The organism is Serratia inhibens, assembly GCF_003591175.1.
GTDB lineage: Bacteria > Pseudomonadota > Gammaproteobacteria > Enterobacterales > Enterobacteriaceae > Serratia > Serratia inhibens.
Genome location: NZ_QYYG01000006.1, coordinates 1 through 112,232, shown reverse-complemented (window position 1 = coordinate 112,232; position 112,232 = coordinate 1). Strand labels below are relative to the sequence as shown.

The 112,232-nt window shown below is 56.3% G+C and carries 114 protein-coding genes, 1 rRNA gene and 1 other RNA gene (1 of these 116 running past the window's edge); 62 read left to right on the top strand and 54 right to left on the bottom strand.

The genetic code is table 11. From position 1 onward, the window contains the following. Window positions 1-668, top strand: partial view of a stationary phase inducible protein CsiE gene (gene csiE / locus D4100_RS18055; protein ID WP_119804920.1) — the 3' portion only. 598 nt of this gene lie to the left of the window's left edge; 668 of the gene's 1,266 nt are visible here — the last part of the coding sequence; the start codon falls outside the window, past its left edge; its stop codon occupies window positions 666-668. On the opposite strand, the gene D4100_RS18050 is transcribed toward csiE, so the two are convergent. Together D4100_RS18050 and glyA are read right to left on the bottom strand one after the other, a co-directional pair. Then, on the bottom strand, window positions 665-1,816 hold the full coding sequence (locus D4100_RS18050; RefSeq protein ID WP_065506482.1) for a 3-phenylpropionate MFS transporter: 1,152 nt from the start codon (window positions 1,814-1,816) through the stop codon (window positions 665-667). The genes csiE and D4100_RS18050 overlap by 4 nt on opposite strands. 155 nt (window positions 1,817-1,971) lie before the next feature. Further along, window positions 1,972-3,225 (bottom strand): serine hydroxymethyltransferase, encoded by a 1,254-nt coding sequence (gene glyA, locus D4100_RS18045; RefSeq protein WP_065506483.1) that lies wholly within the window; start codon window positions 3,223-3,225, stop codon window positions 1,972-1,974. 373 nt (window positions 3,226-3,598) lie between these two features. Between glyA and hmpA the strand changes: the two genes are divergently transcribed. Next, window positions 3,599-4,789, top strand: a complete 1,191-nt coding sequence (gene hmpA, locus D4100_RS18040; RefSeq protein ID WP_065506484.1) for an NO-inducible flavohemoprotein — start codon at window positions 3,599-3,601, stop codon at window positions 4,787-4,789. Window positions 4,790-4,830: 41 nt separating this feature from the next. Here the strand turns inward: hmpA and D4100_RS18035 are convergent, their stop codons facing one another. From D4100_RS18035 to purL, 9 genes are all read right to left on the bottom strand, one after another. Then, window positions 4,831-6,018 carry a cytochrome c gene (locus D4100_RS18035; RefSeq protein ID WP_119804919.1) on the bottom strand — a complete coding sequence of 396 codons (1,188 nt, stop codon included), beginning with the start codon at window positions 6,016-6,018 and terminating at the stop codon, window positions 4,831-4,833. After that, the gene (locus tag D4100_RS18030; RefSeq protein ID WP_119804918.1) at window positions 6,015-7,925 is read right to left on the bottom strand and encodes an NAD(P)-binding protein; all 1,911 of its coding nucleotides are present in this window, start codon (window positions 7,923-7,925) and stop codon (window positions 6,015-6,017) included. Before D4100_RS18030 ends, D4100_RS18035 begins: the two co-directional genes overlap by 4 nt. An 86-nt stretch (window positions 7,926-8,011) precedes the next feature. Beyond that, entirely contained in the window at window positions 8,012-8,188 is a 177-nt protein-coding gene (locus D4100_RS25700; RefSeq protein WP_158586345.1) for a hypothetical protein, read from the bottom strand. Window positions 8,189-8,290: 102 nt separating this feature from the next. Beyond that, the gene (glnB, locus tag D4100_RS18025; RefSeq protein WP_004847623.1) at window positions 8,291-8,629 is read right to left on the bottom strand and encodes a nitrogen regulatory protein P-II; all 339 of its coding nucleotides are present in this window, start codon (window positions 8,627-8,629) and stop codon (window positions 8,291-8,293) included. A 13-nt stretch (window positions 8,630-8,642) separates the two neighbouring features. Beyond that, complete coding sequence (locus D4100_RS18020) at window positions 8,643-10,265, bottom strand: NAD+ synthase (protein WP_065506489.1); 1,623 nt, start codon at window positions 10,263-10,265, stop codon at window positions 8,643-8,645. A 129-nt stretch (window positions 10,266-10,394) separates the two neighbouring features. Continuing rightward, complete coding sequence (glrR, locus tag D4100_RS18015; RefSeq protein ID WP_004952130.1) at window positions 10,395-11,732, bottom strand: two-component system response regulator GlrR; 1,338 nt, start codon at window positions 11,730-11,732, stop codon at window positions 10,395-10,397. Further along, window positions 11,729-12,601 carry a two-component system QseEF-associated lipoprotein QseG gene (gene qseG / locus D4100_RS18010; RefSeq protein WP_065506490.1) on the bottom strand — a complete coding sequence of 291 codons (873 nt, stop codon included), beginning with the start codon at window positions 12,599-12,601 and terminating at the stop codon, window positions 11,729-11,731. Before qseG ends, glrR begins: the two co-directional genes overlap by 4 nt. A 3-nt stretch (window positions 12,602-12,604) precedes the next feature. After that, the gene (locus D4100_RS18005; RefSeq protein ID WP_065506491.1) at window positions 12,605-14,041 is read right to left on the bottom strand and encodes a sensor histidine kinase; all 1,437 of its coding nucleotides are present in this window, start codon (window positions 14,039-14,041) and stop codon (window positions 12,605-12,607) included. A 902-nt stretch (window positions 14,042-14,943) separates the two neighbouring features. Next, entirely contained in the window at window positions 14,944-18,834 is a 3,891-nt protein-coding gene (gene purL, locus D4100_RS18000; protein ID WP_119804916.1) for a phosphoribosylformylglycinamidine synthase, read from the bottom strand. 278 nt (window positions 18,835-19,112) lie between these two features. Between purL and mltF the strand changes: the two genes are divergently transcribed. Continuing rightward, on the top strand, window positions 19,113-20,573 hold the full coding sequence (mltF, locus tag D4100_RS17995) for a membrane-bound lytic murein transglycosylase MltF (RefSeq protein ID WP_065506493.1): 1,461 nt from the start codon (window positions 19,113-19,115) through the stop codon (window positions 20,571-20,573). On the opposite strand, the gene tadA is transcribed toward mltF, so the two are convergent. Continuing rightward, a complete protein-coding gene (gene tadA / locus D4100_RS17990) occupies window positions 20,574-21,080 on the bottom strand; it encodes a tRNA adenosine(34) deaminase TadA (protein WP_004952136.1) in 507 nt (168 codons plus the stop codon). It abuts the gene before it with no gap. 184 nt (window positions 21,081-21,264) lie between these two features. Between tadA and D4100_RS17985 the strand changes: the two genes are divergently transcribed. Then, on the top strand, window positions 21,265-22,317 hold the full coding sequence (locus tag D4100_RS17985; RefSeq protein ID WP_065506494.1) for a DUF2157 domain-containing protein: 1,053 nt from the start codon (window positions 21,265-21,267) through the stop codon (window positions 22,315-22,317). Window positions 22,318-22,401: 84 nt separating this feature from the next. Here D4100_RS17985 and yfhb read toward each other — a convergent pair whose 3' ends face one another. From yfhb to murQ, 3 genes are read right to left on the bottom strand one after another with little or no spacing between them, the layout of a single operon-like run. Continuing rightward, window positions 22,402-23,058: a phosphatidylglycerophosphatase C gene (gene yfhb, locus D4100_RS17980; protein ID WP_065506495.1), complete on the bottom strand. Its 657-nt coding sequence runs from the start codon at window positions 23,056-23,058 to the stop codon at window positions 22,402-22,404. A 3-nt stretch (window positions 23,059-23,061) separates the two neighbouring features. Next, the gene (locus tag D4100_RS17975) at window positions 23,062-24,429 is read right to left on the bottom strand and encodes a PTS transporter subunit EIIC (protein WP_065506496.1); all 1,368 of its coding nucleotides are present in this window, start codon (window positions 24,427-24,429) and stop codon (window positions 23,062-23,064) included. Window positions 24,430-24,448: 19 nt separating this feature from the next. Then, on the bottom strand, window positions 24,449-25,342 hold the full coding sequence (gene murQ / locus D4100_RS17970; RefSeq protein WP_006318455.1) for an N-acetylmuramic acid 6-phosphate etherase: 894 nt from the start codon (window positions 25,340-25,342) through the stop codon (window positions 24,449-24,451). A 419-nt stretch (window positions 25,343-25,761) separates the two neighbouring features. Between murQ and D4100_RS17965 the strand changes: the two genes are divergently transcribed. The 3 genes from D4100_RS17965 to D4100_RS17955 all read left to right on the top strand — a co-directional run bounded on the left by D4100_RS17965 (window position 25,762) and on the right by D4100_RS17955 (window position 28,675). Continuing rightward, complete coding sequence (locus tag D4100_RS17965) at window positions 25,762-26,610, top strand: MurR/RpiR family transcriptional regulator (RefSeq protein ID WP_006318456.1); 849 nt, start codon at window positions 25,762-25,764, stop codon at window positions 26,608-26,610. Between the two features lie 115 nt (window positions 26,611-26,725). Then, window positions 26,726-28,300, top strand: a complete 1,575-nt coding sequence (locus D4100_RS17960) for a phosphoethanolamine transferase (protein WP_244941678.1) — start codon at window positions 26,726-26,728, stop codon at window positions 28,298-28,300. A gap of 114 nt (window positions 28,301-28,414) precedes the next feature. Then, entirely contained in the window at window positions 28,415-28,675 is a 261-nt protein-coding gene (locus tag D4100_RS17955; protein ID WP_006318459.1) for a YfhL family 4Fe-4S dicluster ferredoxin, read from the top strand. A gap of 64 nt (window positions 28,676-28,739) precedes the next feature. On the opposite strand, the gene acpS is transcribed toward D4100_RS17955, so the two are convergent. The 7 genes from acpS to lepA all read right to left on the bottom strand — a co-directional run bounded on the left by acpS (window position 28,740) and on the right by lepA (window position 35,241). Continuing rightward, on the bottom strand, window positions 28,740-29,120 hold the full coding sequence (acpS, locus tag D4100_RS17950) for a holo-ACP synthase (protein WP_006318461.1): 381 nt from the start codon (window positions 29,118-29,120) through the stop codon (window positions 28,740-28,742). Continuing rightward, complete coding sequence (pdxJ, locus tag D4100_RS17945; protein WP_119804914.1) at window positions 29,120-29,851, bottom strand: pyridoxine 5'-phosphate synthase; 732 nt, start codon at window positions 29,849-29,851, stop codon at window positions 29,120-29,122. Before pdxJ ends, acpS begins: the two co-directional genes overlap by 1 nt. A gap of 72 nt (window positions 29,852-29,923) precedes the next feature. After that, window positions 29,924-30,655: a DNA repair protein RecO gene (gene recO / locus D4100_RS17940; protein WP_004953582.1), complete on the bottom strand. Its 732-nt coding sequence runs from the start codon at window positions 30,653-30,655 to the stop codon at window positions 29,924-29,926. Window positions 30,656-30,663: 8 nt separating this feature from the next. Beyond that, complete coding sequence (gene era / locus D4100_RS17935) at window positions 30,664-31,572, bottom strand: GTPase Era (RefSeq protein ID WP_119804913.1); 909 nt, start codon at window positions 31,570-31,572, stop codon at window positions 30,664-30,666. After that, window positions 31,569-32,249, bottom strand: a complete 681-nt coding sequence (rnc, locus tag D4100_RS17930) for a ribonuclease III (RefSeq protein ID WP_004953587.1) — start codon at window positions 32,247-32,249, stop codon at window positions 31,569-31,571. Before rnc ends, era begins: the two co-directional genes overlap by 4 nt. 182 nt (window positions 32,250-32,431) lie before the next feature. Next, on the bottom strand, window positions 32,432-33,409 hold the full coding sequence (gene lepB / locus D4100_RS17925; protein WP_006318463.1) for a signal peptidase I: 978 nt from the start codon (window positions 33,407-33,409) through the stop codon (window positions 32,432-32,434). Window positions 33,410-33,441: 32 nt separating this feature from the next. Next, entirely contained in the window at window positions 33,442-35,241 is a 1,800-nt protein-coding gene (gene lepA, locus D4100_RS17920; RefSeq protein ID WP_006318464.1) for a translation elongation factor 4, read from the bottom strand. 540 nt (window positions 35,242-35,781) lie between these two features. Between lepA and D4100_RS17915 the strand changes: the two genes are divergently transcribed. Next, window positions 35,782-36,621 carry a hypothetical protein gene (locus tag D4100_RS17915; RefSeq protein ID WP_006318465.1) on the top strand — a complete coding sequence of 280 codons (840 nt, stop codon included), beginning with the start codon at window positions 35,782-35,784 and terminating at the stop codon, window positions 36,619-36,621. Here the strand turns inward: D4100_RS17915 and rseC are convergent. Genes rseC through rpoE form a run of 4 tightly spaced genes read right to left on the bottom strand, consistent with a single transcriptional unit; the run spans window position 36,618 to window position 39,309 of the window. Beyond that, on the bottom strand, window positions 36,618-37,094 hold the full coding sequence (gene rseC, locus D4100_RS17910; protein ID WP_119804912.1) for a SoxR-reducing system protein RseC: 477 nt from the start codon (window positions 37,092-37,094) through the stop codon (window positions 36,618-36,620). The genes D4100_RS17915 and rseC overlap by 4 nt on opposite strands. Then, a complete protein-coding gene (gene rseB, locus D4100_RS17905) occupies window positions 37,091-38,050 on the bottom strand; it encodes a sigma-E factor regulatory protein RseB (RefSeq protein ID WP_006318468.1) in 960 nt (319 codons plus the stop codon). The genes rseC and rseB overlap by 4 nt, the downstream gene beginning before the upstream one ends. Beyond that, a complete protein-coding gene (rseA, locus tag D4100_RS17900) occupies window positions 38,050-38,703 on the bottom strand; it encodes an anti-sigma-E factor RseA (protein WP_006318469.1) in 654 nt (217 codons plus the stop codon). The genes rseB and rseA overlap by 1 nt, the downstream gene beginning before the upstream one ends. A 30-nt stretch (window positions 38,704-38,733) precedes the next feature. After that, window positions 38,734-39,309 carry an RNA polymerase sigma factor RpoE gene (gene rpoE / locus D4100_RS17895; RefSeq protein WP_004929136.1) on the bottom strand — a complete coding sequence of 192 codons (576 nt, stop codon included), beginning with the start codon at window positions 39,307-39,309 and terminating at the stop codon, window positions 38,734-38,736. A 214-nt stretch (window positions 39,310-39,523) separates the two neighbouring features. On the opposite strand from rpoE, the gene nadB reads away from it, so the two are divergent. Then, entirely contained in the window at window positions 39,524-41,125 is a 1,602-nt protein-coding gene (gene nadB / locus D4100_RS17890) for an L-aspartate oxidase (RefSeq protein WP_006318470.1), read from the top strand. Window positions 41,126-41,153: 28 nt separating this feature from the next. On the opposite strand, the gene trmN is transcribed toward nadB, so the two are convergent. Then, window positions 41,154-41,936, bottom strand: coding sequence for a tRNA(1)(Val) (adenine(37)-N(6))-methyltransferase TrmN (gene trmN, locus D4100_RS17885; protein WP_119804911.1), 783 nt, complete (start codon window positions 41,934-41,936; stop codon window positions 41,154-41,156). A gap of 99 nt (window positions 41,937-42,035) precedes the next feature. Here trmN and srmB point away from each other — a divergent pair, with 99 nt between their 5' ends. Continuing rightward, window positions 42,036-43,361, top strand: a complete 1,326-nt coding sequence (gene srmB / locus D4100_RS17880) for an ATP-dependent RNA helicase SrmB (protein ID WP_006318472.1) — start codon at window positions 42,036-42,038, stop codon at window positions 43,359-43,361. A gap of 60 nt (window positions 43,362-43,421) precedes the next feature. Here srmB and D4100_RS17875 read toward each other — a convergent pair whose 3' ends face one another. The 3 genes from D4100_RS17875 to grcA all read right to left on the bottom strand — a co-directional run bounded on the left by D4100_RS17875 (window position 43,422) and on the right by grcA (window position 45,688). Next, on the bottom strand, window positions 43,422-44,177 hold the full coding sequence (locus tag D4100_RS17875; protein WP_119804910.1) for an ankyrin repeat domain-containing protein: 756 nt from the start codon (window positions 44,175-44,177) through the stop codon (window positions 43,422-43,424). Then, the gene (locus D4100_RS17870; RefSeq protein WP_119804909.1) at window positions 44,170-45,117 is read right to left on the bottom strand and encodes a Tle-like phospholipase domain-containing protein; all 948 of its coding nucleotides are present in this window, start codon (window positions 45,115-45,117) and stop codon (window positions 44,170-44,172) included. Before D4100_RS17870 ends, D4100_RS17875 begins: the two co-directional genes overlap by 8 nt. Window positions 45,118-45,304: 187 nt before the next feature. Continuing rightward, window positions 45,305-45,688, bottom strand: a complete 384-nt coding sequence (grcA, locus tag D4100_RS17865) for an autonomous glycyl radical cofactor GrcA (protein ID WP_006318476.1) — start codon at window positions 45,686-45,688, stop codon at window positions 45,305-45,307. A gap of 346 nt (window positions 45,689-46,034) precedes the next feature. Here grcA and ung point away from each other — a divergent pair, with 346 nt between their 5' ends. Continuing rightward, complete coding sequence (gene ung, locus D4100_RS17860) at window positions 46,035-46,718, top strand: uracil-DNA glycosylase (RefSeq protein ID WP_006318485.1); 684 nt, start codon at window positions 46,035-46,037, stop codon at window positions 46,716-46,718. A gap of 51 nt (window positions 46,719-46,769) precedes the next feature. Here ung and grpE read toward each other — a convergent pair whose 3' ends face one another. Beyond that, on the bottom strand, window positions 46,770-47,342 hold the full coding sequence (gene grpE, locus D4100_RS17855; protein ID WP_119804908.1) for a nucleotide exchange factor GrpE: 573 nt from the start codon (window positions 47,340-47,342) through the stop codon (window positions 46,770-46,772). A 124-nt stretch (window positions 47,343-47,466) separates the two neighbouring features. Between grpE and nadK the strand changes: the two genes are divergently transcribed. The 3 genes from nadK (at window position 47,467) to bamE (ending at window position 50,670) form a co-directional block, all read left to right on the top strand. Further along, window positions 47,467-48,345 (top strand): NAD(+) kinase, encoded by an 879-nt coding sequence (nadK, locus tag D4100_RS17845; RefSeq protein ID WP_004953629.1) that lies wholly within the window; start codon window positions 47,467-47,469, stop codon window positions 48,343-48,345. Between the two features lie 86 nt (window positions 48,346-48,431). Continuing rightward, window positions 48,432-50,093, top strand: coding sequence for a DNA repair protein RecN (gene recN, locus D4100_RS17840; protein WP_006318489.1), 1,662 nt, complete (start codon window positions 48,432-48,434; stop codon window positions 50,091-50,093). A gap of 238 nt (window positions 50,094-50,331) precedes the next feature. Next, window positions 50,332-50,670, top strand: a complete 339-nt coding sequence (gene bamE / locus D4100_RS17830; protein ID WP_004953634.1) for an outer membrane protein assembly factor BamE — start codon at window positions 50,332-50,334, stop codon at window positions 50,668-50,670. Between the two features lie 115 nt (window positions 50,671-50,785). Here the strand turns inward: bamE and D4100_RS17825 are convergent, their stop codons facing one another. Further along, window positions 50,786-51,070 (bottom strand): RnfH family protein, encoded by a 285-nt coding sequence (locus D4100_RS17825; RefSeq protein WP_119804906.1) that lies wholly within the window; start codon window positions 51,068-51,070, stop codon window positions 50,786-50,788. Continuing rightward, window positions 51,063-51,497: a type II toxin-antitoxin system RatA family toxin gene (locus D4100_RS17820; protein WP_004953639.1), complete on the bottom strand. Its 435-nt coding sequence runs from the start codon at window positions 51,495-51,497 to the stop codon at window positions 51,063-51,065. The genes D4100_RS17825 and D4100_RS17820 overlap by 8 nt, the downstream gene beginning before the upstream one ends. Window positions 51,498-51,658: 161 nt before the next feature. Between D4100_RS17820 and smpB the strand changes: the two genes are divergently transcribed. After that, window positions 51,659-52,141, top strand: a complete 483-nt coding sequence (gene smpB / locus D4100_RS17815; protein WP_004953643.1) for an SsrA-binding protein SmpB — start codon at window positions 51,659-51,661, stop codon at window positions 52,139-52,141. Between the two features lie 49 nt (window positions 52,142-52,190). Next, window positions 52,191-52,571: a transfer-messenger RNA gene (gene ssrA / locus D4100_RS17810) on the top strand. Between the two features lie 273 nt (window positions 52,572-52,844). Here ssrA and D4100_RS17805 read toward each other — a convergent pair. Then, a complete protein-coding gene (locus tag D4100_RS17805) occupies window positions 52,845-53,744 on the bottom strand; it encodes a LysR family transcriptional regulator (protein ID WP_119804905.1) in 900 nt (299 codons plus the stop codon). A gap of 141 nt (window positions 53,745-53,885) precedes the next feature. Here D4100_RS17805 and D4100_RS17800 point away from each other — a divergent pair, with 141 nt between their 5' ends. The 13 genes from D4100_RS17800 (at window position 53,886) to D4100_RS17740 (ending at window position 63,397) form a co-directional block, all read left to right on the top strand. Next, entirely contained in the window at window positions 53,886-54,209 is a 324-nt protein-coding gene (locus tag D4100_RS17800) for a hypothetical protein (RefSeq protein ID WP_006318495.1), read from the top strand. Then, on the top strand, window positions 54,206-54,895 hold the full coding sequence (locus D4100_RS17795) for a type 1 glutamine amidotransferase domain-containing protein (RefSeq protein WP_119804904.1): 690 nt from the start codon (window positions 54,206-54,208) through the stop codon (window positions 54,893-54,895). Before D4100_RS17800 ends, D4100_RS17795 begins: the two co-directional genes overlap by 4 nt. Before the next feature lie 101 nt (window positions 54,896-54,996). Further along, window positions 54,997-55,944 (top strand): aldo/keto reductase, encoded by a 948-nt coding sequence (locus tag D4100_RS17790; protein WP_119804903.1) that lies wholly within the window; start codon window positions 54,997-54,999, stop codon window positions 55,942-55,944. Window positions 55,945-56,168: 224 nt separating this feature from the next. Further along, entirely contained in the window at window positions 56,169-57,203 is a 1,035-nt protein-coding gene (locus D4100_RS17785; protein WP_119804902.1) for an amidohydrolase family protein, read from the top strand. Window positions 57,204-57,351: 148 nt separating this feature from the next. Continuing rightward, window positions 57,352-57,927 (top strand): NAD(P)H-dependent oxidoreductase, encoded by a 576-nt coding sequence (locus D4100_RS17780; RefSeq protein WP_006318500.1) that lies wholly within the window; start codon window positions 57,352-57,354, stop codon window positions 57,925-57,927. Between the two features lie 14 nt (window positions 57,928-57,941). Then, window positions 57,942-58,238 carry a YciI family protein gene (locus D4100_RS17775; RefSeq protein WP_119804901.1) on the top strand — a complete coding sequence of 99 codons (297 nt, stop codon included), beginning with the start codon at window positions 57,942-57,944 and terminating at the stop codon, window positions 58,236-58,238. A gap of 123 nt (window positions 58,239-58,361) precedes the next feature. Then, window positions 58,362-58,739 (top strand): DUF1330 domain-containing protein, encoded by a 378-nt coding sequence (locus D4100_RS17770; RefSeq protein WP_119804900.1) that lies wholly within the window; start codon window positions 58,362-58,364, stop codon window positions 58,737-58,739. Between the two features lie 83 nt (window positions 58,740-58,822). Then, window positions 58,823-58,948 carry a hypothetical protein gene (locus tag D4100_RS17765; RefSeq protein WP_006318503.1) on the top strand — a complete coding sequence of 42 codons (126 nt, stop codon included), beginning with the start codon at window positions 58,823-58,825 and terminating at the stop codon, window positions 58,946-58,948. Between the two features lie 54 nt (window positions 58,949-59,002). Then, entirely contained in the window at window positions 59,003-59,722 is a 720-nt protein-coding gene (locus D4100_RS17760) for an antibiotic biosynthesis monooxygenase (protein WP_119804899.1), read from the top strand. Window positions 59,723-59,763: 41 nt separating this feature from the next. Further along, window positions 59,764-60,552, top strand: a complete 789-nt coding sequence (locus D4100_RS17755; RefSeq protein WP_119804898.1) for a carboxymuconolactone decarboxylase family protein — start codon at window positions 59,764-59,766, stop codon at window positions 60,550-60,552. Window positions 60,553-60,738: 186 nt separating this feature from the next. Continuing rightward, a complete protein-coding gene (locus tag D4100_RS17750) occupies window positions 60,739-61,671 on the top strand; it encodes an NAD(P)-dependent alcohol dehydrogenase (protein WP_119804897.1) in 933 nt (310 codons plus the stop codon). Window positions 61,672-61,673: 2 nt separating this feature from the next. Further along, a complete protein-coding gene (locus D4100_RS17745) occupies window positions 61,674-62,378 on the top strand; it encodes a helix-turn-helix transcriptional regulator (RefSeq protein ID WP_006318511.1) in 705 nt (234 codons plus the stop codon). Between the two features lie 155 nt (window positions 62,379-62,533). After that, window positions 62,534-63,397 (top strand): aldo/keto reductase family oxidoreductase, encoded by an 864-nt coding sequence (locus tag D4100_RS17740; RefSeq protein ID WP_119804896.1) that lies wholly within the window; start codon window positions 62,534-62,536, stop codon window positions 63,395-63,397. 64 nt (window positions 63,398-63,461) lie between these two features. Here D4100_RS17740 and D4100_RS17735 read toward each other — a convergent pair whose 3' ends face one another. Further along, window positions 63,462-63,914: a GNAT family N-acetyltransferase gene (locus D4100_RS17735; protein ID WP_006318521.1), complete on the bottom strand. Its 453-nt coding sequence runs from the start codon at window positions 63,912-63,914 to the stop codon at window positions 63,462-63,464. Between the two features lie 161 nt (window positions 63,915-64,075). Here D4100_RS17735 and D4100_RS17730 point away from each other — a divergent pair, with 161 nt between their 5' ends. Both D4100_RS17730 and D4100_RS17725 read left to right on the top strand, forming a co-directional pair. Continuing rightward, window positions 64,076-64,810, top strand: coding sequence for a class I SAM-dependent methyltransferase (locus tag D4100_RS17730; RefSeq protein ID WP_119804895.1), 735 nt, complete (start codon window positions 64,076-64,078; stop codon window positions 64,808-64,810). A gap of 158 nt (window positions 64,811-64,968) precedes the next feature. Further along, complete coding sequence (locus tag D4100_RS17725; protein WP_006318523.1) at window positions 64,969-65,151, top strand: YodC family protein; 183 nt, start codon at window positions 64,969-64,971, stop codon at window positions 65,149-65,151. Window positions 65,152-65,184: 33 nt separating this feature from the next. On the opposite strand, the gene D4100_RS17720 is transcribed toward D4100_RS17725, so the two are convergent. Continuing rightward, complete coding sequence (locus D4100_RS17720) at window positions 65,185-65,463, bottom strand: GNAT family N-acetyltransferase (protein WP_119804894.1); 279 nt, start codon at window positions 65,461-65,463, stop codon at window positions 65,185-65,187. A 117-nt stretch (window positions 65,464-65,580) separates the two neighbouring features. Between D4100_RS17720 and D4100_RS17715 the strand changes: the two genes are divergently transcribed. Continuing rightward, entirely contained in the window at window positions 65,581-65,994 is a 414-nt protein-coding gene (locus D4100_RS17715; RefSeq protein ID WP_006318525.1) for a DoxX family protein, read from the top strand. A 51-nt stretch (window positions 65,995-66,045) separates the two neighbouring features. On the opposite strand, the gene smrA is transcribed toward D4100_RS17715, so the two are convergent. Further along, window positions 66,046-66,618, bottom strand: a complete 573-nt coding sequence (smrA, locus tag D4100_RS17710) for a DNA endonuclease SmrA (RefSeq protein ID WP_119804893.1) — start codon at window positions 66,616-66,618, stop codon at window positions 66,046-66,048. 184 nt (window positions 66,619-66,802) lie between these two features. Here smrA and D4100_RS17705 point away from each other — a divergent pair, with 184 nt between their 5' ends. Beyond that, the gene (locus D4100_RS17705; RefSeq protein WP_006318535.1) at window positions 66,803-67,174 is read left to right on the top strand and encodes an MbeD/MobD family mobilization/exclusion family protein; all 372 of its coding nucleotides are present in this window, start codon (window positions 66,803-66,805) and stop codon (window positions 67,172-67,174) included. A gap of 66 nt (window positions 67,175-67,240) precedes the next feature. Beyond that, window positions 67,241-67,687 carry a DUF1198 family protein gene (locus D4100_RS17700; RefSeq protein WP_006318537.1) on the top strand — a complete coding sequence of 149 codons (447 nt, stop codon included), beginning with the start codon at window positions 67,241-67,243 and terminating at the stop codon, window positions 67,685-67,687. Between the two features lie 27 nt (window positions 67,688-67,714). On the opposite strand, the gene D4100_RS17695 is transcribed toward D4100_RS17700, so the two are convergent. From D4100_RS17695 to D4100_RS17685, 3 genes are all read right to left on the bottom strand, one after another. Next, window positions 67,715-68,053 (bottom strand): DUF2002 family protein, encoded by a 339-nt coding sequence (locus tag D4100_RS17695; protein WP_006318539.1) that lies wholly within the window; start codon window positions 68,051-68,053, stop codon window positions 67,715-67,717. Between the two features lie 102 nt (window positions 68,054-68,155). After that, on the bottom strand, window positions 68,156-69,346 hold the full coding sequence (locus D4100_RS17690) for an MFS transporter (protein WP_119804892.1): 1,191 nt from the start codon (window positions 69,344-69,346) through the stop codon (window positions 68,156-68,158). 94 nt (window positions 69,347-69,440) lie between these two features. After that, window positions 69,441-70,454 carry a helix-turn-helix domain-containing protein gene (locus D4100_RS17685; RefSeq protein ID WP_119804891.1) on the bottom strand — a complete coding sequence of 338 codons (1,014 nt, stop codon included), beginning with the start codon at window positions 70,452-70,454 and terminating at the stop codon, window positions 69,441-69,443. Between the two features lie 144 nt (window positions 70,455-70,598). Here D4100_RS17685 and D4100_RS17680 point away from each other — a divergent pair, with 144 nt between their 5' ends. Continuing rightward, window positions 70,599-71,636 carry an alpha/beta hydrolase family protein gene (locus tag D4100_RS17680; RefSeq protein ID WP_119804890.1) on the top strand — a complete coding sequence of 346 codons (1,038 nt, stop codon included), beginning with the start codon at window positions 70,599-70,601 and terminating at the stop codon, window positions 71,634-71,636. On the opposite strand, the gene D4100_RS17675 is transcribed toward D4100_RS17680, so the two are convergent. Next, window positions 71,596-72,492, bottom strand: coding sequence for a LysR family transcriptional regulator (locus D4100_RS17675; RefSeq protein WP_119805000.1), 897 nt, complete (start codon window positions 72,490-72,492; stop codon window positions 71,596-71,598). The two genes, D4100_RS17680 and D4100_RS17675, sit on opposite strands and share 41 nt — an antisense overlap. A 106-nt stretch (window positions 72,493-72,598) precedes the next feature. Here D4100_RS17675 and D4100_RS17670 point away from each other — a divergent pair, with 106 nt between their 5' ends. Both D4100_RS17670 and D4100_RS17665 read left to right on the top strand, forming a co-directional pair. Beyond that, window positions 72,599-73,981: an MFS transporter gene (locus D4100_RS17670; RefSeq protein WP_119804889.1), complete on the top strand. Its 1,383-nt coding sequence runs from the start codon at window positions 72,599-72,601 to the stop codon at window positions 73,979-73,981. After that, entirely contained in the window at window positions 73,978-74,358 is a 381-nt protein-coding gene (locus D4100_RS17665) for a DUF4440 domain-containing protein (RefSeq protein ID WP_119804888.1), read from the top strand. Before D4100_RS17670 ends, D4100_RS17665 begins: the two co-directional genes overlap by 4 nt. On the opposite strand, the gene D4100_RS17660 is transcribed toward D4100_RS17665, so the two are convergent. Both D4100_RS17660 and asr read right to left on the bottom strand, forming a co-directional pair. After that, a complete protein-coding gene (locus tag D4100_RS17660; RefSeq protein ID WP_043912340.1) occupies window positions 74,355-74,537 on the bottom strand; it encodes a hypothetical protein in 183 nt (60 codons plus the stop codon). The genes D4100_RS17665 and D4100_RS17660 overlap by 4 nt on opposite strands. An 11-nt stretch (window positions 74,538-74,548) precedes the next feature. Beyond that, window positions 74,549-74,962, bottom strand: a complete 414-nt coding sequence (gene asr, locus D4100_RS17655) for an acid resistance repetitive basic protein Asr (protein ID WP_119804887.1) — start codon at window positions 74,960-74,962, stop codon at window positions 74,549-74,551. Between the two features lie 228 nt (window positions 74,963-75,190). Here asr and D4100_RS17650 point away from each other — a divergent pair, with 228 nt between their 5' ends. Beyond that, window positions 75,191-75,499, top strand: coding sequence for an ElaB/YgaM/YqjD family protein (locus tag D4100_RS17650; protein WP_006318551.1), 309 nt, complete (start codon window positions 75,191-75,193; stop codon window positions 75,497-75,499). Window positions 75,500-75,562: 63 nt separating this feature from the next. On the opposite strand, the gene pdxR is transcribed toward D4100_RS17650, so the two are convergent. Then, window positions 75,563-76,999, bottom strand: a complete 1,437-nt coding sequence (pdxR, locus tag D4100_RS17645) for a MocR-like pyridoxine biosynthesis transcription factor PdxR (RefSeq protein ID WP_119804886.1) — start codon at window positions 76,997-76,999, stop codon at window positions 75,563-75,565. A gap of 97 nt (window positions 77,000-77,096) precedes the next feature. On the opposite strand from pdxR, the gene D4100_RS17640 reads away from it, so the two are divergent. The 5 genes from D4100_RS17640 to nrdF all read left to right on the top strand — a co-directional run bounded on the left by D4100_RS17640 (window position 77,097) and on the right by nrdF (window position 81,565). Beyond that, the gene (locus tag D4100_RS17640; RefSeq protein ID WP_006318553.1) at window positions 77,097-77,528 is read left to right on the top strand and encodes a carboxymuconolactone decarboxylase family protein; all 432 of its coding nucleotides are present in this window, start codon (window positions 77,097-77,099) and stop codon (window positions 77,526-77,528) included. 281 nt (window positions 77,529-77,809) lie between these two features. Beyond that, window positions 77,810-78,046 (top strand): glutaredoxin-like protein NrdH, encoded by a 237-nt coding sequence (nrdH, locus tag D4100_RS17635; RefSeq protein ID WP_006318555.1) that lies wholly within the window; start codon window positions 77,810-77,812, stop codon window positions 78,044-78,046. An 8-nt stretch (window positions 78,047-78,054) separates the two neighbouring features. Continuing rightward, entirely contained in the window at window positions 78,055-78,459 is a 405-nt protein-coding gene (gene nrdI, locus D4100_RS17630) for a class Ib ribonucleoside-diphosphate reductase assembly flavoprotein NrdI (protein WP_006318556.1), read from the top strand. Further along, on the top strand, window positions 78,441-80,585 hold the full coding sequence (nrdE, locus tag D4100_RS17625) for a class 1b ribonucleoside-diphosphate reductase subunit alpha (protein ID WP_119804885.1): 2,145 nt from the start codon (window positions 78,441-78,443) through the stop codon (window positions 80,583-80,585). Before nrdI ends, nrdE begins: the two co-directional genes overlap by 19 nt. 8 nt (window positions 80,586-80,593) lie before the next feature. Beyond that, on the top strand, window positions 80,594-81,565 hold the full coding sequence (nrdF, locus tag D4100_RS17620) for a class 1b ribonucleoside-diphosphate reductase subunit beta (RefSeq protein ID WP_006318558.1): 972 nt from the start codon (window positions 80,594-80,596) through the stop codon (window positions 81,563-81,565). Between the two features lie 41 nt (window positions 81,566-81,606). Here nrdF and D4100_RS17615 read toward each other — a convergent pair whose 3' ends face one another. The 4 genes from D4100_RS17615 to D4100_RS17600 form a co-directional block, all read right to left on the bottom strand. Further along, window positions 81,607-81,897: a type II toxin-antitoxin system RelE/ParE family toxin gene (locus D4100_RS17615; protein WP_119804884.1), complete on the bottom strand. Its 291-nt coding sequence runs from the start codon at window positions 81,895-81,897 to the stop codon at window positions 81,607-81,609. After that, window positions 81,894-82,184, bottom strand: a complete 291-nt coding sequence (locus tag D4100_RS17610; protein WP_006318560.1) for a ribbon-helix-helix protein, CopG family — start codon at window positions 82,182-82,184, stop codon at window positions 81,894-81,896. The genes D4100_RS17615 and D4100_RS17610 overlap by 4 nt, the downstream gene beginning before the upstream one ends. A 77-nt stretch (window positions 82,185-82,261) precedes the next feature. Continuing rightward, complete coding sequence (locus D4100_RS17605; RefSeq protein WP_119804999.1) at window positions 82,262-82,459, bottom strand: DUF1289 domain-containing protein; 198 nt, start codon at window positions 82,457-82,459, stop codon at window positions 82,262-82,264. A gap of 75 nt (window positions 82,460-82,534) precedes the next feature. Further along, window positions 82,535-83,275, bottom strand: coding sequence for an SDR family oxidoreductase (locus tag D4100_RS17600; RefSeq protein ID WP_006318567.1), 741 nt, complete (start codon window positions 83,273-83,275; stop codon window positions 82,535-82,537). A 124-nt stretch (window positions 83,276-83,399) separates the two neighbouring features. Here D4100_RS17600 and D4100_RS17595 point away from each other — a divergent pair, with 124 nt between their 5' ends. Then, window positions 83,400-84,293 carry a LysR family transcriptional regulator gene (locus D4100_RS17595; RefSeq protein WP_119804883.1) on the top strand — a complete coding sequence of 298 codons (894 nt, stop codon included), beginning with the start codon at window positions 83,400-83,402 and terminating at the stop codon, window positions 84,291-84,293. Window positions 84,294-84,320: 27 nt separating this feature from the next. Here the strand turns inward: D4100_RS17595 and D4100_RS17590 are convergent, their stop codons facing one another. Beyond that, the gene (locus D4100_RS17590; RefSeq protein WP_119804882.1) at window positions 84,321-85,265 is read right to left on the bottom strand and encodes an MBL fold metallo-hydrolase; all 945 of its coding nucleotides are present in this window, start codon (window positions 85,263-85,265) and stop codon (window positions 84,321-84,323) included. A 211-nt stretch (window positions 85,266-85,476) separates the two neighbouring features. Between D4100_RS17590 and D4100_RS17585 the strand changes: the two genes are divergently transcribed. Beyond that, window positions 85,477-86,448, top strand: a complete 972-nt coding sequence (locus D4100_RS17585) for a patatin-like phospholipase family protein (protein WP_119804881.1) — start codon at window positions 85,477-85,479, stop codon at window positions 86,446-86,448. A 98-nt stretch (window positions 86,449-86,546) separates the two neighbouring features. On the opposite strand, the gene D4100_RS17580 is transcribed toward D4100_RS17585, so the two are convergent. Further along, window positions 86,547-87,902, bottom strand: a complete 1,356-nt coding sequence (locus tag D4100_RS17580) for a 2-hydroxycarboxylate transporter family protein (protein WP_119804880.1) — start codon at window positions 87,900-87,902, stop codon at window positions 86,547-86,549. A 325-nt stretch (window positions 87,903-88,227) separates the two neighbouring features. On the opposite strand from D4100_RS17580, the gene D4100_RS17575 reads away from it, so the two are divergent. The 6 genes from D4100_RS17575 to proX (D4100_RS17550) all read left to right on the top strand — a co-directional run bounded on the left by D4100_RS17575 (window position 88,228) and on the right by proX (D4100_RS17550) (window position 95,431). Continuing rightward, window positions 88,228-89,853 carry an ATP-binding protein gene (locus D4100_RS17575; protein WP_006318588.1) on the top strand — a complete coding sequence of 542 codons (1,626 nt, stop codon included), beginning with the start codon at window positions 88,228-88,230 and terminating at the stop codon, window positions 89,851-89,853. 52 nt (window positions 89,854-89,905) lie between these two features. Beyond that, window positions 89,906-90,592, top strand: a complete 687-nt coding sequence (locus tag D4100_RS17570; RefSeq protein WP_119804879.1) for a response regulator — start codon at window positions 89,906-89,908, stop codon at window positions 90,590-90,592. Between the two features lie 416 nt (window positions 90,593-91,008). After that, complete coding sequence (proV, locus tag D4100_RS17565) at window positions 91,009-92,211, top strand: glycine betaine/L-proline ABC transporter ATP-binding protein ProV (RefSeq protein WP_119804878.1); 1,203 nt, start codon at window positions 91,009-91,011, stop codon at window positions 92,209-92,211. Further along, window positions 92,204-93,337: a glycine betaine/L-proline ABC transporter permease ProW gene (gene proW, locus D4100_RS17560; protein ID WP_119804877.1), complete on the top strand. Its 1,134-nt coding sequence runs from the start codon at window positions 92,204-92,206 to the stop codon at window positions 93,335-93,337. The genes proV and proW overlap by 8 nt, the downstream gene beginning before the upstream one ends. A gap of 62 nt (window positions 93,338-93,399) precedes the next feature. Next, window positions 93,400-94,395, top strand: a complete 996-nt coding sequence (gene proX, locus D4100_RS17555; RefSeq protein WP_006318592.1) for a glycine betaine/L-proline ABC transporter substrate-binding protein ProX — start codon at window positions 93,400-93,402, stop codon at window positions 94,393-94,395. A gap of 34 nt (window positions 94,396-94,429) precedes the next feature. Further along, a complete protein-coding gene (gene proX / locus D4100_RS17550) occupies window positions 94,430-95,431 on the top strand; it encodes a glycine betaine/L-proline ABC transporter substrate-binding protein ProX (RefSeq protein WP_006318593.1) in 1,002 nt (333 codons plus the stop codon). Between the two features lie 33 nt (window positions 95,432-95,464). On the opposite strand, the gene D4100_RS17545 is transcribed toward proX (D4100_RS17550), so the two are convergent. Then, on the bottom strand, window positions 95,465-96,340 hold the full coding sequence (locus D4100_RS17545; protein WP_006318600.1) for a LysR family transcriptional regulator: 876 nt from the start codon (window positions 96,338-96,340) through the stop codon (window positions 95,465-95,467). Between the two features lie 104 nt (window positions 96,341-96,444). On the opposite strand from D4100_RS17545, the gene D4100_RS17540 reads away from it, so the two are divergent. The 6 genes from D4100_RS17540 (at window position 96,445) to emrB (ending at window position 102,984) form a co-directional block, all read left to right on the top strand. Continuing rightward, the gene (locus tag D4100_RS17540; RefSeq protein WP_119804876.1) at window positions 96,445-97,644 is read left to right on the top strand and encodes an MFS transporter; all 1,200 of its coding nucleotides are present in this window, start codon (window positions 96,445-96,447) and stop codon (window positions 97,642-97,644) included. Window positions 97,645-97,768: 124 nt separating this feature from the next. Further along, window positions 97,769-98,041: a hypothetical protein gene (locus tag D4100_RS25610; protein WP_147417758.1), complete on the top strand. Its 273-nt coding sequence runs from the start codon at window positions 97,769-97,771 to the stop codon at window positions 98,039-98,041. Between the two features lie 193 nt (window positions 98,042-98,234). Then, a complete protein-coding gene (gene mprA, locus D4100_RS17530; protein ID WP_006318604.1) occupies window positions 98,235-98,753 on the top strand; it encodes a transcriptional repressor MprA in 519 nt (172 codons plus the stop codon). A gap of 28 nt (window positions 98,754-98,781) precedes the next feature. Then, window positions 98,782-100,233 carry an efflux transporter outer membrane subunit gene (locus D4100_RS17525; RefSeq protein WP_119804874.1) on the top strand — a complete coding sequence of 484 codons (1,452 nt, stop codon included), beginning with the start codon at window positions 98,782-98,784 and terminating at the stop codon, window positions 100,231-100,233. Window positions 100,234-100,258: 25 nt separating this feature from the next. Beyond that, a complete protein-coding gene (gene emrA, locus D4100_RS17520) occupies window positions 100,259-101,431 on the top strand; it encodes a multidrug efflux MFS transporter periplasmic adaptor subunit EmrA (RefSeq protein ID WP_006318606.1) in 1,173 nt (390 codons plus the stop codon). A gap of 17 nt (window positions 101,432-101,448) precedes the next feature. Further along, complete coding sequence (gene emrB, locus D4100_RS17515) at window positions 101,449-102,984, top strand: multidrug efflux MFS transporter permease subunit EmrB (RefSeq protein WP_006318607.1); 1,536 nt, start codon at window positions 101,449-101,451, stop codon at window positions 102,982-102,984. A 123-nt stretch (window positions 102,985-103,107) separates the two neighbouring features. On the opposite strand, the gene D4100_RS17510 is transcribed toward emrB, so the two are convergent. Next, window positions 103,108-104,196, bottom strand: coding sequence for a tRNA/rRNA methyltransferase (locus D4100_RS17510; RefSeq protein WP_006318608.1), 1,089 nt, complete (start codon window positions 104,194-104,196; stop codon window positions 103,108-103,110). Between the two features lie 208 nt (window positions 104,197-104,404). Between D4100_RS17510 and trxC the strand changes: the two genes are divergently transcribed. The 5 genes from trxC (at window position 104,405) to D4100_RS17485 (ending at window position 110,373) form a co-directional block, all read left to right on the top strand. Next, window positions 104,405-104,824 (top strand): thioredoxin TrxC, encoded by a 420-nt coding sequence (gene trxC, locus D4100_RS17505; RefSeq protein WP_006318609.1) that lies wholly within the window; start codon window positions 104,405-104,407, stop codon window positions 104,822-104,824. Between the two features lie 241 nt (window positions 104,825-105,065). Then, window positions 105,066-105,770, top strand: coding sequence for a tRNA-uridine aminocarboxypropyltransferase (locus D4100_RS17500; RefSeq protein ID WP_006318611.1), 705 nt, complete (start codon window positions 105,066-105,068; stop codon window positions 105,768-105,770). Window positions 105,771-105,803: 33 nt separating this feature from the next. Further along, window positions 105,804-108,452, top strand: coding sequence for a bifunctional acetate--CoA ligase family protein/GNAT family N-acetyltransferase (locus D4100_RS17495; protein WP_006318613.1), 2,649 nt, complete (start codon window positions 105,804-105,806; stop codon window positions 108,450-108,452). Window positions 108,453-108,605: 153 nt separating this feature from the next. Then, entirely contained in the window at window positions 108,606-109,961 is a 1,356-nt protein-coding gene (gene pssA, locus D4100_RS17490) for a CDP-diacylglycerol--serine O-phosphatidyltransferase (protein ID WP_199685703.1), read from the top strand. A gap of 79 nt (window positions 109,962-110,040) precedes the next feature. Then, complete coding sequence (locus D4100_RS17485; protein ID WP_119804872.1) at window positions 110,041-110,373, top strand: YfiM family lipoprotein; 333 nt, start codon at window positions 110,041-110,043, stop codon at window positions 110,371-110,373. Between the two features lies 1 nt (window position 110,374). Here the strand turns inward: D4100_RS17485 and D4100_RS17480 are convergent, their stop codons facing one another. Next, the gene (locus D4100_RS17480; RefSeq protein ID WP_119804871.1) at window positions 110,375-111,685 is read right to left on the bottom strand and encodes an MFS family transporter; all 1,311 of its coding nucleotides are present in this window, start codon (window positions 111,683-111,685) and stop codon (window positions 110,375-110,377) included. A gap of 427 nt (window positions 111,686-112,112) precedes the next feature. Then, window positions 112,113-112,228 (bottom strand): 5S ribosomal RNA (gene rrf / locus D4100_RS17475). Window positions 112,229-112,232: the final 4 nt, after the last annotated feature.

Genomic DNA, 112,232 nt, shown 5'->3' with positions numbered 1-112,232 from the left:
CCAGCGAAAGCGATTTTCTGGTGCTGATGTTCACCATGCTGAAAAACCACAGCTACCACAGCAACGACTCGGAGGAAGATCTGCGGTTAATGAGAGCGATTGAAAACATGGTCGAGCGCTTCCAGCAGATTTCCGGCATGACCTTCAGCAGTAAAGAAGATTTGATCAGCCAGCTGTTCGCCCATCTGGCACCTGCGGTCGAGCGCTGTCGTTTTGACATCGGCATTGACAACATGTTGCTCGAGGAAGTGTTACGCATGTACCCGCGCCTGATGCGCACCACTCAGGAAGCGCTGGCACCGCTCGAACAGGAATATGAAATTCGTTTTTCCAATGAGGAAGCGGGGTTGGTTGCCATCAGTTTCGGCGCCTGGCTGATGCAGGGTAACGCGCTGCAGGAAAAACAGGTGCTGTTACTGACGCTGGACAATCCGCAATTGGAAGAGGAAGTGGAATATCAGATCCGCGAATTAACGCTGCTGCCGTTGAACATCAAGTATCTGCCACTGCGCGATTACCTGCGCTCCGGCGCGCCGCAAGGTGTCACGCTGGTGATCAGCCCTTATGCGGCGGTGCACAGTGAACCGCAGCCGCCGCTGATATATACCGAATTGCCGTTGGAACGCCAGCAGCGCAAAGCCATCCGCGCGCTGCTGGAAGCCTCTTAACGGCTGCCGCTAACCGCAACGGCCGGCGGGCGGATAAACAACGCCGGCAACGCCACTGCCGCCATCACCCAGAATACCCCGCCCTGCAGATGTTCAAACAGGAAGCCGGCAATCACCGTCATAATCGCAATGCCGCCGCCCATCGCCAGCGCCGAGTAAATCGCCTGCAGCCGGATCACCTCCGGCCCTTTGCGCGCAGCGATAAAACGCATCGCCGCCAGATGGCAGACGGTAAAGGTGCCGCAATGCAGGATCTGGATCACCAGCAGCCAGCCCAGTTCGGTGCTGTAAGCCATCAGGCTCCAGCGCAGCACCCCGCAGCAGGCGGAAAGCAGCAGCAGATTGCGTGCATTCCAGCGGCGGAACAGGAAATTGCTGCTGGCGAAAATGATGACTTCTGCCACCACACCCAGTGACCACAGATAACCGATCGTCGAAGCCGAGTAACCGGCCTCCTGCCAGTAGATAGAACCAAAGCTGTAATAGCCGGCGTGCGCGCCCTGCAGCAAAGTGACGCACAGCAGGAAACGCCAGACCGGCCCTTCCTTGAGCATTTCACGCAGTGAGCGGTCTGGCCCGCTTTGGGTACGCGTCTCCCCTTGCGGCATCACGCTCGGTTTCAGCATCATGCCCAGCAGCATCGCCAGCACGCTGAGGATCAAGCTGTAAAGAATGGCGTTATGACCCCAAACCGACACCATTTGTCCGGTCAGCGCCGAGCCGATCACGAAGGCCAGCGAGCCCCACAGCCTGACACGCCCGTAATCCATGGTGATTTGTTTTTGCCAGGTGGCGGCCAGCGCGTCGGTCAACGGCACCAACGGCGAGAAGAACAGGTTGAAGCCGGCAATCACCAGCATCAGCCAACCCCAGCCGTTACCGAAGCAGAACCCAACGGCAAAGGCCAGCGTCAGCAACGCCAGCAGGCGTAATGCCGTTACCAGATGGGAAGGATCTTTAACCCGGGGAGCAATCAGCAAACTGCCGAGGAAACGCGCGACCAGACCGGCGCCGAGCAGAATGCCTATGGTTTCAGGCGCGATGCCCTCGCCTTTCAGCCAAACGCCCCAAAACGGTAAGAAGATGCCATAAGAAAAGAAGTAGGTGAAATAACTGAGAGCGAGCCAACGCGTTGATTGCAGAACCATGATCCCTCCGGTGTGTAGGCGATACTTTGACAGAGCTCACACCCACGAGCAACGCTCATTCACGATCAAGGGGATAGAGTGCTAAGCAGTTCACAGTTTGCCGGCAACAGGCATAAAAAAACCCGCCGAAGCGGGTTTTTAAATAGAAAGCAGAATTATGCGTAGACCGGCAGGCGGGCGCAGATATCCAGCACTTTCTTCTTGGTGCGTTCGATGGTGGCTTCATCGTTGATGTTGTCCAGCACGTCGCAGATCCAACCGGCCAACTCAGTCACTTCAGCAGTTTTGAAGCCGCGACGGGTCACAGCCGGCGTACCGATACGAATACCAGAGGTAACGAACGGGCTTTTCGGATCGTTTGGCACGCTGTTTTTGTTCACGGTGATGTTGGCGCGGCCCAGGGCTGCGTCAGCTTCTTTACCGGTCAGATTCTTGTCAACCAGGTCCAGCAGGAACAGGTGGTTATGAGTACCGCCGGAAACCACTTTGTAGCCGCGCTCCAGGAACACCTTCACCATCGCTTTGGCGTTATCGGCTACTTGCTGCTGGTAAACCTTGAACTCAGGCTCCATCGCTTCTTTCAGCGCTACCGCTTTACCGGCAATCACATGCATCAGCGGGCCGCCCTGGCCGCCAGGGAATACGGCGGAGTTCAGCTTCTTGTACAGATCTTCATCACCGCCTTTCGCCAGGATCAGGCCGCCGCGCGGACCCGCCAGGGTTTTGTGAGTGGTGGTGGTGACGATGTGCGCGTGCGGAACCGGGTTCGGATAAACGCCGGCGGCGATCAGGCCCGCAACGTGCGCCATGTCAACGAACAGGTAAGCGCCGATGCTGTCGGCGATTTCACGCATTTTTTTCCAGTCAACCAGACCGGAGAAGGCCGAGAAGCCACCGATGATCATTTTTGGTTTGTGGGTCTGCGCTTGCTTGGCCAGATCGTCGTAATCGATTTCGCCTTTGTCGTTGATGCCGTAAGGCACCACGTTGTACAGCTTGCCGGACAGGTTGACCGGTGAACCGTGGGTCAGGTGGCCGCCGTGCGCCAGGTTCATGCCCAGAATGGTGTCGCCCGGCTGCAGCAGCGCGGTGTAGACGGCGAAGTTAGCCTGGGAGCCGGAGTGCGGCTGCACGTTGGCGTAATCTGCACCAAACAGCTCTTTGGCACGGTCGATGGCCAGTTGCTCAACGATATCCACGTATTCGCAGCCGCCGTAATAACGCTTGCCCGGATAGCCTTCAGCGTATTTGTTGGTCAACTGGGAACCCTGAGCCTGCATTACGCGCGGGCTGGTGTAGTTCTCAGACGCAATCAGCTCAATGTGCTCTTCCTGACGCACGACTTCTTGCTCCATTGCACGCCACAGTTCGGCATCATAATCGGCAATGTTCATTTCACGCTTTAACATCCGGCATCTCCTGACTTAAATCGGCTAACTAAAAAATCACCAAATAACTACCCGGTTGGGTTCTGGGCAACAGTGTAAACTGTTTTCCCCTACCGAGGATAGGTCTTGACAGAGGTTTTTACGCAAACGATTGGCATGACGCGCGGCAAGGCTTTGATCCGATAAATCACGCCATCCGGCAACGGACTTTTACTCATGCTGAGGATGCGTTTTTTTCATGTTCTGTGAGCGGGATCGTCGCTTAACAACTCCGCAACAAAAGCAAGGGTATTTACAGCCCTGGCGGAAATCGCTAATATTTGTGCAAACTTAAAGATGCATTTAATATGCAACATTTAAATATTCCAATAATTGACGTTAAAGGAGCACTACCATGCTGGATAGCCAAACCATCGCCACCGTAAAATCCACGATTCCCCTGCTGGCTGCTACCGGGCCTAAACTGACCGCTCATTTCTACGATCGCATGTTCGAACACAATCCTGAGTTGAAAGATGTTTTCAACATGAATAACCAGCGCAACGGCGATCAACGCCAGGCGTTGTTCGATGCGATCTGTGCTTATGCCGCCAATCTCGAAAACCTGGCGGCGCTGCTGCCGGCGGTAGAGCGTATTGCCCAAAAGCACACCAGTCTGAATATCCAGCCGGAGCAGTATCAAATTGTCGGCGGCCACCTGCTGGCAACGCTGGACGAAATGTTCAGCCCGGGCCAGGAAGTGCTGGATGCCTGGGGCAAGGCCTACGGCGTATTGGCTAACGTGTTTATCCAGCGTGAAAGCCAGATTTATCAGGAAAGTGAAAATGCGAACGGTGGCTGGCGCGAACGGCGCGCTTTCCGCATTGTCAAAAAGCAGCCGCAAAGCGACGTGATTTGCAGCTTCGTGCTGGCGCCGGTTGACGGCGGCCGCGTGATTGACTTCAAGCCGGGGCAATATCTGGCGGTCTATATCAATGACGACAGCATGGAAAATCAGGAAATCCGCCAATACTCACTGACCACCGCGCCTAACGGCGAATACTACCGCATCGCGGTGAAGCGTGAAGATCAAGGTAAGGTCTCGAATTTCCTGCATCAACAGGCCAAAGAGGGCGATGTGCTTTATCTGGCACCGCCGCACGGGGATTTCTTCCTTGACGTGCAGCCAACCACCCCGGTAACGCTGATTTCCGCCGGCGTGGGCCAAACGCCCATGCTCGGTATGCTCAATACCCTGCACGGCAGTCAACATCAGGCGAACGTGCACTGGTTGCACGCGGCGGAAAACGGCGGCGTTCACGCCTTTGCAGATGAAGTGGCGGATATCGCCGGCCGCATGCCAAACCTGAGCCGTCACGTCTGGTACCGCGAGCCGGGCACCGACGACGTGGAAGGCCGCGATTATCAGAGCCGCGGGTTGATGGACCTCAGCGCACTGCGCGAAACGCTCGACGATCCGCAGATGCATTACTACTTCTGCGGCCCGGTACCCTTTATGCAGCATGTTGGCAAACAGCTGCTGGAAATGGGCGTGAACGCCGATCGCATCCACTACGAATGCTTCGGCCCGCATAAGGTACTCTAATCAAACGGGGCGCGGTCTGTGAACGGCACCGCGCCCCGCCGTTATTTCTCCGCCAGCTTACGCGCCTCCTGCACCTGCTGCGCCGTTACCGCCCCAGCCTGATTGCCCCAATTCCCGCGTAAATAACTCATCAGATCGGCCGCCTGCCGGTCGTTCAATACCCAGCCGTAACCTGGCATGGCGATCGCGGTGGCCTGTCGGGTGATCGGCGTTTGCGCCCCTTCCAGCAACACACGCAGCGCGGTCAGCGGATTGTCCGCCGTCACCGTCGCGTTGCCTGCCAATGCCGGAATGGTGTTGTCGCTGCCCTCGCCTTTATTGCCGTGGCAGGTTGAACAGTACATCGCATAGGTGCGCTGCCCGGCCTGTTGATTGCCGGCCACCGGGGCAACGGCTTTCCCTGCCTGAGGTTTTTCCGCCGCCAGGCTGTGCAGATAAGCGGCGATGGCGCTCAGATCGCTATCGGTAAGATACTGCGTACTGTGGGCGACTACCTCGCTCATCGGCCCGGCGACGGCAGCATGCCGACTGCGGCCGGCTTTCAACAGCGCAGCCACCTCTTCCTGCGGCATGCCGCGCAGGTTAGACGCGTACCAACCGTCCAGCTCGGCCCCGCTCAGGAAGACCGGATCCTTGCTGTCCAACCCCTTTTCCTGCATTGCCCAGCCGCGCGGCGTATGGCAACTGCCGCAGTGGCCCGCTCCCTGCACCAGATAAGCGCCGCGGTTCCACTCGGCGCTCTGGCCGTTGTCCGGCTGATATTGAGCATCGTCATGGAACAGCTGATTCCAAACCGCCAACGGCCAGCGCATCGACAACGGCCAACTGATATCGCCGGCGCGGTTGGCGGCGTTCTGCGCCGGCACTTCCTGCATCAGATAATCGTACAGCGCGCGCATATCCGCCGCGTTCATCTTGGCGTAAGAGGTATAGGGCATCGCCGGGTACAGGCGATGGCCATCTTTGGCGATGCCCTGGCGCATGGCGCGGTCAAACTCATCGAAAGAGTAGGAACCGATGCCGTGTTGCTTATCCGGCGTGATATTGGTGGCGTAAATAGCGCCCAGCGGCGTAGGGAACTTCATGCCCCCGGCCAGCAAAGCGCCACCCGGCGCGGTATGGCAGGCGGTGCAGTCACCGGCCCTGGCCACATATTCCCCGGCCGACATCGCCTGGGCCGAACCGCCCGCCACCAGCAAGCTCAGCAGATACCATGTACCCAGACTCATATTCCCTCCCTGGCGGCCGCCTGACCGAAGGCCAGTTCATTGACCGCGCGCCATGCCTGATCGATTGCCGAGTTGGCGTACGGGCTCCAGTCCGAATCCGAGTTGGCGATGACAATCTTGCCTATCGGCTTACGTGCCGTCTCAATGATTTTTTTCGCCTCGTCTTCATCATCAAACAGCCCATTGAGGAAGTAGGAATAGCCGTGCGACCAGCGGTTAACGGTGATCGCCTGAATATCGCGCTGATGGTCGAAACCGGCGGAACCCAACATGCCCTGCAACTGTTCGCGGATCATCTGCTCATGCACCTCAAACGGCGTGCCCAGCAGCAAGGCACGGCCTTTGCGCGACTGTTCGCGCGGGCTCAGCCCGCTGCCCGCCAGCGTCGGCACATACACCATGTGCAGGCCGATCGGTTGATTCGGGTCGCGAGGATGCTCATAACCGCCCATGCTCACCGGATAATCCAGCTTCACGCGGCAATAAGGCGCGGTCGGCGAATACACCTCATGCACGCCCAGCTTGATAAACGGCTGCCAGTTGCGGATCACCACTTTGCTGTACACCAGCGGTGATTTCACGTTCTGCTTCAGCGCCTCTTGCTGCTCATGCGACATTTCCGGCACCAGATACGGGATCATCATGTTGTAACCGGCCATCACCACCTGCCCGGCGCGCACCTTGGTCATTTTATCGCCGCTCATATAGGTCACTTCAACCTTGTCGCCAACGTTAGCCGCATGCAGGCCGGTGCTGTTCAGGCGCAGTTTGACCGGCGATTCCGGCCGATCGAGCCGGCTGTAGTCGAACTTCGCCAGCACGATGTCGTTCATATCCTTGCCGCCCGACGCCACGTCCGGGATCAGATGACGCACCATCAGGCGCGCCAGCGTGGCGTTGCCATCCGGGAAGTGGAACACGTAAGGATCCTCGAGATCCGCCTGCGACTCCTCATCCAGCGGCGGCAGGTTCATGCCGTTCAGGCCGGGCAGATCGCAGATGCGCGCATCGCTGCACGAGGTGGCGTCAATGCCCACCGCCTGGAAATCGCTGGTGGTCTGCTGGAAATAACGGATAGCCATTTCGCTCAGGCCGACCTTTTCACGCAGGAACTGGGTATAACTGTGCTTGTCGAGCCATGCGCCCTTTTGTTCCTGAGTCAGCTCCGGCAGATAATCCTTGTCTAGCGTATGCAGCGCAATCAGCGCCTGTCGGTCACTTTCCGGCAGCGGGAAATCGCCGATAAAAGCTTCGTAGGTGCGGCCATTAAGCCGATCATGCGGAATATCATCCGCCACCATGCGCCCGGGATCGCCATTCACCACTTTGTCGACGCCGAAGTTTTTACGATCGAAATAGACGCCGCGGCTCAGGTTCAGATCCGGGTAGAAGGTTTTATCGAACGCCTTTTCCAGGTTGTCGATGCTGACGCCGAGCTTTTGCAGCAGCCCCATCGCCACCGGGCTGAAGTTCGAACGTGGCGACTGCAGCGATTCGCTGCCGCCATAGCCGAGAATAGTGCCGCTTTCGCTGCTGAATTCATTGCGCTTGGCGTGGCCGCCAAAGTCATCGTGGTTGTCGATCAGTAAAATACGCTGCTGAGCGCCCTTCATCTGCTGCCAGAAGCAGGCGGCGGCCAACCCGCTGATGCCCGCCCCGACCACGATCAGGTCAAACTCTTCCGTGGCGGGTACGCTGCCGAAATCGAATGCCTTGCCGTCGCGCCCCAACTGGTGCGCATGCTCGAAGGATCCCGGATGGTTACCGCGCAGCCCGGTCAGCGCCGGCGGGTAGTACAGGGTTTGATTGGCGGTTTGCGGTGACGCGCGCAGAATTTGCAACGGCGTCAGCCCGGCGGCGATGGTGAGCGCCACCCCGTTGAGAAAATCGCGTCTGGTGATACCCATATTGGCTTCCTTTCAATTCTTATTATCAATCAGACCGGTCGAAACCGGTCTGAAGGTGCGCTATTGTGAAGACAAATACAGTAAAATCAATGTGTAAACATCAGATACCGGATCGCGGTGTAGTCCTCCAGCCCGTACATAGACATACCTTTGCCGTAGCCCGACAGCTTCTGGCCGCCGTGCGGCATTTCGCTCACCAGCATCAACTCCACCATAAAGTATGTAGAGCGCTGCCGGAAAAAGATCGATAAATGAGTTAACAACGCGATAGCCTTCGCTTTTTTAGAACGCCGGCATTAGAAAATCGGAGGGGGTGGCTGAACGCCGGATACAACAAGGGCGCAGCATGCTGCGCCCATACGTCATCAGATAGCTTCTTCGTCCTGTTCGCCGGTACGAATACGCACCACGCGCGCCACGTCGAAGACGAAGATTTTACCGTCGCCGATTTTACCGGTTTGCGCAGTCTGCATGATGGTTTCCACGCAGGTGTCGACGATATCGTCGGCCACGACAATCTCAATTTTCACCTTCGGCAGAAAATCGACCATGTATTCCGCGCCACGGTACAGCTCGGTGTGGCCCTTCTGGCGGCCAAAGCCTTTCACTTCGGTCACGGTCATACCGGTAATGCCGACTTCAGCCAGGGCCTCGCGGACGTCATCCAGTTTGAACGGCTTGATAATCGCGTCAATTTTTTTCATCGTCTTTCCTTAATTACCAATTTTTGCGGCCAAAGCCGGATGTGATTGGGTAGCGGCGGTCTTTGCCGAAATTGCGGGCGGTGATGCGCGGCCCGACGGCGGCCTGACGCCGCTTGTATTCGTTGATGTCCACCAGGCGGATAACCTTGCGCACGATCGCCTCGTCAAAACCTTCTGTCACCAGATCGGCAACCGACTTATCGTGTTCGACATAACCTTCCAGAATCGCATCCAGAATGTCGTACGGCGGCAGGCTGTCCTGATCGACCTGATCCGGTGCCAGCTCGGCGGACGGCGGACGATCGATCACGCGCTGCGGGATCACGTAGGAGACGGTATTGCGGTATTCGGACAGTTTGAACACCAGCGTTTTCGGCACGTCTTTCAGTACGTCAAAACCACCGGCCATATCACCATACAGCGTGGCGTAGCCTACGGCCATCTCGCTTTTGTTACCGGTGGTCAGCACGATGCTGCGACGCTTGTTGGACAGCGCCATCAGTACCACGCCGCGGCAGCGCGCCTGCAGGTTTTCTTCGGTGGTGTCGCGTTCGGTACCGGCGAACATCGGCGTCAGCTGGCCCATAAAGGCGTCGAACATAGGTTCGATGGAGACGATATCGAACTCGACGCCGAGAATTTCGGCCTCTTCTTTGGCGTCGGCGATGCTGATATCCGCGGTGTAGCGGAACGGCATCATCAGCGCCTGCACCTTGTCTTTGCCCAGAGCATCGACGGCAATCGCCAGCGTCAGCGCCGAGTCGATACCGCCGGACAGCCCCAACACCGCGCCCTTGAAACCGTTTTTGGTCACGTAATCGCGCACCGCCAGCACCAGCGCTTCATAGACCTGCGCCAACTGCGGCAACTCTGCGGCCGGGTCAGTCATCGGCACCACGTCCAGATCATCGAACTCCAGCAGGGTAACCTGCTCGGCGAACGCCGCCAGGCGGTGGGTCATGTTGCCGGCCGCGTCGAACACCTTCGAGCAACCGTCAAAAATCAATTCATCCTGCCCGCCGATCTGGTTCAGATACACCAGCGGCAGGTGGGTGCGCTGGCAATGGCCGGCCATCAGCGTCTTGCGGATATACGGCTTCTCGCGATTGTACGGCGAGGCGTTGATCGACAAAATCATTTCGGCGCCGGCGGCTCTGGCAGCATCGACCGGCTCCGGGAACCACAGATCTTCGCAAATCAGCAAGCCCAGACGATAGCCTTTCAGATCTACCACGCAGGTATCGTTGCCGGCGTGGAAGTAGCGTTTCTCATCGAAGACGCCGTAGTTCGGCAGCTGTTGCTTGAAATAGCGCGCCGACAGTTGTCCTTCAGAGAACAGCGACAACGCGTTATACAGCTTGTCGCCTTCGCGCCACGGGTGGCCGACCAGGATCGCCACATCGGTGGACGCCTGTTGCAGACGCTGGAGCTGCGCGTCACAACGCTGGTAGAAGTCGTCGCGATACAGCAGGTCTTCCGGCGGATAACCGGACAGCGCCAGCTCGGTGAACATGACCAGATCGGCTCCCGCCTTCTGCTGCTCTTGCACGGTTTGCAACATGCGTTCCGTGTTGCCTTCAATGTCGCCGACCAGCAAATTCAGCTGGGCCAATGCGATGGAAAGTGATCTGCTCATTGTTTAGGATCCTGCTCAATACGTTCCATGGTTCTCTACGCCCGGTCATGCCACGACAAAGAGAACGGAGTGTAAATCATTCCGCCGCGTTTGTTGAGAACCTGCATTCGCAGGCCCTGACGGAAAACATCATTCTTTAAAATCGTTGGCGTCCAATTCATGGCGCGACAGCAATTTATAAAACTCGGTACGGTTGCGTCCCGCCATGCGCGCGGCCTGGGTTACGTTACCCTTGGTGATCTGCAGCAGCTTGCGCAGATAGTGCAATTCAAACTGATTACGCGCCTCGACGAAGGTCGGCAACGCGGTATTTTCCCCTTCCAGCGCCTGCTCCACCAGCGCTTCGCTGATCACCGGCGCGGACGTCAACGCCACGCACTGTTCGATCACGTTCACCAGTTGACGCACGTTGCCCGGCCAGGTGGCGGTCATCAGGCGTTTCATGGCGTCGGAAGAAAAGCTGCGGACAAACGGCTTGTGGCGCTTGGCGGATTCACGCAGCAGATGATTGGCCAGCAACGGGATGTCTTCAGCCCGTTCATTCAGCGCAGGGATCTTCAGGTTCACCACGTTCAGGCGGTAATAGAGATCTTCGCGGAACTCGTTTTTCGCCATTGCCTTTTGCAGGTCACGGTGGGTGGCGGAAATAATCCGTACGTCGATGTCCAGATCGCGGTTGCTGCCCAACGGACGCACCTTGCGCTCCTGCAACACGCGCAGCAGCTTGACCTGTAACGACAGCGGCATATCGCCGATCTCATCGAGAAACAGCGTGCCGCCCGCCGCCGCCTGGAACAGCCCTTCACGGCTGCTGACCGCGCCGGTAAACGCCCCTTTGGCGTGACCGAACAGCTCAGACTCCAGCAGTTGTTCCGGCAAGGCACCGCAGTTAATGGCGATAAAGGCTTTCTTGCCGCGTGGACTGGCGCCGTGGATAGCCTGAGCCAACACTTCTTTACCGGTGCCGCTGTGGCCGTTGATCAGCACGCTGACGTCGGACTGCGCCACCATTTTCGCCTGCTCCAGCAGGCGCAGCATAATCGGGCTGCGAGTAACGATATCTTCGCGCCAGCTGTCATCACCGGCCGGCAGCGAAAGCGACAGCGCTTCATCAATGGCCTTGTACAGCGCATCGCGATCCACAGGTTTGGTGAGGAAGCTGAACACGCCCTGCTGGGTGGCGGCTACCGCATCCGGGATCGAACCATGGGCGGTAAGAATGATCACCGGCATGCCAGGCTGATGCTTTTGAATTTCGGCAAACAGTGCCATGCCGTCCATTTCGTCCATCCGCAGATCGCTGATCACCAGATCAATCTGCTCGCGCCCCAACAGGCGCAGCGCTTCCTGGCCGCTTTCGGCGGTGGTGACATGAAAACCTTCGCTGGTCAGGCGCATACCCAACAGCTTGAGCAGGCTGGGATCGTCGTCAACCAATAACAAATTGGCCGGTTTGCGTGCTGTCATCGCGCGTGAGACTCCTTGTTGGCGGGGGGCGGCGCGTAGGTATCTTCCGGATCCACCGGCAGGGCGGTGCCCTTTTCCGGTTCGGCTTCCGGTTCTGCGGCCTTGCCCGACGCGGCATTTTTATCTGCGGCGTCGGTTTTTTGCTGTGTCGCGCCGTTATCCGGGATTTCGCCCTGTAGCTGCTTGCGCGAAGAGAGCTGACGTTCGATATCGGTCAGATTCTCCAGCTTGCGCGAGGTATCCTGTAACTGGGCCTGCAAACGGATCTGGCTCTGACGCAGCGTATCTATCTGGCTGTCCGAGCTTTCCTGCAGGTGCTGATAGCGTGCCTTTTCATCGAACAAGGCGATCTGCAGAACCTGCTGCTGGCGCCATAATTGCAGCAACGGACGCAAGGAGCTTGGGAACGCCAGGCGGTAACTGTTCAGACGGTCGATCATCTGGCGACGTTCGCCCGACGTCGGCTCGGCGCTACCCAGCAGAATGCTTTGCTTGAAAATGCCGTCCCAGCTGTCGCCAGGCAGGGTTTTCGCCAGCGAGCGCGCCTGGGTCGATCCAACGCGATCGGCACAATCCATCGCGCGCAGCCAGTAAAGTGAATTATTCAGCGCGTCTTTGTCGTCGAGCTGCCACAGGGTATCGCAGGCCGCGATGCGGTAATCCACCACTTTGGTGTCCGGGATCGCTTCCTGCTGCTGCTGACTCAGGCCGCTGCTGACCGCGCGATCGACGCAGCCTGCCAGCAAAAACGGCACGCAAAGGACGCTGCCTAAAAAGGAAAAACGACGCTTGCCGAGTGGCGCGCTCTGCGTGGCACGCGGTGAACGTTCGGTCTGCGATAGACGAAGGCGTTTAGACCATGTGTACATTATTTATTCATTCTCGGCGGTTAATGGCAATTCAATGCGGAAGCAGACGTCTGCGCCGGCGACTTCGACCAGCTGCAACTCACCGCGCATCCGGCGAATACAATCCTGAGCGATGCTCAACCCCAGACCGCTTCCTTTTACTGCCCCTTTTCGCTGGTGGCTACCCTGGAAAAAAGGCTCGAAAATCATGGTTTGTTCAGCCTCGGGGATTGGCGTGCCGCTGTTGGCGACATCAATCTGCACCCGTTGCCCAACCTGACGGCTGCGGATCCAAATGTTACCGGATTCCTTGCCGTAGTGCACCGCATTGGAGTAGAGATTATCCAGCACGCGCATTAAAAGCGTAGGCTCTGCCCAACAGATTTCCGCATCCAATTTGATCTCGGTGCGGATCATTTTGGCCCTGGCCGGCAAACTGTGCGCGGCGACCACCAACTCAACCATATCGCGCAGCTCGACATTCTCATGCTCCGCCGGGCCATCGGCCAGTTTACGGTTATAATCCAGCAGTTGCTCGATCAGTTGCTGCAGGTGGCGGCTGCTGCCGTCGAGAATGGCCACGACCTCTTTCTGATCGGAGGTCAGCGGGCCGGCCACTTCGTCGGCCAACAGCTCAGTCCCCTCGCGCATGCTGGCCAACGGCGTCTTCAATTCATGCGAGATATGGCGCAGAAACTCATGCCGCTGCGACTCCAGCCACGCCAGGCGCTCGCTCAGCCAGATAATGCGTTGCGCCAACGAACGCAACTCACGCGGGCCTTTAAACGACTCGGCGCTGCCCAGCGCCCGCCCTTCCCCCAGACGGTTGATCATGCGCTCCACCGCTTTCACCGGGCCGATAATCATGCGGGTGAAGAGCACCACCAGCAGCACGCTGACCAGAAACAGCATCAGCGCCTGCCAGCCGAAGAACTGGCCGCGTTCGGCAATCGCCTGCTGCAACTGCTGCCCGCGCGAGAACACCACCGCGCGGGTGGCCTGCACCATCTCGGCGTTGGAACGCGAGAAAGACTCCAGCAGCGTCGATGCCTGTTTGTCCGGCCCGCTGCTCTGGCATTTAATCGCGGCCAGTTGGGTCAGCAGGCTGCGCAACGTTTGATAATAGCGTTCATCCGGCAGGATCGGCGCATGGGCGTCCAACATCTGCGAATACTGTTTACGTTGATTTTGGTACAGCCGCTCCAGGGTGGGATCCACCAGCACGCAATACTGACGATAGCTGCGCTCCATCTCCAGCGCCACGCTGGTCATCGCCTCGCTGCGCCGTGCATCCACCAGCGTGGTGCGGTTGATGTCCGCGGCCTGCGCGCTGAGATGATCCAGGCTTTGATAAGCCTGATAAGCCAGCACCAACAGCGGCAGCAGCACCAGCAGAAACGCCATCAGGACCAACTGACGCAGCGAGCGGGGGAATAAACGCCATCTTTTCAACGAAATCATCTCATTGTCTCTCATCTGCTTCGATGCTAACCGAGTCACCGGTGAGAGGAAAGCCCGGCGTTCGGCGAAGCGTCAGGAAAATATAGGGAAGCGTGCCGTAGGTAGGGAGTTTGCGTTTGGACATATCGTATATACCCAAAATAATTGGAGTTGCATCAAGGCGACAAGCTTGTAAGTCCCCTGGAGCTTACTCAAGTAAGTGACTGGGGCGCACAAGTGCAGTCAACACAGATGCAGCTTCAAGTATGAGGGGGATTTGACGCTGGGGCAGGACTGCCCCATCGCAAGAAAGTGTGGATGCCCTTGAATCTCGTCCCCAGGGTGATGTAGCACAAGGCTGGCATCGAACAGGACGAATAGCATCCATAAGTATCCGGGATTGATGAACATTCATCACAGTTGGATACAGGCGGTGCCTCACTCCACGTGTCGCCCGATGCTTGATAAAGCCGCTTGCGCGTCTGTTATCGGTTTGGTTGGACGATAGGCACCATTTCTTTGGCATCATTCGGAGGCTTATGAGGCAAGTTTTCCGTCTAAATACGGAGCCATCATAAAAAGTTGAATGAGCAACTGGGGAGAATAATGCACTTGGCGTGCCAACTTTTCAACATATTTATTAACACACTGAATATATTGGTAAATAAATAAAAATATGGCCCATAAACGCAAATTACCTCGTCGGGAGACGTTGAAAAAACAACCACCCTGTCGCCAAAAACCGACAACTTAAGCCAATTAATTTTTCACCATTACAAATCAATAAGTTACGTGTCTCTTTTTAGAGACATGAAAAAGGTGCCCTGTCGCAAAATGCCGACAGCGGCAAACCGGTACCCGCGCAATAAGTAAAAAGGGGGCGCAATCTCTTGCGCCCCCTTTCGTTACCGCGTGATGACCGCTTAGCCCAGTTGCTTGCGGGCGTTGCGGAACATGCGCATCCACGGGCTGTCTTCGCCCCACTCTTCCGGGTGCCACGAGTTGCTCACGGTACGGAACACACGTTCCGGATGCGGCATCATCACCGTCGCGCGGCCGTTGCTGCTGGTCACTGCGGTGATGCCGTTTGGCGAACCGTTAGGGTTGGCTGGATAGGTTTCCGTTACCTGGCCGGCATTGTCCACAAAGCGCAACGCCACCAGGCCGTTGCTTTCCAGCGCCGCCAGGTGCGCAGCATCGCGTACTTCAACGTGCCCTTCACCGTGGGATACGGCAATTGGCATGCGTGAACCGGTCATGCCCTGCATGAACAACGACGGGCTGGCCGCCACTTCCACCAGGCTGAAACGCGCTTCAAAACGATCCGACAGGTTGCGTACGAAACGCGGCCAGTGTTCGGCACCGGGGATCAGATCGCGCAGGTTCGACATCATCTGGCAACCGTTGCACACACCCAATGCCAGGGTCTGCGGACGGTGGAAGAAGGATTCGAATTCGTCACGAACGCGGTCGTTGAACAGAATCGACTTCGCCCAACCTTCGCCGGCACCCAGTACGTCGCCGTAAGAGAAACCGCCACAGGCAACCAGCGTATGGAAGTCTTGCAGGTCGCGACGCCCTTCCAGCAGATCGCTCATGTGAACGTCTACCGCATCGAAACCGGCGCGGTGGAACGCGGCAGCCATCTCAACGTGGGAGTTAACGCCCTGCTCGCGCAACACCGCCACTTTAGGGCGTGCGCCCTTGGCGATGTAAGGCGCGGCAATGTCTTCTTCCGGCGCAAAGGTCAGCTTGACGTTCAGCCCTGGGTCGCGCTCGTCCTGCTTGGCCTGGTGCTCCTGATCGGCGCATTCCGGGTTATCGCGCAGGCGTTGCATCTGCCAGGTCGTTTCCGCCCACCAGGTGCGCAGGGTCGCGCGGCTTTGGCTGTAAAGCGCTTTGTCGCCTTGCGTAATGACGAAGCGATCGCCGGCCTGCACGCTGCCGATGTGGTGCACATTGTCCGTCAGGCCGTGTTGAGCAAATACCTGCTGTACCGCTTCAAGCTGCCCGGCCGTGACCTGAATCACCGCCCCCAGCTCTTCGTTGAACAGCGCTGCCAGCGCATCGTCGCCCAGCCCTTTGATATCCACGTTCACGCCGCAGTGACCGGCAAACGCCATTTCCGCCAGCGTAACCAGCAGGCCACCGTCGGAACGGTCGTGATAAGCCAGCAACGCGCGATCGGCCACCAGTTGCTGCATCGCATTGAAGAAGCCCGCCAGCTGTTCTACGTTGCGCACGTCGGCCGGCTTGTCGCCCAGTTGGCGGTAAACCTGCGCCAGTGCGGTAGCGCCCAGCGCGTTATGACCGTTGCCCAGGTCAATCAGCAACAGCGCACTGTCGCCCTTATCGGTACGCAGTTGCGGCGTCACCGTGTGGCGAACGTCTTCCACGCGGGCAAAACCGGTGATCACCAGCGACAGCGGCGACGTCATTTCGCGCTGCTCTTCGCCTTCCTGCCAGCGGGTTTTCATCGACATTGAGTCTTTGCCCACCGGAATGGTGATGCCCAGCGCCGGACAAAGCTCTTCGCCCACCGCTTTCACCGCTGCATACAGGCCGGCGTCTTCACCCGGGTGACCCGCTGCCGCCATCCAGTTAGCGGAAAGCTTCACACGCTTGAGCGAACCGATTTCGGTCGCTGCCAGGTTGGTCAGCGCTTCCCCTACCGCCAGGCGGCCGGAAGCCGCGAAGTCCAGCAAGGCTACCGGCGCACGTTCGCCGATCGACATCGCTTCACCATAGTAACTGTCCAGGCTGGCGGTGGTCACCGCGCAGTCGGCTACCGGGATCTGCCACGGGCCAACCATCTGGTCACGCGCCACCATGCCGGTTACGGTGCGATCGCCGATAGTGATCAGGAAGGTTTTCTCTGCCACCGCCGGCAAATGCAGAACGCGTTTTACCGCATCCTCCAGAGTGATGTTCGCACGTTGAATCGGCTCGCCCTTGACCTGCAGACTGGTCACGTCACGCGTCATTTTCGGCGTTTTGCCCAGCAGTACGTCCAGCGGCATGTCGATCGGTTGATTGTCGAAATGGCTGTCGTTCAGCGTCAAATGCAGCTCTTCGGTGGCTTCGCCGATCACCGCATAAGGTGCGCGCTCACGACGGCAAATTTCGTCAAACTGCGCCATCTGCGCCGGCGCAATCGCCATCACATAGCGTTCCTGCGATTCGTTGCACCACACTTCCAGCGGGCTCATGCCCGGCTCGTCGTTAAGGATATCGCGCAGTTCGAAACGGCCGCCGCGGCCGCCGTCGCTGACCAGTTCCGGCATGGCGTTAGACAGGCCGCCGGCACCCACGTCGTGAATAAACAGAATCGGGTTTTGTTCGCCCAGTTGCCAGCAGCGGTCGATCACTTCCTGACAACGACGTTCCATTTCCGGGTTGTCGCGCTGTACCGAGGCGAAATCCAGATCGGCATCGGACTGACCGGACGCCATGGAAGAAGCCGCACCGCCGCCCAGACCGATATTCATCGCCGGGCCGCCCAGCACCACCAGCTTGGCGCCCACGGTGATTTCACCCTTCTGCACGTGATCGGCGCGGATATTGCCGATACCGCCTGCCAGCATGATCGGCTTGTGGTAACCGCGCAGTTCGACGCCGTTGTGGCTGTTGACCTGCTCTTCATAGGTACGGAAGTAACCTACCAGCGCAGGACGACCGAATTCGTTGTTGAACGCCGCGCCGCCCAATGGGCCGTCGGTCATGATATCCAGTGCGGTAACGATGCGATCAGGTTTGCCGAAGTCTTGCTCCCACGGCTGTTCGAAGCCGGGAATACGCAGGTTGGAAACCGAGAAGCCCACCAGACCGGCCTTGGGCTTGGCCCCGCGGCCGGTGGCGCCTTCGTCGCGGATCTCGCCGCCGGAACCGGTAGCGGCACCCGGCCATGGGGAGATCGCCGTCGGGTGGTTATGGGTTTCCACCTTCATCAGGATATGCGCGTCTTCCTGATGGTAGTCATACTGACCGTTTTCCGGCGCGGCGAAGAAACGGCCGACCTGAGAACCTTCCATAACCGCCGCGTTGTCTTTATAAGCAGACAGAACGTAATCCGGCGTCTGCTCGAAGGTGTTTTTGATCATTTTGAACAGCGACTTCGGTTGCTGTTCGCCGTCGATGATCCAGTCGGCGTTGAAAATCTTGTGGCGGCAGTGCTCGGAGTTGGCCTGCGCGAACATATAGAGTTCGATATCCGTCGGGTTGCGCCCCAGACCGGTAAAGGCATTCAGCAGATAGTCGATTTCATCCTGCGCCAGCGCCAGCCCCAGCTTGAGGTTGGCTTGCTCCAGCGCGCTGCGCCCTTCGCCCAGCACGTCGACCGCCAGGTACGGTGCCGGCTGATGCTGAGCAAACAGTTGTTCTGCCTGCTGCAGTTCGCTGAATACCGTTTCCATCATGCGATCGTGCAGCAACGCGGCAAGCTGTTGCCACTGAGCTTCGGTCAGCGTCGGCGCCTTGACGTAAAACGCCAGGCCGCGCTCCAACCGCACCACTTGTTTCAAACCGCAGTTGTGGGCGATATCGCTGGCTTTGGAAGACCAGGGTGAAATGGTACCCGGACGCGGCGTCACCAACAGCAGGCGGCCTTCAGGGGCATGTTCGGCGAGAGAGGGGCCGTACTTGAGCAGGCGCGTGAGCTTGCCATGTTCTTCGGCACTTAGCGGTGCGCTAACATCGGCAAAGTGGACGTACTCGGCGTAGATATCACTGACCGGAAGTTGAGCGTCCTGACAGCGGGACAGCAGTTTGGTAATACGAAAAGCCGACAAAGCGGGCGAACCACGCAGTATTTCCATAATCAAAGTTCTCTCGTCTTCGAAGCAACTGACTTCAGCACTTCTTTGGGCGCAACAGGGGAAAACGCGCGCCATTATAGAGAATCTGCGCCGCCGACGAAACCGTTTGCGCAGCTATTATTGATAAAAGCTGTCGCCACCCTCGAATTGTCATAACGTGTCAATAAAGTTGCACGCTGGCGTTTTGTTGCGCAAAATGCTCCCGCACTGGTGATTTAACCATAAGAAAAGACTGACTTCCGGTCACCGGAGCACCCGTACCACCACTGGATAACTATTTGAAACGCCTAAAAATAAACTACATTCTCATCGGTGTTGTTACCTTGCTTCTGGCGCTCGCCCTGTGGCCCAATATTGCCTGGCGCGGTGGTCAGGGAGGGCAGCTCGAAGAGATCAAATCCCGTGGCGAGCTACGTATCAGTACGCTGAACACGCCGCTAACCTATTTCACCACCAAACAGGGGCCGGGTGGGCTCGATTACGAGCTGGCGAAACGCTTCGCCAATTACCTGGGCGTGAAGCTGGTGGTGATCCCGCACAACAATATCAATGACCTGTTTGACGATCTGGACGATGACGACGCCGATCTGCTGGCCGCCGGTCTGATCTACAACCGGGATCGCCTCAGCCGCGCACGCACCGGCCCGGCCTATTATTCCGTATCCCAGCAGTTGGTCTATCGCCTGGGCACCCCACGGCCAAAAACCTTTGCCGATATTAAAGGCAAACTGGCGGTCGCCTCCGGCTCCGCGCACGTCAGCACGCTGAAACAGCTTAAGCAAAGTAAATTCCCGGACCTCAGTTGGGAAGCCTCCAGCGATCTGACCTCAAAAGAGCTGCTGGAACAGGTGGCCGACGGCAAACTGGACTATACCCTCGGCGACTCTGTGACCATCGCCCTGCTGCAGCGCATCCATCCGCAGCTGGCGGTCGCGTTCGACGTCACCGATGAAGAGCCGGTCACCTGGTATCTGAAGCGCGGCAACGACGATAGCCTGTATGCGGCAATGCTGGATTTCTATAGCCAGATGGTAGACGACGGCACGCTGGCGCGGCTGGAAGAGAAGTACCTCGGGCACGTCGGCAGTTTCGATTACGTCGATACCAGAACCTTCCTGTCGGCCATCGACTCGGTGCTGCCGACCTTCCGCTCGTTGTTTGAAAAGTACGCCAATGAGATCGACTGGAAATTGCTGGCGGCCATCGCCTATCAGGAATCGCACTGGAACCCGCAGGCAACCTCTCCCACCGGCGTACGCGGCCTGATGATGCTGACGCGGGCCACCGCCGACGGCCTGGGAGTCAACGATCGTCTGGATCCTGAGGAAAGCATTCAGGGCGGCGCACTTTACCTGCAAAGGCTGATGGCCAAGGTGCCCGACAGCGTGCCGGAAGACGAACGCATCTGGTTCTCGCTGGCGGCATACAACATGGGCTGGGGCCACATGCTCGACGCCCGCAAACTGACCAAAATGCAAAAAGGCAATCCGGACAGCTGGGTGGACGTCAAACAGCGCCTGCCGATGCTCAGCCAAAAACGTTATTACCCGCAGTTGACCTACGGCTATGCGCGCGGGCGCGAAGCCTATAACTACGTGGAAAACATTCGCCGCTATCAGGTCAGCCTGGTCGGTTATCTGCAAGAAAAAGAGAGGAAGGCGGCGCAGGAAGCGGCCGAACGGGAAGCGCTAGGGAAAGGCTATCCGGCCGTTATGCCGGAACTGGCGCTTAACCACTAATTACTCCGGCTTATCCGCCGCACGTTGCGCCAGCTTCAGCGCTTTTTTCTGCTCGCGGCGCAGGCGGAAAAAGTTGCTCAGCGTCGCGGCGCATTCGTCCGCCAGCACACCTGAAGCGATCTCCACCTGATGGTTCATGCCGGGGTGGCGCAAAATATCCACCAGCGACCCTGCCGCACCGGTTTTCACATCGGCCGCGCCGTACACCAGCCGACGAATGCGGCTGTGTACCATTGCGCCGGCGCACATCACGCACGGCTCCAGGGTGACATACAACGTGGCATTCAACAGGCGATAGTTCTGTAACACCGCTCCGCCCTGCCGCAACGCCATGATCTCCGCATGCGCGGTAGGATCGTGGCGGCCAATCGGCCGGTTCCAGCCTTCGCCAATCACCTGATTGTCCAGCACCAGCAGCGCACCCACCGGCACCTCACCTTCTTCCTGAGCACGCTGGGCAAGCAGCAACGCCTGGCGCATCCAGTATTCATCGTTATATTCAGTCATCGCATAATTCCTCGTGCGCTTTTGCGGCGGGCATTATACACAGTAGGTGCGCTGCATGCTGCGCCCGTGTTAACCGGGGTGAATATATTCGCCCCCCGCAGGCCGGGGACGGCGTCGAACGCTGCGGCTTGAAATGCGACGGGTATATACTGAACGAATAGCGATGTTATCAGGGATAAGAAACATGAAATTCAGCAAGAAGAACGCCGCCGTGGTACGCAAAGCCCTGAACGGCTGGGTCGGCGAAGGTGCGCTGACGGCGCAGCAGCAAGAGCAGTTGTTGCAGCATGTGGAAATACAGCCTTTCGACTGGCGGCGGCTGGCGCGTTATGCGTTTCTCGCCGCGCTGGCCTCGCTGGTCATTGCCATCACCAGCCTGTTCGCCGACAGCGATCTGTTGGACTGGCTGAGCGGATTGTTCCGTTTCGATGCCCCGGTTCGCATGGCGATGGCCGGCGTATTGGCTGCGCTGGCCTATGTCTGGGCCTTGCGCCGTCGCCGCCGCCATCCGGAAAAACGCTACGGCAATGAGGCCGCTCTGTTCATTGCCGTGCTCTTCACCGCCTGCGCTCTGTGGCAAATGGGCGTCTGGCTGGACAACGGCAGTGGCCGGGTTTCACTGCTGCTGATGTTCGCCGCGCTGCTTTACGGCGTGATTGGCTGGTTCAGCCGCTCCGGGCTGGTGTGGTGGTTTGCCCTGCTGTCGCTCGGCAACGCCTTCGGCGCCGAAACCGGTTACCTTTCCGGCTGGGGCGCTTACTGGCTGGGCATGAGCTTCCCGATCCGCTTTATCGCCTTCGGCGCAGTCCTGATCGCCGCAGCATTGCTGCTGCAACCACTGCTTGCCCGGCGTGGGCTGGAGCGTGTTTCGCTGGCGATGGGGCTGCTGTATTTGTTTATCGCCCTGTGGCTGCTGTCGATCTTCGGCAATTACGGCGATCTGGACAGCTGGTACAGCGTACGTCAGATCGAACTGTTCCACTGGAGCCTGCTGTTCGGCATCGCCGCCGCAGTGGTCATCTGGCTGGGGCTGAAACGTGATGACGCCATGCTGCGCGGATTCGGTCTGACCTTCCTGTGCATCAACCTTTATACCCGCTTCTTCGAATTTTTCTGGGACAGCATGCCCAAGGCGATTTTCTTTGTGGTGCTCGGTCTGAGCCTGTGGGCGTTGGGACACTATGCAGAGAAGATATGGCAACTGGGACGCAAGCCGCACGATCTGACCGATGATTAAGGCGTTATGGCTGCCGTCTTTCACGCTGCAATTCGAACACCCGAGGGGATATAAACGGCAAAGGGCGGAAATCCGCCCCTTTGCTTACTCCAACTGCTGCAACTCACCCAGCTTGCTGACCCGCCAGCGGTGCTCGCAGAAGTACAGCAGCGGGTTGTCTTGTTTGCTGTCACTGTAACCGCTGTACAGCCTGAGCGGCGCGCCGAGACGCTGTTCCAGTTGCATCACTTTCTGGACGCCGAGACACCGCATAGCCAGTACCCAACCGCCGTGACGGCGCACAATGCGGCTGCCGACCAGACGTACCCGCGCCAGAAAAGCGGAGTCCCGATAAACCTGCTCAACCAACCGCTCCGGTGAACCGGTAATCAGCCACACCTGCGCATCGTGCACATCGAGATACTGACGCAGGCGCATTTGCACCACCGGAAACGCGGTCACCTTGTCGCGGAAATAACTGACGAACTGCAGTTCCAGCGCCTTTAACCTGGCCTCCGAACGGCCAAAGGTGATCGACCACAGCAGGACGCTCATCGGCCAGCGCGCAGCGCGCCCCATCAGCAGCATCGCCAGCCCGACCACCGGCAGCAGCGGCACCACCAACAGCAGATTCAGCGGCAGGTGGCGCAGCAAGAAACGCAAGAAACTGCCAAACATGTCTTCCTGATGCAACGTACCGTCCAGATCAAAGAACACCACGCGGCGGCCCTCCACGGCCTCCTGGCTCTGTTTCTCGCTCAAACGTTACTCCTCAGGATCGTTGAATCCCATTATCCAGGTGAACATAAATCCAGCCACAATCGTAATCACCATACCGGCCAGATACAACATCACCTTACCCGAGACAATGGTCAGCGCCAAAGGTAAACCCGAGATACCGAAGGTAATCACCGTCGCCACTTTCCAGTAACTGATCAATGCGCCCCCCACAGCGCCGCCGAGGCAGGCAGCAATAAAAGGCTTACCCAGCGGCAGGGTCACGCCGAAAATCAGCGGCTCGCCAATGCCGAGAATACCGACCGGCAGCGCCCCTTTGATCACCTTTTTCAGGCGCGCATTGCGAGTTTTCATTAATACTGCCAGTGCAGCCCCCACTTGCCCCACTCCCGCCATCGCCAGGATCGGCAGCAGCGGGTTGGAGCCGTGCGCCTGCACCAGCTCGACATGTATCGGCACCAATCCCTGATGCAGACCGGACAGCACCAGCGGCAGGAACAGCCCGGACAGCACCGCGCCCACCAGCAACCCGCCTTTGTCGATCGCCAAATTGGCGCCGTGGGCGATGGCGTCCGAGATGTAGCCGCCGAGCGGTTGCAAAATCACAATCGCCAGCGACGCGGTCACCAGCGTGGTCAATAGCGGATTGAGGATAAGCTCGATCGACTCCGGCAGCAGATTGCGCAGGCGTTTTTCCACCCAACACATCAGCGCCACCACCAGCAGTACGGCAATCACCCCGCCCCGCCCCGGCTGCAACGCCTCGCCGAACAACGTAATCTGCGCCAGCGCCGGGCTGGAGAGAATACCGGCCATCACGCCGCCCATCGCCTGCGAACCACCAAACACCCGGGCAGCGTTAACCCCCACCAGAATGTTCATGATGGCGAATACCGCGCTGCCGAAAATCGCCAGCAACCCAAGCACATTCGGGTAGTTTACCGCCAACTCGCCGGCGATGTCGGGCCGCTTCAGCAGGTTGATGATGCCGGTAATCAGGCCAGAAGCAATGAACGCCGGTATCAAGGGGATAAAGATATCGGCCAGTTTTTTCAACGCCCCGCTCATCGGCGCTGCGTATTTTTGCTTGGCCTGCGCTTTGGTACGGGCGATATCATCACCGCCCGCCAACACGGCGGGAGCACCATTGAGCAGCGAACGCATGGCGTCAACCACCTTGGCGGCGGCGCCCGGTCCAACAATAAACTGATGCTGATCGCCCTGCTTGATATAGCCCTTAATACCCGTTAACTGCTTGAGCGCCGGTAAATCAAGGCGCTGTTCGTCACGGACCTCGACGCGAACCCGCGTCATGCAGTTCTCCAGCCTGAGGATATTCCCCTCGCCGCCAATCCCCGTCAGAATCTGTGTTGCCAGTGCCGTTGTCTTGTCCATCGCCCGCCTCAGGTATGGTTTAACGCGTTAACGCCGCGCGCAAATAGCCGTCGTGCCGCTGCAAGCGACATTGCGCTTCTTCGGCGTCAATACCGGCCAAAATCATCAGAATCGCCGGTTTGACTTCAAAACCGGTCTGCGTCAGCGCCGCCTCCGCCTGGCTGCGTTCTGCGCCGGTGGCTTCCACGACGATGCGGCAGGCGCGATCCACCAGTTTTACGTTGGTAGCCTTCACGTCCACCATCAGGTTTTGATAAACCTTGCCCAGTTTGACCATCGCGCCGGTCGACAGCATGTTCAGCACCAATTTTTGCGCGGTGCCTGATTTCATGCGCGTCGAGCCGGTCAGCGCCTCTGGCCCCACCACCGGTGAAATCGCCACCTGCGCTTCGTGGGCGATGGGTGAATCCGGATTACAGGAAATCGCCGCCGTCGGGCAACCCAACTGACGCGCATAGCGCAGGGCACCTATCACATAAGGGGTCCGCCCGGATGCCGCCAGCCCCACAACCATGTCGGTGGCCGTCAGCGACAGCGCTTTCAAATCGGCCTCTCCCAAGGCTGCGTCATCTTCTGCACCCTCCACAGCCTTCAGCAACGCGCCTGGGCCACCGGCAATCAGCCCAACGACCCTACCATGCGGCACACCGAAGGTGGGCGGGCATTCGGAGGCGTCAAGCACGCCAAGACGGCCGCTGGTACCCGCCCCCAGATAAATCAACCGACCACCGGCCTTCAACGCCGTCGCCGCCAGATCTACCGCCTGCGCAATGGCCGGCAGCACCTTTTCAATCGCCTCCGGCACCTTTCGGTCTTCCCGGTTAAAGCAGCTCACCATTTCCAGCGTCGACATTTCATCCAGACCCATGGTGGCCGGGTTTCGTGTTTCAGAGACCAATGCGCCCAAGTTCATTTTTCACCTTTGAATTTTTAATTCCAATCACAAAAACATTATTTGAATATTTTATTCAACAAAGCGAGTACTATTTGCTATTTTAAAGACCAGCTCACAAAAAATTTTCACTGCGCGTTTTCGCCGCCGGCGTGGCAGAATACCCGCTGGTTTCCAGGGAATATAGGTTGCACGTGAGCACCGCTGGCGGTCATTTGAGCGCGCAACAAGGCACGAGTCGTGAGGTTTGGTGAGCCAAATAAGTGGCGCGTAACACAGGTGCGCGTTCTAATGGCCCCAGCCCTTCGGGTCGCGCCCCAAAAGCCCGTACTCTGCGTTGTCGGGCTTAAACCCAGGTCCGCTATGCTTTGCACCCTCCGCCTTGATGACGGACTTTTGGGTCTGCGACGGTGCCACGATCAATTATGGGACACAACCTTATGAGTACCCTTCTTCGCATTCGTCAGATATATCCGACGCTGGCTCAAAACGACCGTAAATTAGCGGATTTCCTGCTGCATAACGCCGAGCAGGCACGCCATCTCAGCTCGCAAAAGCTGGCTCAGTTGGCCGGGATCAGCCAGTCTAGCGTGGTGAAATTTGCTCAGAAGTTGGGCTACAAAGGCTTCCCTGCATTGAAGCTGGCGCTGAGCGAAACTCTGGCCCAGCCGCAGGCTGAGCCGGCGGTCACCGTGCATAACCGGATCCTCAGCAGCGATGCGCTGAAAACGGTCGGTGAAAAGCTGTTGGTGGAAAAGCAGGCCGCACTGCGTGCTACGCTGGATATCAATAGCGAAGAGCGTCTGCATCAGGCGCTGGACATGCTGCGCCAGGCGCGAAGGATCATTTTGGTGGGGATTGGCGCTTCCGGGTTGGTCGCCAAGGATTTCTCCTACAAGCTGCTGAAAATTGGCGTGATGGCGATAGCAGAGCCGGATATGCACGTCCAACTGGCGGCGGTACAGGCGTTGGATAAGCGGGATTTGCTGCTGGCAATCTCATTCAGCGGAGAACGGCGGGAAATCAACCTGGCGGCGGAAGAAGCTCGCCTGGCCGGCGCCAAGGTGCTGGCACTGACCAGTTTCTCGCCGAACGGGCTGCAGCAACGCGCCGACCACTGTCTGTATACCATCGCTGAGGAACCCGACACCCGCAGCGCCGCCATTTCCTCCAGCACCGCCCAGTTCGCCCTCACCGACCTGCTGTTTATGGCCTTGATTCAGCATGATCTCGATCATGCCCGCGACCGCATCAAACACAGCGAACAGTTGATGAAAAAACTGGTTTAAAGCGTATAATGCGCAACCTCTAAAAACTGCCTGTTCCATTATTTCTAATAAATGCATCAGAAAATGATGCATGAGCAGTTATTTGTTCAATTGTCATTCAGAACATTGAACATGCATGGACAGCATTTTATTAACGGCCTCTTTTATGAACACTCCCTCATTAATTTTAGATAAGTTCCGCTTTTGCACCACACAGCCACTGATTAAAACACTCTTATTCTATGCTCTCACCGCACTAATATTGTGTAAGGCTATGGGATATGGCAGCGCCAAAGGTATCGATATCCTGTTTATTGCGCTTACGCTGTTATTACTATCGGTAATGTCGCTCAGTCGTTACTTGTTGGTTATTCCTTATATTCTGCTGTGCGCGCTTTATGCGCCGGTTGGGGGCATTTATGGCCCACCTTCAGTTGCCGTAGTATCGGCCCTACTGCAAACCAGTAGCGCTGAAGCCTATGAGTTTCTGCACACGATTCCTGCGAGCTGCTACCTGCTGCCCGCCGCAACCCTGCTGATGCTGTTCGTTCTGGCCCAGTTTGTTTGGCGACATACTATTTCTCATAAAAGTATTCTGTCGCTATCAATCATCTTTACTGTATTGTTGGTGGTTAGAATTGCCGGTAGTGGTTTGGAAAATATCAAGCTGCCTAATTTCTTTTTGTCTATTTATTCTTCGATCAATCAATATCGTCAGCAAATAGCCGTTCTTGAGAACAGCTCAATGGTTATGCCAGATTGGGTAGTCACCCCTGTCGCGCACAATAAGGGTAACTACGTTATTATTATTGGTGAAAGTATGCGTAGGGACCATATGTCACTCTTTGGGTATCCGTTGCAAACAACGCCATTTTTAGATAACGCAAAGGGTCAGTTCTACAACAATTATATTTCCGCCGCCCCCAACACCTTTGAATCCCTCCCCAGAACTTTGGCGCTGAGCGACGGTAAAAAAGTCTCTATTGCGGATAATGTCATTACGTTGGCAAAAGCGGCGGGCATGAAAACTCATTGGTTGTCCAATCAGGGGATGATCGGGGAGTTTGATACCCCGGTATCCAAAGTGGCCATGTTCAGCGACAGCCGTCATTTCTTGAAAAAAGGGGATTATGAGTCTCGCAATACCGATGACGACGAATTGTTACCTTTGCTCGGAAAAGCATTACAGGAAGCAACCCAAGGTAATCTCTATGTTCTGCATCTGATGGGGTCGCATACGGATTTCTGCGAACGCCTCAACGGCGAAGTCCCCTTTTTTAACATGCCGGATCGCGAGCTTAACTGTTACCTGTCCAGCTATCGCAAAACCGATCGTTTCATAGCGCGAACCTATAGTATGCTGAAACAGAGCGGCTCGCCTTTTAAGCTGTTCTATTTTTCCGATCACGGTTTGTCGCACAAAACAATTGGCGGCGCCCGCTACCTGCGACATGGGGGAAATACCCGACAGAACTACGAAGTACCTCTGCTGGTGTTGTCGGACAACGACCAACGACATCAGTTGATTGACTCCCCGTATAGCGCCTTCGGCTTCATCGACCTGTTTGCCCGCGAAGCGGGGATCAACATTAGCTACCCGGCCGCCACTTCCGCTACTGCGTCGCCGGAACGAACGGGCCGACAAGTATACAACGGATATGAAATGGTTGATTTCGATCAGTTGGCCGATGATCCACCGGCGTTACTATAGACCGCGATTCGTACGGCTGCGCAGACACCGCGATGGTGAAAAACGTCCCAAAGCAAGGGGTTTTTATGGTAGATTGCGCGCCTGCCCGAGCGCCCCGATGGAAAGAAAACTGAAATGGCATTGCTGATAACCAAGAAATGCATCAACTGCGATATGTGCCAACCGGAATGCCCTAATCAGGCCATTTCGATGGGGGAGGATATCTACCGGATCGATAGCGATCGCTGCACCGAATGCGTTGGTCATTACGATATTCCAACCTGTCAGCAGGTATGCCCGATCGATAACACCATTGTGGTTAATCCGCAGCACCGCGAAAGCAACGAACAGCTGTGGGACAAGTTTGTGGTGCTGCATCACGCCGAACGGCTGTAACCGTCACCTTCTTGATCGACAAGGGCGCCAACAGGCGCCCTTTTGTTTTACGGCCAATACCGCGTTACCCTTCGATAATTACCGTTGCACAGGCATAACGGCGTTCATCCGCCAGCGAGACGTGGATGGCGGTAACGCCCATCTCCTGCGCCAACTCGGCGGCGCGAGCGTGCAGACGAATGTTCGGCTTGCCGAGACCGTCATTGAACACTTCAAACTGATTAAATGCCAGCCCGTTGCGGATACCGGTACCGAAAGCCTTGGCGGCCGCTTCTTTCACCGCAAAGCGCTTGGCGAGAAAGCGTACCGGCTGCTGATGCTGCTGATACACCTCCCACTCGGCCGCGCTCAGCACGCGGCGTGCCAGGCGATCGCCACTGCGCTCCACCACGGCTTCGATGCGCGCCATCTCAACGATGTCGGTACCCAGCCCCAGTACGGCCATTAGCGACGCGCTTCCCGCATCAGCAATTTCATGTCGGTAACCGCTGCCGGCAATCCACTCATGACCGCCTGGCCAATAATTGCATGCCCGATATTCAGCTCATACATCTCTGGCAGCGCAGCTATCGGCTGAACGTTATGGTAAGTCAGGCCATGACCGGCGTTGACCTTCAGCCCCTTGCCGGCGGCATAGCTAGCCGCGACCGCAATACGATGCAGCTCGGCCTTCACCGCCAGTTCGCCTTCGGCTTCGGCATAGGCACCTGTATGGATTTCAATATAAGGGGCACCAACCGCCACCGCTGCATCAATCTGGCGATGATCCGGGTCGATAAACAGCGAAACCAAAATGCCGGCCTGTGTCAAACGCTCAACCGCCACGGCCATTTTGTCCTGTTGCCCGGCAACGTCCAGCCCACCCTCGGTGGTGACTTCTTCGCGTTTTTCCGGTACCAGGCAGCAAAACTGCGGCTTCACTTCAATGGCGATATCCAACATTTCGTCGGTCACGGCCATTTCAAGATTCATGCGCGTCTGGATAGTTTGACGCAGAATACGCACATCACGATCGGTGATGTGGCGGCGATCTTCGCGCAGGTGCACGGTGATGCCGTCAGCGCCTGCCTGTTCGGCGATAAATGCCGCCTGAACCGGATCCGGATATTGGGTTCCGCGCGCGTTACGTAACGTGGCGATGTGATCGATATTAACGCCCAGCAGCAAATCAGCCATGACAACCTCTAAAAAACAATTTTCAGTGTCAGCAGTTTACACGCGGGCGCAGGGCCGCAAAAGGGGAAAAGGTCAGGCGTCGTCGACCGGCGTATCCGGTTGCTTGCGGACAAACTGGCGAAACAGTTCGCGGCTCTTCAGCGGCTTGCCGCCAAGATAGGGTTTTAGCGCCATGCGGGTAAAGCGTTTGGCGGCGCGCAAGGTTTGCGCATCGGGGAATTGACGCTCCGCCAGCGCGCGCAGTTCGCGGCCGGTAAAGCTGTAATGATCGACCACCAAGCTGGCGATAAAGCCCTTTTCCTCGCGGTAACGGTAGGTCATGCCATCGTCTACCGGCTGGCCGCTGCCGGCGCAGTGCAGGAAATCGAGGCCGTATCCCAGGTGATTCAGCAATGCGAGTTCAAACTGACGCAGCGCCTGCTCCGGTGAAATGTCTTCCGCCGCCAGCGCCTGCAAACATTGCAGATAATCGAAGAATAATACCGAGTAGTTGGCTTCCTGCTCCAGCACCCGCGACAGCAGTTCGTTCACGTACAGGCCGCTGTACAGCATCATGCCACTGAGGGGTAAACCGAGAGAGACCGCTTCGGCGTTACGCAGCGTTTTCACTTCGCCACGGCCGCCCCAGCGCACCAGCAGGGGAGTAAAGGGTTGCAGGCAACCCTTCAGATTGGAGCGGCGGCTGCGCGCGCCTTTTGCCAGCAAGCGCACCCGCCCATGACCTTCCGTGAACATGTCCAGCATCAGGCTGGTTTCACTGTACGGTCGCCCATGCAGGACGAAAGCGCGCTCCCAGCCGTCCATTGGAGAGGTTATTTCAGGTCGTCGGTATAGCCCAGACTGCGCAGCGCACGTTCGTCGTCCGCCCAGCCGGATTTCACTTTCACCCACAGTTCCAGATGCACTTTGGTTTCAAACATCTGTTCCATGTCGTGGCGAGCTTCGATACCGATAGTTTTGATCTTCGCGCCTTTGTTGCCGATGACCATTTTCTTCTGGCCTTCGCGCTCAACCAGGATCAGCCCATGCACGTTGTAGCCGCCGCGTTCGTTCGGCACAAACTGTTCGATCTCAACCGTGACCGAGTAAGGCAGTTCTTCACCCAGGAAACGCATCAGCTTTTCACGGATGATTTCCGACGCCATAAAGCGCTGGGAACGGTCGGTAATGTAATCGTCCGGGAAGTGGTGTTCCGCTTCCGGCAGCAGCTTGCGCGCGATAGCGGCGATAGTGTCCACATTCATGCCTTTTTCGGCAGAAATTGGCACCACGTCGAGGAAGTTCATCTGCTGGCTAAGGAATGCAATGTGCGGCAACAGCTTGGATTTGTCGGTAACGTTGTCGACCTTGTTGATCGCCAGCAGGACCGGGCATTTCAGGCTGCGCAGCTTGTTGACCACCATTTCATCGTCGGCAGTCCAGTTAGTGCCTTCTACTACGAAGATCACCAGCTCGACGTCGCCGATTGAGCTGCTGGCCGCGCGGTTCATCAAACGGTTGATGGCGCGTTTTTCTTCGATATGCAGACCCGGGGTGTCGACGTAGATAGCCTGATAGGCGCCATCGGTGTCGATACCCATAATACGGTGACGGGTCGTCTGCGGTTTACGCGAAGTGATGGAGACTTTTTGCCCCAGCAATTGGTTGAGCAACGTGGATTTGCCCACGTTGGGACGACCGACTATCGCAATAAAACCACAGTATTGTTTTTCTTCGCTCATTCAAGCTCCAGCTTTTTCAACGCTTGTTCCGCTGCTGCCTGTTCGGCTTTACGGCGGCTTGAGCCGGTACCTACTACAGGTTCGCTCAAACCACTCACCTGGCAGTGGATAGTAAACTCCTGATCGTGCGCCTCACCGCGAACCTGCACCACCAGATAAGAAGGCAACGGCAGATGACGACCTTGTAAAAACTCCTGCAAGCGGGTTTTCGGGTCTTTCTGCTTATCACCGGGGCTGATTTCGTCCAACCGGCTGCGATACCAGTCCAAAATCAGTCGTTCGACGTTTTGAATATCGCTATCCAGGAACACGCCGCCAATCAATGCCTCCACCGTATCCGCCAGGATTGATTCGCGGCGGAATCCACCACTTTTCAACTCACCCGGTCCAAGACGCAGACATTCGCCCAGGTCAAACTCGCGCGCCATCTCTGCCAGCGTATTGCCGCGTACCAACGTGGCACGCATGCGGCTCATATCGCCCTCGTCTACACGAGGAAAACGATGGTAGAGCGCATTGGCGATGACAAAACTAAGAATAGAGTCACCCAGAAACTCAAGACGTTCATTGTGTTTACTGCTGGCGCTACGGTGAGTCAACGCTTGCAGTAAGAGCTCCTGCTGTTGAAAAGTGTAGCCCAGCTTCCGCTGCAGCCTGTTTATTACGATGGGGTTCATGAGTTACCAATAGATCAAGAATGCGTCAAAAACTTGCAGCATACGGAACAGGCCTGCTTCGCCGAAAGCCAATCCAAAGCTGTTTCGTTTGCAGTGGCTCCCAACAGGGAGCCAACTTTTTATCGCTCGAGGGGGTATTCTACAACGAGTGGAAATATAATGCTGCGTTTATAAACGCGCGATTAATGAATTCCACCGATGCGGCTAAACCTTACGCCGGTTGGCCATTCACCTTCCTGCTTTTCAAAACTCATCCAGATAGCCGTAGCTTTACCCACCAGATTTTTCTCCGGCACGAAGCCCCAATAACGGCTGTCGGCGCTGTTGTCGCGGTTATCACCCATCATGAAGTAATGCCCCGCCGGTACAACCCATTCCGCCAGTGGATTACCCGGCTGCTGGTTGTAAGCGCCCACCTGATCCTGCGTGCCCGGCACGGTCAGAATATGGTGAGAGACGGTACCCAGCGTTTCCTGGCGCTCACGCAGGCGAATCCCGCCCTGTGGCACGTTATCGCTCTGCGGGATCTGGTAGAAACCGTTGCTGGCTTCGCCCATGCCGCTGCGGCTGAACATCTGTACAAAATCGCTGGGTTGCGCATCGGTGTATGTCACCGCCAGTGCGGTATCGCAAGGCTGGCCGTTATTACAGGATGGCTGAACGGTCACGCGTTTATTAACCGGATCGTAAGACACCCGGTCACCCGGTAGCCCCACGACACGTTTGATATAATCCAGCTTCGGATCCAGCGGATATTTAAATACCGCAATATCGCCACGCTTCGGATGACCGGTTTCAATTAGCGTGGTCTGGGTAATAGGATCTTTAATGCCGTAGGCATATTTCTCCACCAGAATAAAATCGCCAATCAACAACGTCGGCATCATTGAACCTGATGGGATCTGGAAAGGTTCGTAAATAAACGAACGCACCACAAACACCAGCAGCAATACCGGGAAAACCGACGCGCCGGTTTCGATCCAACCTGGCTGCTTCGCCACTTTCGCCAACGTTTTATCGTCTACAGCGCCCGCAGTCTGTGCATTCACCGCCGCAATTTTCTCCCGGCGGGCCGGCGCCCATTTGAAGCGCTCAAAAGCCCATATGATCCCGGTAACCAATGTGGCTATAGCCAGGATCAAGGCAAACATATTCGCCATGCAAACTCCCTAATTACGCGACCTTATCGCGGTTACTTGCTGTCTTTGCCCACGTGCAGAATGGCCAGGAACGCTTCTTGCGGCAACTCAACGTTACCGACCTGCTTCATGCGTTTCTTGCCGTCCTTCTGTTTCTGCAACAGCTTCTTCTTACGGCTGACGTCACCGCCATAGCATTTTGCCAGAACGTTTTTACGCAGCTGTTTCACCGTGGCACGCGCGATGATATGGGTACCGATCGCTGCCTGAATGGCGATGTCGAACTGCTGACGCGGAATAAGCTCTTTCATCTTCTCCACCAGCTCACGACCACGGTACTGCGAGTTGTCGCGGTGGGTGATCAACGCCAGCGCATCCACGCGCTCGTTGTTGATCAGTACGTCGACACGCACCATGTCAGAGGTCTGGAAGCGTTTGAAGTTGTAATCCAGCGACGCGTAACCGCGGGAGGTGGACTTCAGACGGTCGAAGAAATCGAGCACCACTTCCGCCATCGGGATTTCGTAGGTCAGCGCGACCTGGTTGCCGTGGTAGACCATGTTGGTCTGTACACCGCGTTTTTCGATACACAGCGTGATGACGTTACCCAGGAATTCCTGCGGCATCAGCATGTGACACTCGGCGATCGGCTCGCGCAGCTCCATGATGTTGTTCAGCGGCGGCAGCTTGGACGGGCTGTCGACGTAAATGGTCTCTTTGCCGGTGGTTTCGACTTCATAAACTACCGTTGGCGCAGTGGTGATCAGCTCCAGATCGTATTCACGCTCCAGACGCTCCTGGATGATCTCCATGTGCAGCAGGCCGAGGAAGCCACAGCGGAAGCCGAAGCCCAGCGCAGTGGAGCTCTCTGGCTCATAGAACAGGGAGGCGTCGTTCAGGCTCAGTTTGCCCAGCGCGTCGCGGAAGGCTTCATAGTCGTCCGAGCTGATCGGGAACAGGCCAGCATAAACCTGCGGCTTCACTTTTTTGAAGCCTGGCAGCGCTTTGTCTGCCGGTTGACGTGCCAGCGTCAGGGTATCGCCCACCGGCGCGCCCAAGATGTCTTTAATGGCACAAACCAGCCAGCCTACTTCGCCGCAGTTCAGCACGTCGCGATCGACGCGTTTCGGGGTAAAGATCCCGAGACGATCGGCGTTATAAGTTTGACCGGTGCTCATCACCTTGATCTTGTCGCCCTTGCGCATCGTGCCGTTCTTGACACGCACCAGGGAAACAACGCCCAGATAGTTGTCGAACCAGGAGTCGATGATCAATGCCTGCAGCGGCGCCTCGGGATCGCCTTCCGGCGGTGGGATGTCACGCACCAGGCGTTCGAGAACCTCTGGTACGCCAACGCCGGTTTTGGCCGAGCAGCGCACCGCATCGGTAGCATCGATACCGACGATGTCTTCAATCTCCTGCGCGGCGCGATCGGGATCGGCGGCCGGCAAGTCAATTTTGTTCAGTACCGGCACCACTTCCAGATCCATATCCAGCGCGGTGTAACAGTTGGCCAGCGTCTGGGCTTCTACGCCCTGCCCGGCATCCACCACCAACAGCGCGCCTTCGCAAGCGGCCAGCGAACGAGAAACCTCGTAGGAGAAGTCAACGTGCCCGGGGGTGTCGATAAAGTTGAGCTGGTAGGTTTGACCGTCTGTCGCCTTGTAGTCCAGCGTGACGCTCTGCGCTTTGATGGTAATGCCACGCTCGCGCTCAAGATCCATAGAATCAAGCACCTGCGCAGCCATTTCGCGCTCGCTCAAGCCACCGCAAATTTGGATAATACGGTCGGACAGCGTCGACTTACCGTGGTCAATATGGGCAATAATGGAGAAATTTCGTATATGCTTCATTATAAAAGTTTTTCTGCCTTGGTATTTCTGATTACTCGCCTATAGAAACCCGTACGGACCTAAAGCGACAGTGAATGGGTTCGGCCGTCTTCCGCCTGAATCGCTGCATTCTACATGCCACAACACTGAAAACCTAGCGATCGGTTCAGTGAAGGCATTCTATTATGCGCACTTTAGTGTTACACGGCGCTCCAGGTTGTGAAAGCAGATGTTAACAAAAGCCGAACAATGAAAAACCCCTGCTTGCACCGCCGAATCCACGGAAATCGTGTGCTGCGCATACATTCACTTTCGGCGCTAATACATAACCGCCGATAACGCAATAAACCCCGTCCTAAATCAGAAAAAAATAATATTGGGATCAACATCTTAGAATTGCACTTCCCCTTTCCGGCTTTAGGAAAAAACCCATATACGCTCTCCGGAGCCTCCTATAGAAAGGGTGAAGAACTCCGCGACAAAATATTATTCAGGGCTCTACATCGGCATGCCCACCGGAGTTCACCGGCATATCTCTGTACGTTGATTGGAAGGTGCGTAATGATCGATAAAGGGCAAATGCTGAGCCGGCACGATTTTTCCAAGGTCAATTGGGGCATTCTGGCAGCGGCATCGCTGCTGTTAACCGTCGGTGCGGCGCTGCTGTTGCTGCCGCTGCTGAGCAACATGGATGAAAATGCGGTACTGATCTTGCTGCAAACCGGCGCAGCTACTATTTTACTCGGCGGTATACTGCTGGCGCTGCGCCATTGCCTGCGGCCCACGCTGACTTATCGCCTGTACGAACACGGCGTTCGGGTGATTAATGACCATAGCCATAAAGAACGGTTTATCCCCTTTGAAAAAATTGGTGATATTTATCGTTTTCGCGGCGGGCGTTTTTTGGGCGGTCTGTGCAACGTGATGGCATTTCGTACCACTGCCGAACAACCCTGGTGCACGGTATTCAGCAATCTGTCCCATTCCTGGCGGTTGGTCGATGTCATTATCAATCAGCAGATCCAGCAGCGTGGGCCACTGGCGCTGAATGCGCTATATCAGGGTGAGGTGTTGTCATTTAGCTATCTGAGCTGCAGTGCCCTCTGGTTGAATCATTTGCTGCCGGGCAACCGCAAGAAGCAAACGCCCCAAACGTTGCAGTTGAGCGCTACGGCGCTGATCACGCCACAGGAGAGTATCCCGATTGAGCAGATCCGCACGCTGGAGAATAACACGCAGCGCGGCATCATCCGGCTGCTGGATAATCAGGGTAATGCGCTGTTTACGATAGGATATTTTTCGCTGCTCAGCGCCGATCTGTTTATGGCGCTGCTGGAGCATATGATCTACAACCGCATCCCCGCCTATCATAATCCGGCGATGACGCGGCAGCAGTTTTAACGCAGGGGTTCAGTGTCCGTCTGCAGGCGCATAGCCCCAGGCGGCAAACCTATTTGCAGAACTATGGGTTGATAATTCGCCTGCTCGCCGAGGCGGTGCGCCAGGCTACGCGCCAACAGAAAGGCTGCACCGCCGCCAAGCAGCGCGCCGAGCGCCGCAGAAGCATCGGTACCCAGCCAATATTGCAGCAGGCTCCCCCCTAACATCATGCCCAACAAAGGCGTCAGATAAACCAGCATAGCCGAACGCAGCAAGCTGCCCTCGGCGATACCCACCTCGACCCGCTGGCCCGGCTCAAGTGGTTGTTCGATACGCACCTGCAGCTGATGTTCCGTTTCCGGCACCAGTTCGTTCAATGCGCGCGCGCCACAGCCCGACCGGGCAGTGCAACTGCCGCAACCGGCTTTGGGTTCGCAGCGCAGCAACGCTACGCCTTGTTGCCACGAAACCACCGTGGCCCACTCTTTCATCATTGCGGTGACACCTTGAAGGAAATACTGTCAGCGATACGTTTGGCTGTCGCCGGCGGCAATTCGCCAACGATAGTGATTTCATTGCCGTTACGCACTTCAGTCTGAATAGTACGCCGCCCCTGGCGATAATACTGCTGGCCGGCACCACTTCCCGCCGGGCTGACATTGACCGAGAAACTGAACAGGCCATCGCTGTATAACCGCGTCTCGACGGGTTCGGTCACATTCGGCAATTTGCGGCGGTTACGCGCCACCTCATCCACACCTGCCGGCAACCAGCCGGTGCTCCAGCCCAGTTTGACGTTTTCGACCGCAGGAAGCGACAGCAACGGCGGCAGATTGGCCTTGATCAGCCCCTGCATCACGCCCTGCACTTCCGGCCCCACCACAAACGAAATAACCCGATATTGCTCCAGCGTTTCGCCATCACGATCGAGTAAATCCACACGCAGCGGCAGCTTGGTATCCACATCCATCCAGACAATATAGCTATAGCGCGAACCATCACGCGCAACCACACGAATCACCTCGCAGGGGCGATCAGAGATTCGGGTGCTGCCAACAGAGATGAAATCGTAATATTTCGCCAGGCGGTCAAAATCGGCGTAAACGATAGCCGGTAACGCATCGACGATATGATCGCCGGACAGCGTAAAGGGTTCCAGGCCCGGTTCAAAATAGCTGATACCCTCACCACGCTGCAATACTTCACGGCGCGGGCCGTCCATATGCAAAAGTTGACCCAGTGGCTGCTTGTCGATTACCGCATGGCGATAACGCAGCGACTCAATCCCCTGCTTGCTGATGCTGATATAGGCGAGTTCGTAATTGAGTGAACGGCTGGCACTGCTCATCTGTTGCAACAACGCCCCGGACGCAGTGGGCTGCGCCGGGGCGATGTTTGAGTAGAGCAGGCTGCCCGTCAATAGACAGACGGAGAACCAAAGTTGCTTCATTACTGCTGTTGCATTCCTAAAGACTGGGTTCCGGGAACCTGAACGGCAGCCTGTTGTGGGTTGCTTTGCTCAAGCTGCAACTGATCGGAATGCAAACGGCGTTGCAATTCATAATCCTGCAGCATAGCGTTAATACGTTTGCGCTGTTCCTGCACCTGCTGCTGTTGCCCGCTGCCGGTGGAGAAACTGTCTGCCGGCACGCCGAGGCTAACCGGGGACGCCTGCCCCATGATCGGCAGGGTGTTAAACGCCGGTGATTCAGCTGCGCCAGACTGTGCGGCCGGTTGATTGTATTGCTGTACGCCTACAATCACCGCCAGCGAAACGCAGGCGGCCATGCCAATCTGAGTGATCTGGCTGGCCCAGGGACGCACTTTGTCCCAGAACGGCATTTTCTGCCAGGTGTGCGGTTGCGGCTGAGACTCCGGTACTGCAGAAGGAACCAGACGTGCAGGTTCTTTCTCAAGTGCAGCAGCAACACGATCTGCGATATCGAGATGCATTACTTGTCCGATATCACCCCGTAGTGTGTCACGTATCAGGTGATAGCTCTGCCAGGTTTGTTGAAGCGCCCTGTCATTAGACAATGAACTCAGCAGCTCAGTGTCGAGCGATTCCCCATCCATCAGAGCGGAAAGCTTTTCTTTCTGCATGCCTAAGTACCCTTCCTGTGTCCGCCATTGCTAACGTTGAATCAGCGGTTGAACTTTATTATCGATAGCCTCCCTGGCGCGGAAAATACGCGAACGTACGGTTCCTACCGGGCAATCCATGATGGCAGCTATCTCTTCGTAGCTTAGACCATCCAGCTCCCGCAGGGTAATCGCCATGCGAAGATCCTCGGGGAGAGACTCAATGGTACGGAAAACTATCTGTCTCAGCTCTTCTGACAACATTAAGTTCTCAGGGTTCGAAATTTCTTTCAGTGCGCCCGCACTTTCGTAATTTTCAGCATCGTTGGCATCCACATCGCTGGATGGCGGACGACGCCCCTGAGCAACCAGATAATTCTTTGCCGTGTTCACGGCAATTCGATACAACCAGGTATAGAAAGCGCTATCCCCACGGAATGATTCCAGTGCGCGATAGGCTTTAATGAACGACTCCTGCACCACATCGGGCACATCGCCCTGCGGCACATATCGGGAAACCAGGCTCGCAACCTTATGCTGGTAACGCACTACCAGTAAGTTAAACGATTTCTGATCGCCTTTTTGGACCCGCTCAACCAGAACTTGATCCGTTAACTGCTCGCTCATCCGAGGTAAATTCTCCCCAAATCCGTCTCCACGCGTAAAATTGTACTGCCAGCCATACATTATTTTCCTGAGCAAGCACTCGCTTGGAGTTCATACAGAACACGAAGTTCCGTATCGCCATTGTTTTTTCTGTTGATGTCATTCAATCCGTGGCTTTTGCCCGGACAATTAGGCTAACATGAATTTCACTCTTCTTCTGCACACATCATACGTTATGCAACCATCATCTGAACATGTTAGCGATGTCTTGATCGTCGGCAGCGGCGCCGCGGGCTTGTCACTGGCTCTTCGCCTGGCGCAGCATTGCAAGGTTACTGTACTCAGCAAGGGGCCGCTCAACGAAGGCGCCACATTTTATGCCCAAGGCGGGATCGCCGCGGTTTTCGATGAGACGGACAGCATTGCCTCACACGTTGATGACACTTTGATTGCCGGAGCCGGCCTGTGTGACAAGGACGCCGTTGAGTTTATCGCCGGCAATGCGCGCCACTGCGTGCAATGGCTGATCGATCAGGGCGTACTGTTCGACACCGAAGTCAATGCTCAGGGTGAGGAACATTACCACCTGACGCGTGAGGGAGGACACAGCCACCGCCGTATTCTGCATGCCGCCGATGCTACAGGTAAAGAAGTAGAGACCACCCTGGTAGGGAAAGCAAGCACCCACCCGAATATTTGCGTGATGGAGCGCCGTAACGCAGTCGATCTGATCACCTCGAACAAAATCGGCCTGCCGGGTACCCGCCGCGTGGTCGGCGCCTATGTCTGGAACCGCGAGCTGGAGCAGGTGGAAACCTACCGCGCCAAAACGGTGGTGCTGGCCACCGGCGGAGCAGCCAAGGTGTATCAGTACACCACCAATCCGGACATCTCGTCCGGGGATGGTATCGCCATGGCCTGGCGCGCCGGCTGTCGGGTCGCCAACCTTGAATTTAACCAGTTCCACCCGACCTGCCTGTTCCACCCGCAGGCACGCAATTTCCTGCTGACCGAAGCGCTGCGCGGCGAAGGCGCCTGGCTGAAACGGCCGGACGGCAGCCGCTTTATGCCCGATTTTGACCCACGGGGCGAACTGGCGCCGCGCGATATTGTAGCGCGCGCCATCGACCACGAAATGAAACGCCTGGGTGCGGACTGCATGTATCTGGATATCAGCCATAAACCGGCTGAATTCATTACCCAGCACTTCCCGATGATCCATGAAAAATTGCTGACGCTGGGGTTCGATCTGACAAAACAACCGATCCCTATCGTGCCCGCCGCGCATTACACCTGCGGCGGCGTCATGGTCGATCAGCACGGCCGTACCGATCTGGACGGGCTTTACGCCATTGGCGAAGTCAGTTACACCGGTCTGCACGGCGCCAATCGCATGGCGTCCAACTCGCTGCTGGAATGCCTGGTCTACGGCTGGTCGGCAGCGGAGGACATCAAGCTGCGCCTGCCGTTTATCCAGTTGGCGAAACAGTTGCCGCAGTGGGATGAAAGCCGTGTAGACGATGCGGATGAGCGGGTGGTGATTCAGCACAACTGGCATGAGCTGCGGCTATTTATGTGGGACTACGTCGGCATCGTGCGCACCACCAAACGGCTGGAGCGCGCGCTGCGCCGCATCAATACGCTGCAGGCCGAAATCGATGAGTACTACGCCAACTTCCGTATTTCCAACAATCTGCTGGAGCTGCGTAACCTGGTGCAGGTCGCGGAACTGATCGTCCGCAGCGCCATGGAGCGCAAAGAAAGCCGCGGGCTGCACTATACGCTGGACTATCCGGATATGTTGCCGGAAGCGCTGCCGACCATACTGCAGCCATGATTGGCGCTGCCAGGGCACCCTGGCGGCTTCAATAAAAAAGATAAAAATCGGTAATCAGGCGACGGAAATCATCGGTGTAACTGCCGTCGGTCTGTTTAATCGCCAGGCTTTGTTCTGCCTTTTCTTCGACCGGCTGACGCGTCAGCACCAACAACACCCGGTGCAGCGGCGTATCGGCACGGTCGCTGACGTTCAATCGCTGTGCAGTATGCCAGCCACGCCGTTGCGCATTGCTTTCAAACTCCTCACCAATATCATGCGGCAGCACCACGCAAAAAGCGCCCCGCTCAGCGATCAGTTGCTCAGCGCTTACCAGCAAGGCATCGTGGGTCAGGGTTTCGGTATAACGTGCATTGTGGCGCGCCTGATCGCGGCAGGCGACCGCCGGCTCGAAATACGGCGGGTTGCTGACGATCAGATCATACTCACCCGCATGATGCCGGGCAAAATGGTGAATATCCTGCGCATGTACCCGAATGCGCTGCGGCCAGGGGGATTCCAGCACGTTGTCACGCGCTTGTTCGGCGGCGGCCTCGTCCAACTCCACCGCATCGATCAACACATTATCGGCCGATCTTTGCGCCAGCATCAGCGCAATCAGCCCGCTGCCGCTGCCGATATCCAGCACCCGCCGCGCTTGCGCCAGCGGCGCCCAGGCGCCGAGCAGCACGCCGTCGGTGCCCACTTTCATTGCGCAACGATCGTGAGCAACAAAAAATTGTTTGAAGGTAAAACCACCGCGACGCGGGGTAAAATTTGCTTTCGATTGATTGCTCACAATAACCACCTGGATACAAAACTGGCGTAGCATAAGGCAATCTGATTTGTGGGAAAAGAGATGCTTTCCGCTTAAATAGGTGAAGAACGCGGCCAACCCGTCTATAATCGGCGCCCCAAGTAGAGGTAGACCATGACAGCAACCAATTTTTCCGAACTCGATCTCGATGAACGCCTGATAAAAGCCCTGCGCGATAAAGGCTACGAACGCCCGACCGCCATTCAAGCCGAGGCTATCCCACCTGCGATGGATGGGCGCGACGTATTGGGTTCGGCGCCAACCGGCACCGGCAAGACCGCCGCATTTTTGCTGCCGGTATTGCAGCATCTGCTGGACTTTCCACGCAAGAAGTCCGGCCCACCGCGCGTACTGATCCTCACCCCGACGCGCGAACTGGCGATGCAGGTAGCCGACCAGGCACGTGAACTGGCTGCCCATACTTCGCTGGATATCGCCACCATTACCGGCGGCGTCGCCTATATGAACCACGCGGAAGTCTTCAGCGAAAACCAGGACGTGGTGGTCGCCACCACCGGTCGTCTGCTGCAGTACATCAAAGAAGAAAACTTCGACTGCCGCGCGGTAGAAACGCTGATCCTCGATGAAGCCGACCGCATGCTGGACATGGGCTTCGCGCAGGATATCGAAACCATCTCCGCAGAAACCCGCTGGCGCAACCAGACTTTGCTGTTCTCCGCGACGCTGGAAGGCGACGCTATCCGCGAATTCGCCGAACGTATTCTGAAAGAACCGGTGGAAGTTGAAGCTGACCCTTCACGCCGCGAGCGCAAAAAGATCCTGCAGTGGTACTACCGTGCCGACGACGTGCAACATAAAACCGCCTTGCTGGTGCATTTGCTGCAACAGCCGGACGTGCTGAAATCCGTGATCTTCGTCCGTAAACGCGAGCGCGTGCACGAGTTGGCGGCCTGGCTGCGCGAGGCAGGCATCAACACTTGCTACCTCGAAGGCGAAATGGTGCAGGCCAAGCGCAACGAGGCGGTAAAACGCATGATGGACGGCCGCGTCAACGTGCTGGTCGCCACCGACGTCGCTGCCCGTGGTCTGGATATCCTGGATATCACCCACGTGTTCAACTTCGACATGCCGCGTACCGCGGACACCTATCTGCACCGCATCGGCCGCACCGGCCGCGCTGGCCGCAAAGGTACCGCGATTTCGCTGGTTGAGGCGCACGACCACCTGCTGTTGGGCAAAGTGGGTCGTTATCTGAACGAACCGCTGAAAGCGCGGGTGATCGATGAGCTGCGTCCGTCAACCAAAGTGCCGAGCGAAAAGAGCAACGGCAAACCTTCGAAGAAGGTGCTGGCCAAGCGCGCAGAAGACAAAGAAAAGAACAAAGAAAAAGCCAAGGTGAAAGTCCGTCATCGCGATGCGAAAAACGTTGGCAAACGCCGCCAACCAAAGGCCAAACCTGAGAGCAGCGGCGCGAAGTAATGCTGCAGCCGTGAATAAAAAACGCCTTCACTCACCCGAAGGCGTTTTTTTATGCCCCAATTACGGCTGTGCGTAATGCGTCGCCTGGTGATGGTTTTTCAGCCAGGCATCCAGTTGCCGATAACCATCGCGCATCTCTTCACTCTGCAGGTGTGCAGGCGTCAGTGAGAAATAGAACTGGAAGGTCACGCCTTGCCGGTTACGGGCTTTGCCGTCCGCGCCCGCCTGCAGCAACATCAACACCAACTGCGGCGCATTGATTTTCGCCGCCACGTGCAAAGGCGAGTCCCCCAACCTATCGCTTAATGTGGTATCCGCACCGGCAGCCAGCAGCAGCCGCAATTGCTCCTCGCGCCCCGCCAGTACCGCAGCGGACAGCGGCGTCGCGTCGGTCACCGCATTGCGCAGGTTAACCGGCACGCCATGCGCCAGCAGCAGCCGCAAATACTGCGGATCCTGCACCGTTGCGGCGGTATGCAGCACGCTGTTGCCCTCCAGCCCCGACACTGTGGCATCGGCCCCCAGCGCCAGCAGCGAGCTCAGGCTTTGCGGTTGCTGCGACAAAATCGCCCATTGAGGCAGCGTAACCTTGAGGTCGCCCTGCTCGCTCAAGCGCTGCTGCGTTGCCTGTTCGGCAATGCTCTGCGTATCACCGCGCATCACCGCCAGCGCCAACGCCTGATTACCGCGCCCGCTGAACGGGGAGATAGACTGATTCATCTGTTGTTCCTTAGCCATAATCAGCAAACCGGCAAGCGCTATCAGCGCCAGCACGGCGATAATCAACGTCTGCCGAACCCGACGCCTTTCAGGCATTGGCCTTCATCTCCCACGGTTTTTGCTCCGCCATCGAACTGATGACCTTATCAATGCCGTGCGCGGTCAAGCTGCGATCCGCATGCTTGCTCGGCCGCCAGTCGTCAATGCCACTCAGAGTATCGTTATTGGCCAGGGTAATTTTATGCCCGATGGCATCCGGGATCAGCGAAGTAGACTCCTGTGTCCCGGTCAGCATATCGTATTGTTCGCTGTAGCGGCGAATACCACCGGCTTGCGCATCCTGCTTAGCCGCCGCCGGATCGATGCCTATACGGTTCAACGTATAGTCGGAAACGCCTGCCGCGTTGAAAGTAACCGCCACCGTCCCGGTCGCCAGTGCCGCCGTTGCCGCCAGCCCACCGCCGAGCGAATGGCCGGCAATCACCAGCGCAGCGCCAAACGCCGCCTTGGCGCCTTTAGCCACCGCGACTGCCTGATTGTACTGCACGTCATCATAACCGGTCGCCTGCCGCACATTGCTCAGCCAATCGCGCATATCATTGGTGCCGGCAAAGGCCAAAACATACTGTTGATTGTCGCTATAGATACCGGCCTGAAAACCCGATGCCGCATCATGCAGGCTGGCGGGGTCAATACCCGCACCGAGCAAAGCGCTGTCGCTCAGGCGGCTGAACCCTTCCACACCCTGGCCATTCAGGCTGTAAACGTCTTTCGCCAGCAATGCGAGCGTATAATCTCCCTGTTGAGATTGCTGACCGCGGGTTATCCCCTGCTGCGTGGCGGCCGGCGCGGCAGCCGACATATCGCTCACCAATGTGTTCAGCAGGTTGCGGGCATTCAGGCTGTTCGATGAAAGCGTTGCCGCAGGTGATTCAGCGGGTTGCGGTGAACTCGCCGGTTGCAGTGCCGCTCGCGCTACAGGGGGTTGAATGGCCGCAGGGTTAACCGCAGAGGTAAAACTCAAAGACATACTCATGCCGACTCCTTGTCGATAGACTTATCAATGCCGCACCCAATGCGGGTGCCAGAGTAGCTATCGGCAGGTCGGAGCAGTTCTGTAATGCAGACGATTATCTTTGCGAGGAATGTGATCCGGATTCACTTTACTGGCCGGCGAGCAATAAAAAAGGGAGCCGAAGCTCCCTCAGTGACTGCGCCGGTAATTACAGGCTTGCAGTAAAGGTACGTGCGATTACGTCACGTTGCTGTTCTGGCGTCAGCGAGTTGAAGCGCACGGCATAACCGGATACGCGAATGGTCAGCTGCGGGTATTTTTCCGGATGCTTGACCGCATCTTCCAGCGTCTCGCGGCGCAGTACGTTCACGTTCAGGTGTTGGCCACCCTCTACACGCACGGTTGGCTGCATTTCCAACGGCACTTCACGGTACTCGATCTGGCCCAGGTCGTTGACCGGCACAACCTGATCTTCGACATAGTTGGCTTTAGCGCAAACGCAGCGGGCTTCTGAAGTTTCGTCATTCAGTAGCCAGAAAGAGTTCACCAGCGCCTGGTCGTTCGCTTTAGTGATTTGAATACCAGTAATCATTTTGTTGCCTCCGTACAAGGACGAAAAATTCTCTTTCGTGAGAAAATTCAATGTTGGTTTCGGCCATTTGGTAAAACCATTGTTGTCTTATTGTTCTGTATACCAGTCCGTCAGGGGCAATTCTTTGATTAAAATCAATCCTTATCGATAACCCATACATAGTGAAGGGACAAGTTTATGTTTTAGGTCAATTTTCTCTTTTCCGTCGTGAGCAATTATTTGTGTGAATTTTAAAGAAACCTTGCACCAGGACAGGTCGCTCGATGACAAAAGCGGGTTTCACTGGATGACGCTAAACGGTAAGCTATGGTCAGTGAATTGTTAACGAAAACAAAGGAGAGCGTTTATGTCCACCCCTCTCACCTGGCATGACGTCATCGGCAAGGAAAAAGAGCAACCCTATTTCCATGAAACGCTTGCCTTTGTTGCCGCTGAACGCCAGGCCGGTAAGACCATTTATCCACCACAAAAAGACGTGTTCAATGCCTTCCGCTATACCGAACTGGCGGACGTAAAAGTGGTAATACTTGGCCAGGATCCCTATCACGGCCCGAATCAGGCTCACGGCCTGTCTTTCTCGGTGCTGCCCGGCGTGCCGGCTCCCCCTTCGCTGGTGAACATGTATAAAGAATTGGCGACGGATATTCCGGGCTTTGAGCGGCCAAGCCACGGCTGCCTGCAAAGCTGGGCAGAACAGGGGGTACTGCTGCTGAACACGGTATTGACCGTTGAACGCGGCCAGGCACATTCTCACGCCAAACTGGGTTGGGAAACCTTTACGGATAGAGTGATCGCCGCACTGAACGACAACCGCGAAGGCGTGGTGTTTCTGCTGTGGGGCTCGCATGCCCAGAAGAAAGGCAACATTATCGACAGCAAGCGCCACCACGTGCTGAAAGCGCCACATCCTTCGCCGCTCTCGGCCCACCGCGGCTTCCTCGGCTGTCGCCATTTCTCGCAGGCCAATCAACTGCTGGAACAACAGGGGCTGAAACCTATCGACTGGCTGCCGCAACTGCCGCAGGCATAACTCAGACGCAAAAAAGGCACCCTCAGGTGCCTTTTCTTTACTTAATTCCGCTTAAGCCTTGGCTTTGGAAACCGCAACCATCGCCGGGCGCAGCAGGCGGCCATTCAGCGTATAGCCTTTCTGCATCACCATCATTACGTGGTTCGGCTGGTGATCGGTAGACTCCATCAGGCTCATCGCCTGGTGCACGTCCGGGTTGAACGGCACGTTAATGTCGCCAACGATTTCGATACCGTACTTGCTCACTGCGTCTTGCAAGGATTTCAGCGTCAGTTCGATGCCTTCGATCATTGCCGTCAGTTCCGGATTGTTTTTATCCGCCAGATCCAGCGCACGCTCCAGGTTATCAATCACCGGCAGCAGGTCGCCTGCGAATTTCTCCAGCGCAAATTTGTGCGCTTTCTCGATATCCAGCTCAGTACGGCGGCGAACGTTTTCCATTTCCGCTTTGGCGCGTAGCAGGCTGTCGCGTTCATGCTGCTGGGATTCAGCCAGTTGAGCTTCCAGCTCGGCAATGCGCGCATCCCGCAGATCGACGCCCTCAGCCACTTCCGGCAAGACTTCCTGCTGGTCCATTTCTTCCGAGACTTGCTCGTTTGGCGTCTTCTGTTCTTTACTACTCATGAATATCTCCGCGTTTTAGCATTAATCTCGCAACTTGGCTTATTATGGGGATCAAAACCGGGGTTTCAAGTCAACCGGTCACAATGTGGGGCATAAACTCGTCCCGGTGAGGAAAATCACAGCAATGAATAAGAAATTCGCCTGTATTGGCATTGTGGGTCACCCGCGCCACCCTTCAGCGCTGGCAACGCATGAGATGTTGTTTCACTGGTTGGTCGCCCGAGGCTACTCGGTGATGCTCGAACGGCAGATAGCCCAGGATTTGGGCTTGAAAGACGTCGTGACCGGCAGCCTGGCAGACATTGGCCAGAAAGCCGATCTGGCCGTGGTGGTCGGCGGTGACGGCAATATGCTCGGCGCGGCGCGCGTGCTGGCGCGTTACGATATTAAAGTGATCGGCGTAAACCGCGGTAATCTCGGATTTTTGACCGATCTCGACCCTGACAACGCGCTGCAGCAATTGGCCGACGTGCTGGAAGGCGAATACATCGATGAACAGCGCTTCCTGCTGGAAACCATCGTGCACAAAGAGAACCAGCAGTGCCGCATCAGTACCGCCATCAACGAAGTGGTGCTGCACCCCGGCAAAGTGGCGCACATGATCGAATTCGAAGTGTACATCGACGATCGTTTCGCCTTCTCGCAGCGTTCCGACGGGCTGATTATCGCCACGCCGACCGGTTCGACCGCCTACTCGCTCTCCGCCGGCGGGCCGATCCTGACGCCTTCGCTGGAGGCCATTGCGCTGGTGCCGATGTTCCCGCACACCCTTTCCGCCCGCCCGCTGGTGATCAACGGCAACAGCACCATTCGGCTGAAGTTTTCGCAGATCGGCAGCGATCTGGAAATCAGCTGCGACAGCCAGATCGCGCTGCCTATCCAGGAAGGCGAAGAGGTATTGATACGCCGCAGTGATTTCCATTTGAATCTTATTCATCCAAAGGACTACAGCTATTTCAATACGTTAAGCACAAAGCTCGGCTGGTCAAAAAAATTGTTCTAAAAACGTCGCCAGCCACTTTACTGTATATAAAACCAGTCTATACTGTATGAAACTACAGTTATGTGTTTATACACAGGAAGGTTCCCATGCTGGCGCAATTGACCATCAGCAATTTTGCTATCGTTCGTGAGTTGGAGATTGATTTTCAACCGGGTATGACGGCGATTACCGGTGAAACCGGCGCCGGCAAATCCATCGCCATCGACGCGCTGGGCCTGTGCCTCGGCAATCGCGCCGACGGTAATGTGGTGCGTCTGGGGGCCGCCCGTGCCGATATCTGCGCGCGCTTCTCGCTGGCGGATACTCCCTCAGCCCGCCAATGGCTTGAGCAGAATCAACTGGACGACAGCAATGAGTGCTTGCTGCGCCGGGTGATCAACGCAGACGGCCGCTCGCGTGGCTTTATCAATGGCACCGCCGTGCCGCTTTCGCAACTGCGCGAACTTGGCCAACGCCTGATTCAAATCCACGGCCAGCATGCCCATCAGTTGCTGCTCAAACCCGACCATCAAAAACAGCTGCTGGACGCCTATGCAGATGAACCCGCCCTGCTGGCGCAAATGCAACAAGCTTACCAGCGCTGGCACCAAAGCTGCCGCGAACTGGCGCACCACCAACAACAGTCCCTCGAGCGTGACGCGCGCAAACAGCTGCTGCAATACCAGTTGAAAGAGCTGAATGAGTTCGCTCCGCAGGCCGGTGAATTTGAACAAACAGACTCGGAATACAAGCGCCTGGCCAACAGCGGCCAGTTGCTGACCCTTAGCCAGCAAACGCTGCAATTGCTGGCCGATGACGAAGAACACAACATGCTCAGCCAGCTCTACACCGCCAAACACTTGCTGGTCGAACTGGTCGGCATGGATGAAAAACTCGGCGAACTGTTGAACATGCTGGAAGAAGCCTCAATCCAGATCAGCGAGGCCAGCGATGAACTGCGCCACTATGCCGATCGCATGGATCTCGATCCCAACCGCCTGCATGAACTGGAACAGCGCCTGTCGCGGCAAATCAACCTGGCGCGTAAACATCACGTGGCGCCAGAGGAACTGCCGCAGCTACACCAGCAGTTGCTGGATGAGCAACAACTGCTGTCGCAACAGGAAAGCGACCACGAGCACCTTAACGAAGCGGTCGCCCTGCACCATCAGCAGGCGCTGGTTCTGGCGGATCAACTGCACCAGAAACGCCGGCATTACGCCGCCGAACTGACCACGCTGATTACCGACAGCATGCAGGCGCTCTCGATGCCACACGGCAAATTCAACATCGATGTGCGCTTCGAGCCCCAATATTTGAGCGCCGAAGGGGCAAGCCGCACCGAGTTCTGCGTATCCACCAACCCGGGCCAACCGCTACAGGCGCTGGCCAAAGTGGCGTCCGGCGGCGAATTGTCACGCATCGCGCTGGCCATTCAGGTCATCACTGCCCGCAAGATGGAAACCCCGGCGCTGATTTTCGACGAAGTGGACGTCGGTATCAGCGGCCCGACCGCCGCCATCGTGGGCCGCCTGCTTCGCCAGCTCGGGGAGTCAACGCAGGTGATGTGCGTCACCCACCTGCCGCAGGTCGCGGGATGCGGTCATCAGCATCTGTTTGTCAGCAAACAGACCGACGGCACGGAAACCGAAACGCAGATGTCGCCGCTGGATAAACGCGCCCGCCTGCAAGAGCTGGCGCGCCTTCTTGGCGGCAGCGAAGTCACCCGCAACACATTGGCAAACGCAAAAGAACTGCTGGCCGCATAAAAAAGCTCAACTTTTTCACTTTTCTGAGGTCTGACTCTGGCGCTGTTTACCTGGCAGATTTCAAGGTGCGGCAAGGCGACAACCGCCCCATCCCCCAGGCGCTTAGTCAGCTAAGCGCCTGGGGGACGAGAGCGAAGCAATCGCAGCAGCAACTTGAAAGATGAAGGGTATAAAGGTTTCCAACTGCTGCAAGGTCTATTATCATCGGCATCCTATGCCCTAAAGGAATGTGATTACTATGCGCTGTAAAACGCTGGCTGCTGCCGCTGTGGTTCTTGTGATGCTGACTGCAGGCTGTTCTACTTTTGAGAAGGTGGTTTATCGGCCTGACATCAACCAAGGGAACTACCTGACGTCGACCGACGTGGCTAAAATCCAAAAAGGTATGACCCAGCAACAGGTCGCTTATACATTGGGTACCCCAATGTTACAGGATCCGTTCGGTACTCAGACGTGGTTCTATGTATTCCGCCAGCAACCTGGCCATGAAGATATCACCCAGCAAACCCTGACGCTGACCTTTGATAGCGCGGGCGTGTTGACCGATATTCAGAACAAACCGGCGCTGACCAAGTAATCAGCGCAGGAGCTATCGTCCGGCCCGTGAGGGGCGATTCAGGTTCTTCATGACAGTAACAGGCTGCAACTCGGAAGATAAAATTCTGATAAAAAAATAAGGCGCATTCAGCGCCTTATTTTTTTGCTTTCTCTGCCCGTTGCCGACGCAGTTCTTTAGGGTCGGCAATCAGGGGGCGATAAATTTCTACCCGGTCGCCATCGTTTAGCACATCACCCAGCTTGGCCGGGCGGCTGTAGATGCCCAGCTTATTGCTCTGCAAGTCAATGTCACTACGCAGCTCCAGCAACCCGGAGGCCGTAATGGCCTGCTCAACGCTGCTGCCTTCCGCCAGCGTAACTTTGCGCAGATACTGACGCTCCGGCAAGGCGTAAACCACCTCCACCTGAATATCAGACACTGTAAACCTCTTTCGCCCGCTGGGTGAAAGCCTGCACCATGTTACCGGCCAGCTCTTTGAACACCTTGCCGAACGCCAGTTCGATCAGTTTATTGGTAAATTCAAAATCCAGGTGCAGCTCAACCTTACAGGCTTCCGGGCTCAGCGGCGTAAACTGCCAGCCCCCCATCAGCTTGCGGAACGGACCATCAACCAGTTGCATATTGATGCTCTGGTTATCCTGCAGCGTGTTGCGCGTAGTGAAGGTTTTGCTGATACCGGCTTTGGCAACGTCAACCGCGGCGGTCATTTGATTGTTGGACGCGTCAATCACCCGGCTGCCGGTGCAACCTGGCAGAAAATCGGGGTAAGAGTGAACATCGTTAACCAACTGATACATCTGCTCGGCGCTGAACGGCACTAACGCAGACCGACTGATCTGGGGCATATCATTTCCTGTGAGACACAAAACATACAGATAATACCATTTATCTATCGGCAAACAAAAAATCTGCTATGCAACGCGAGGGCCAAAAATGCGAAAAATTGCGCAGGTGCTGAGCGGTAAAGGATTTCTTTCGTCGAATCATCCAGTATAATGAACAAACTATGACAAAGAAAAAAGCACACAAACCCGGTTCCGCCACCATTGCGCAGAACAAGCGAGCGCGTTTCGAATACTTCATTGAAGAAGAGTTCGAGGCGGGCCTGTCGCTGCAAGGGTGGGAAGTAAAATCGCTGCGTGCCGGCAAAGCCAACATTAGCGACAGCTACGTGACCTTCCGCGATGGTGAAGCCTATCTGTTTGGGGCCACCGTCTCACCGCTTAACGTAGCTTCGTCGCATGTGGTATGCGATCCGACACGTACCCGTAAATTGCTGCTGAAAAAACGTGAGCTGGACTCACTGCTCGGCCGCGTAAACCGCGACGGCTACACCGTGGTTGCCTTGTCCATGTATTGGAAAAATGCCTGGGCCAAGATCAAGATCGGCGTAGCCAAAGGCAAGAAAGAACACGATAAACGCGATGACATCAAAGATCGTGAATGGCAGACGGCGAAATCCCGTATCATGAAGCATGCCAACCGATAAGCCTCTGGCTTAACGGCTTAAACTTCTGGTATACTGAACAAAGTTACTTGGGGCTGATTCTGGATTCGACGGGATTGTGAGGCCTTAGGAGCATGCCGAGGGGCGGTTGGCCTCGTAAAAAGCCGCAAAAAAAATAATTGCAAACGACTCGCAATTCGAATCTGCTGCTTTAGCAGCTTAATCAGCCTAAGAAACTGAAGATTCCCTCTCTCCCTAGCCTCCGCTCTTAGGACGGGGATCAAGAGAGGTCAAACCCAAAAGAGATCGCGTGGATGTCCTGCCTGGGGCTGAAGCGTTAAACCCAATCAGGCTAGTTTGTTAGTGGCGTGTCCATCCGCAGCTGACCGGCGAATGTAATGATTGGACTAAGCATGTAGTGCCGACGGTGTAGTAATTCCGGACGGGGGTTCAAATCCCCCCAGCTCCACCAAATAGGTCGCCGGTGATACCAGATAGATCCGGTGATAATAGCGAGAAAGCCCGCAACTGAGTTGCGGGCTTTTTTGTGTCTGTCGTACTCCAGGGATATCCCCTTCAGCCTGGGATTTATTGGTCTACGTTGCGAAACCGGGTGCACCTCGTGGCCTTTCACTCCAGTGTCTTTCTTCGCGAGGGGCCTAATCCCTGTACAAACAGTCAATTCGATAAAAACCCAGGCATAAAGAGTGTCGCTCATGTACGAGGTTTAGATGAGCAATATTCATTAAACGGCTTTTCTTTCAATTAAAAAATCAATCAATGTCTTCACTCTTTTGGTCTTGCCCGCATTTTTCGGGTAATAGAGATAAACGGCTGGGTATGTTTTCCAGTAATTCTCCATCACGGGAATAAATGTCTCTTTGTCGGGCTGTAGCCTGTGAATGGGTTCGAACAACCTTCCGATCCCCAGTCCGTTACGTATTCCATCGGCCATAACGTCAATATCGTTGCTGATTAACTGGCCAGGCATCTCAACGGTTAGCTGTTCCCCTTTGTGATCCAGAATCAGCGGAAGGATGCGGTTATTGGTAATGAATCTATAGCCGATAAGATTGTGCTGATGGAGATCTGCCGGCGTAGTGGGCGTACCGAACGCCTCCAGATAGGCCGATGACGCATACAGCCCTTCCCTAAACGGCTTCATCAACTGGCGAGCCACCACTCCGCCTTCAAGAATATCGCCGAAGCGTATCCCCAGATCAAAGCGGTCATCGATAATATTGACGGTACCGTCGTAAACCGAAACTTCAAGTTTGATGCCGGGATATTGCCGGCAAAAGGCCGCCATAGCCGGTTTGAGTATGAGCAGATAAGCGAAGCGGGAGAGCGTAATCCGGACCAGGCCGGAAGGTTCCTGGTTCTGGTCACGGATGTTTTCCAGCGACTTTTCAAGCGAGTCCACTGCCGCTGCAGTTTGCTCCAACAGCTGTTGCCCAGCTTCCGTCAGTTCAATCCGCCTTGTCGTACGGACAAAAAGAGGGTGACCGATGTGTTGTTCAAGCAGCTTAAGTGCCTTACTGACGGAGGGAGGTGTAATCTCGAGCTTCCTGGCCGCAGCCGAAATATTGCCTTCCCGGGCAATGCTCTGAAAGATGCGTATCTGGTTGTAAATCACGTTATTCATCACGTCTTCCTGAAGCAAATGGCCCACTGATTATTAACTACAGGCTAAATATCCTTAAGTCAATAAGGGCCTAATCTTATCAAAATCGCGAGCTTATACTTTTTCCAGTGCCCCCTTAGTAGCTAAGCTCAGGAGACTGAAATGCGAATTTTGTGTTTGGATATTCCCGCTTCCGGCGCCACGCTGGAAAAATACGCTCCGCATCTGACTTCAGAAGCGTTACATACCTGGGGTTTATATAAATCCGGCAGCATCCGGGATATTTATTTTCGACAGGATCGGCCCGGTGTAGCGATTTTTCTTGAATGTGACTCGGTGGAAAAAGCCCGGGTGGTGATGGCCGATTTTCCGTTGGCAAAAGCCGGTCTGCTCACCTTCGAATGTATCCCTTTGGGGTCATTTACCAATTGGGAACACTTGTTTGCCGGGGAGTTCAAAAATCAGCCAGAGGGAACGATGAAATGAAATCAGACCGCAAACCCGTGCTGTGCGTCGTCACCAGCCATCCGATAAAAGGCGTTTCCGGCGTGCCTACCGGTTTTTTCATGGCAGAGCTCACTCATCCCCTGAAAGTGCTGGAAGATGCGGGGATCCCAACAGTGATTGCCAGCATTCGTGGAGGCCAGCCGCCGGTTGACGGTTTCGACCTCAGCGATCCCGTTAACGCCTGGTTCTGGAACGAGACCGATTTCCAGCATCGCCTCGCCACCACGCCGCCTTTATCTGCGCTGAACGGGGCCGATTATTCCGCGGTCTTTTTTGCCGGCGGGCACGGCACCATGTGGGACTACCGCGACAGCCCGGATGCGCAGCGCATTATCAGAGAGGTATACGAAAGCGGCGGGATAGTGTCGGCAGTCTGCCATGGCCCGGCCGCGCTGGTTGACGCGAAACTCAGCAATGGTGAATACCTGGTGAAAGGGAAGAACCTGGCAGCCTTCACCAATAAAGAAGAAGACGAAGTTCAGGCAACGGCTGTGGTCCCCTATTTGTTGGAAACCGCCCTGCGGGAGCACGGCGCACTTCATCATGAAGCACCCAACTGGTCTGAGAATGTGGTGACGGATGGTCGCCTGATCACCGGTCAGAACCCTGCCTCAGCGCACGGCGTTGGCGTGGCGTTGGTGGACGCGCTGCACCAGAAAATCTAACGGCGGGCACAGCGCGCCGGCACCGTTATTCTGTTCAACGTGTTAAACCTTCATTTGGGCCAGGCGGAAGTCATTTCTCCGGCCCTTTCCAGGAGGACGTAATGAAAAAACTGCCAAAAATAGCGTTGGGAACCTGGTCCTGGGGTGCAGGATTTGCAGGTGGAGATACCGTATTCGGCAATCACCTTTCCGACCGGCAGATGGCAGAGGTATTCAGCAAAGCCATGGATAAAGGGCTTAATCTGTGGGATACCGCCGCCGTCTACGGAATGGGGAGCTCCGAAACAGCGCTGGGTAAGTTAGTCCGTCAGTACCCGCGTGAAGAGATAATTCTATCGACCAAGTTTACCCCGCAGATTGCCGACAAGGCGTCGGCTGAGCCCGTGAGCGCCATGCTTGAAGCGAGTCTCGAGCGCCTGGGCGTGAAGGAGATTGATATCTACTGGATCCATAATCCTTCAGACGTGGAGAAATGGACACCGGGCCTTATTCCGCTTTTACAGAGCGGCCGGGTTAAACAGGTTGGCGTATCCAATCACAGCCTGGAACAAATAAAGCGTGCAAATGAAATCCTGAAACAGGCCGGTTTCTCTGTGAGCGCAGTTCAAAATCACTACAGCTTGCTCTACCGTTCATCGGAAGACGCCGGGATCCTCGACTATTGCCATAAAAACGACATCACCTTTTTTGCCTATATGGTGCTGGAGCAGGGAGCCTTGAGCGGCCGTTACAACTCGCAAAATCCCATGCCCGCCGGCAGTGGGCGTGCTGAAACCTATAACCGGGTTCTGCCGCAGCTAGAAAACTTAACCGCGGCGATGAAGGTGATGGGAGATGCCAGAAACGCCAGCGTTGCGCAGGTTGCCATCGCGTGGGCCATTGCGAAAGGCACCCTGCCGATCATTGGTGCGACCAAGGTTCACCATGTTCAGGACGCCGCCGGGGCCGCAGACATTCAGCTTGGCGCGGAGGAAATGGCAACGCTGGAACGCCTTGCTAAAGAAGCGGGAGTTGATACGCGGGGGGCATGGGAGAAATCCATGATCTAGCGAGGGACTCGAAGCATGTCGCCGGGTCCCCCTTTTCTGGCGGCTTCAAGCAGTCTGGATAGGTAATGAAAGGGAGTGCAGTGTTGAAATCAGTATGTTCGACCGGGCGTCGCAATGTCCTCAAGATGGGACTCCGCGTTCTGGCAGGCATCGCCATTTCAAGCATTCTCCCTTGTTCTACGGCTGTTCCCCCATGTCAAAACACTGAGCGGAAATCAAAAGCGATGAAAATCATTTGCCTTGAAGAACATACTCTGGATAAAGCGCTGGTTATGGCATCCATGCCGGCTGCACTTGCGCAGGCGCCGTTTCTGAGCGACTGGGGCAAAACGATTACTGACGGCAATCTTCCCGACCGAAGTCGCCCCCAAATTGAAAAAAACGACCTGATTAACGTTAAGGGTGCAGACATTGGTCGCGGGCGTCTGGGCGATATGGACGAGGCCGGTATCACCATGCAGGTTCTTTCGGTTGGAGGATTTCCACACCTGGCATCGGCTGCTGATGTGGTGGATTTGAACCGCGCGGCTAACGACCGCCTCGCTAGCGCGGTTAACGCTCATCCAGACCGCTTTGCCGCATTCGCCACGCTTCCATGGGCTCAGCCCGATTCGGCAGAAAAAGAACTTGAGCGAGCGGTTAAAGAGTTGGGTTTTAAAGGCGCTCTGCTAAACGGCAGGCCATCAACCCATTTTCTCGACCATCCGGATTACGACGGGTTGCTGGCCCGCTTTAACGCTCTTGGCGTCCCGCTCTATCTCCATCCGGGGCTTCCCGTTCGCAGCGTACAACAGGCTTATTACAGCGGCTTCAGTGATGAAGTTACCGCCAGGCTATCGATGTTTGCCTGGGGCTGGCATCACGAAGCGGGCATTCATCTGCTGCGGTTAATCCTGTCCGGGGCCTTTGATAAATATCCGAACCTGCAGGTCATAAGCGGTCACTGGGGAGAGATGCTGCCATTCTGGTTACAGCGTCTGGACGATAGTCTCCCCCAGGCCGCTACGGGGTTACGACACACCATTACGCAGACCTTTCGGGAGCAGGTGTATGTGACGCCATCAGGAATGCTGACGCTGCCGCATTTTCAGTTTATCTATGCGCTGTTGGGGGCCGAGCGGATCCTTTTTTCTGTTGATTATCCCTACCAGACGCTGGATGGCGTGAAGGCATTTATCCAAAGTTTGCCTGTTCCCGAAGAGGCGAAAGAAGCGATAGCCTTCCGCAATGCTGAGCGGTTACTGGGATTAACGTCTTGATAAAAAAGGCTTTGCGGAAGCCTTGATTCAATCAGGATTATTATTAGCTTTTGGCTAAAAGTTATTGAGCTATTAATACCCTAAAAAACAGAATACGGTCAATCTATACTGGAGACCTATTAAACAATTAACTTTTAATCTATTGAAAATGAAAAATATCCTGATTATTTCCGGACACCCGAATCTTAACGAGTCAATTGGTAACGCGACTATCCTGGATGAGATAGCCCTGGCATTGCCAGAGGCTGAAATTCGCCGCCTGGACTGGCTCTATCCGGACAACAGAATCAATGTAAAAGCCGAGCAGGAAAGCCTGCTGAAAGCTGATGTGATCGTCTGGCAATTTCCATTCTCCTGGTATTCACTCCCGGGCGTGATGAAATTATGGCTGGATGAGGTTTTTGTCCACGGGTTCGCCCATGGTTCAACGGCAAAACTTGGCGGTAAAAAACTTATTCTTTCGTTTACCACCGGCGCACCGCAAGCGCTCTATTCATCGGAAGGATTTTTTGGCCATAGCCTTGAAAATTACCTTGCCCAGTTTGAAACCACCGCCAGACTTTGCAATCTGGATTTGCAAATGCCGGTGTATACCTGTGGTATCAGTTATGCCGACAGGGATGAAAATAAAATAGCGCAACAGAAAACAATGGCTAAAGAGCATGCCTCACGACTGATCGCGCTGTTGGAATCCTTATCCCCAGAATTGAAACTGGCTGTATAAAAGAGAGGCATTAATTGTTCATCATCAATATTACGGTAAAAGATGTGATTTCTCCTGAGCAGCATGAATCCCTCTTTGCTCGTCATGCGCAATGGTTTAAACACCATTTTTCCACGGGGGCATTTGTGGTCGTAGGGCCTTATTCCGACAGAGCACGATCTGGAGTCATTATTGCCAATGTAGAAAATCGCGATGAGCTTCTGGCCATTCTTGGCGAGGACGTTTATTACCCTAATCTGGCTACCTATGAGGTAAGTGAATTTTCACCAAAAATGATTGCGGAAAACTTACACCAGTTTCAGAAATCATAAATAATTTTGAGGGGTGAATATACGATGCAGTACACGCCATTGGGTAAAAGCGACTTATGGGTATCCCGTATTTGCATAAAGTGCATGAGTTCTGGCGGCCCGACGACGTCTCCGCATAGCTCTATGATACGAAAAATCATACTGGCTTTCCTGATCGCATTTACCGGCGTTTCATCCGCACTGGCGGTGACACCGGCCTATTATGTTGCAGAATTTCAGCCTACTGACCGAGAAGCGATAAAACCTTACAGTGCTCAGGTCGAGTCTACCTTCAGGCCCTACGGTGGACGCTTTATCGTTCGCGGGGGGCAGCCCAATATTAAGGAGGGATTTGGTGCCCAGGGCAGACTGGTCATTATTAAGTTTGACAGTCTGAAACAGGCTCAGGACTGGTACAACTCCCCTGAGTATCAAAATATCATACCGATACGTCATCGCTCAGGGAATTCCCGCACTTATATTGTTGAAGGTTTGCCTGTCCAGGAACCTGATAAACCTTAGTCGCCTCAATAGTTCGTGTTAGTCAATTCGACCGTTCGGCTAAAGGAGAAGTGAATGAAGTGGATTAACGTACGTAAATCATCATGCTTACTTTTCTGATGCCAGTCAGCGCCCTTCATGCCGGTATGACTTACCTCCTGCCGCTGGCATTCAATAACGCCAGCAGCGGTAAGTTGCCGGAATATCAGCACCAGTTTATTGAACGGTGAAAGTGAAAATAACCACCACTCACCCCATAACCAACTATAAAATAAAGGAATTTTGTGAAAAACATCATCACCATGACACTCTGCCTGCTGTTTGGTAGCCCCGCATTTGCCACCAGCGCAACTCCGCTGGATAAAACCGTTATGAACATTTTCGAACTTGGCATCAAGGCGGGGAAAAGCCGGCAGTATGATGAAGTCGCCAGAAGCAATATTTCCTCTTCCGTTGAGACTGAAAGTGGCACCTTGGCAATGTACTCGCTCAAACGCAAGGATGATCTAAACCAGGCGTACATGATTGAAATCTACGCCGGAAAAGAGGCCTATAAAAAACATTTAGATTCAGAGCAGTACCAGGCGTTTATTGAGCGTGCTCCTGAAATCACAGATAAAAAAAGCAAAACAGATGTCACACCGCAATTCCTTGGCGATAAGCGAATAGTACAAAACGAGAGAACGATAAATAACCTGGTAATTGTCGATGTAAAACCCGAGCACCAACAGGCCTTCAAAAATATCGTCCTCGCGGAAATGTCTGACTCCCTGAAGCTTGAAGATGGCGTGCTGGCTATGTATGCCGCAACCGATGCGAAAAATGAGAATCGCTGGTACTTCTATGAAATTTACGCCAGCGAAGCTGATTATCAACGGCACAGGCAGACACCGCACTTCCGGGGGTATATAGAGCAAACCTCAGAAATGACAACCGCGAAGGAATCAATCCCTGTCGTGCCCGTTTTTCTCAGAAATAAAGGCGCCATGCAGTTTGATGATTAACGCCTGAGATCCCGTCGATGAGATGATCAATGAGGTTTGCGATGAAAGAGATTGTTGCCGCTGTAGTGATGTCGCTGGTACTTGCAGATTTCGCGGATGCAGAAGAAAAAAGAGGTGAAGCCATGTTGAAAATTAACCCATCGGGCCTTTCAGTTGCCGATATCCAATCCGTTTCTCCGGCGCTGGCCCGCTTCGGTAGCGAAGCCATTACGGACGACCTTTGGAAACGTGACGAACTTTCGCAACGTGACCGCAGCATCGTTACCCTGGCCATTCTGATTGCCAGGAACCAGCCCACCGAGCTGAAGCACTATGTCGGGGTTGCTCTCGACAGTGGCGTCACGCCGGCCGAAGTATCGGAAATTATCACGCACCTTGCGTTCTATTCCGGATGGCCAAACGCGATGTCGGCTATCGCAGTCACTAAAGGTGTTTTTCAGGAGCGTGGCGTCACTGCAGAACAGTTAGCCGAAGCCTCTCCTGCGCTTCTGCCGCTTAATCAGGATGCCGAACGGCAGCGTTCAGCAACGGTGGAAAAAAATGTCGCGCCAATTTCCCCCGGGCTGGTCAAATTCACCACCGCCCCTCTCTTTCTCGATCTTTGGCAGAGACCGGCACTTAAGCCCCGGGACAGGAGTCTGGTGACGGTAAGCGCGCTGATAGCATCGGGGCAGAGCGCGCAAATCGGTTACCACCTTAACCGGGCGATGGATAACGGATTGACCGCCGAAGAAGCGGGGGAAATTGTGACCCATTGCGCTTTCTATGCCGGCTGGCCAAATGCCTTTTCAGCAGCACCGGTAGTCGGCGAAGTGCTACGCACCCGATAAAGGGTAGAGCGCCCTGGATTGGCGGTGCAAAAAGAGCCCGACGAATGGTGCCAGAAACTGTCATCACGGCGTTATAGGATGGCTTCGCAAGCAAGAGAGGCATCCAAATCGCTCTCATCTCCCTCTGTCTTTTAGAAGGACTTGCAACGTACCTCGACCAGAACCGCTCAAACCTTGGTGAAGCACATGAAACGTATTCAGTACGACAGTTATGGTGGCCCGGAGTTGATGCGGGTCGATGAGTTTGAATTACCCGCACCCGGTAACGATGAAGTGGTCGTGCGAGTCAGGTTCGCGGCAATCAACCCAATCGACTGGAAGCTGCGCAGCGGACTGATGAAGATCGTCACCGGCAGACGTTTTCCCCGCGCCATGGGAATGGATTTTTCCGGTATCGTCACCTCCATTGGCCCAGGTGTCTCGCGCTTCCGGGTAGGCGACGCCGTCTTCGGCCTCGCTCGCTTCAAGGAAAGCGGTGCGCTTGGCCAGTCGGTGATCACGAAAGAAAATTTTCTGACCAGGAAGCCCGAGAGTATCTCCTTCGAGGATGCCGCCTGTCTGGGTACGTCGGGCGTGACCGCATGGAACGGACTGATCGACAAGGCCAGGCTGCAAGCGGGTCAGCACGTATTCATTAATGGCTGTGCCGGAGCGGTTGGCGAAGCATCCGTGCAGATCGCCCGGCTTTTCGGTGCGGTCGTTTCCGGAAGTTGCAGCTCCCGAGACATGGAGCGCGCTAAATCACTTGGCGTACAAAGGGTCTACGACTATCGCGCAACGGATTTGTCGTCAATAACCACGCGCTTCGATGTGGTATACGACACTGCTGCGACAATGTCCGTATCCACCGGCGTGGCTATGCTACACCGCGGGGGCATGTTCCTTGATCTCAACCCCGACCTGGGCAAGTTCATTCGGGCTGTCTTCGATCGACGGTTGAAGCCAGTCATTGGTTCGCCGCGAGCCGACATCCTGGAAAAGATTGCCAGTGCCGCTGAAGAGGGCAAGTTCCAAATCGCGATTGGCGAAACCGTTGCTCTGGAGGGAGCGATTAAACTGATCACCGAGCTTGAAAAGGGCCGCAAGCTCGGCGGTAAAGGCATTGTGGCGATGGAGTAAGCATGGCCAGAAGTCATCGATTGTTCGACCTGATGCAAGTGCTCCGCCGACACCGAAGAACGGTCTCGGGCCAGGCACTTGCGCACGAGTTGGGCGTGTCCCTGCGAACCATCCGCCGCGACGTTGCCACACTGCAAGACATGGGAGCCGACATCGACGGAGAGCCAGGCGTCGGCTACATCCTGCGGCCAGGATTTCTCCTGCCCCCCATGTCTTTTACCGAAGAAGAGATCCTGGCGCTCGTGACCGGCGCCAAGTGGGTCAGCCGTCAGACCGACGATAGGTTAGCCCTTGCGGTAACAAACGCGCTGGCCAAAATCAACGCCGTTCTTCCGCCCGACATGCGAGCGGCCTTCGACGATGACACTATCTATGTAGGCCATTCGCTGAAAGACTCGACCCATCTCGATCTGAGCGAAATCCGCCGGGCGCTGCGCGAGCAGCGTAAGCTGCGCATCAAGCTGTCTCTCGAACACGCACCGGAAGATGAGCAGGTAATATGGCCGATCATGCTGGGCTTCATCGAAGCCAGGCGGTTTGTCGCAGCCTGGTGCGAGCTGGATGAACAGTTCCGTGTGATCGGCATGGACGATATCACAAGCGCTGAAGTTCTTGCCGAACGCTACCTTCGGAGTCGCCGGCTGCTCGTTAAGGAGTGGCGCGCTCTCGAGATGCGGCCGTGCAACGGCCAGGGCGACATTTGCTGATTAACGTGGTGGGATCCGAGGGATTTGGCACCGATCTGTCGGCAAAGCTTACCGCTCTCAACCCGCCACTGTCCCACTACTTATCACGGGGATGAGCAGCGCCTATTATAAATAAATGCGGCTACCCCGCTGACTATCCCAACAGGAGACAAGTTATGTCCAATAACGACAAGCAGCACACATTTCCCCTTGGCGATCGAAACGTCAAGCGGCTCGGCTACGGCGCCATGCAGTTGGCCGGCCCCGGCGTGTTCGGGCCACCGAAGGATCCTGATGCCGCCCTGGCGGTACTGCGGGAAGCCGTTGCGCTGGGGGTAAATCATATCGACACCAGCGACTTTTACGGCCCGCATATCACTAACCAATTGATTCGCGAAGCGCTGGCCCCCTATCCGGACGATCTGACCCTTGTCACCAAGATCGGCGCGCGCCGGGGTGCGGACGCCTCATGGCTGCCGGCCTTTTCCGCCGCAGAACTGACCAGCGCGGTACATGACAATCTGCGTAATCTGGGGCTTGAAACGCTGGACGTGGTCAATCTCAGGATCATGCTTGATAGCCATGGTCCGGCGGAAGGCTCGATAGAGGAACCCCTGACGTTCCTCGCGGAGCTTCAACGCCTGGGGCTGGTGAAACACATAGGCCTGAGTAATGTGACACCGACCCAGGTGGCGCAGGCGCGCAAGATTTGCAACATTGTTTGCGTGCAAAACCACTACAACCTGATAAACCGTGGCGATGATGCGCTGATTGACCATCTGGCTCGGGAAGGCATCGCTTATGTGCCGTTTTTCCCGCTCGGCGGTTTTACGCCGCTCCAATCCTCGGCGTTATCAGATATCGCTGTGCGTCTCGGGGCCACTCCTCTGCAAACCGCGCTGGCGTGGCTGTATCATCGTTCGCCCAATATTCTGCTGATACCGGGCACCTCCTCCATCGGTCATTTGCGCGAAAACCTCGCGGTGCCTGATTGGCCGTGGACGGAGGATATCGCCAAAGCGCTGGATGCTCTCGCCTGACAATGCACCCCACACCGCAGCCAGGTTCGCCTTATTGATACGGCGGGCCTGGCTGCGGCGGTCTTTACAGCGCCCGCGTATACACCCTTGAAGCCTCTCCCCAGGGGTGATAGCCCAATCCGTTAAAGGCAAAACCCTGCTTTTCGTAGTAGCCCTCAAGATCGGTGCACAGATGCAGGTGCGGGAAGCCAAATTTGCGAGCCTCTTCCGCCACATGATTAATCAGCAACGAACCGTAACCGCGCCCACGGTGCGCTTCTTCCACATACAGCGCACACAGCCAGGGGTACAACTCGCCACGGCTGATAAAGTCATTGGTGATCAACCCCGCACAACCCAGGATGTCGTGGCCGTCCATCAGCAAATACCACTGCGGCAGTGGATTGGCTGCGCCAATGCTGCGGGTGATGGCATCTTCATACATCATCAGGGTGTCTGGCGAAGCCCATTGCTGCTGGAAATAGCGAATCGCCTGTTGCCTAAACTCAGGTGATTGACGCACCGAAATCATGTTCATATCCGTTCCTGTGGTTATTTCCCCTGCTTAAACCGGCTTAAAATTATGCGATACGCGAGAGGGTTTAGCACGGCGTTTATTATAGAAATCAGCCGGATGTGCGGATAACATGGCGGTACTGTCCAAAGATTCGGCAGTATTTTTCCCAAACAGGGGTCGTTATGACGCAAAATATTTATGACAATCAGGCCTTCTTCGACGGTTATGCCCAACTCAGCCGCTCGGTAAACGGGCTGGACGGCGCGCCGGAATGGCCGACTATCCGCAGCATATTGCCGGATTTGCACGGCAAGAAGGTGGTCGATCTCGGCTGCGGTTACGGTTGGTTCTGCCGCAGCGCACGCGAACAGGGCGCCGCGAGCGTGCTTGGCATGGACCTTTCCGAGAAAATGCTGAACAAAGCGCGGGAGATGACGCAGGACATCGGCATTGAATACCGCCGGCAGGATCTGGAACAGCTTCAACTGCCGCCGGCATCTTGCGATCTGGCCTACAGTTCGCTGACGCTGCACTATATCGAAGATCTGGCCCGGCTGTTTGCCACGGTTTATCAGGCGCTGGCGGCAGGTGGGCAGTTTATCTTCACCGCCGAGCACCCGATTTATACCGCGCCGCAGCATCAGGGCTGGCTGGTCGATCAACACGGGCAAAAATCCTGGCCGGTCAACGGCTATCAGCAGGAAGGGCCCCGGATCTCCAACTGGCTGGCGGAAGGCGTCATCAAGCAACACCGTATGCTCGGCAGCTATATCAATCTGCTGGTACAACAGGGATTCATTATCACCTATTTGAATGAATGGGGCCCTTCGACGCAGCAAATAGCGGAAAACCCGGCGCTCGATGAAGAAAAAGAACGCCCGATGATCTTTATCCTGGCCGCCCATAAACCCGCCTGATTATTCCCTCCGGCAGTAAACCCTTCACACATCCGTTCTTGGGGAGGTCACCTCCCCCCAACGTTTTATTCCGCCCATGGCGGCTGCACCTTCTTGCGCAAAGCCTGCCCACAGCCGACTATACTTAAGCTTTTACCCCTTGAACCGGAGAGAAAACAATGGCATTTGCTATCGGCGATTTTGTACAGCGCACCACCGGCGGCCCAAAAATGATCGTGGTAGCCATTGATGGTGACACACTGGTCTGCAGTTGGAACGAACTGGGCACCGAGCAACGTGCGGAAGTCCAGGCCAGCGACGTGGCGCTCTATCATGAAGACGGTGATTTTGGCGTATGCTGAACGGTCGGGGCGCAGCAGCGCCCCGCTAAACCTTCAGGCACGAATGTCCTGATATTCCGGCGTGGTGTCGAATTCGTGTTTGGCGAACGGGCACAGCGGAATGATTTTACGGTTTTCCGCCCGCATTCTCGCCACCACCCGCGCCACCAGTTTTTTACCCACTCCCTGGCCTTTCAACACCTCATCTACCCAGGTGTGATCGATAATGGTTAATTTATCCCCGCTCGGCACAAAAGATATCTCGGCGATCGTTTTACCCTGCCGATCGTTTATATAGAAACGTTTCTCATCTTCCAGAATGTTAAGCTCCACAGCCTTTCTCCTGATATTTAAATGCGTAATGGCCTGCTGTCACTAGAAATAACCTAGGGTTAGTCTAGTCTTTAATCAGTAACACAACATAATTCCGCAGTGGCTGAGGAGTTCAAAATGGGTGACGGCTCAAGAGACGGCGTTATTCTGCTATCCCGAATATTGTTGATGGTCCTGTTTATCATTTTTGGCTGGATGAAACTGACCAGCTTTGGCGCAACGGTTAGCGCAATGGAGGGTTACGGCACGCCAATGCCGTATTTGGCGGCGATTATCGCCGTGGTGGTTGAGTTTGTTTTCGGCATCGCACTTATTCTCGGCATATTTACCCGCCCTATCGCGGTTATTTTCGCCGTCTATGTGCTCGGTACCGCTTTTATCGGCCATCCGTTCTGGAAAATGACCGGGATGGAAATGATGGGCAATGAAATAAACTTCTTCAAAAACATCAGTATTATCGGCGGGCTGCTGCTGTTGGCGGTCACCGGTGCCGGACGTTATTCGCTGGACTATAAATTCTTTAATAAATAGCCCCATTCAGCCGGCAGTCATGCTGCCGGCTGCTCTTCCCTTGTTTACACCCTAGCGGCTACGCTTGGCATGACGCTCGAAGTTGTCGGCCCTGGCCTGCGCCGATTTGCGCAGCGTGACGTAGCAAGCTCCTTCTCCCCCATCGCGCGGCAGCGCCCGACAAAATGCCTGCACCTGCTCAAACTGTGCCAGCCATTTGGCAAGGTAGCTGCGCACAATATTTGGGTGGCTCTCGTCCTCACGGCCCCGGCCATGGACAATCAACAACGAACGCAGATTGTGCTTTTCCGCCAGCAGAATAAAGCGGAACAGCTCTTGCCGGCAGGTCTCGACCGGCTGTCTAAGCAGGTTGAGGTTAGCCTGCGGCGGGTAGCGGCCATTGCGCAACTTATCCAGCACGCCCTGTTGAATGCCCTCACCTTTGTATTCCAGCGGCAGCCCGCAGGGGATCACCTCAAGAAACCCGGTGCTGAGGAAATTCTCCTGCCGCAGCGCCTGCGCTTCGCGGCGCGCGCTTTTATCCCCCCTCTCCTGCGGTTTGAGGTACAGCGTCTGGCACCCGCGGGATAACGGGATGACATCGGCCATCGCCTGCGCAAAAACATCTTTTTCCTGGTTGCTCATCTCACTGCCACTCCTGGACGGGAAGCCTTTTTGGCGCGGATGAAGCTGATTGTAAGACGCCGCGTCCCGGTTGCAAGCCGGAATTGTCAGCGGAGTTTGTCCGCAATCGTCGTCAACGGGTGAGGTTCTGTGCAGTTTTCGTTATACTGCAAACCATTATTGAGTGCCGCAAAGGGAAGAGACCATGAGAATGCGCGAGCTGGAAATCCAGTTTCAAAATGCAATGAGTGAGTTGCAGGCCAGCTTCGAAAAGCAGCACCGCGAATGGCAGCAAAGCTATCAGGCTCTGCAGCAGTTATTGGCAGAGTCCAAACAACGCGAAGCCGCGTTGCTGGAAGAAGCCAAACAGCGCGAAGCGGCGCTGCGTGTGCAGAATGAGCAGTTGGTGCGCAAGCTGAGCACGGCCAGTTCGGTACCGGAACAGCACGCGCTGGTGAAGCAAATCAAAATGCTGGGCGCGCACCTGGATGCATTGGCTAAAGACGCCGCCACTTTCAACCATCACCTGCGCAATCAACAGCGGGCAGCCGACAACTTTAGCGGCGATCAGCGTTGACCCCGGGCGCTGTAGCACAGCGCCTCCTGCCAAATACTGGCGCTCTGAGAGTGTAATAAATCATAAATGACCTGGATCATCATCGCTGCCCTGATCGTTGTATTTATTATTGGTTACCGCATTCTGACTTCAGACACCCGCAAAGCCATCGACTCACTGGCCCACCTGCTGAAAGTAAAACCGATGCTGATTGAATCTATGATTCAGGAAATGGGCAGCCGCAACAGCCAGACCTTTATCCGCACGCTGAATAACGGTTACACCGAAGAGATGCACCAGGCGGCTTATCTGCTGTTTATCTATCTGACCTTTATCAAGCAGGCGAGCGATGAGCAAATCGCCCTGTGGCGTGAAACGCTGCTGCGCGCCGGGCTGTCGCCGGAGCTGCATGCCGAGCATACCGAGGCCGCGCTGTTTTACTTTGCCGATCTGGATATTGACGCGTTCGAACTGGCGCAGTTTCGCCGCGCCTACAATGAGCGCTTTAACCGCGAGGCGATCGCCAACGGCTGAGGTACTCCCCCGCGGGCGGGGGATAGATTACAGGAACATGCTGTAGAGATAGCGCGAAAGCGCATCACGCGAGCTGAAGCCGTGCGGAATGCCATAACGCGCACTCGGGGCATCGCTGCTTAAATCCAGGGGAAACTCAAGGTACTGCTCGCTGGCGCGAACCGGCGAGGTCGGCGTGGCGAAATGCACGCTTTTCTCTTTCAGCGCAGGATGGATCACCAGCGCAGTTCTGCCCATGCGCGCTTCGCGATTCACATACACGTAGTGCTCACCCTTGCGGTAACCATAGGCTTGATCGGTGATAGAATCACGTTCAAAGCCGGTATTCTCCAACACTCTAGCCACTTCATCCGGCCGTAAATACATCGATTTCTCCTCTCGTTCTGGACCGCTGAGCGACCTTACCGTAATCATGAGATGAAACAATAAATTTCTCGGTATGGATGTGGGTTTAGGAATAATCCTTAACTAGGTATTTGCTCGGTTCTGCAACAGCAACCGCAACGTCAGCAATGCCCCCAGAAATACCAGCAACGCTGCCGCCAGATAGATCGATGGCACCCCCATCCGGCTCATCAACAAACCGGCCAACGGTCCGGTTATCCCCAGCGCCAGATCGAGAAACGCCGAGTAGGTGCCAAGCGCGGTGCCCTGATTCTGCTGCGGCACCTGCTTCACCGCCTCCACGCCAAGTGCCGGAAACACCAGCGAAAAACCGGCACCGGCCAGCAACGCCCCGGCCTGCACCATCAGCGGATCCTTGGCCAGCCAAATCAGCAACAGCCCCGCAATTTCAATCAGGAATGACACCAGCGTGACCTTCAAGCCACCATGACGATTAATGGTGTGGCTGAAGATCAGGCGGATACCGACAAAGGCGCAGCTGAACAGCGTCAGCGAGAACGCCGCCCCGCTCCAGCCCTTATCAGCATAGTAGAGGGTAATAAAAGTGGCGATCACGCCAAACCCCACGGTGCCCAGCGCCAACCCCAGGCCATAGGTCCAGATACGGCCAAACACCGCGCTGAAGGCAAGACGCTGACCGGCGGAGATCGACACGTTCGGTTTACCGCCCGCCAGCCACAGCGAAACCGCCACCGACAACACGATCAACGCCGCCACCCCGGCCAGCCCCCAAAGCTGATTGAGATAAACACCGAGCGGCGCGCCGGCCGCCATCGCACCGTAGGTAGCCACACCATTCCACGAAATCACCCGTGCAGTGTGCATCGGCCCCACCCGACCAATGCCCCACAGCGTGGAACCGGTGCTGGCGAAGCTTTCGCCGACGCCGAGAAACACCCGGCCGACGCACAGCAGCATCAGGCTCAGCAGCGGCAGGCCGTCGCACCAAAAAGCGACGGCATAAAACACCCCACTCACGCCGCAACAGGCCAGCCCGAACAACACCACCTTTTTCGGCCCGAGTTGATCGGCATAGCGCCCGGCATGCGGCCGGCTGAACAGCGTTGCGAAGTACTGCGCGCTGATGATTAACCCGGCCAGCACCGAGTTGTACCCGAGGTGGTTATGCACGAACCCCGGCAACACCGCCAGCGGCAAACCTATGGTCAGATAACAGACAAAGGTAAACATCACCACGGACAAGATACGCCGGTTAAGCTGGAAGGTGTTTTCTTTGGCACTGGCTGGGGTCATCGAGGGTGGCTCGCATCAAACGGGGTAAGCAACAGCGCTCAGCATACCCCGGCGCGATCCGATCATAAATATGAGAGTTATAACGAATTATTATTTAACTAACCTGTTGCTCCCTGCGCCATTCGCTCGGGCTGACGCCCTGGATACGCAGGAACTCACGGTTAAAATTTGATTTGGTGGTAAACCCGGCCCTTTGCATGATATCCGTCACCGGCTCGTCGCCGGCCAGTAACCACTGCGCTGCCTGGTGAATACGCAGTTGGTTCACATACTGCGACACATTCATTCCCGTATGCCGGTTAATGGCCTGTGAAACGCGCCGCGCCGGTAAGCCGGCCTTGCGCGCCAGCCGGGCAAGATTCAGCTCAGGCTCCAGATAGAGGTCATCCTGCCGCAGCCGCCGTTGCACCAGATCGAACCACTCCGCCAGCCGCTCTTCGTCTTCCGCGACGCTGTCAGGTAGCTCCGACACTCTCTCTGCCGGGGTTTCCGAAGGCCGGCTGCGGGACAGCACCAGACAAATGCTCAACGCCACCAGCAGGTTGTCGAAGGTCGCCAGCATGGCAGCGTGTCGCCCCGCGAAATAGGCGAAATCGAGCACAATCACCCCTTCGGCAACGGCTACCGCCACCAGCAACATCCCCAACCCACGCCACAGCCGGTAGCTGAGCCAGCTTTCCGCCAGCGGTACCTGCTGCAAAGCATTTTCGCCGCGCCGCAGCGCGTACAACAGGGCGGCGCCGTAGCCGAGATCGGTGACGACGATCAGCGCATCCAGCCAGAAAGGTGCTCTGAGGCTTGCCAGTAACGTCAGGCATAACGGCGTCAGGTGCCACAGCTCACGCCACCTCAACCTTCCCTGGGTACTGGCAAGAAATGCCAGATAGGTCAGCGGCGGTATCGCCACCGCACCGAAGGGTTGCAGCCCATTGAACTGCGTCAGTCCATAGCCGTAACGCAGGCCCACCAGCAGGCTCTGCCAGGCGCATAACAGCAACAACAGCTGAAACACCCAGCGCCGCGCCTGCGGCCGGCCGAGACGGTACAGCAGCCCCAAACACAGCAGGCCAAACAGAAAAGTGACAGGAATAAGCGGCATCGGCGACATCTTGTTGTCTTTGTTCGTGCTCTGCAGTGTAGGACCTTAAACCTGTTAAAACAATTATTTAACGACCTCGATCGCGATCGAGGTCGCCGGATGAAGCGGCAAATGCCAGCCTCTGCGCATTGGCATACACCTTGAGGAGTAAAAATGAAAAGAGCGCTGTTTCTGTGGTTGCTGCTGTGTGGGACGGCTAATGCCGCCACTTACCGGGTCGCCACCCACGATGAGGTATTTCATACCGGTGCGCGCCAGTTGGCGAGCCGCATTTATTACCCGACCTTGGCCGCGGGTGCGCCTCAGAGGATCGGGGAAAACCCGGTGTTTACCGGTATCGAAAGCCAGCCGGAAGCGCCGGTGGCCAAGGGGCGTTTCCCGTTGATCGTGCTCAGCCACGGCAGCGGCGGCAACAACGCCAGCCAGGCTTGGCTGGCGGCAGCGCTGGTTCAGCAGGGTGCCGTGGTGATAGCGGCCAATCATCCGGGCAGCACCACCGGCAACTCAATTCCTGCGCTTTCCGCCCAACTGTGGCTACAGACCGGCGATATTTCCGCATTAATTGACGCCATAACCGACGATCCCCGCTGGAGCCAAGCAATCAATCGTCAGGCCATCGGCGTTATCGGCCACTCCAAGGGCGGCTACAGCGCCATTGCCGCCCTCGGCGGCAGGGTCAGGCTGAGCGATTTTATCGCCGGTTGTCGGCAGCGTCCTCAGTCGCCTGACTGCCAGTTTTATACTCAGGCAAAGGTCGAACTGGCCCAACTCCCTGCCCGGCAGTTTGACGCCGACTACAGGGACCCGCGCATCCGCTTTGCCGTTGCGCTCGATCCCGGAATGGCGCCCTATCTGTTGCCGACCAGCCTGCATCGGCTCGGCGCACCGCTGCTGATCGTCGAGCCACAACGCTATTTGCCAGGCAACCGGCAACAAAGCCTTGGCGGTGTGGCACTGGCCGCGTACGCCGGGCGGCAGCCGATCCGCGCACTCAAGCTAACCGGCGGCAATCATTTTGATTTTCTGCCGCTTTGCCGGCCCAACGGGCGACAAATACTGGCGGAAGAAGGCGACGGTGAAATGCTGTGCGCCGCTTCCGGTGAACAGCGCGAAACGGTACACCGGCAAACGTTGGCGGCTATCCTGGCGTTTATCCGCCCGTGGCTACCCGCTCACGCAGGAAATCAATAAACGCCCGCACCTTTTCCGGTACGTGGCGAGTATTGGGGTACAACGCATAGATGCTCTGCGCGGGAAACTGATGGTCCGCCAGCAACGCACACAGTTTGCCTTCGGCGATGGCCGGGCGTACCAGCCATTCGGGCAGCAGCGCCACCCCGGCGCCATGCAGGGCAAACGCCAGCAGCGCGGCGGCGCTGTCGCCCATCAGCGTGGCGGCGTCTTCCACCTTGAACAACACCGCCTGCCGCTGCGGAGTGATCACCTGCCAGCTCAGCGGCGAACTGAGGCGGCTGTGGGCGATCCACTGCGCCTGCGCCAGTTGCGTCAACGAGCCGACCGAGTGGCGGGCCAGATAATCCGGCGCCGCGACCGGCAGAATGGCAAAGCTGTCGATCAGCGCGGCACGGTGGCTGGAGTCCGCCAGTTGCCCCAGCCGAATAGCCACGTCGAACCGTTCCGAAATCAAATCGGCATGGTAAGAGGAAGAAACGTGCTGAATGCGCAAACGCGGATGCAACCGCGAAAATGCCGCCAGCGCCGGCACCACTACCTGAGCGCCGTATTCCGGTGTGGTGGTGATGCGCAATACGCCGCTCAATCCGTGGTGATCGCGGCGCACATCGTCCAGCACGTTTTCCGCATCCTGCAACAGCCGCAAACAGCGCTGATAAAATCGCTCGCCGGCATCGGTCAGCGCCAGCCGCCGGGTGCTGCGCACCAGCAGCGACACGCCCAGTTCGCTCTCCAACTGTTTGATATTGAAACTCACCACCGCCTTGGTTTGCCCGAGCGTCACCGCCGCAGCGGTGAAACTCCCGGCGTCCACCACCGCCACGAAAATAGCCAAACGCTGCAGGTTAAGCATGCTGCCGCCCTTTATTGTCAAAATAATTTTGACAGTGTAATCGCCTGTGGCCGATTTATCCTCACTTTCGTCACCGCTACACTGCCAGCCTTCAACCGGAGGCACCATGCCCTATCGCATCAAAGTCGCAATCGTCTATCTGCTCGGATTTTTCGTCGATCTGATCAACATGTTTATCGCCAATGTCGCCTATCCGTCCATCGGCCATGCGCTGCATGCCTCGGTCAGCGAACTGGCCTGGGTCAGCAATGGCTATATCCTTGGTCTGACGTTGGTCATCCCGCTCAGCACCTGGCTGGCGCAGCGCATTGGCGGGCGGCGGGTCTTTTTGCTGTCGCTGACGCTGTTTATGCTGGCGACCGCGGCGGCGGGCTATGCCGGCTCCATCGGCGAGCTGATTGGCTGGCGGGTGGTACAAGGCATAGGCGGTGGGCTGCTGATCCCTATCGGTCAGACGCTGACCTATCAGCTCTACCGCAGTCATGAACGCGCCGGGCTATCCGCCGCCATTATGCTGGTCGGGCTGCTGGCACCTGCATTGTCACCGGCGCTGGGCGGGCTGATTGTCGACAGGCTTGACTGGCGCTGGGTATTTTTCGCCAACCTGCCGTTGGCTGCCCTGGCGTTGCTGCTGGCCGCACTTTGGCTGCGCACCCAGGCACCGGACCCACAGCGCAAACCGCTCGACGTTCAGGGGCTGGTCAGCGCCTGCGCCGCCCTGACGCTGATCCTGCTTGGCCTGACCCGGCTGGGTGAGGCCGATAACCTGTTGCAGGGCACGCTGTTGCTGGCCGGCGGCGCGCTGGTGCTGGCCCATTACCTGCGGCGCAGCCTGCGTGTCGCCCAGCCGCTGTTGAACCTGCGGCTGGTGCGCGATCCCCTGCTGCGCACCTCGATGATGATTTATCAGTGCATTCCCGGCCTGTTTATCGGCGTTAGCCTGGTCGCCATGCTGTATTTGCAAAATCAGCTGGGCATGCGCGCCGCGCAGGTTGGCAGCCTGATGCTGCCCTGGTCGCTGGCCTCATTCCTGGCCATCACCCTGACCGGCAAGAAATTCAACCGACTTGGGCCGCGACCGCTATTTATTACCGGCTGCCTGTTGCAGGGGCTGGGTATTTTGGCGCTGTCGCAGATTGCTCACGCCGGAGATCATGGATGGCAAATTGGCGCCTTTGCCCTGATGGGCTTTGGCGGCAGCCTGTGCAGCAGCACCGCGCAGAGCAGCGCGTTCCTGCACATCGCCGATGAGCAGTTGGCGGACGCCAGCGCACTGTGGAATATCAATCGCCAGCTCAGTTTTTGCCTGGGCGTCGCGCTGCTCAGCCTGTTGCTCAATCTGTTGCTTGAGCATTTTCCGCCGATTGTCGCTTATCAAAGCTGTTTTTATCTTGCCGCCGCCAGCACGCTGATCCCGCTGCTGCTGTGCCTGCGCATCGCTAATCGCGCCATCGTGCGCCGTCTCAACGCTCAACAGGAAGCCTTATGAACCGATATTTTACCGAAGTGATCGACGCTCACGTCGCTATTGAAAACTGGCTGGAAAAAGGAGCGGGTGATGAGCAGGCGCTGCTGGCGCGCTTTGATCCCGCCTTCAGCATGATCGCGCTGAACGGCGGCAGGTTGGATTTCGCCGCACTGTACGCGTTTTTCCGCGCGCATCGCGCTGCCAAACCGGGTCTGGAAATCGCAATAGAAGAGATGACGTTAGTGGCCGAATGGCCGACGGGTGCGGTGGTTAGCTATCGCGAAAGGCAAACGCTGCCCGGGCAGGCGGCCACATTGCGCAACTCCACGGTGGTATTTGAACAGACCCAAACCGGCCTGGGCTGGCGGCATCTGCATGAGACCCCTCTGCTACGCTAAAGAAAACCGTCGGCCAGGAACAGTTCCCAGGCGACGATCAGCCCGCACAGGGTGACGGCGCTGAAAATCACTTCGAACAGATAGCGATTGAACATCATCAGATAGCCCTCAAAGAAAACACCCGGCGAACCGGGTGTCTGAATACTGGCTGGATCATGCGGCGCCTTCGGGCCCCGCATTTTTCACTCAATTAAGCGGCTGGAGTAGCGGCTTTTTTGGCAACTTTGTGGTGTTTTTTAGCGGCCTGAGCTTTCTGCACTGGCGCTTTGTGGTGTTTTTTAGCAGCCTGGGCTTTCTGAGCTGGCGCTTGTTTGTTGGCTTTGTGGTGCTTTTTAGCAGCCTGGGCTTTCTGAACAGCGGCTTTTTTGTGGTGCTTTTTAGCGGCCTGAGCTTTCTGAACAGCGGCTTTTTTGTGGTGTTTCGCTTGCTTGTGATGCGTTGCTTTAGCTGGCGCTTTCTCAGCAGCAGCGGCCGGCGCAGCGGTAGTCGTGGTGGTTGCAGCCGGGGTAGTGGTTGCTGGAGCAGCAGTTGCGGTATCAGCAGCGAAAGCAACAGAAGACAGACCCATGGTAGCAGCAACGATCAGGGCTAATACTTTTTTCATCTTTAAATCCTCAGAGTGTTTTTTCGGTAAGCCCTGTTGGGCCGTTGAAACAGATACTAGAGGAATCGATGAGCCGCTTCCGTGAGTGATTGGTTTCGCCGCGTAACCAAATGTACAAGTGAGAATGAGGCAATGAGCGCCAACCCAGGTGCGGTTTTTTCCGTGACCGCCAACACAGTTTGAAAAAGGGTCTACACTTAATAGACATGTGTCGAAACGGAGAGCCGAATGTTTAGGAAATCAGAAAAAACAGAACGCGACATCGATCAGGACGTCACTCTTTTGGCGGATACGCTGGATGAAGTGCTACGCGAATCCGGTGACAAGACCAAAGAGGAACTGAAAGAGCTGCACAGCAAGGCAAAAGGCGTATTACGCGATGCCCGCGCACGCTTCAACGGCTCCAGCAGTCTGACACAACACGCACGCGACGCCGTCGATCAAGCCGACAGCTATGTGCACGACAAACCTTGGCAGGGCGTAGGGATCGGGGCCGCTGTTGGCATCGTCCTCGGCGTTCTGCTGGCCCGGCGTTAACACCCCTTGCAGTCATAAAGATAAAACAGATGTGCGTCTGGCCCGCGGGAAACCGCGGGCCGTTTAATTTCCGCCGTTGAATAACCTGGCCAGTCTGGCCACCGCCCGTTCCGCATCCGTCCGCTGTGTGAAGTTGGCAAAGCCCATTAACAGGCCCTCTGCTGAAGGGTGAGCTATCTGCCAATCCGACAACGCCTGCAGCGACAGCCCTTCCTCCCAGCCGCGCTGCGCCAGACGCTTGTCCTGCCCCGACGACGCCGTCAGGCGAGCCAATAACTGAATGCCGCCCGCCTGCGACGTCACGGCAAGATGCTCGCTCAACTGTTGCTCGATCGCCTGCGCCAGCCATTCACGCCGTTGACGGTAGATCGGCCGCATTCGCTTCAAATGGCGGTAAAAATGCCCCTGATTGATAAAGTCCGCCACGCTGGCCTGCATCAACGGCGGGCAACCGCAGCCCCGCAGCCGGCTGCTGTGGCCAAAGGCCTCCACCAGCCCGACAGGCACCACCAAATAAGCCATCCGCAAAGCCGGGAACAGGGTTTTGCTGAAGGTGCCGGCGTACAGCACCCGTCCCTGGCGATCGAGGCTCTTCAGCGGCGGCAGCGGCCGGCCGTGATAGCGGACCTCACTGTCATAGTCATCTTCAAGGATCCACGCCGCGCGCTGCTGCGCCCATTCCAACAACGCCATACGCCTTGCCAGGCTGAGCGACACGCCCAGCGGGCTTTGATGCGTCGGCGTCAACACCGCCATGCGTGCGCCTGGCGCAGCGCTAATACCGGCGGCGATATCCATCCCCTGCTCGTCAACCGGCACCGCCACTGGCCGCATGCCGGCAGCGCGAAACAGCGGCAGCGTCACCGGATACCCCGGATCCTCCAGCCACACGTCATCACCCGGTGTCAACAAGGTGCCGATAACCCGATCGAGCAACGCCTGATAACCGGCGCAAACGAAGACCTGCTCCGGCCGGCAGCTGATGCCCCGAGAAAGATGCAAATAATTGACGATGGCCGCACGCAGTTCCGGCAGGCCATTGGTGGGCGGATGCGCCAGCGATGCCGTGGTGCCGGTGCGCAGCTGACGGGCGACAATCCGCTGCCACAACGCGCGTGGAAAGGCGTCCAGCGCCGGTAGCCCCAGTTGAAACGGCGGCATCATTCCGTTCGGATGCAGCGAGTTCGGTGCCACCGCCGGCAAGGGTTCCGCCACCGGCGCGGCGCGTACCGGCAGGTCAGGTAACTGCGGTGAAACATAGGTGCCCGCCTGCCCCCGGCTTTGCAAAAAACCTTCGGCAATCAGCTGAGCATAAGCGCTTTCTACCGTGGCACGCGCGACGCCCAAATCGCTCGCCAGCCCCCGTACCGAAGGCAACCTGCTGCCTGCCAGCAACGCTCCCTGCGCAATGGCGTCTTTAACCCGCAGATAAATCTGCCGGTAGAGCGGTTCGCCAAGCTGGTTATCCAGCCGCAGGGTGGAAAGAAACTGGTGCATCATGGCCCGGTTAAATAATCATTTTATGGCCCTATAGCATAGTCCATATCGCCGCTAAAGTAGCCCCCATGATTTTGCTATCCGCTAACCGAGGTTGACCATGATTAAGCAACGATTGAAATACGCCGAACTCTCTGCCGCCCCCTATAAAGGCCTGGTAAGCGCGCTGATGGCGCTGGAGAAAGGCGCCCTGGACAAGGCGACCATTGAGCTGATGTTTATGCGCGTCTCCCAAATCAACGGCTGCGCGTTCTGCCTGGAGATGCACGGCAAGGCGCTGCGCGAAAGCGGCATCAGTAACGACAAACTGGACCAACTGGCGGGCTGGCGCGTCAGCAATGCATTCAGCGAACGCGAACGCGCGGCGCTGGAGTGGGCGGAATCCGTGACGCTGATCGCCGCTACCGGCGCACCGGATAGCGCATTTGAGGCGCTGCGTGCGCACTTCAGCGACACAGAAATTGCCGATCTGACCTTCGCCATCAGCATCATGAACGCCTTTAACCGCCTGGCCGTCAGCATGCGCCAGTAATCAGGCTGCATTTCCCCTCTCCTTGCGAGAGGGGTTCCACCAACCGGCAGGCCCTCGAAATAAATTTCCCGCCCCCAGATCCAGCCCCACTGCGGCCTTAGCGAAAAAACCATCAAAACACTATATATAGCGTGGTTGATAAATAAAATATCCACATATAGTATTCAGGTTATCCAGTGTCGGTATGATTTGTCGCTGGTTAACGCCGTCAGAAACGCCGTTCAATGCTCCGTTATCTGACCTGTCCGCCTTTCCTTCACCCTAAAAGGCAAATGCGAATCATGAGCATTATTATTTACAGTAAACCGGACTGTGTCCAGTGCAACGCCACCTATCGCGCCTTTGATCAACAAGGCATCGGCTATCAGGTGATCGACCTCACTCAGGATCAACAGGCGCTAAACCATGTTAAATCGCTGGGTTATCAGCAGGTTCCGGTGATTATCACCGGCGACGATCACTGGTCGGGTTTCCGTCCCGATAAAATTGGCGCCCTGGCCCACGCCCTCGCGTCCTGAGGCCCGCTATGCACCCGTTGGTTTATTTCTCCAGCAGTTCGGAGAACACCCACAGGTTCGTTGAAAAACTGGGCTTGCCGGCGAGGCGCATTCCGATCGCCGGCGCACGCAGCAAATTGCTGATGGAAGAACCCTATATCCTGATTGTGCCCAGCTATGGCGGCGGCAGCGCCGTGGGGGCCGTACCAATCCAGGTGATCCGCTTTCTCAACGATCCGCAGAACCGTTCATACCTGCGCGGCGTTATCGCCGCCGGGAATACCAACTTCGGCGCAGCGTACGGCATTGCCGGCGACATCATCGCCAAAAAATGTCAGGTGCCTTTTCTTTATCGCTTTGAGCTGCTCGGCACCACGCAAGACGTTGCAAACGTTCGACAGGGAGTAACCGCATTTTGGCAACGACAGAACTGACCAGGCCCGCCTCCGGCGCGCTGGATTACCATTCGCTCAACGCGATGCTCAATCTTTATGATGCCGAAGGCCGTATCCAGTTCGATAAAGATCGGCTGGCGGCGCGTCACTATTTCCTGCAGCACGTGAATCAGAACACCGTGTTCTTTCACAACCTGGAAGAGAAGCTGCGCTATCTGGTAGAGGAAGGCTATTACGAGCAGGCGGTACTGGCGCAGTACGACTTCAGCTTTATCAAACGGCTGTTCCAGCAGGCCTATGCCAAAAAATTCCGCTTCGAGACCTTCCTCGGCGCCTTCAAATACTACACCAGCTATACGCTGAAAACCTTTGACGGCAAACGCTATCTGGAACGTTACGAAGACCGCGTCTGTATGGTGGCATTGACGTTGGCGGCGGGCGATACCCGGCTTGCGCAGGATCTGGTGGAAGAGATGATTTCCGGCCGTTTCCAGCCGGCGACGCCAACCTTCCTCAACTGCGGCAAACAGCAGCGTGGCGAACTGGTTTCCTGCTTCCTGTTGCGCATCGAAGATAATATGGAGTCGATCGGCCGGGCTGTGAATTCCGCGCTGCAATTGTCGAAACGCGGCGGCGGCGTGGCGTTTCTGCTGACCAACATTCGTGAAGTGGGCGCCCCCATCAAGCGTATTGAAAACCAGTCCTCCGGCGTCATCCCGATCATGAAAATGCTCGAGGATGCCTTTTCCTACGCCAACCAGCTGGGTGCGCGTCAGGGGGCCGGCGCGGTGTATCTCAATGCGCACCATCCGGACATCCTGCGTTTTCTCGATACCAAGCGCGAAAACGCCGACGAGAAAATCCGCATCAAGACGCTGTCGCTGGGGGTGGTGATCCCGGATATCACTTTCGAGCTGGCCAAAAACAACGAAGAGATGTACCTGTTCTCGCCTTACGACGTTGAGCAGGTGTACGGCGTGCCGTTTTCGGACATCAGCATCAGCGAAAAATATCGCGACATGGTGGATGACAAGCGCATCCGCAAATCGCGCATCAATGCACGCGAGTTTTTCCAGGTGCTGGCGGAGATCCAGTTTGAATCCGGCTACCCGTACATGATGTTCGAAGATACGGTCAACCGCGGGAACCCGATCGCCGGGCGCATCAATATGAGCAACCTGTGTTCCGAGATTTTACAGGTCAACCGCGCCAGCACTTATCACGATGACCTGAGCTATGATCGGGTGGGCAAGGACATTTCCTGCAACCTCGGTTCGCTGAACATCGCCAAGACCATGGATGCGCCGGACTTCGGCAAAGCGGTCGACACCGCAATTCGCGCGCTGACCGCCGTGGCCGACATGAGCGATATTCGCTCGGTGCCGTCGATCGCCGAAGGTAATCGCAGCTCGCACGCCATTGGCCTGGGCCAGATGAACCTGCACGGCTATCTGGCGCGTGAACGCATCTTCTACGGCTCGGAAGAAGGCATCGACTTCACCAATATCTATTTCTATACCGTGGCATACCACGCCATCCGCGCCTCCAACCGGTTGGCGATCGAACGCGGCAGCGCGTTCGAAGGCTTTGAGCATTCCACCTACGCTTCCGGCGACTACTTCACCAAATATACCGAACGGGAATGGCTGCCGCGGACCGAACGGGTGCACGCGCTGTTCGCCGATGCCAATATCGCCATTCCAGGCCGCGATGAATGGCTGGCGCTGCGTCAGTCGGTGATGATGCACGGACTGTATAACCAAAATCTGCAGGCGGTGCCGCCAACCGGCTCCATTTCCTACATCAACAATTCGACCTCCAGCATTCATCCGATCGTGTCGCGCATCGAGATCCGCAAAGAGGGAAAAATTGGCCGCGTGTACTATCCGGCACCCTATATGACCAACGACAACCTGGAGTATTACCAGGATGCCTATGACATTGGCCCGGAAAAAATTATCGATACCTACGCCGCCGCCGGCCAGCACGTCGATCAGGGGCTGTCGCTGACGCTGTTCTTCCGCGATACCGCCACCACCCGCGATATCAACCGGGCGCAGATTTACGCCTGGCGTCAGGGCATCAAAACCATTTACTACATCCGCCTGCGCCAGATGGCGTTGGAAGGCACCGAGGTACAGGGCTGCGTGTCCTGCGCGCTGTGAGGCAACTTATGACTATCGTGAAACCGGCGCCGCTGGTGCGCGCCATCAACTGGAATAGCATCGAAGACGACAAGGATCTGGAGGTCTGGAACCGTCTGACCTCCAACTTCTGGCTGCCGGAGAAGGTGCCGCTGTCGAACGACATCCCTTCCTGGGCCACACTGACGCAGAAAGAACAGCAACTGACCATCCGCGTGTTCACCGGGCTGACGCTGCTGGATACTATTCAGAACACCGTCGGCGCACCGGCGCTGATCGCCGATGCAGTGACGCCGCACGAAGAGGCGGTCTATTCGAACATCGGCTTTATGGAGGCGGTACACGCCCGTTCTTACAGCTCGATTTTCTCCACCCTGTGCCAGACGCCGGACGTGGACGATGCCTATCGCTGGAGCGAGGAGAACCGCGCGCTGCAAAAAAAAGCCAACATCATTCTGGCCCACTACCGCAGCGACGATCCGCTGCTGAAGAAGGTCGCCAGCGTGTTCCTGGAATCCTTCCTGTTCTATTCGGGCTTTTATCTGCCGATGTACTGGTCGAGCCGCGCCAAGCTGACCAACACCGCCGATTTGATCCGCCTGATCATTCGCGACGAAGCGGTGCACGGTTATTACATCGGCTATAAATTCCAGAAAGGGCTGGAGAAGGTTGACGCCACGCGCCGCCAGCAGGTGAAAAATTTCGCCTTCGATTTGCTGCAGGATCTGTACGACAACGAGGTGCGCTATACCGAGGAGCTGTATGACGGCGTAGGCTGGACGGAAGACGTGAAAACCTTCCTGCACTACAACGCCAACAAGGCGCTGATGAACCTGGGTTATGAAGCGCTGTTTCCACCGGCGATGGCGGAGGTCAATCCGGCCATTCTGTCAGCGCTGTCGCCGAACGCCGACGAGAACCACGATTTCTTCTCCGGCTCCGGCTCGTCTTACGTGATTGGCAAAGCGGTCAATACCGAGGATGAAGACTGGGATTTCTGAGGGGATTATCGCGATATCGGCCTGCAAGGTCCGGTATCGCGCTATTCATAGCCCAGTTCTTTCTGGCTGCGGATCGCCAGAACAAATGCAGTATCAATATCAGGAATATATTTGTAGAGGGCCAAATATCCTTTGCTTTGCTGACCTATGATCAACTCGCGCTTTCCTGCACTCAGCGGCCTGCCAATTAACGGATTATGTTCCAGCACCGCAATCGCCTGGATAATTTCCTGAATTCGCAGTCCGGCATCTGCGACCTCGTGATCTGCCAAATGGACGAGAATACGCTCAATATCATCCCTGACCTCTGGCGCCAGCTCGACCTTTGTCATCCGCGTCCCAACTTTTTAACCGAAGGTTTGGTGGCCGCAATGTCCCCCGCCGCATAATTTTCCAGATAACCACGCATCTCCTTCCAAGAGAGGGTCTCACCGGTAGCGATAATCCTGGCGTAACGTTTTTCCGCTTCATCTTCAAAATCGCTACGCAATTCTTCGCGCTGAGTTTTCTCTGCAATCGCCTGCAGAATAAAGTTATGCGAGGTCACACCGGCTTGCTCAGCCACGGCCGCGACTCGAGCTTTAAGTTCTTCAGGTAGACGAATGGTGGTGGTCGGCATAGTCATAAACCTCAGCGCTGAAAGAGCGAATGTAGCTCAATTGTGCTACATCAATAGGGGTTACTCAATAGCCTTGTCTATTTATTCATCTCCGCACGCAGCCGGAGACGTTGCCAGATGGCGCGCTTCTCCTCGTCGTTGGCGGTTGGCCAGGCGGCGATTTCGTCCAGCGTGCGCCAACAGCCCCGACACCACTGCTTATCGGCATCAATCCGACAAAGGGCGACGCAGGGCGACCGAACGCCGTCGTCCCCTGAGTTATTGTTACCTGCCATAAACGCTCCCGCCCTGAATTTGCCCGCCACAGGATACCCGATCCGGCAACGGGAAACCGCGAACTTTGCGCAGGATCAGATGATGCCACCGTTGGCGCGCAGGGTTTGGCCGTTGACCCAGCTGCCGTCGGCACCGGCCAGGAAGGATACCGCTGCGGCGATATCCTGCGGTTGGCCCAGGCGTTCCAGCGGCGCCATCTTCGCCAGACGCTCGATCAGATCCGGGGTTTTGCCGTCCAGGAACAAGCTGGTGGCAGTCGGCCCAGGCGCAATCGCATTGACGGTAATGTTGCGGCCGCGCAGCTCTTTCGCCAATACGCTGGTCAGCGCTTCAACCGCAGCCTTGCTGGCGGCGTACATGCCATACCCCGGTTGCAGCAACCCCACCACGCTGGAAGAAAAGTTAATGATGCGACCATTGTCGCGCAGGCGCTTTGCCGCTTCACGCAGCGTGTTGAAGGTGCCTTTCAGATTAATGTCGATCAGACGATCGACGTCGGAGTCGCTCATTTCCGCTACCGGTGCCAGGGCGATGACCCCGGCGTTATTCACCAGGATATCGACGCCGCCGAAGGCTTGTTCGGCGCGGTCAAACAGTTGGGCGACTGCGGCCGCATCGCTGACGTCTGCCTTGGCGCTCAGCGCGCGACCGCCGTTTTGTTCAATTTTTCGCACCAGCTCATCGGCCAATGCCTGGTTGCCCGAATAGTTGACGATCACGGTAAAACCGTCCGCTGCCAGTCGCTCGGCAATGGCGGCGCCAATGCCGCGAGAGGCTCCGGTCACAATGGCGATTTGCGGGTTACTGTTGCTCATCTTCTCAATCCTCGTCAGGTCAGCGTCGGCAGGCTTGCCGATGTGGAGTGATCATGCACCTTTCGCATCGGCGAATAATCCCCTAAAATTCGTTATCACTATCCGAAAAAAACGAATAATGACGATGGACAGAATCGATGCGATGCGCCTGTTCACCCGCGTGGTGGAACAGCGCAGTTTTACCCGGGCCGCACAGGATATGAACCTGCCGCGTTCGACGGTGACCGATGCCATCAAACAGCTGGAGGCGCGGTTACAGGTGCGGCTGCTGCAGCGTACCACGCGCCATGTCAGCCCGACGCTGGATGGCGAAGCCTACTATCAGCGTTGCCTGATCATTCTGGCCGATATCGAAGATGCCGAAATGGCGTTTGCCGGCGCCAAGCCGCGCGGGCTGTTGCGCATCGACGTGCATGGCACGCTGGCACGACATTTTCTGCTGCCGGTCTTACCCGACTTTTTAGCTCAGTATCCGGATATCGAATTTTACATGAGCGAAGGTGACAGGCTGGTGGATCCGGTACGGGAAGGCATCGACTGCGTGGTACGCGTCGGCAAGCTGAAAGACAGCGATATGGCAGCGCGTCGATTGGGGGGGCTGGAAGAAGTCACCTGCGCCGCGCCGGAATACCTGCGGCGCTTCGGTACACCGCTCAGCATTGATCAACTTCAGGGGCACCATATGGTCGGGTTTCGCTCCTCGGCTACCGGCGCGGTGATGCCGCTGGAGTTTAGCGTCAACGGCCAGCCACAACAGGTGACATTGCCCAGTACGGTGTCGGTCAGCGCAGCGGAAAGCCTGGTCGCGGCGGCGCGCATGGGGCTGGGGATTATCCAGGTACCGCGCTATCACCTGCTTGACGATTTGGTCAGCGGCAAACTGGTGCCGCTGCTACCGCAATGCCCGTCCACACCGATGCCGGTTTCGCTGCTCTACCCGCGTAACCGCCAACTGTCGCCACGGGTGCGGGTCTTTATCGACTGGTTCAGCAAGGCTTTCGCCGCTCGCAATCAATAATAAGCCGCCTGTTCGGCGGCCTGCGGTCTATAAAGCTCCGTAATCCAGCGGCACCCAGTTGTAGCCTTCCCCCTGCTTGTTCAGGTAACCCAGCCCAGGGAACGACAGATGCGCGGCTCCGACCAGTTCACTCTGTCGGGCGCTGTCGCCAAATACCCGCAGCCGTTGCACGACCGCCGCCTTGGGGTCACTATCGAAACTGATCGCCACCTGCGGATGGGCAAACTGTACTGCGGCCACGTGGATCAAATCGCCCATCAACAACAGCTTTTTACCCTGGCTGGTCACCTGATAAACGCTATGGCCCGGCGTATGGCCGTGGGCAGCAAATGCGGCAATGCCCGGCGACAGCTCGCCGTCGTTGCTGAAGGGTTTGAAATGCCCGGCTGCCTGATAGGGCTTGATCGCCGCTATGGCGTTTTCAAAATTGGTCTTATCTTCCGCCTTCGCTTGTTTCAGCCGTTTTTCGCTCAGCCAAAAATCGGCATCCTGCTGTGAAACGCGCACCAGGGCATTCGGGAAGCGCGCCTGACCGTTTTCCGTCAGCCCGCCCAAATGATCCAGGTGCATATGGGTCAGATAAATTTCATCCACCTGTTCCGGCTGATAGCCGGCCGCCCGAAGGTGAGTCACCAATTGACCCAGGCCGTTACCCAGCAGCTTGCCGGCACCGGCGTCAATCATGACCAACTTGCTGCCGGTATTGATCAAATAGGCGTTGATCGAGGTGGCCACCGGCTGGCTCTGATGATGTTCAGCCAGACCCTCGGCAATCTGTTGCGGCGTGCTGTTGAGCAGCAGTTTATCCATCGGCAGACGGATAACGCCGTCGGACAGGGCCGTGACTTCATAACTGCCCAACATGATGCGATAAAAACCCGGTGAAGGCGTTTTTACCTGCGGTGCAGCGGCCGTGGCCTGCAACGCCATAATCGTCAATGCCGCACCTAACAGGTAGCGTTTCCAGAACATGGTGACTCCTTATTGTGATTAGACAGCGGTAAGTATTAACCCAAAACCGCCGACGCGCCTGCACAAAAAATAGATTTAAATTATATCATTTAAAAAAACATATTTAATTTGAATGCTTTTGTCTGGAAAATCACACAGCCTCAATCAATTTTTAATAAAAAGCGAATCCGTTATTTCCCTTACTCCCCTAAACAACGAGTAAGGAATTATTATGAAATATCAATTTGAAAATCTGGTGTTTGAAGGCGGTGGCGTAAAAGGTATCGCCTATGGCGGCGTTTTGGAACTGTTGGAAGCCAAAGGCATTATGCCGCAGATCAAAAAAACTTCCGGGGCCTCTGCCGGTGCCATCGCCGCACTGCTGGTGGGACTGGGCTGCAGTGCTACAGACATCACGAAAATTCTGTCCGAAATGGACTTCAAGAAATTCCTCGATTATAACGGCGGCTTTTTTGGTTCTATCTACGATGCCCATCGCCTGTTTAATCAATATGGCATTGCTCCCGGCGATTATTTTTCCTCTTGGGAGCGCAATATTATCAAGAAATATACCGGAGATGCAGATATTACCTTTGAAAAATTTGAAGCATTGAAAGAGACAAAAGGTTTCAAATCCATCTACTTTATTGGCGCCAATCTGAACAGTGGGCTGCGCGAGGTGTATTCCCATCAGACAACGCCGCGCATGAAGGTCGCGGATGGATTGCGGATCTCCATGTCATTCCCCTTCGCCTTTGTCGCTAAAAACAATCAGCTGGGCGATCTGTGTATCGATGGAGGCACCATCGATAACTATCCGGTACGCATGTTCGATTACGATTTCACCACATCGCCGCCTTATATCGATGGAACCACGCAACGAATCAATACCCGAACCCTGGGTATTCGTCTGGATTCCGCCGGCGAAATTGCACAGGCGGCGGGCCAATCGGTCAATAAAGCCGCCATCAATAACCTGTGCGATTTCACCCTGACGGTGATTAACACCATGCTGGATATTCAGACCAAGGTACATCTGGACAGCGATGACTGGAAGCGGACCCTTTATGTCGATACCCTTGATGTCGGTACACTGGATTTCGCCATCAGCGAGGCCAAAAAACGCGCGCTGATTGAATCCGGCCGCCAGGGTGTGGAACGTTATTTCGCCTGGTATGACGCGTCCGTCAAACAGGCGGCGTAAGCCACACTACCTCGCCCGTTCGGCCTGAGCGCCGAACGGGCAAAAAAATCCCCGCGGGGGCGGGGAAAGGCAAAGAAATGCTTGGGTCTTATTGGTTATTATGCGAAAAATTTGGCCAGTACCAGCAGAGAGAGCGAGACGTTAATCGCACCGCCGATACGGGTAGCAATTTGGGCGAACGGCATCAGCGACATGCGGTTGCCGGCGGTAAGAATAGCGACGTCACCGGTGCCGCCCTGCCCGCTCTGGCAGCAGGAGACAATCGCCACATCAATGGGATGCATGCCAATTTTCTTGCCGACGAAGAAGCCGGTCGCCACCAGCGCGCAGACGGTGCTGACAATCACCACCAGGTTCTGCAGGGTGAAGGCGTTCACCAGTTCCTGCCACGGGGTGATCGCCACGCCGACGGCAAACAGAATCGGATAGGTCACCGCGGTGCGGAAAAATTTATACACCACCTGCGAACCTTCCTGAATGCGCGGCGACACGCCGTGCGCCAGCTTCACCGCCACGGCGGCAAACAACATGCCGACAGGTTCAGGCAAGCCAATCATGCGGTGCAGCAACATCCCCACCATGTACAGCAAAATAGCCAGCAAAGCGCCGCAGGCAATGGTGCTGACATCCACCTTGCCGCTGATTTTATCCACGGCGGCCATATCGCTGTCACCCTGCTTGCTTGGCATCAGGCTGCCTTCGCCGGTCAGGTGCGGATAGCGTTTGCCGAGCTGGTTGAGCAGGCCGGCAAGGATAATGGCGGTCAGGCTGCCGAGCATGACAATCGGCAAAATACGGCCCAGCGCCACGCCCTGTTCCATATGCAAGATCGCCGCGTACCCCATCGACAGCGGTATAGCCCCTTCGCCGACGCCACCGGCCATGATCGGCAGGATCAGGAAGAAGAAGATCTGGAACGGCTCCAGCCCAAGCGCCATGCCGACCGCCATCCCCACCAGCATGCCGACAATCTCACCGCACAGCATGGGCGCGAAGATCCGCAGGAACCCCTGAATCAGAACCTGACGGTTCATGCTCATAATGCTGCCGACGATAATGCAGCAGATATAGAGATAAAGAATATTGGTCGATTTATAGAATTTGGTGGTCGATTCCACCACAACGTCCGGCAGCAGACCGTAATGCACCAATGCGGAAGGAATAAAGGTGGCGCAAATCGCCGCCGCCCCCATTTTGCCGATCAGCGGCAGGCGTTTGCCAAACTCACCGCAGGCAAAGCCAAAGAAAGCCAGCGTGGCGACCATCACCACGATATCGCTCGGTAATTTTCCTTCCAGGCAATCCAGTAAAATAAGTACGCCGGCCAGAATAAAGAACGGTAACGGAATAATCCCTACTTTGTAATTGTCCAGTATGTGCCACCATTTTTCTCTCAGCGGTATTTCAGCCGTTTTGTCTTTGGCGACGAGGTAAGAATCATCTGTTGTGCTCATAATCTGGCCTCTTATTAGTTTGTTCGGCCATCATAGAGAAACGCACGGATTATCTGTTGTGATTTTGTTCAAAATTAAAAAGGGTTTTTAATGGTGGTTATGGTTTCTATGGTGTTAATTGGGATTATGTAAAATACAGCGTGGTTTTAATGGTGTTAATGTTATTTTTATTTAAAGTTTATCCGTTTTATCGCAGCCGTTGAATAGCAATACCCGGCAAGTATAATCCCGTGTCTGCGATCACAACTTGATCGGGCGCAATATTACATTAATCATGACTCATGATAGGGTAAGCGCTCAGGATCTCTCACGGTGAACCCCGGCCATGCGCGTAAAACTCTCATTTCAAATCAAACTGTTCCTGTGCCTGGTCGCCTTCTCCTGTCTGCTGCTGACGCTGATCGGCGCCTATACCTACCATCAGTTGGATGCCCAGTTGCACCGCGACCTTGGGGCGAGGGCGCAGGTACAGGCGCGGGAGATTGCGTTGATCCCCTCCCTGGTCAGCGCCGTGGAAAAAAACGACCCCGGGCAAATCGCTGCGCTGATGAAGAAAATACGCGCCAGCAGCGATGCCAGTTATATTGTCATCGGCGATAATCGCGCCAGGCATCTTTACCATTCTGAATACGCCAATCGCTTCGGCACGCCGATGGTCGGCGGCGATAATAAGGAAGTCCTGGAAGGGAAAAGCATTATTTCGATCCGCAAAGGCGGTATCGGCATTTCATTGCGCAGCAAAGCACCGATACTGGATGAAAATAATCATGTCATCGGCATTGTTTCGGTTGGCTATCTGAAGTCACATATCGACAATTTGAATGCGCGAACCCTGACGCAGATCGTCGGTTCCATTGTACTGTTGTTAATCGCCCTGTTTATTTTTTCCTGGCTGCTATCGAAAAATTTAAAACGCCAAATGTTCTGGCTAGAGCCCAAAGAAATTGCGTTGCTGGTACGCCAGCAAAAAGCCCTGCTGGAAGCGATCTACGAAGGCGTTATTGCCGTCGATCCCCAGTTGCGGATCATCACCATCAACCACGCGGCGCGCGAACTGCTGGATCTGCGGCAACCCGCCAGCACCCTGATGGGCCGTGAAATCGGCGAAGTGATCCAGTCGCAGCCTGACTTCTTCGGTGCGTCGCAACTGCGGCACGACACTCACGATGAAGTGTGCCGCTTCAACCACGTGCGGGTAATCGCCAGCCGGGTACGCATCATGCAAGAAGATGTGCTGCAAGGCTGGGTGATCAGCTTCCGCGACAAAAATGACATCAATACCCTGAGCAGCCAGCTAAGCCAGGTCAAGCGCTATGCCGACAACCTGCGCATTATGCGCCATGAACAACTGAACTGGACCGCCACCCTCGCCGGGCTGCTGCATATGCAGCGTTACGACGAGGCAATCCGTTATGTAGAAGCTCAATCGGAAGGCGCACAGGAGATCCTCGATTTCATCTCTCAGCGTTTCAGTTCGGCCGCGTTGTGCGGCTTGCTGTTGGGCAAATACTCCAGCGCGAAGGAAAAAGGCGTCGAATTGCGCTTTGATCCCGCCTGCCAGCTGCGGCAGATCCCGGCGGCGCTGAACGAAACCGAACTGATGTCGATCATCGGTAATTTGCTGGATAATGCGGTAGAGGCTACGCTGCATTGCGATGCGCCGCACGAAGCGGTAGAACTCTATATCAGCGACAGCAGCGATGAGCTGGTGATTGAAGTGGCCGATCGCGGCACCGGCATTGCGGCGGAGGTGCGCGATACGCTGTTTGAACAGGGCGTCACCACCAAAGATGACAAAGGCGACCACGGTATCGGCCTGCATCTGGTCGCCAGCCATGTGGCGCAGGCGCACGGCAGCATAGAAGTGTCGGACAACGATCCGCACGGTGCCATATTTTCCTTATTTATCCCCTATGAATTTCGAGCCGCAAGCAACAATGCTGAAGTTTGAAAGACGACGGATAGAGACCTAAAAACCTTATAACAGTCTTGAGCACCCGATTATGCAACACGAAGCACTGGACGTTTTGATCGTGGAAGATGAGCCGCAGCTGGCGACGCTGCACGCAGAGTTCATAGAGCAGAACTTTGCTCTGCGGGTGGTGGCTCATGCCGCCACGCTGGCCGAAGCCAGGGCCAAAGTCAAGGCGCACCAGCCACGGTTGATCCTGCTGGATAACTTTCTGCCGGACGGCCAGGGCATTGAACTGATGGAAGAGCCGGCGGTGAAAAACCCCGGGTGTTCGGTGATCTTTATTACCGCCGCCAGCGATATGAATACCTGCAGCCAGGCGATCCGCAACGGTGCTTTCGATTACATCATCAAACCGGTGTCCTACAAGCGGCTGCGTAACTCGCTGGAGCGTTTTATGCAGTTTGTGCAAACCCAGCGCAGCTTCAAAGTGATAGACCAGAGCAGCGTCGACGCGCTGTATAACCTGCAATCCAAACAGTTTTCCAGCGAACCGAGCGCCAAAGGCATCGAAGCCAATACGCTGGAGCTGGTACAGGCGCTGTTTATCAACCGACCGGAGGTCGCGCACGCGGTGGAAGACGTCGTCGAGCAGGTCGGCATCAGCAAAACCACCGCCCGACGTTACCTGGAATACTGCGTCGCCAGCCAATTCGTGCGCGTGGAGATGATGTACGGCAATATCGGCCATCCGCGCCGCCTGTATCGCAAAGCTTAAGCTGCAATATGGCTGTCATATAAAGGGCGTACACTGCTTGCGACGATATCCCCCTCGATATCGGCACCTGTCGTTGAATACTGATGAAATACTGATGACTTTTACCCGGCCTATGGTCGGGTTTTTTATTGTCTGAACGGCAGTCTGAAGGGGAAATAAAACGGGATTTTTTTGCCATTATTCCTGTGAAATATCAAATTTCAACGAGAAATATAATTCATAAATACCCTGACCATAATTGAACGTGGGCCAAGCTACCATAACTAATCGACAGGCCTATGTAAACCGCCAATATTCTCATTCCGGGACATTGAGGGTTGTCTCAGATCTTCACTGTGTTAGGGTATAGGCGACTATTATTTTCTATTAGGACGTTTTTATCGTTTGATAATTCATCAGAGGAAACAGCAAATTGCATGGCAATTAAACTCGAAGTAAAGAACCTGTATAAGATATTTGGCGAACATCCGGAACGAGCGTTCAAACTGATTGAGAAAGGTCTGACAAAAGACCAACTGCTTGAAAAAACCGGATTATCGCTTGGCGTGAAAGACGCCTCTCTGGCCATTGAAGAAGGCGAGATATTTGTCATCATGGGGCTTTCCGGTTCAGGAAAATCCACCCTGGTACGCCTTCTCAATCGTCTGATAGAACCCACTCGCGGGCAGGTGCTGATTGACGGTGAGGATATTTCGAAAATATCCGACAGTGCGCTGCGCACCGTACGCAGAAATAAGATCAGCATGGTGTTCCAGTCATTCGCCTTAATGCCGCACATGAACGTATTGAATAATACCGCCTTCGGCATGGAATTAGCCGGAATACCGCCACAGGAGCGTCAGGAAAAAGCCCTGGAAGCCCTGCGACAGGTCGGCCTGGAGAATTATGCGCACTCTTATCCCGATGAACTTTCCGGCGGGATGCGCCAGCGTGTGGGATTGGCCCGCGCCATGGCGAATAATCCGGACATATTATTGATGGATGAAGCCTTCTCGGCGCTGGACCCCTTAATCCGCACCGAAATGCAAGATGAGCTGGTCAAATTGCAGGCCCGGCATCAACGCACTATCGTGTTTATTTCCCACGATTTGGATGAGGCGATGCGGATTGGCGATCGCATTGCGATTATGCAAGGCGGTGAGGTAATTCAGGTCGGTACGCCGGAGGAAATATTAAATAATCCGGCCAACGATTATGTCCGCACCTTCTTCCGCGGCGTGGATATCAGCCACGTGTTCAGCGCAAAGGATATCGCCAAACGCCGCCCGGTTGCCCTGATTCGTAAAACCCCCGGTTTTGGTCCGCGCTCGGCGTTGCAGCTGCTGCGCGATGAAGACCGCGATTATGGTTATGTTGTTGAACGCGGAAAGAAATTTATCGGCGTGGTGTCGGTAGATTCGCTCAAACAGGCGCTGGCCGCCAACCTGACGCTGGATGACGCCCTGCTGGACGCCCCAGCCCCGGTACCGGCGGATATGCCGCTGAGCGAACTGATTTCCCTGGTTGCCCAGGCCCCCTGCGCGGTGCCGGTAGTCTGCGAAGAAAATAACTATATCGGAATTATTTCCAAGGCCATGCTGCTGCAGGCCCTGGATAAAGAGGGCCCAGCAAATGAGTGATACAACACAGGATCCATGGGCCACCGCGCCTGCCGCTCCCAGCGCCGCGCCGGCGACTGATGCCGCCGCCTCCGCAGCTCCTGCCGATGGCGCTGGCGCCAGCGATGCCTGGTCCAGCGCACCGCCACCGGCAGCACACGACGCGGCCAATCAGGCCGCTCAGGGTGCTGACTGGCTTAACAGCGCACCGGCCCAGCCGGAACATTTCAACCTGCTCGATCCGTTCCACAAGGCCTGGGTGCCGTTCGATTCCTGGGTGACTCAAGGCATCGACTGGCTGGTGCTGCACTTTCGCCCGCTGTTCCAGGGGATACGCGTGCCGGTCGACTTTATCCTCAGCGGCTTTCAGCAGTTACTGCTCGGCATGCCGGCTCCGATCGCCATTCTGGTGTTTTCACTGATCGCCTGGCAGATCTCCAGCCTCGGCATGGGTGCCGCTACCTTGGTGTCCCTGATTGCGATTGGGGCGATTGGCGCCTGGTCGCAGGCCATGGTAACGCTGGCGCTGGTGCTGACCGCCCTGTTCTTTTGCATTGTCATCGGATTGCCTCTGGGCATTTGGCTGGCGCGCAGCAAACATGCCGCCAAGATCATACGGCCGCTGCTCGACGCCATGCAGACCACGCCGGCGTTCGTCTATCTGGTGCCGATCGTCATGCTGTTCGGTATCGGCAACGTGCCGGGGGTGGTGGTCACCATTATCTTCGCGCTGCCGCCGATCGTACGTCTGACCATTCTGGGCATCAAGCAGGTGCCGGAAGATCTGATAGAGGCTGCCGAATCCTTTGGCTCCAGCCCGCGTCAGTTGCTGTTCAAGGTGCAATTGCCGCTGGCGATGCCGACCATCATGGCCGGCGTTAACCAGACCCTGATGCTGGCACTGTCGATGGTGGTTATCGCCTCGATGATCGCCGTCGGCGGTCTGGGGCAGATGGTGCTGCGCGGCATCGGCCGGCTGGATATGGGGCTGGCCGCCGTGGGCGGTGTCGGCATCGTGATCCTGGCGATTATTCTCGATCGTCTCACCCAGTCGCTGGGGCGCGATCGCCGCAGCAAAGGCATGGGCCGCTGGTACGCTCACGGCCCGATCGGGCTGCTTACCCGCCCCTTCATCAAAAAGCCTTAATAGCCCTGCCCCCGGCGAACCGTCGGGGGCGCCGGCCGCTCCATAAAACCGAAGGAAACACTATGCGCTCGACAAGAATTTGGGCTGTTGCCCTGACTTCATTGCTAAGCACACAGGCGTTCGCCGCCGAACTTCCCGGCAAAGGCGTCACGGTTAAACCGCTGCAAAGCACACTCGCGGAAGAAAGTTTTCAGACCGAGCTGGTCAACCGCGCGTTGGTAAAACTGGGCTACGACGTCCAGCCCACCGGCGAGGTGGATTACAACGTCGCCTATACCTCCATCGCCTCCGGCGACGCCACCTACATGGCGGTGAACTGGGATCCGCTGCAAACCGATATGTACAACAGCGCCGGCGGCGACAAGAAGTTTTATCGCCAGGGCGCTTATATCACCAATGCGGCGCAGGGGTATTTGATCGATAAAAAAACCGCCGATAAATACCACATCAGCGATATTTCCCAGTTGAAAGATCCCAAGCTGGCAAAGCTGTTTGACGCCGATGGCGACGGCAAGGCCGATCTGGCCGGCTGTGAACCGGGCTGGGTGTGCGACAGCGTGATTGACACCCATATCAAGGCCTACGGGCTCAGCGGTACCGTAACCCAAAATCAGGGCAACTACTCCGCCATCATCGCCGACACCCTGACCCGCTATAAGCAGGGTAAACCGGTGCTGTACTTTACCTGGACACCTTACTGGGTCAGCGACGAACTGGTGCCCGGCCGTGACGTTGTCTGGCTGACTGTTCCGTTCTCCGCCAGCCCGGGATCACTGAAAGACAGCAACACCGCGTTGCCAAACGGCAAGAACTACGGTTTCGCCGTCAATAACGAACACATCGTCGCCAACAAGCAGTGGGCACAGGCCAATCCGGCCGCCGCCAAATTGTTCGCCATCATGAAATTGCCGCTGGCGGACGTGAACGCGCAAAACCTGCGCATGCACAACGGCGAGAATGGAGCGGACGATATACAGCGCCACGTAGACGGCTGGATTAAAGCCCATCAGGCCACTTTTGACGGCTGGGTAAACACCGCTGCCGCGGCGGCGAAATAACCCCGACTTCACAACATAAAAAAGGTATTTCACTATGCGCACTACAGGAATCTGGGCGGTTGCCCTTACGACACTGATTGGCTCGCAGGCGGTTTTCGCCGCTGACTTACCGGGAAAAGGCGTAACGGTACAGCCGCTACAGAGCACCATTTCCGAAGAAACCTTCCAGACGCAGTTAGTCAGCAAGGCGCTGGAAAAGCTCGGTTATGACGTCAAAGACACCCGCGAAGTGGATTATAACGTCGCCTACACCTCTATTGCCTCCGGCGACGCCACCTTCCTCGCGGTGAACTGGGATCCGCTGCACGCCGATCAGTACAAGGCCGCCGGTGGTGACGCCAAGTTCTATCGTGAAGGGGTGTACGTCAACGGCGCGGCGCAGGGTTACCTGATCGACAAGAAAACCGCCGATAAATACCACATCACCAACGTCGAACAGCTGAAAGATCCGAAGATCGCCAAGTTGTTTGACACCAACGGCGACGGCAAGGCGGATCTGACCGGTTGCACACCGGGCTGGGGTTGCGAAGCGGTGATTAACCACCATATCGAGGCTTATGGCCTGAGCAAAACCGTCGAGCACAATCAGGGCAACTACGCGGCGATGATCGCCGATACCATTACCCGCTACAAAGAAGGCAAACCGATACTCTACTACACCTGGACACCGTACTGGGTAAGCGACGTGTTGGTGCCGGGGCGTGACGTGGTTTGGCTGCAAGTGCCGTTCTCTTCCCTGCCGGGCGAGCAGAAAAATGTGGATACCAAGCTGCCGAACGGCGCCAACTATGGTTTCCCGGTGAACACCATGCGCATCGCCGCCAACAAAAAATGGGCAGAAGCCAACCCGGCGGCCGCCAAGCTGTTCGCCATTATGAAGCTGCCGATTGCCGACGTGAATGCGCAGAATCTGCGGATGCATGAAGGCCAGGCGTCCGACGCCGATATCCAAAGCCATGTTAACGGCTGGATCAAGGCGCACCAGGCGACCTTCGACGGTTGGGTGAAAACCGCTGCGGAAGCCGCGAAGAAATAACGTCCTGCGGGGCGCAGGTTGCTGCGCCCCCTATTACGTCAGTTCAATCCCGCTGAACTGCAAAAAACGCTCGGCGGTTCTCGATAGCTGCTGCGGCCATACGCAATACACCTGCCGCCGCGGGCCATCCTCAATCGGGATCGACACCAGCGCGCTCAGACGCTGCGCCGTCGAGATCGGCACAATGCCCGCCGCCAATCCGCGCTGTACCAGATTCTCCAGCCATTCAATATGATCGATTTCAAAACTGATATGCCGCTTGATACCCGCAGCCTGAAACGCGCGATCGGTCTGACGCCGGGCGCCGGTACCGCTGTAAAAATCCACCAGCGGCACTTCCGACAGGGTTTGCAGATTGACCCGCTGGCGGCTGGCCAAAGGATGTTGCGCTGCCACCAGCGCCACCAGAGGCTCATCGGTCAACTGACGATGGGATACCGGCAGCATATCGATATCCCCCGGCCAGATCCCGACAAACGCCACATCGGTTTTCTGTTGGCGAACATCCTCGAGCAGTTCCTCACTCATGCCCACATACAATCTGATGTTAACCGCCGGATAGTGGCGATGAAACTTGCTCAGTTTTTCGGTCAGATCAATCGCGTTTATGGTGGAGATGGTCCCGATGGTCAAGGTACCGGAAATCGTGCCGTTGGCCGCCACCACTTCTTCCACCAGCGATTGTTTGGCCGCCAGCAGCCGCTGCGCAGGCAGAATAAACGCCTGTCCGGCGCTGGTCAGCCTGACCCGACGCGAGGTGCGTTCAAACAATGCGCAGCCCAGTTCTTCCTCCAGTTTGGCAATTTGATGGCTGAGAGCCGACTGCACCGTGTGGCAGCGTTGCGCCGCACGGGTAAAGCTCTGCTCTTCGGCTACCGCCAGTGCAAAGCGGATCTGTTTCAGGTTCATGGCATCTATCGCAAAAGGAGATTAATCAAATGAAAATTATACATTGGTTTCATGTGCTGTCCTGCCCGATACTTCGCATCACTTCTTCTTGTGACTAAGCCCTCATGAACCAACAAAATCCACATCCGGGCCTCAGCCCGGCGCTGATTGTCCTGATCGCTATCGCCACCGGCCTGGCCGTCGCCAGTAATTATTATGCGCAGCCGTTGCTGGAAACCATTGCCAAGAACTTTGAGCTGTCGGTCAATCAGGCCGGTTTTATCGTCACAGCCGCTCAATCGGGTTACGCCGTTGGCTTGCTGCTGCTGGTCCCGCTCGGCGATATGTTTGAACGGCGCGGGTTAATCGTCTTCATGACGCTGCTGGCAGCCGGCGGCATGTTGATCACCGCCAGTTCAACCACCTTACCGATGATGATCCTCGGTACCGCGCTTACCGGATTGTTCTCGGTGGTAGCGCAAATCCTGGTCCCGCTGGCCGCAACCCTGTCTCATCCGGAAAAGCGCGGCAAAACCGTCGGCATCATCATGAGCGGCCTGCTGCTCGGCATCCTGCTGGCACGTACCGTGGCTGGGGCGCTGGCGTCGATCGGCGGCTGGCGCACCATTTACTGGGTGGCCAGCGGGCTGATGATCCTGATGGCTCTGATCCTGTGGCGTGCGTTGCCGCGTTACAAACTGCATTCGGGTCTGAATTATCCCCAGTTACTGAAATCGATCTTTACCCTGTTTTACGGTACGCCGCTGCTGCGCACCCGCGCCGCGATTGGCGCGCTGTCGTTCGCCAACTTCAGCGTGCTGTGGACCTCAATGGCCTTCCTGCTGGCTGCGCCGCCGTTTGGTTATTCCGAAGGAGTGATCGGTCTGTTCGGCCTGGTGGGTGCCGCCGGTGCGCTGGCCGCCTCCCGTGCCGGGCATCTGGCCGACAAGGGCAAGGCCGGGTTGACCACTACCCTGGGCCTGGTGCTGCTGCTGCTGTCGTGGATCCCCATCGCTTTCGCTGCACAATCGCTGTGGGCACTGATCGCCGGTATTCTGATCCTCGATCTGGCGGTGCAAGCCGTCCACGTCACCAACCAGAGCGTGATGTACCGCATTATGCCGGAAGCGCGTAACCGTCTGACTGCCGGCTACATGACCAGCTATTTTATCGGCGGCGCACTCGGCTCGCTGTTGTCCGCTTCGGCCTATCAGCACGCAGGGTGGTTGGGCGTCGCCGCCACGGGAGGCGTTTTGTGCGTGCTGAATCTGCTGGTCTGGTGGCGCGGCAAACATCACGACCCGCAGGGACCGGCAGCGATCTGATTAGCACGCGAATAATAATATTGGAAATTTATTAGCGCCGCAGGGTATAAACGTTACTCACTCTCTGGTAATGTTCTGGGCATAAACTATTGATGTCCTATATACCCTGCGATCAGAACAACACATGCATAACCAAACTGCAGAAAACGTCAATTCCCCTGCCGCCAGTTCCAGCTTCTTCAACGGCATCGCCGACGGTTTAGCCGCCATCATCGGCTCTATGTCGGTGGCCTTTGCCTTCGGCATGTCGCTGCGAGTTTACGTCTTGCAGGTATCCTTCGCCCCGCTAGTCATGCCCCTACCGGCCGGTTTTATCACGCAGGGTCTACGCTTTTATCGCAGCAAAACATCATTTTCTCTAGGCCGATCGGCGCAGAGACCTTTGGTATACCATTAAAATTATTTATGGTTTTCAGACGGAATAACCGGTTATTTTGTGCGTCATATCACGCTTAAGCTTTTTTCGGGCGTGAGTCATTTACAAAAAACTGACAAATGACACGAATAGCTAAATTATTCACTCTGCTGAACATTTACATTATTAATCACTATCGTTACTATCTCGAACGAAATTAATGAGGCCCTAAATTATGGAAAGCTCGTTTACTCCCATTGAACAAATGCTTAATTTTCGCGCAAAACGTCAGAAGGATTTCCCTTATCAGGAAATTCTGCTGACCCGGCTGTGCATGCACATGCAAGGTAAGTTGCTGGAAAATCGCAATAAAATGCTCAAGGCACAAGGGATTAACGAAACATTGTTTATGGCGCTGATTACCCTGGATGCGCAGGAAAATCACAGCATTCAGCCTTCTGAGCTAAGCTCTGCTCTGGGTTCTTCGCGCACCAATGCTACGCGTATTGCCGATGAGCTGGAAAAGCGCGGCTGGATTGAGCGCCGGGAAAGCGACCATGACCGCCGCTGCCTGCATCTGCATATGACGCCCCAGGGCGAAGAGTTTCTCAGTCAACTGCTGCCACCGCAGCACAAATGTCTGCATTTCCTGTGGTCCACGCTGAACAATGATGAACAGCAACAGCTTGAAAAGCTGACGCGCAAACTATTGGCACGTCTGGATCAAATGGAAATCACAGAACAGTTATCCTAATTCACAATTTCTGTTCAGGTACTTACTTATGCGATCCCCATTTAACTGGAGGTTCACCCCGCTGTTCGCGGTATTGCTGCTGGCCGGGTGTGCGTCTACCGATAATATTGCCCCGCAATCCACACTGATGGACTCGCAGAGCCTGCAGCTGTCGCAGCCGAAAGTCAGCTCGTTGAACGTCAGTCCGCAGTGGTGGCGTGCACTTAACGATCCGCAGCTCGATGCCCTGATGACCCGAACGCTGCAAAGCTCGCCGACGCTGCGCCAGGCCGCTGCCCGCGTGCGTGAAGCGCAGAGCGTCATGGGCCAGGCTAATGCGGCCAACGGTCCGAATCTGGATCTGAACGCCAGCACTGAACGTCAACGCGTGCCGCAAAACGTCAATATGGGGTTGGGGTATCCGCATAAGCCAATCTATGAAAGTTCCAACTCGCTGGGGCTGAACCTGGCCTACGAATTTGACTGGTGGGGCAAGTACCGCAACCAGGTCAACGCCGCCAAGGCCCAGGTCGATGCGGCCCGCGCCGAGCAGGAACAGGCGGCACTGACGCTGACCAGTTCGGTGGCTTCCTCTTATTACCTGTTACAGAGCAACTTCGCGCTGGAAAAACTGCTGCAACAGGAAGTGGACAACAACCAACGCCTGACAGAACTACGCCAGCGGCAATATAAAGCCGGCATCACCGGTATTGATATTCCGCAACAAACCCAGGCGCAGGCCGACAGCGCCAAACAACAGATCCTGCAGTTGCAGTCGCAGATTGAACAGCTGAAACACCAGTTGGCGGCCCTCGCCGGCCAAGGCCCGAGCGCCATGCAAAACCTGCGCCCGGTGGCGCTGCCCGCCAATACGCTGATGGCGCCAAAAGGCGAACTGACCGCCGATCTGCTGGGTAAACGCCCGGATATCGCCGCCCAGCGTCAATTGGTGGAATCCTACAACCAGCGCGTCAACGCCGCGCGTAAAGAATTTTACCCCAGCCTGACCATTTCAGCCTTTGCCGGTCTGACCACCACCAATACCAGTGGCACCAGCCCGAATCTGTTTGAAGCGGCCAGCCAGGCCTGGAACGTGATGCCGGCGATTTCGCTGCCGATCTTCCACGCCGGCGCACTGCGCAGCAAGCTGGGCGAGGAGTCCGCGCTGTATGACGAAGCGGTCGAATCCTATAACCAAACCATCCTGAATGCCGTGCAGGAAACCGCCGATGCCATCACCGTCCAGCAAAGTACTGCGCAACAGCAGCTGCAGGCGGCATCCGCGTCCCAATCGATGCAGCAGGTGTACCGAGTCGCAAACGCACGATACCAGGCAGGGATTATCGGGCGCGACGAACTGTTGACCAGCCAGACGCAGCTCTTGCAGCAGCAACAGGCGGAACTGACGGCCAGCAGCAATTTGTTGCAGGCGAAGATAGGACTGATCCGCGCGCTGGGCGGTGGCTATCAAGCCCCGGCCATAGCGGATTCAAAAGCATAATAAAATAGAGAGCTTGGAGAACACCATGAGCGCAAGCGCGGAGACTCAAAACCCGCAGCAGCCGAGCGGCAAAAAGAAGCAGCGCAAGTTTTGGCTGCTGTTGCTGACGGTTATTTTCATTGTTATTGGGGTGGCTTATTTAGTGTATTGGTTCCTGGTACTGCGTCATCACCAGGAAACCGATGATGCCTACGTATCCGGCAACCAGGTGCAGATCATGGCGCAGGTGAACGGCAGCGTAAACAGCGTCAATTTCGATAACACCGACTACGTGAGACAAGGCGATGTCCTGTTGACGCTCGATCCGACCGATGCCGAACAGGCGTTGGAGCGCGCCAGGACCAGCCTGGCCAACAGCGTGCGCCAGACCCACCAGTTGATCATCAACAGCAAGCAGTATCAGGCCAATATTGCCCTGCGCAAATCTGACCTGAGCAAGGCGGAGAACGACCTCAAACGCCGCGTGGTGTTGGGCAGCGTTGACGCCATCGGGCGCGAAGAGCTGCAACACGCGCGTGATGCGGTCGACAGCGCCAAAGCGGCGCTGGAAGTGGCGGTACAGCAATATAACGCCAATCAGGCGATGGTGCTGGATACCCCGCTGGAGAAACAACCGGCAATTCAGCAGTCCGCCGCGCAGATGCGCGATGCCTGGCTGGCATTGCAACGGACTAAAATCATCAGCCCGATCACCGGTTATGTTTCTCGCCGCAGCGTACAGGTGGGCGCGCAAATCGCCGCCGGTTCCCCGCTGATGGCGGTGGTCCCTGCCGAGCACATCTGGGTTGACGCCAACTTCAAAGAAACCCAGATCGCCAATATGCGCATCGGCCAGTCGGCAAGCGTAGTCAGCGACGTTTACGGTGATGACGTGGTGTACACCGGCAAAGTCGTCGGCATCGATATGGGCACCGGCAGCGCCTTCTCGCTGCTGCCTGCACAGAACGCCACCGGTAACTGGATCAAAGTGGTTCAGCGCATACCGGTACGTATCGAGCTGGATGCCAAACAAATTGCCGACCATCCGCTGCGCATTGGCCTGTCGACGCTGGTTAAAGTGGACACCACCAATCTGGATGGCCGCATGCTGTCTGACGTGGTACGCGACAAGCCGCTGTACCAGACCAACGCACTGGCGTTGAATCTGGCGCCGGTTGATCAAATGATCGCCGACGTGATCCATGCGAATGCCGGCTAAGCGCGCGGGAGGCTACCTTGGCACAGAAACCGCTTGAAGGCGCACAGTTAGCCTGGATGACGGTCGCGCTCGCCATGGCGACCTTCATGCAGGTACTGGACTCGACCATCGCCAACGTGGCGATCCCGACCATCGCCGGTAACCTCGGGTCCTCCAACTCGCAGGGGACCTGGGTGATCACCTCGTTTGGGGTGGCGAATGCCATCTCCATTCCGATCACCGGCTGGTTGGCCAAGCGCATCGGTGAGGTGCGCCTGTTCCTTTGGTCCACGGCGCTGTTCGCCCTCGCCTCCTGGCTGTGCGGCATTTCCAACAGCCTGGGCATGCTGATCTTCTTCCGCGTGATCCAGGGGTTGGTGGCGGGGCCGTTGATCCCGCTGTCGCAAAGCCTGTTGCTGAACAACTATCCGCCCGCCAAACGAGCGATGGCTCTGGCGCTCTGGTCGATGACGGTGATCGTGGCGCCGATATTCGGACCGATCCTCGGCGGGTATATCAGCGATAACTATCACTGGGGCTGGATCTTCTTCATCAATATCCCGATTGGCCTGTTCGTGATCCTGGTGGCGATGGCGACGCTGAAAGGCAGAGAAACCAAAACCGAGATCAAACCGATCGACACCGTCGGTCTGGTGTTACTGATTGTCGGGATCGGTTCGCTGCAGGTAATGCTCGATCAGGGTAAAGAGTTGGATTGGTTCAACTCGACGGAGATTATCGTCCTGACGGTCGTGGCCGTAGTGGCGCTGGTGTTCCTGGTGGTGTGGGAACTAACGGATGACCACCCGGTGGTGGATTTGTCGCTGTTCAAATCGCGCAACTTTACCATTGGCTGTCTGTGCATCAGCCTGGCCTACATGCTGTACTTCGGCTCTATCGTACTGTTGCCGCAGTTGTTGCAGGAGGTCTATGGCTATACCGCCACCTGGGCTGGCCTGGCTTCGGCCCCTATCGGGTTGTTACCCGTGTTGCTGTCACCTATTATCGGTAAATTCGGCAACCGGCTCGACATGCGGCGACTGGTGACCTTCAGCTTCGTTATGTATGCCGTGTGTTTCTATTGGCGCGCCTATACGTTTGAACCGGGAATGGATTTTGGCGCTTCTGCCTGGCCGCAGTTTATCCAGGGTTTCGCCATTGCCTGCTTCTTTATGCCACTGATCACCATTACGCTGTCCGGCCTGCCGCCGGAGCGCATGGCGGCGGCATCGAGCCTGTCGAACTTTACCCGTACGCTGGCAGGTTCAATCGGCACCTCGATTACCACCACGCTGTGGACCCAGCGCGAGTCGCAGCACCACTCGCAACTGGCGGAGTTTGTAAACCCTTACAACCCGCAGTCGCAGGAGATGTACCGACAGCTGGAACAGGTCGGCATGAGCAAACAGCAGGCCTCGGCTTATATTGCCAACGAGATCACCGCGCAGGGGCTGATTATCTCTGCCAACGAGATCTTCTGGCTGGCGGCGGGGGTGTTCCTGATCCTGCTGGCGTTGGTCTGGGTGGCGAAACCGCCATTCAGCTCCGGCGGTGGCGGCGGCGGCGCTCACTGAATCTCACCAAACAAAACGGGCGCCCTTCTGAGGCGCCCGTTCTTTATATTCCCGATGATACCCTGCGAATTACGAGTTGCCTCCCATGACACAGCGGCTTCAAAGGTTCCGGTTTTCTAACCGTTACGCTTGATTCTGACGCCACCAGTCAGCCAGCAAAATGCCGGTCGCGACCGATACGTTCAGGCTTTCCACCTTACCGGTACCGCCGATGGACACGCTCATATCCCCCTGCTGCCACGCACTGTCGCTCAGGCCGTCACGTTCCTGGCCCAGCACCAGCACCATTTTGGCCGGCAGCTTGGCTTGCGCCAACGGAGTGCCTTTGTGGCTTGAGGTGGTGACGATGGTGTAACCCGCTTTGCGGAAGGTATCCAGCACCGACAGGAAGTCATCGGCGTTAATCGCCTTGATGTGCTCCGCGCCGCCTTCGGCAGTACGCACCGCCGCACCGGATTCCAGCACCGCCGGATCTTGCAACAGCACGCCGTTCACGCCAAAGTGGGCGCAAGAACGGACGATAGCGCCCAGATTGTGCGGGTTGCCCACTTCTTCCAACGCCAGCACGCAATCTTTCGCCGGGGCTTCTTTCAGATAGGTTTGCGCATCCAGACCCTGACGCTTCTTGATCAGGAAACACACGCCGCCGTGGTGTTCGGTGCCGGACGCTTTCGCCAGCTCTTCTTCATCCACCACGTGGTAAGCTTTGCGGTTAGCCGCCATCCAGCGCAGCGCTTCGCGGAAACGCGGCGTAACGGACTGCACGAACCAGGCGCGAACAATGGCGTCCGGGCGGCTGGCGAACAGAGCCTGACAGGCATTCTCACCGTAGACGCGGGTTTCTTCCGCACGTTGGCGGCGCAACTGCTCCGGATCGATAAAGCTTTTGCCACTGATGCCACCGTGATCGAACGCCGGCTCTTCTTCCGGGGCGCGTGACACGGTTTTCCACGGCGAATCATAACCGCCACGGTCTTCAGTATGCGCCGGACGGCGAGGACGATCGCTTTCACTGCGGCGAGAATCGGAGCCACGGCGATCATTATTGCCACGCGGCTTGTCCTGACCGGTACGGCCCGAGCGCGCACCGTCAGCCGGACGGCCTTTGCCGGCCGGACGTTTATTCTTGTTACGGTCGTCGCTGCTGTCGTCGTCACTGCGGACGTACATCACTTTAACTTTACCGTTTTTGCCACTAAATGAATCGTTCATTGTCTTCTCCACCAACGCGCAGGGCGCGAAGATTACCTGATGTTGGGGTGCTAAGCCACCTACTTGCGCTAAAAGCTAGCAACTATCGTATCCATTGAACAAACCTCTTTGTTCAATGCCCCGTTTTTACCGATAATAACCAGCATTAAAGAAACAACTCCGCAACCTGACTGCGGCGTGGAATGCTTTCTCAGTCTCCGAGGTAAACATGAATACAGTCTGTGCAGCTTGCAATGCCACCAACCGCGTACCTGAAGAACGAGTGTCGGACGGCGCGAAATGCGGCCGCTGCGGCCACCCGTTATTTGACGGCGAAGTGATCAACGCTACCGCAGCCACGCTGGACCAACTGCTGCAGGATGACTTGCCGGTAGTCGTCGATTTCTGGGCGCCGTGGTGCGGCCCCTGCGTCAACTTTGCGCCCGTCTTCGAAGACGTTGCCGAAGAGCGCGCCGGCAAAGTACGCTTCGTGAAGGTGAACACCGAAGCCGAACCGGAACTGAGCGCCCGCTTCCGTATCCGCAGCATTCCGACCATCATGCTGTTCCGTGAAGGCAAAATGGTCGATATGCTCAACGGTGCGATGCCGAAAACGCCGTTCGATAACTGGCTCAATGAACTAGTTTAACGCAGAAAGTATATACCCGTCGCCTTTCAAGCTGCAGCGTTGTTACCTGCACTCACTCACCCCAGTCACTTACCTAAGTAAGCTCCTGGGTGAGTGAGCTGGGCGCCTAGCTGCAACTTGAAATCCATAGGGTATAGGCGGTGTTGCCCATTGCGGGCGATACTGGCGCAATTCGAACTGGCCCGCGCGCTCCCGCCGGGCTTTTTTCTGCGCTACAATAGCGGTTTTCCCCAGGATATTTATGACTGACAACGCCGTACTCCGCCTGCGCCAATTTCGTCTGGAACGCTCTACCCGCCCTTTTCTGGCGCGCGGTAATCGCATACCGCGTTGTCAGGGCTGCCTGCTGCCCCATAAAAACTGCCTGTGCGACACCATCCAGCCACAGCCGGCGGCCAGCCGTTTCTGTTTGATCATGTTTGGTGCGGAACCATTGAAGCCAAGCAATACCGGCCGCCTGATAGCCGATATCCTGCCGGATACCCAAGCGTTCCTCTGGTCGCGCACCGAGGTCGACCCCGAGTTGCTGAAGGCGATTAACGATCCGCAACGCCAACCTTACGTAGTCTTCCCCGCCTCCTACGCCGCTCCTGAGCGGCCGGTGTTCAGCGAACTGCCTGCCGGTGGCAAACCGCCGCTGTTTATCATGCTCGACGGCACCTGGACCGAGGCGAGCAAGATGTTCCGCAAGAGCCCGTATCTGAACGCATTCCCGGTGTTCTCGCTCAATGTCACCGCCGCTTCGAATTACCAGTTGCGTGAAGCCAGCCGCACCGAGCAACACTGCACGGCAGAAGTGGCTGCGGCGTTGTTGCAACAGGCCGGCGATGCCGCCGCATCTGAGGGGTTGAACCAGCATTTTCGTTATTTCCGTCAACAATATCTGGCCGGGAAACCTACGCGCCCGGAGGCACCGGTCACAGCAAAGCTGCCGCAAAACGCCTAGAATCAGGGGTAACGTTGCCAAAAGGAGCCGTGCATGAGCCAGCGAGGGTTAGAAGCGCTTTTACGTCCTAAATCGATTGCCGTTCTCGGCGCTTCACAACAGCCCGGCCGCGCCGGTAATCTGATGATGAGCAACTTGCTGGCCGGTGGCTTCAGCGGGCCGGTAATGCCGGTCACGCCGCGTTATAAGGCCGTGTGCGGCGTGATGGCCTACCCGGACGTCGCCAGCCTGCCGCTGACGCCGGATCTGGCAATACTCTGCACCCACGCACAACGCAACCTGGCATTGATTGAGGCCCTGGGCAAACGCGGCTGTAAAACCGCCATTGTGCTCTCCTCCCCACCGGAACAGTTCGCCGAGTTGAAAGCCTGCGCGCAACGTTACTCGATGCGCCTGCTTGGGCCGAATAGCCTGGGCCTGCTGGCCCCCTGGCAAGGCCTCAACGCCAGTTTCTCACCGGTACCGATCCTCAAGGGTAAACTGGCGTTTATTTCACAGTCGGCCGCCGTCGCCAATACCATTCTCGACTGGGCCCAGCAACGCGAGGTCGGGTTTTCCTATTTTATCGCGCTGGGTGACAGCCTGGATATTGACGTCGACGACCTGCTGGATTTTCTGGCTCGCGACAGTAAAACCAGCGCCATCTTGCTGTACCTGGAAAACATCAGCGACGCACGCCGCTTTTTGTCTGCCTCGCGCAGCGCTTCGCGCAATAAACCGATACTGGTGATCAAAAGCGGCCGCAGCCAACAAGCCCAACTGCTGCTCAACAGCCAGCAAGGCCTGGACGCGGCCTATGATGCCGCCATCCAGCGTGCGGGGTTATTGCGCGTTCAGGACACCCACGAACTGTTCTCAGCGGTGGAAACCCTGAGCCATATGCATCCGCTGCGCGGTGAGCGGCTGATGATCGTCAGCAACGGCGCTGCACCGGCAGCGATGGCGTTAGACGAACTGCTAGGCCGCAACGGCAAGCTGGCGCAGTTGGGGGAAGAGAGCCTGACGCAGCTCGGCGAGGTTTTGCCGGAGTCTATTCGCGCCGGTAACCCCATAGATCTACGTGATGATGCCACGCCGCAACGTTATCTGGCGGCGGTCAAGACGCTGCTCGACAGCCACGACTACGATGCTCTGCTGCTGATCCACGCCCCAAGCGCGGCAGCCCCGGGCACCGCCACCGCTGAACGCATTATCGATACGGTGCGCCAGCACCCGCGCGGTAAACGCATCACGCTGCTCACCAACTGGTGCGGCGAATACTCTTCGCAAGAAGCCCGGCGATTGTTTACCGAGGCGGGTATCCCGACCTACCGCACCCCGGAAGGCGCGGTGACCGCCTTTATGCATATGGTGGAATATCGCCGTAACCAGAAGCAGCTGAAAGAGACCCCGGCGCTCCCGATCGGCCTTACGGCCAACACCGCCGATGCGCATAGGCTCATCCATCAGGCGCTGGCCGAAGGCGCTACGCAGCTCGATACCCACGAAGTGCAATCCATTCTGCAGGCCTACGATCTGACCACCCTGCCCACCTGGATTGCCGAAGACAGTACCGAAGCGGTGCACATCGCCGAACAAATCGGTTATCCGGTGGCGCTGAAGCTGCGCTCGCCGGATATTCCTCATAAATCAGAGGTTCAGGGCGTTATGCTCTACCTGCGTACCGCCACCGAGGTTCAGCGTGCGGCGGACGCTATTCTCGATCGCGTAAAACGCACCTATCCGCAGGCCCGCATTCACGGCCTGCTGGTGCAAAGCATGGCCAACCGTGCCGGAGCGCAGGAACTGCGTATTGCAGTAGAGCAGGACGCTATTTTTGGTCCGCTGATCATGCTGGGCGAAGGGGGGATCGAATGGCGGCAGGAAAACCAGGTCGCCGTAGCCTTGCCGCCGCTGAATATGGCGCTGGCACGCTATTTGGTGCTGCAGGCGGTTAAGGGTGGAAAGATCCGTGGGCGCAGCGCACTGCGGCCGCTGGATATTCCCGGGCTGAGCCGTCTGTTGGTGCAGGTATCTAACCTGATCCTCGACTGCCCTGAAATCACCCGGCTGGACATCCACCCGGTGTTGGCCTCTGGCAGCGAATTCACGCTGCTGGACGTTTCCATGCAAATTGCGCCTTTCGAGGGCGATCCGCAGGCACGGCTGGCGATCCGCCCTTATCCCCATGAACTGGAAGAAGCTATCCGCTTGAAAGATGGTTCGCAGTGCTTGTTCCGGCCAATTCTGCCGGAGGACGAGCCGGCGCTGAAGCACTTTATCGATCGCGTGACCAAGGAAGATCTCTACTACCGCTATTTCAGTGAGATCAACGAGTTTACCCATGACGATTTGGCTAACATGACGCAAATCGACTACGATCGGGAGATGGCTTTTGTCGCCGTACGCGATGAGCAAATCATCGGCGTAACGCGTGCGCTTTCCGATCCGGACAATACCGACGCGGAATTCGCCGTGCTGGTGCGCTCTGATCTGAAAGGGCTGGGCCTCGGCCGCCAACTGCTGGAAAAGATGATCGCCTATGCCCGCGCTCACGGACTGACCCGTCTGACCGGCATCACCATGCCGAATAACCGCGGCATGATTGCCTTGGCACAACGGCTGGGCTTTGGCATTGATGTGCAACTTGAGGACGGGATCGTCAATTTGACCCTGCCGCTGCAGGCTGGCGACGCGCAGTGACCTGTGTCGCAATGCGCTACGAATCCACCACTTAACGCCAAAACATACGCACAATCGGGACAACTAGTGGTATTATCGCCTGATTATTCGTTTTATTGTTTTTCCGTATTTGGCGTTCCGGCCATCTAATCATGAGAGAAGAAGCGCACTGTGATGTTGTCAAAATTTAAACGTAGCAAACATCAACAACACCTTGCACAACTGCCAAAACTCCCCCAAACGGTAGCTGATGTCCGTACCTTGTACACACCGTCCGATTACCGCACTACGCTGCTGGAATTGATCGCTAACGCCACCCATCGCATCTATCTGGTCGCTCTGTATCTGGAGCATGACGACGCCGGGCGCGACATTCTCAATGCGCTTTATCAGGCAAAGCAACAGCGTCCGGAACTGGAGATTTGCATTTTGGTCGACTGGCATCGCGCCCAGCGTGGGCGCATTGGCGCCGCGGCCGCCAATACCAATGCCGATTGGTACTGTTCGATGGCAGACCAGCACCCGGGGCTGCAAATTCCGGTCTACGGCGTGCCGGTAAATACCCGAGAAGCCTTGGGGGTGCTGCACCTGAAAGGGTTTGTTATCGATAATACCGTTATTTACAGCGGTGCCAGTATCAATGACGTTTACCTGCATCAGCACGAGAAATACCGTTACGATCGTTACCAGTTGATCACTAACGGCGCTCTGGCCGATACCTTGATCGATTACATCAAACAGCACCTGTTGGCCGCTGGTGCGGTACAGCGCCTGGATCGCGACGATCGTCCGAAAAGCCCTGAGATCAAAAACGAGACTCGCCTGTTTCGCTTCGCTCTGCGCCGTGCCGGTTATCACTTCCGTAACAACGCGGGCAACGATGAGCTGGCGGTAACACCGCTGGTTGGGCTGGGTAAACAAAGCGTGCTGAATAAAACCATTCATCATCTGATGTCCTGCGCCGATCAGAAACTGACGCTGTGTACCCCCTATTTCAACCTGCCGGCGCTGCTGGTACGCAATATCATTTATCTGCTGCGCCAGGGTAAACAGGTGGAAATCATCGTCGGCGATAAGACCGCCAACGACTTCTATATTCCTGAAGATCAGCCGTTCAAAATTATCGGTGCGCTGCCTTATCTGTACGAAATTAACCTGCGCCGCTTTCTCAGCCGGTTGCAGCGTTATATCGATACCGGCCAGCTGATTGTGCGCCTGTGGAAAGACGGCGATAACAGCTATCACCTGAAAGGTATGTGGGTAGATGACGAATGGCAGCTGATCACCGGTAACAACCTCAACCCGCGCGCCTGGCGGCTGGATCTGGAGAATGCCATTCTGATCCACGATCCGAAACAGGAGATGCGCGAACAACGCCACAAAGAACTGGAGTGTATCCGCACCCATACCACCGTGGTAGGCAACTATCTTGAACTGCAAACTATTCAGCAGTATCCGGTCAAAGTGCGCAAGCTGATCCGTCGCCTGCGCCGTATCCGTATTGACCGGTTGATTAGCCGTATACTGTAATCCCGCTATAATTCAGTTATCACGGACCCCGGCCAAGGCTGGGGTTTTTTGTACGCCATGACAACAGGATGTTTTCATTATGTGCCCATTCCGCCTCTTGCTTGTCCCACCCTTTTTGCTTCTCACTGGCGGCTGCACTCATGTGGCAAACGACAACTGGGCAGGTAAAGATAAGGCGCAGCATTTCGTCGCCTCAGCGGCCTTCGCTGCCGCCGGTACCGCTTATGGCGATCACCAAAACTGGAGCGAGGCCAGAAGCCGCAGTTTCGGCCTGATGTTCTCCATTGGGCTCGGTGCCGCCAAAGAACTGTATGACAGTCGCGAAGGCGGCACCGGCTGGAGCTGGAAAGATTTTGCCTGGGACGTGGCAGGAGCAGCGACCGGCTATAGTCTGTATCACGCTGCTCGCTGATTTACAGCTGCACCTCTTTCCCCTTGCGATGCAACTTGAGCGAAACGATCAGGGCCAGCAGACACATACCGGAAACATACCAGAAGAAAGCGTTCTCCACGCCGAACGACTTCAGCGACAGGGCAACATACTCGGCAGAACCGCCAAACATCGCATTAGCCACCGCATAAGACAGCCCGACGCCCAGTGCACGAACTTCCGGCGGAAACATTTCAGCCTTCAACAACCCACTGATCGACGTGTAAAAACTGATGATAAACAGCGCCAGAACTATCAATCCAAATGCTGCATAAGGGTTGGACACGTTTTTCAGCGTCATCAGAATAGGCACCGTCATCAGTGTGGCAAACGAAGCGAAGACCAACATTGAACTACGACGGCCAATTTTGTCCGAGAACGCACCTACCAATGGTTGCAACAGCATGTAAATAAACAATGCGGCAGTCATGATACCGCTGGCCAGCTTGGCGTCCATGCCAGAGGTATTCACCAGGTATTTTTGCATATAGGTGGTGAAGGTATAGAAACTCAATGAACCGCCGGCGGTAAAACCCAGCACCATCAGAAACGCCTTACGGTTTTTCCACAAACCTTTCAGCGAACCGGCATCTTTATGATTGCGGGTTTTCGCATCGGAGGTTTCATTCAGCGAACGTCGCAGGTACAGCGCAACTACCGCCAATACTGCGCCCAGCGCAAACGGAATGCGCCAGCCCCAAGCTTTTAGCTCTTCTGTAGAAAGGATTTGCTGCAACGCGACCAGAACCAATAGCGCCAGCAATTGGCCACCAATCAGCGTCACATATTGGAAAGAAGCATAGAACCCACGCTTTCCCTTGATTGCCACTTCACTCATGTAGGTAGCGCTGGTGCCGTATTCACCACCAACGGACAGGCCCTGGAACAACCGAGCAACCAATAATAACACCGGCGCCCAACTGCCGATCGAGTCATAGGTTGGCAAACAGGCGATCACCAGCGATCCGGCGCACATCATGCAGACCGAAATCAACATCGAATTTTTGCGGCCATGTTTATCAGCAATATAACCGAACAGCCAACCGCCAATCGGGCGCATAAAAAAGCCTGCGGCAAAGACGCCTGCGGTCTGCAGCAGTTGGGTTGTGCTGTTGCCGGCGGGAAAGAACGAAGCGGCGAAATAGATCGAGCAGAAAGAGTAAACGTAAAAATCGAACCACTCCACCAGGTTTCCCGATGAAGCGCCAACGATAGCGAAAATACGCTGCTTTTTATCCTGAACCGCCAGGTCGGCGGCATCCCCATCCCCAATGACCGAGGTTGTTTCTGTCATATTGTCTTCTCCGAGCCAGATAAGTAGTGAAGTCGGCGTCCTGCCGTTTAATTATTACTTTGTTGTTATGTTTAAGTTAACAATTAAACCTGATAGCAGGCGAAGGATATCTGGCAAAACAGGATGCAAAGCGCAGTTTTTGTGATGAATATTAAATAGTGAAATGAAATAAGAGAAGATTACAGTCTGTTTTTTGCAAAACAAAAAGCCCTACGCTTTCACGTAGGGCTTGTTGCTTTATTTGATGCCTGGCAGTGTCCTACAATACTCGTCTCATCCTGAGACTCACCCCTTCGGGGCCGCCGCAAGCGGCGTTGAAGCCCGTTCCCGACGGGCTTTTCGCATGCCCATGCTCGAGTAGAACACCAAAAAATAAATAAAACAAAAAGCCCTACGCTTTCACGTAGGGCTTGTTGCTTTATTTGATGCCTGGCAGTGTCCTACTCTCGCATGGGGAGACCCCACACTACCATCGGCGCTACGGCGTTTCACTTCTGAGTTCGGCATGGGGTCAGGTGGGACCACCGCGCTATTGCCGCCAGGCAAA

Bases quoted from the DNA above. Each gene is read 5' to 3' on its own strand.
- D4100_RS18050 (WP_065506482.1), bottom strand. From the start codon at position 1,816: ATGGTTCTGCAATCAACGCGTTGGCTCGCTCTCAGTTATTTCACCTAC.
- glyA (WP_065506483.1), bottom strand. From the start codon at position 3,225: ATGTTAAAGCGTGAAATGAACATTGCCGATTATGATGCCGAACTGTGG.
- hmpA (WP_065506484.1), top strand. From the start codon at position 3,599: ATGCTGGATAGCCAAACCATCGCCACCGTAAAATCCACGATTCCCCTG.
- D4100_RS18035 (WP_119804919.1), bottom strand. From the start codon at position 6,018: ATGAGTCTGGGTACATGGTATCTGCTGAGCTTGCTGGTGGCGGGCGGT.
- D4100_RS18030 (WP_119804918.1), bottom strand. From the start codon at position 7,925: ATGGGTATCACCAGACGCGATTTTCTCAACGGGGTGGCGCTCACCATC.
- glnB (WP_004847623.1), bottom strand. From the start codon at position 8,629: ATGAAAAAAATTGACGCGATTATCAAGCCGTTCAAACTGGATGACGTC.
- D4100_RS18020 (WP_065506489.1), bottom strand. From the start codon at position 10,265: ATGAGCAGATCACTTTCCATCGCATTGGCCCAGCTGAATTTGCTGGTC.
- glrR (WP_004952130.1), bottom strand. From the start codon at position 11,732: ATGACAGCACGCAAACCGGCCAATTTGTTATTGGTTGACGACGATCCC.
- qseG (WP_065506490.1), bottom strand. From the start codon at position 12,601: ATGTACACATGGTCTAAACGCCTTCGTCTATCGCAGACCGAACGTTCA.
- D4100_RS18005 (WP_065506491.1), bottom strand. From the start codon at position 14,041: ATGATTTCGTTGAAAAGATGGCGTTTATTCCCCCGCTCGCTGCGTCAG.
- purL (WP_119804916.1), bottom strand. From the start codon at position 18,834: ATGGAAATACTGCGTGGTTCGCCCGCTTTGTCGGCTTTTCGTATTACC.
- tadA (WP_004952136.1), bottom strand. From the start codon at position 21,080: ATGACTGAATATAACGATGAATACTGGATGCGCCAGGCGTTGCTGCTT.
- D4100_RS17985 (WP_065506494.1), top strand. From the start codon at position 21,265: ATGAAATTCAGCAAGAAGAACGCCGCCGTGGTACGCAAAGCCCTGAAC.
- D4100_RS17975 (WP_065506496.1), bottom strand. From the start codon at position 24,429: ATGGACAAGACAACGGCACTGGCAACACAGATTCTGACGGGGATTGGC.
- murQ (WP_006318455.1), bottom strand. From the start codon at position 25,342: ATGAACTTGGGCGCATTGGTCTCTGAAACACGAAACCCGGCCACCATG.
- D4100_RS17965 (WP_006318456.1), top strand. From the start codon at position 25,762: ATGAGTACCCTTCTTCGCATTCGTCAGATATATCCGACGCTGGCTCAA.
- D4100_RS17960 (WP_244941678.1), top strand. From the start codon at position 26,726: ATGGACAGCATTTTATTAACGGCCTCTTTTATGAACACTCCCTCATTA.
- D4100_RS17955 (WP_006318459.1), top strand. From the start codon at position 28,415: ATGGCATTGCTGATAACCAAGAAATGCATCAACTGCGATATGTGCCAA.
- acpS (WP_006318461.1), bottom strand. From the start codon at position 29,120: ATGGCCGTACTGGGGCTGGGTACCGACATCGTTGAGATGGCGCGCATC.
- pdxJ (WP_119804914.1), bottom strand. From the start codon at position 29,851: ATGGCTGATTTGCTGCTGGGCGTTAATATCGATCACATCGCCACGTTA.
- recO (WP_004953582.1), bottom strand. From the start codon at position 30,655: ATGGACGGCTGGGAGCGCGCTTTCGTCCTGCATGGGCGACCGTACAGT.
- era (WP_119804913.1), bottom strand. From the start codon at position 31,572: ATGAGCGAAGAAAAACAATACTGTGGTTTTATTGCGATAGTCGGTCGT.
- rnc (WP_004953587.1), bottom strand. From the start codon at position 32,249: ATGAACCCCATCGTAATAAACAGGCTGCAGCGGAAGCTGGGCTACACT.
- lepB (WP_006318463.1), bottom strand. From the start codon at position 33,409: ATGGCGAATATGTTTGCCTTGATCCTGGCTATAGCCACATTGGTTACC.
- lepA (WP_006318464.1), bottom strand. From the start codon at position 35,241: ATGAAGCATATACGAAATTTCTCCATTATTGCCCATATTGACCACGGT.
- D4100_RS17915 (WP_006318465.1), top strand. From the start codon at position 35,782: ATGATCGATAAAGGGCAAATGCTGAGCCGGCACGATTTTTCCAAGGTC.
- rseC (WP_119804912.1), bottom strand. From the start codon at position 37,094: ATGATGAAAGAGTGGGCCACGGTGGTTTCGTGGCAACAAGGCGTAGCG.
- rseB (WP_006318468.1), bottom strand. From the start codon at position 38,050: ATGAAGCAACTTTGGTTCTCCGTCTGTCTATTGACGGGCAGCCTGCTC.
- rseA (WP_006318469.1), bottom strand. From the start codon at position 38,703: ATGCAGAAAGAAAAGCTTTCCGCTCTGATGGATGGGGAATCGCTCGAC.
- rpoE (WP_004929136.1), bottom strand. From the start codon at position 39,309: ATGAGCGAGCAGTTAACGGATCAAGTTCTGGTTGAGCGGGTCCAAAAA.
- nadB (WP_006318470.1), top strand. From the start codon at position 39,524: ATGCAACCATCATCTGAACATGTTAGCGATGTCTTGATCGTCGGCAGC.
- trmN (WP_119804911.1), bottom strand. From the start codon at position 41,936: ATGCTACGCCAGTTTTGTATCCAGGTGGTTATTGTGAGCAATCAATCG.
- srmB (WP_006318472.1), top strand. From the start codon at position 42,036: ATGACAGCAACCAATTTTTCCGAACTCGATCTCGATGAACGCCTGATA.
- D4100_RS17875 (WP_119804910.1), bottom strand. From the start codon at position 44,177: ATGCCTGAAAGGCGTCGGGTTCGGCAGACGTTGATTATCGCCGTGCTG.
- D4100_RS17870 (WP_119804909.1), bottom strand. From the start codon at position 45,117: ATGAGTATGTCTTTGAGTTTTACCTCTGCGGTTAACCCTGCGGCCATT.
- grcA (WP_006318476.1), bottom strand. From the start codon at position 45,688: ATGATTACTGGTATTCAAATCACTAAAGCGAACGACCAGGCGCTGGTG.
- ung (WP_006318485.1), top strand. From the start codon at position 46,035: ATGTCCACCCCTCTCACCTGGCATGACGTCATCGGCAAGGAAAAAGAG.
- grpE (WP_119804908.1), bottom strand. From the start codon at position 47,342: ATGAGTAGTAAAGAACAGAAGACGCCAAACGAGCAAGTCTCGGAAGAA.
- nadK (WP_004953629.1), top strand. From the start codon at position 47,467: ATGAATAAGAAATTCGCCTGTATTGGCATTGTGGGTCACCCGCGCCAC.
- recN (WP_006318489.1), top strand. From the start codon at position 48,432: ATGCTGGCGCAATTGACCATCAGCAATTTTGCTATCGTTCGTGAGTTG.
- bamE (WP_004953634.1), top strand. From the start codon at position 50,332: ATGCGCTGTAAAACGCTGGCTGCTGCCGCTGTGGTTCTTGTGATGCTG.
- D4100_RS17820 (WP_004953639.1), bottom strand. From the start codon at position 51,497: ATGCCCCAGATCAGTCGGTCTGCGTTAGTGCCGTTCAGCGCCGAGCAG.
- smpB (WP_004953643.1), top strand. From the start codon at position 51,659: ATGACAAAGAAAAAAGCACACAAACCCGGTTCCGCCACCATTGCGCAG.
- D4100_RS17805 (WP_119804905.1), bottom strand. From the start codon at position 53,744: ATGAATAACGTGATTTACAACCAGATACGCATCTTTCAGAGCATTGCC.
- D4100_RS17800 (WP_006318495.1), top strand. From the start codon at position 53,886: ATGCGAATTTTGTGTTTGGATATTCCCGCTTCCGGCGCCACGCTGGAA.
- D4100_RS17795 (WP_119804904.1), top strand. From the start codon at position 54,206: ATGAAATCAGACCGCAAACCCGTGCTGTGCGTCGTCACCAGCCATCCG.
- D4100_RS17790 (WP_119804903.1), top strand. From the start codon at position 54,997: ATGAAAAAACTGCCAAAAATAGCGTTGGGAACCTGGTCCTGGGGTGCA.
- D4100_RS17785 (WP_119804902.1), top strand. From the start codon at position 56,169: ATGAAAATCATTTGCCTTGAAGAACATACTCTGGATAAAGCGCTGGTT.
- D4100_RS17780 (WP_006318500.1), top strand. From the start codon at position 57,352: ATGAAAAATATCCTGATTATTTCCGGACACCCGAATCTTAACGAGTCA.
- D4100_RS17770 (WP_119804900.1), top strand. From the start codon at position 58,362: ATGATACGAAAAATCATACTGGCTTTCCTGATCGCATTTACCGGCGTT.
- D4100_RS17765 (WP_006318503.1), top strand. From the start codon at position 58,823: ATGCTTACTTTTCTGATGCCAGTCAGCGCCCTTCATGCCGGTATGACT.
- D4100_RS17755 (WP_119804898.1), top strand. From the start codon at position 59,764: ATGAAAGAGATTGTTGCCGCTGTAGTGATGTCGCTGGTACTTGCAGAT.
- D4100_RS17750 (WP_119804897.1), top strand. From the start codon at position 60,739: ATGAAACGTATTCAGTACGACAGTTATGGTGGCCCGGAGTTGATGCGG.
- D4100_RS17745 (WP_006318511.1), top strand. From the start codon at position 61,674: ATGGCCAGAAGTCATCGATTGTTCGACCTGATGCAAGTGCTCCGCCGA.
- D4100_RS17740 (WP_119804896.1), top strand. From the start codon at position 62,534: ATGTCCAATAACGACAAGCAGCACACATTTCCCCTTGGCGATCGAAAC.
- D4100_RS17735 (WP_006318521.1), bottom strand. From the start codon at position 63,914: ATGAACATGATTTCGGTGCGTCAATCACCTGAGTTTAGGCAACAGGCG.
- D4100_RS17730 (WP_119804895.1), top strand. From the start codon at position 64,076: ATGACGCAAAATATTTATGACAATCAGGCCTTCTTCGACGGTTATGCC.
- D4100_RS17725 (WP_006318523.1), top strand. From the start codon at position 64,969: ATGGCATTTGCTATCGGCGATTTTGTACAGCGCACCACCGGCGGCCCA.
- D4100_RS17715 (WP_006318525.1), top strand. From the start codon at position 65,581: ATGGGTGACGGCTCAAGAGACGGCGTTATTCTGCTATCCCGAATATTG.
- smrA (WP_119804893.1), bottom strand. From the start codon at position 66,618: ATGAGCAACCAGGAAAAAGATGTTTTTGCGCAGGCGATGGCCGATGTC.
- D4100_RS17705 (WP_006318535.1), top strand. From the start codon at position 66,803: ATGAGAATGCGCGAGCTGGAAATCCAGTTTCAAAATGCAATGAGTGAG.
- D4100_RS17700 (WP_006318537.1), top strand. From the start codon at position 67,241: ATGACCTGGATCATCATCGCTGCCCTGATCGTTGTATTTATTATTGGT.
- D4100_RS17695 (WP_006318539.1), bottom strand. From the start codon at position 68,053: ATGTATTTACGGCCGGATGAAGTGGCTAGAGTGTTGGAGAATACCGGC.
- D4100_RS17690 (WP_119804892.1), bottom strand. From the start codon at position 69,346: ATGACCCCAGCCAGTGCCAAAGAAAACACCTTCCAGCTTAACCGGCGT.
- D4100_RS17685 (WP_119804891.1), bottom strand. From the start codon at position 70,454: ATGTCGCCGATGCCGCTTATTCCTGTCACTTTTCTGTTTGGCCTGCTG.
- D4100_RS17680 (WP_119804890.1), top strand. From the start codon at position 70,599: ATGAAAAGAGCGCTGTTTCTGTGGTTGCTGCTGTGTGGGACGGCTAAT.
- D4100_RS17675 (WP_119805000.1), bottom strand. From the start codon at position 72,492: ATGCTTAACCTGCAGCGTTTGGCTATTTTCGTGGCGGTGGTGGACGCC.
- D4100_RS17670 (WP_119804889.1), top strand. From the start codon at position 72,599: ATGCCCTATCGCATCAAAGTCGCAATCGTCTATCTGCTCGGATTTTTC.
- D4100_RS17665 (WP_119804888.1), top strand. From the start codon at position 73,978: ATGAACCGATATTTTACCGAAGTGATCGACGCTCACGTCGCTATTGAA.
- D4100_RS17660 (WP_043912340.1), bottom strand. From the start codon at position 74,537: ATGCGGGGCCCGAAGGCGCCGCATGATCCAGCCAGTATTCAGACACCC.
- asr (WP_119804887.1), bottom strand. From the start codon at position 74,962: ATGAAAAAAGTATTAGCCCTGATCGTTGCTGCTACCATGGGTCTGTCT.
- D4100_RS17650 (WP_006318551.1), top strand. From the start codon at position 75,191: ATGTTTAGGAAATCAGAAAAAACAGAACGCGACATCGATCAGGACGTC.
- pdxR (WP_119804886.1), bottom strand. From the start codon at position 76,999: ATGATGCACCAGTTTCTTTCCACCCTGCGGCTGGATAACCAGCTTGGC.
- D4100_RS17640 (WP_006318553.1), top strand. From the start codon at position 77,097: ATGATTAAGCAACGATTGAAATACGCCGAACTCTCTGCCGCCCCCTAT.
- nrdH (WP_006318555.1), top strand. From the start codon at position 77,810: ATGAGCATTATTATTTACAGTAAACCGGACTGTGTCCAGTGCAACGCC.
- nrdI (WP_006318556.1), top strand. From the start codon at position 78,055: ATGCACCCGTTGGTTTATTTCTCCAGCAGTTCGGAGAACACCCACAGG.
- nrdF (WP_006318558.1), top strand. From the start codon at position 80,594: ATGACTATCGTGAAACCGGCGCCGCTGGTGCGCGCCATCAACTGGAAT.
- D4100_RS17615 (WP_119804884.1), bottom strand. From the start codon at position 81,897: ATGACAAAGGTCGAGCTGGCGCCAGAGGTCAGGGATGATATTGAGCGT.
- D4100_RS17610 (WP_006318560.1), bottom strand. From the start codon at position 82,184: ATGCCGACCACCACCATTCGTCTACCTGAAGAACTTAAAGCTCGAGTC.
- D4100_RS17605 (WP_119804999.1), bottom strand. From the start codon at position 82,459: ATGGCAGGTAACAATAACTCAGGGGACGACGGCGTTCGGTCGCCCTGC.
- D4100_RS17600 (WP_006318567.1), bottom strand. From the start codon at position 83,275: ATGAGCAACAGTAACCCGCAAATCGCCATTGTGACCGGAGCCTCTCGC.
- D4100_RS17595 (WP_119804883.1), top strand. From the start codon at position 83,400: ATGGACAGAATCGATGCGATGCGCCTGTTCACCCGCGTGGTGGAACAG.
- D4100_RS17590 (WP_119804882.1), bottom strand. From the start codon at position 85,265: ATGTTCTGGAAACGCTACCTGTTAGGTGCGGCATTGACGATTATGGCG.
- D4100_RS17585 (WP_119804881.1), top strand. From the start codon at position 85,477: ATGAAATATCAATTTGAAAATCTGGTGTTTGAAGGCGGTGGCGTAAAA.
- D4100_RS17580 (WP_119804880.1), bottom strand. From the start codon at position 87,902: ATGAGCACAACAGATGATTCTTACCTCGTCGCCAAAGACAAAACGGCT.
- D4100_RS17575 (WP_006318588.1), top strand. From the start codon at position 88,228: ATGCGCGTAAAACTCTCATTTCAAATCAAACTGTTCCTGTGCCTGGTC.
- D4100_RS17570 (WP_119804879.1), top strand. From the start codon at position 89,906: ATGCAACACGAAGCACTGGACGTTTTGATCGTGGAAGATGAGCCGCAG.
- proV (WP_119804878.1), top strand. From the start codon at position 91,009: ATGGCAATTAAACTCGAAGTAAAGAACCTGTATAAGATATTTGGCGAA.
- proW (WP_119804877.1), top strand. From the start codon at position 92,204: ATGAGTGATACAACACAGGATCCATGGGCCACCGCGCCTGCCGCTCCC.
- proX (WP_006318592.1), top strand. From the start codon at position 93,400: ATGCGCTCGACAAGAATTTGGGCTGTTGCCCTGACTTCATTGCTAAGC.
- proX (WP_006318593.1), top strand. From the start codon at position 94,430: ATGCGCACTACAGGAATCTGGGCGGTTGCCCTTACGACACTGATTGGC.
- D4100_RS17545 (WP_006318600.1), bottom strand. From the start codon at position 96,340: ATGAACCTGAAACAGATCCGCTTTGCACTGGCGGTAGCCGAAGAGCAG.
- D4100_RS17540 (WP_119804876.1), top strand. From the start codon at position 96,445: ATGAACCAACAAAATCCACATCCGGGCCTCAGCCCGGCGCTGATTGTC.
- D4100_RS25610 (WP_147417758.1), top strand. From the start codon at position 97,769: ATGCATAACCAAACTGCAGAAAACGTCAATTCCCCTGCCGCCAGTTCC.
- mprA (WP_006318604.1), top strand. From the start codon at position 98,235: ATGGAAAGCTCGTTTACTCCCATTGAACAAATGCTTAATTTTCGCGCA.
- D4100_RS17525 (WP_119804874.1), top strand. From the start codon at position 98,782: ATGCGATCCCCATTTAACTGGAGGTTCACCCCGCTGTTCGCGGTATTG.
- emrA (WP_006318606.1), top strand. From the start codon at position 100,259: ATGAGCGCAAGCGCGGAGACTCAAAACCCGCAGCAGCCGAGCGGCAAA.
- D4100_RS17510 (WP_006318608.1), bottom strand. From the start codon at position 104,196: ATGAACGATTCATTTAGTGGCAAAAACGGTAAAGTTAAAGTGATGTAC.
- trxC (WP_006318609.1), top strand. From the start codon at position 104,405: ATGAATACAGTCTGTGCAGCTTGCAATGCCACCAACCGCGTACCTGAA.
- D4100_RS17500 (WP_006318611.1), top strand. From the start codon at position 105,066: ATGACTGACAACGCCGTACTCCGCCTGCGCCAATTTCGTCTGGAACGC.
- D4100_RS17495 (WP_006318613.1), top strand. From the start codon at position 105,804: ATGAGCCAGCGAGGGTTAGAAGCGCTTTTACGTCCTAAATCGATTGCC.
- pssA (WP_199685703.1), top strand. From the start codon at position 108,606: ATGTTGTCAAAATTTAAACGTAGCAAACATCAACAACACCTTGCACAA.
- D4100_RS17485 (WP_119804872.1), top strand. From the start codon at position 110,041: ATGTGCCCATTCCGCCTCTTGCTTGTCCCACCCTTTTTGCTTCTCACT.
- D4100_RS17480 (WP_119804871.1), bottom strand. From the start codon at position 111,685: ATGACAGAAACAACCTCGGTCATTGGGGATGGGGATGCCGCCGACCTG.